Genomic DNA, 115,343 nt, shown 5'->3' with positions numbered 1-115,343 from the left:
AACTGCTTAAAAAAAACCAGGAAAATGTTACCGACATAGCGCTGAACACCGGGTTCTATTCGTCGCAGCATTTCTCTACAACCTTTAAAAAACTTACGGGGTACACCCCAAGCGAGTTCAGGAAAAATAAAACACCAGATCATCAACATACATCATGAATTGTATCATCATTATAGAAATGGGCACCGCCGCTGTACAGGTTTTCGCCTTTGATCTTTCCGGCAATTTAATCAGTTCGTCAAAGGGGCATTACCCTACCTTTCATGAGCAGCCAGACCATAGCGAGCAGGATCCGGAGCAGATGTTTATTACCATGCTCTATATTTTGAAAAACCTGCTCATTGATGAGATATATCCTAAAAAGTATATCGTGACCTGTATTTGTTTTGGCTCGTCTATGCACAGTTTGCTGGCGGTGGATAAAGATGGCATCCCATTGGGCAACGCCATAACCTGGGCAGATAACAGGGGCAAAAAAGAGGCGGCTGAACTTAAACAAAGCAGCCTGGGCGAGGAGATTTATAAAGCCACCGGAACACCTATCCACCCGATGTCGTCGTTGATAAAAATTGCCTGGATGAAAAACCACGAACCTGAGAAATTCAGACTGGCCAGGAAATTTATGCCCATAAAAACCTATATCATTCAACAGCTGACTGGTGCATGTGTGATAGATTACAGTATTGCCTCTGCAACCGGGCTAATGAATATCCATAATTTGGCCTGGGACCAGGCTGCACTGGAGTTTGCCGGGATCACACCGGAGGAGCTACCCGATCTGCATCCTGTTTTCTATTCGGGCGTAGTGCTAAAAAAAGAATATCAAAGGGTTTTAAAATTGTTACCGACGGTTAAAATCCTGATAGGATCCAGCGATGGCTGTCTGGCCACCCTGGGTGCTGGTGTATGGGAAAACGGTATGGCTACGATCACCATTGAAGATAGCGGCGCATTCCGGATAATAGGCGATAAAATAATAGAAGACCCCCAACAGCAAATTTTCAACTACCTGCTTACAGAGAAGCATATCATTACCGGCGGGCCAACAAGTAACGGCGGGGTAATATTCAATTGGTTTACCAAACAATTTGGCGATTTTCGAAAAGCTTTTGATGTTGACCAATCAATGGAAATGCTGATAGAGGAAGCTGCAAGCGTAGAAGTTGGTTCGGGGGGCTTAATTTTCCTTCCATTTTTGCATGGTGAACGGGCCCCTATTTGGAACCCAAATTCAAGGGGATGTTATTTTGGCATAAATATCAGGCACGAACGCAAACACTTTATCAGGGCCACCATAGAGGGGATTTTATACGAGATGTACAGCATTGGCCGCACACTGGAAAAGCACCGTCATATCGAAGGTCTGTCTATCAATGGTAGTTTTGCTTCTATACCATTTTGCACGCAAATCATTGCAGATATATTTAACAAGCCGGTAAGCACGCTTAGCCATGGCGACAGTATAGGCAAGGGTGCATTCCTGTTAAGCGCGACCGAGATGGGCATTTATCCTTCTTTAGAAGAAGCCTCAAAAACGGTGACCATGCACCAAACCTATTTACCCAACGCCGAAAACCACCAGGTATATGCCCAATACTTTAAAGTATTTGAAAGTTTGATAACAAAAGTGGCTGATGAATTTGATGTTATTTCTGATCTGCAACAACGGTATAGTCAATAAACATAGTGTCTCGAGATGGTAACAATAACAGGGCCAATCACGCACTACCCTTGACGGATGGCTGGAACACGACAATCTGCTTTCAAGATGTAAAACCGCACTCGTTTATGGTATAAAAATTTTTCCCTGAAGGGCACTATATTTTGAATTTTGGCCAACCAACCTTATACCGTCCGGTGCGCAGTATTAACTTCCCTCCTGCTCGTTCCATTTCTTAAGGGCTATGTCTGCACCCGCGGTCTGTTCGCCATACCGGCCGTTAATTATTGCCGGGATGTGCTTGTTTTCCCACTCCATGGCAATCGCGCTTCCGGTCATCAGTACAAGCACAACCGGGTTCCCTGATAATACTCGTAGATAGCTGCAAGAACAAAACAATGTTGAAGCATTTCCACAACATTTTAACAAGCATGTATAATAAGAACTCTTATTCCTCTTAATCAGCCACGTTTTTACCTCTGCGGCGACGGCGGTTGATCATGAATATGGTGTAAGTTGACAAATGTTGTGTTTTTATGGTAAAAAATTGGTTACCTGAATCTGCTTCAAAAGTAATTTTACGCTTGCAAAGCTGCTACAATTCTAAGTCAGGTAGCTGCTAAATTATAACCAATAAAGCCGACCGGCAAGTTCTGTCAAGATTTCGATTTAAGTTTTATTAAGGCTTGATTCGACCTGTATACTATGGTTTAGTCGTATTCAGGAAAGTACAAACCGGCCCGGCTCTACAATCGATTGCAACCCTTTTATGAAACATATTATGAAAGAATAAATCAAGAGAACTTGTTTCGCCGGTCACAGATCGTGGCCCGTAGTAAACTACATCGGTATCAATATTACGGATTCTATAACTAATAAATCCGAACCTGATACAAGCTACCGGTTAAGCAACCAATTAAGTAAACCGCTCTTTATTAAAACAAATGAAGTCTTCTTCAAACCGTATGGTTTATTATTCCAGATGAGTTAATTCATCTATCACCTAACCATTACCCAATGCAAAGACCTGTTTAATATAAGTGCTGAACCTTACCAATTTCTCAACCAATGTTTTCAATTAATAAACCACAATATGAAAAAAAAATATTTACTAAGCACTTTCATGAGAATGACGGTTATAATAGTATTTATATGCATTACTATTATAAATTCCACGTTTGCGGCTAATGACCCGGCTCATTTGCGGCATGCAGACCCTGATGTAATCAAATCAGCCATAAGCAAGGTCATAACGGGTAAAGTAACCGATGAAAACGGTTCAGCATTACCAGGTGTAACTGTTACCTTAAAAGGCACCACAACGGTGGTTGGAACCGACAACAATGGCGCGTTCCGCATTGAAGTACCTAACGACCAGGCGGTACTCGTTTTCAGTTTTGTAGGCTACGCGTCAAAAGAAGTTTCTGTTTCAGGCAAATCGGTGATTAATGTATCGTTAAGAAGTGATTCTAAATCATTAAACGAAGTAGTTGTTGTAGGTTATGGAACACAAAAGCGTGCCAACGTAACGGGCGCGGTTTCGTCCGTGAGCGGCAAAACAATATCAGCTTTACCTGTTGGCGGTGTTGATCAGGCCTTACAAGGCCGGGTGGCAGGTTTAACGGTTACCAACAATGGTTCGCCGGGTACCGCGCCAATTGTACAGATACGGGGTGTAAGTTCTGTAGGTTACGGATCTGATCCATTATATATTATTGATGGTTTTCCCGGTTCTATCGGCAGTCTTGATCCAAGAGATATACAATCAGTTGATGTACTCAAGGACGCGAGCGCCGCGGCGATTTACGGTTCACGAGCAACCAACGGCGTTATCATCATCACAACCAAGAAGGGTTCCAGTGGTAAAGTTGTGTTAAGCTTCGATTCCTATGCGGGATTTCAGGAAGTTACTAAAAAGTATGACCTTCTCAATACAAGCCAATATTTACAATATGAAAGGGCTTTGAACGGAGCCGCAGGTATTGGCATACCGCCGCGTTTAGAACAGGCAAACTTTAATCAGCCTATTTATGCGGGTTCTTCACAAACCTTCGCCCAAACCAATACAGACTGGCAGGATGCTTATTTCAAAAAAGGAGTTGTGCAGCAACATGCTGTTTCATTAAGTGGCGGGAATGAGAATTCACGCATATTTACATCTGCCAGTTACTTTGATCAGGATGGTATTACCGTTGGAACTAATTTCAGCCGTAAAAGCTTCCGAATGAATTCTGATCATAATCTGAACAAGTTTATTACAATCGGCGAAACATTCAATGCTTCGGTAACCCGCCAGCGCTTTGGGATTCCTCCAGGCAATAGAACGCCCATTACCAATGTAATAAGGATGCAGCCGTACTTACCTATTTACAATCCAAACAATGCCGGCGGTTTTTTTGGTCCTCAAAGCAGTTTTGACGGCGCCGACCCGGTAAATCCGATAGAACAGGCACTAATTAACGAAAACCGTAATTATGGTATCGGAATCCGCGGAAACGCTTATTTAACGGTAAAGTTTACCCCTTGGCTAAAATTCAATTCTACTTACGGCATTGATTACGGAACAAACAGGCAAGAGCAATATACCCCAATATATAACGATGGCGGTACATCAAGCAACCCGCTTGCGTCGATAACCGAAAATACCAGCGCGGGCACAACTACACTGTACACACAACAATTAACTTTCGATCACACCTTCGCCAGCAAACATCATGTTTCGGCTTTGGCAGTTTACGAAGTGCAAACCAACCGCAGCGACAGTCAAAACTCTTTTGGTAATCAAAATAACAACATTATACGCACACTAAACAATGCTACAAATACAACTACCAATTACACTTATGGTACAAATGTTCTGCATTCATTAGTAGGCCGGGTTGGATATGATTTTGAGGGGAAATATTTAATTTCCGGCTCAATACGCCGCGATGGATTGTCGGTTTGGGCTCCCGGTCACAAATATGAAAACTTCCCTGCAGTTTCAGTGGGCTGGAAAGTTGACCAGGAGAGTTTTATGAAAGGCGTTAAATCGGTAAGCGAATTAAAAATACGGGGCGGTTACGGCGTTACCGGGATAAACGGAACCGTATTGGGAAATTACCCTTACGTTTCCAATGTTTCTGCGGGTGGCACAACATACCCGTTTGGCAACCTGGCAACGGGTAATAACTCAGGTAACGGATCTTTTTATAGCGCCTTAAGTAACTATTTCCTTCATTGGGAAATAACAAAATCAACAAACATAGGTTTTGACCTGGGCTTATTCCAAAATGCATTTACGCTATCGGCCGAGGTTTATAAAAGAAAAACTGATGACCTGATCTTAACTGTACCGATACCACCCAGCGAAGGTGTTGGCGCCCCCTTGGCCAATGTTGGCTCCATGCAAAATACTGGTATTGAGTTGACCGCAGGTTACCATAAAACAACCGGCGATTTTAAATATGATGTATCAGCCGTGTTTGGTTTAGCCAGAAATAAAGTTACCTCATTAACAGGAGCTGCAAACGGCACAATAACTGCAGGAGGCGATGCAGATTTTGGTGGTGGCGGGCCACTTACCAACACCTCGGTTGGTCAATCTATTCAGTATTTCTACGGCTATGTGGTGGAAGGCATATTCCAAAATGCATCCGATGTAAGCGGCCATGCTACTCAAACAGGTGCAGCACCAGGCGATCTGAAATTTAAGGACGTTAATAATGATCATGTAATTGATGCTAATGACAGGGTTAACCTGGGCAGTTACCTCCCTAAATTCACCTATTCTTTAAATTATTCTGCCAGTTTCAAGAACTTCGATCTTGCTTTGTTTTTCCAGGGGGTATATGGCAATAAAATATTCAACGCCGAAAAAATCATCGCTCAAGGTATGTCGAGGTTATTTAATTCAGATGTTAAGGTGTTAAACGCCTGGACTCCCACCAATACCAATACCGATATTCCGAGGGCTATTTCAGGAGACCCGAACTCGAATGTAAGGCCATCATCCCGCTGGGTCGAAAGCGGCTCATACCTTCGTCTGAAAAACCTCCAGTTAGGTTACAATTTGCCAATGCCGTGGCTTAAAACGGCCAGTAACAATTTAGTAAGCAAAGTGAGGATCTATTTATCATCAACAAACCTGTTCACTATTACAAAGTACACCGGGCTTGATCCTGAGGTCGGCTCTAAAAACGGAACGCTTACAAACGGTATAGACTATGGTCAATATCCTTCGCCAAGGGTGTTCCAGGTAGGTTTACAGGCAACATTTTAACAATCATTAAATTGATATATTATGAAACATAAAAAAATTTATTTATTGTCAACCATTATCTTACTAACGATAACGGTGATTGTATTGTCCTGTAAAAAAACAGCGCTAAATACATCTGATCCCAACAACCTTACTACAGATAACTATTATAAAACGGCAGCGCAATTAAAGTCGGGCGTTAACGCCATCTATGCGGTTATGCATCAAAACAACCTCGTATCCCGGGAGTGGTATTACCTGCATGATACAAGGAGCGACGAGGTAGCGCCAGGCGGCGGACAATTAGAAGCTCCAAGGCTCCAACTGCTCAACAATACTGACGATCCTACAAACTCTGTGATGAATTCTGTATGGAATGGCTGGTACACGGTAATTTTTCGTGCAAATGTTGTAACAGATAATGCACCAAATGTTACAGATGACGTAGCCGATGCGAAAAAATCAGTGGGCGAGGCGAAATTTTTACGTGCCTGGGCTTATTTCGACCTGGTTAGCATGTGGGGCGGTGTGCCGCTGGTAACATCAGTTCCCAAAAGTCCTACCGACTTTAAACCACGCGCCGATGTTGCCGCCGTTTATACGCAGATAATTCAGGATCTTAAAGATGCCGCAGCAGTACTGCCCGGAAAATCAGCTACCGACAAGGGACGGGCCACGGCATCTGCCGCCAATGCAATGCTGGGCAGGGTGTTAATGCAACAAGGTAATTATGCTGATGCTAAGGCCGCGCTACTTAAGATACCTACCAGCGGAGCCGATGGCTATTCATTAACCGCCCGTTATCTTGATAATTTTGAGTTAGCCACCGAATTTAACAATGAATCAATTTTTGAAGTTGTATTTGTGGATAAAGGAACTAATGGTTACAACTGGGGAGGCGAAAGCGCAACTGAAGAGCAGTCAACAGTTAGAAATCAGGAATACTGCCCTGTTGCATGGAGAAACCTTATTCCTTCAAACAAATACCTGAATGAATTTGAAAACAAAGCTACAGGTGCGGCAAAAACAGATCCTCGTTTTTCATATAGCGTTTATCAGACCGGCGACGTATATAACAATGACCAAAGCACTTTAACTGATGCCGATCAAAACGGTAATTCTTCGGTGTTGAACGGCGTTACCAAAAAGATTAGCTGGCGTAAATTTATGATCATATACCAGGAAAGTGCAAGTACTGCAGGCTTCCACCCCGGCGGTAACAACCAACGTATTCTACGCTATTCAGAAGTTTTACTTAACCTTGCTGAGTGTGCTAATGAAACGGGCGACATAGCCGGAGCCGTAGCATACCTTAATATGGTACGTGCAAGGCCAGATGTTGCCATGCCCCCTTATCCAACAACTCAATTTCCGGTCGCTTCCAAAAGCGACGTGGTTAAGGCCATCATGCACGAAAAAATGGTGGAATTAGGCGATGAAGAAGTGCGTAACATCGACATTTTAAGGTGGCGCAAAAAAGGATATTTCGCTACAGAGCCGATTGCTTCATTCCACCCTAACAGAGACGAGTTATTACCTATACCTCAAGCCGAGTTGGATAATAACCCTCTTGTTACAGGGCACCAAAATCCCGGCTATTAATTTATTAAACCAATTCTTAAAGCAGGCGGCCCGTAAGCCGCCTGCTTTTATTAATGTTAAATTATGAAAATCCTCCTTGTCGGTTTTACTGTAGCCCTACTAATTTCTTCCTGTAAAAAACATACGCTATTTGAGCAAATACCATCTTCTGTTTCCGGCATTGTGTTTAATAACCTGATAACAGAAAACGATTCGATTAATCCTATCGATAATGCTACCGTATATAATGGCGGAGGTGTTGGCATAGGTGATTTCAATAACGATGGCTTACCGGATATTTATTTCGTGGGCAACATGGTGCCAAATAAGCTATATCTTAACAAAGGTAATTTCAGGTTTGAGGATGTTACCGCCAGGTCAGGAGTAAATGGCAAAGCACGTTGGGGTCGCGGTGCCGCTGTCATTGATATCAATAACGATGGCTTGCCCGATATATACGTATGTAATTCTTTTGCAAACGAGCCGCGAAAGAGGCAAAATTTATTGTATATAAACCAAGGGGTTAACGTAAACGGTGTACCCATATTTAACGAAGAAGCGAAGGAATACGGCCTTGATAGTCAGTTATTTTCTACGATGGCCAGCTTTTTCGATTATGATAATGACGGCGACCTTGATATGTACCTGACTGTTAATGAGCCGAACCCTGCTGAGTTCCCAAACCAGTTCAGGCCTATTAATATCAACGGCACCGGCAGAAGCATGGGACGATTATATCGGAACGATTGGGACCCGAAACTTAAACACCCGGTGTTTAAAGATGTATCATTAGCCGCAGGGATCAAAATAGAGGGATACGGACATGCGGCAACTATTGCTGATATTAACCTCGACGGCTGGAAAGACATATATGTTACAAACGATTTTCTGTCGAATAATATATTGTACATCAACAATCATGACGGCACTTTTACCGACAAGTCGAAAGCGTATTTTAAGCATACCTCTTTCAATGCTATGGGTCAGGATATTGAGGACATAAACAACGATGGATTGGCCGATATAGTTGAACTGGATATGAATCCTGCTGATAATTTCCGAAAAAAAATGATGTCGGGCCCCAGCAGCTATACAACTATTCAAAACTTTGACCATTATGGTTATCAATATCAATATGTTCGAAATACGCTTCAGCTAAATCAAGGGCCGTCTGTTGAAGAAAATAACCAATTGGGGCATCCTGCCTTTAGCGAAATTGGCTTTTTAAGTGGTGTGGCACAAACAGACTGGAGCTGGACACCGATGGTAACGGATTTTGACAATGACGGTTACCGCGATATTATAGTTACGAACGGTTATCCTCGCGACGTTACAGATCATGATTTTATCGCTTATAGGTCCAATGCATTTTTAGTTGCGCCAAAAAAAGAAGTTCTTAGCCAGATACCGTCAGTCAAAATTCATAATTATGCATTTCGCAATCATGGCGGTTTGCAGTTTAGGGATGTGAGCATGGATTGGGGTTTGGGTATTCCCTCCTTTTCAAATGGTGCCGTATATGTCGACCTAAATAATGACGGCGCAATGGATCTCGTCATTAATAATATCAATGATGAAGCGCTAATTTATAAAAACACTGCCGGGGAGGATAAAAAAAATGTGCACCATTACCTCAACATAAAGTTTGAAGGGCCCAATCAGAACCGTGAGGGAATCGGAACTTTTGTTGATGTATATTACCAGCACGGTTTACATCAGGTTTACGAAAACAACCCTTACAGGGGCTACCTTACCAGTATTCAACCTATTGCACATTTTGGGTTAGGCGAATGCAAAACCATAGACTCGGTAGTTGTTAAGTGGCCGAACGAATACAGGCAAACATTTTTAAATGTAGATGCAGATCAAACTTTGTTGGCAAACGTTAATAATGCTCATCAAACCTATACCTGGGCAAATCCTTTAAAGGCAAAAACTCCGCTATTTACAAATATCACGGGCAAAAGCGCGGTTAAATACATTCATCGCGACACGGATTATACAGATTTTAATATTCAAAAGCTTTTGCCACATAAGCTTTCAGAATACAATCCTGCGCTATCCATCGGCGATATGAACAGCGATGGCTTAGATGATATCGTTGTTGGTGGAAATTTGACCGAGCCGGCACAGATCTTTTTTCAACAAAAGAACGGCACATTCATACAACGAGGTCTTTTGGAAGGCAAGAAGTATGATCACCCATATCTTGATGGGGGAATTCTCATTTTTGATTCAAACGGCGATAAATTTCCTGATGTATTAATTACCGGCAGTGGTTATAAAACCCCGGCAAATGATCCGGCATACCAGGACCGCTTATATATTAATGATGGCAAAGGCCATTTTACGCTTGCAAAGGATGCGTTACCGGTGTGTTTTAAAAGTAAGTTATGTGTAAGGGCTTTTGATTACAACAACGACGGCAAATTAGATCTTTTTATTTCAGGGCGCGTGGAACCATGGAGATATCCTGAACCTGTAAATAGCTATATTTTAAGAAACGACACAAAAAGCGGTACGGTGAGATTCACTGATGTGACCAATGAAGTTGCTCCCGATCTGAAAAAGATAGGGTTGATATGCGATGCCATTTTTAGTGATTTCGACAACGATGGTAAAACAGATCTGATATTGGCAGGAGAATGGATGCCAATAACTTTCTTGAAAAACTTAGGCGGAAGATACGCAAACGTTACAGCAAAAACTGGCGTTGGCGACAAACCCGGATGGTGGACCTCAATAATTGCAGGTGATTTCAGGCATACAGGCAGAATGGATTACATAGTTGGCAATGTAGGCCTGAATACCCTTTATCAGGCCAGCGCTGAATTCCCGGCCTTTATTACAGCAAGTGACTTCGACAAAAGAAACCGGTTTGACGCATTTCCATCATTGTTCCTTCCAGGCAAGGATGACGTTAAACGGGAATACCCTGCAAATGTAAGGGACGATGCAGTTAAGCAAATGATAACTTTACGTGCAAAATTCACTAATTATCATTCGTATGCGGAGGCTACCATGCAGGATTTACTGAGCGCCGACCAAATGAAAAATGCCCTGCGGCTTAAGGCTACAGAGTTAAGGTCTTGCTATTTTAAAAACGATGACGAAGGTAAATTTACGATAGTTCCTCTACCTCTTGAAGCGCAGGTTTCAGCATTAAATGGGATGGTGGCCGATGATTTTGATGCGGATGGCAATCTCGATTTATTGATTAATGGAAATGATTTTGGCACTGATGTTTCAATTGGCAGATATGATGCCTTAAATGGTTTGTTGCTAAAAGGTAACGGCAAAGGTGAGTTTGCCCCTTTATCAATTGCACACAGCGGAATATATTTACCTGGTGATGGAAAGGCGCTTGTAAAATTAAGGGGTGCAAACAATAATTATCTCATGGCGGCAAGCGAGCACTTAGGGCCGCTCCGGATTTTTCAATTAAATGCTAATGTATCTATGTTAAAAATAGATGATACAGATCAAAGCGCTGTCGTCACGTATAAAAACGGCAGTCATACCAAACAAGAATTTTATTATGGCAGTTCGTTTATTTCCCAATCCTCCAGATTTATCCTCATCAATGATAAGGTAACACAGGTATCAATAAAAAATAATTCAGGAATAACCAGGCTTGTCAAATTTTAATTAAATATTGTTTTGGATAATTCTCGATTGGCTGCTTTAACAATCGGTTCTTATCAGTGCAAATCTAAATCATCGGCCATTACACCCTGCATGAGAATTTTGATTTGCACTTTTATATTCAAGCGCACAATATCATTAACTTAAACACATCTTTAGCCTTTACATATCAGCCATCTTCATCGACATCGCTGGCTCACCGGTATTAAATTTAAGTACCTTCAAGCTAAGTGGTGTTACCTTGCCATCTTCTGCTATTTCCAGGAACTGGTTAGGCGTTATTTTTTTAAGATGCTGCACAGTGCCACTGCCTGCCCACCAGATTTCGATATCGTCGATGATACTGGCCTGTCCTACGCCTATTTCCTGCCGCAGAGGAGATGAGCCAAAGCTTCCGCCGGAATTTACATCCTTAAACACATTTCTTTGTAAACCATTTTCTGTAAAAGTGACCTTGATTCTTGACCCGATAGCACACCTGTTTGACTTTTTACCAATCAGCTTCAACCCTATCCAATTATTACTATTTTGGCCGGGATTAAGGTATAATGCACTTTTGTAGGCATCACCTATATAAGCGCCGCCCATTTCGATGAAAATATCCTGCAGGCCGTTATTCCTAAAATCGACAAACGATACACCATGGCCTTTTTGCAAATTGCCGGTACGTGACGAACTGGTTACATCGGCAAACTTTTTGCCCCCTATATTCCGGAAAAGTTTATTCGGTATAAGCGATCCAAAATCCGGATTGCCAGTACCAAAATAAATATCGGGATAGCCATCATTATCAATATCACCAAAATTACCTCCCATGCTAAACACTACCTTGTTCAGCCCTACCTCACGGGTTACATTTGTAAACGTACCATCGCGGTTGTTTTTAAAAAGAAAAATATTGCCATTATCTGTTATAGGTGTGCCCAAAGCCTCCAACGCAGCATAATAACCCAGGGTTGTGGTAAAATTGTAACTGCCAACCAAAATATCAGGCCATCCATCGTTGTTGTAATCATAGAACCAGGTAGTAAATGTATTTTGTGTGATATTAATGCCCGCTTTTTTTGTAACATCTTCAAAATCTACATCTTTTCCCCCATTACATTTATTTTTCAGCAAATATTTTCTTCCACTCATTGTAGAAACAAAAATGTCAGGCCAGCCGTCGTTATTGTAATCTGCAGACGTTACACCCTTTACAAAATCGTTGATCCGGCAGTGTGCTTTTTGAGCCATTTCTTTAAAAGTACCGTCATGGTTATTTATGTAAAGTGCCGATGGATGGTTATTCTTAGGGTCGGCCCCACCATGACTTTCCATCCCGATAAAAACATCAAGCCAGCCATCGTTATTAAAATCGTTCCATACTGCAGTTTGCGTAGGATGCATAAAACTAAGCCCGGCTGCGATGGTGACGTCGGTAAACCCACCATGGCCGTTGTTTTTTAGTAACGAACTTGGCTGGTTGCCAAAACCGTCCCTAAGCCAGCCTCCCCGCATTATAAAAATATCAGGATGGCCATCGTTGTTATAATCGGTTTGTTCAATATTAAGGCCGCCTACCACGTCTTGCAAGCCACTTTGAGCGGTGCGGTCGCTAAAAGTACCGTCTCCATTGTTATGAAAATAATGCATGTGATCCTGAAGATCCATCCCTGTGGTGATAATATCTATATAACCGTCACTGTCAAAATCCTCGGCTATGGAGCCGCCTGCCCTGCTATTCAGGTTAATGCCAACATTTGCTGCTACATCTGTAAATGGCTTCACTTTGTACGGCCCGTCGTCGGCATTTAAATTAGGGATCAAATACTGGGCAGGAACTTGCGTTGGATAACGACCTAATGTCATATAAGCTATATTTAACAGCCATCGGGACTGGGCATCGTGAGCATTACTTTTCAAGATATTTTCCAGTGTTTCAATTGCTTGCTGCGATCCTGTTTGAGCTTGATGTACGCCTGCTCCCTTAATAGGAAATATGCATGATGAGCCGTTGTGACTAAGCATGCAATTGGCACGTTCACCTAAACGCATATAGGCGACAGCCTGATCAGGCATTATATTTACGGGGTTCATATAACGGGGCAGCTTTGAAATTTTTGAATATATATCAATAGCCTCTTGTTCATGACCTTCCTGTAATTCAAACAAAGCTTTTTTTGACAACAATTGAACATCATAGTTTGGCGAATCAACCTTTAACAGCGAATCGCAGGCGGCAAGCCGGGCATCGGAGCTAAAGATGTTTTGAGGATTATAATTTCGCTTTTTGAGCTGTTGCAGCAAGTCTGCCATTTTCATCGGAGAATGTGGCTTACATGAGATTATTAAACCACAAGTAGCTGCAGCGAAAAACATGGCCATTTTTGCAAATCGCGATAACATGATAATTGGTTTTAAAATTGGTAACGAATCTTTTTAACTCCTTAATATTGGATACCATAAACGCCGCGCAATAATAAATTGAAGCTGTTATAAAACACCTGAAATTTAAATCAACTTTACACACTTATAAAAATACAAACGAAGCAATAACAAATATAAAAAGGTACGGCAGTCCCAAACACAACATTTGTACATATTCATATAACATCTGAATAAACCTATCGATTAACTACCCGATAGCCAGATATGATAACCCATTGTTATTATCCCTAAACGCCTGTAATGCCTTCAAAATTTGTGCGATAAGATCAGGACTTTGTCAGTTTCATCCAATAATAACTTTATCGCTGCATAAAAAAGTCAGGTAACCGTGTTACGCCGATATATTGAACATATGATGTATATATACATACAAATGTGCGTACGTAGGATGTTCAACCGGATTATATTCGTCCCACAGCAAAAAAAATTAACTGCAGCTGATGCAGTATACGCCCCGTAAAATTGTTCTAAAATTCAGGATAAGAAACGACCCGAGAATTTTGAGGTATAATTAAAGATAAATAATTAAATAAATCGAAAATATGAAGAAGACGTTTTTAAAGATGATTATGCTGACCGCTGTATCAACCCTCCTATGCAATCCGTTAATTGCGCAGAAAAGCGCCAATAAAGTCAAATATCTTAATCCCCCACTTATTAAAAATATTTATACAGCAGACCCCTCTGCTCATGTGTTTAAAGGGGAAATTTACATCTATCCCTCTCATGACATCGATGCAGGTGTACCCGAAAACGATAACGGCAACCATTTTGCAATGCGCGATTACCATATATTTTCGCTTGACCGGATAGGCGGAAAAGTTACAGACCACGGTGTCGCCCTGGATATGAAAAACATTCCATGGGTTAGCAAACAGTTATGGGCACCCGATGCTGCCTATAAGAATGGAAAATACTATCTGTATTTTCCGGCAAAAAACAAGGATGGTGTTTTTCAAATAGGATGCGCAACATCCAATAACCCTGCAGGGCCGTTCAAGGCCAATCCACGTCCTATTACCGGAAGCTACAGTATTGATCCTGCTGTATTTGTTGATGATGACGGTAAAGCCTATATGTATTTTGGAGGTATCTGGGGTGGCCAGCTACAGCGGTGGCAAACCGGAAAATATGAACCTAACGGTTCAAAAACAGATCTTCATAATGATAAGGGACCGGCAATAAGTTGCAGGGTAGCTAAATTGGATAAAAGCATGACGGAATTTGACGGAAAAGTGCAAAATGCGCTGATTATTGATAGCGCCGGACATCAGTTATTGGGTGGTGACCACGATCGCCGCTTTTTTGAAGGCTCATGGATGCATAAATATATGGGCAAATATTATTTGACTTATTCTACCGGGGACACGCACTTTCTTGCCTATGCAATTGGCTCCAGCCCCGTTGGGCCTTTTGTATACGCCGGGCACTTTATGCAACCTGTGCAAGGATGGACAACACATCATTCCATTGTTAAATTCAATAATAAATGGTGCATATTTTATCACGACACTGAACTTTCAGGCAAAACAAACCTGAGAAATGTTAAGGTTACCGAGCTGCGCCACCTTAGTAATGGTAAGATAGAAATGATCAATACTTACTTAGTAGCCGGGGAAAAAAAATAACAACAGTAGCAGCCGCATCGATCAACTTTGCGGCTGCTATTTTACGTTATTTAAAGTTTGACCTTGCGTACCATCGCTAACCCGGATAATCTGATCAAATTCACACCTTGACCGGTTACGGTTACCTTAATTGGATTCTTTTCAAAATTACAACTGCCGCAATCTAATTTCGCCTTTTGGGCTTATTAATTCCTGATTTTCAATTGCTAATAATAACAGTTTCGCCGGGGCGTGTCGGCAAATCGTACATCCAGGATCTTGTTAGCTTAGCTATAATATTTTTATCGGCACTTTTTACAATCGGCTTTTTTAAATCCATTACCTGGTAAAAGTGATTTTTATTTATACCATTTGCTTCCGTTAGCAATTTGCCACCGATCTGTTGATTAACACGTAGCCGGCAGTTTCCACCAAGCGAGGAATGTATCACCAGTTTGACAATTTTATGGTTAGCCCATGTTATATCAATTTTAAAACCACCTCTTGCCATTAATCCTGATATACTGCCATCCTTCCACTCATCAGGCAATGCCGGCAATAGGTAAATTGCACCATCATGGCTTTGTAAAAGCATTTCAGCTATCCCGGAAGTACAGCCAAAATTACCGTCGATCTGGAAGGGCGGATGCGCATCAAATAAATTTGGATAAGTGCCGCCAGAACTTCCGTTTATGGGCTTTATTTGATCTTTAATAAGCTTGTAGGCGTGATTGCCATCCAATAAACGCGCCCAAAGATTGATCTTCCACGCCATTGACCAGCCGGTGGAGACATCGCCACGATAGTCAAGTGATTTTTTTACGGCGGCAAAAAGTTGCGGTTGTGTAAATGGGGATATCTGATTTCCCGGAAACAAGCCGTATAGATGAGAAACATGACGATGATGATCATCTGTACGGTCAAGATCCTCCAGCCACTCCTGTAACTGCCCGTACCTGCCAATTTGCATTGGGGGCAATTGGCTGCGATAGCTGGTGAGGCTATCTGCAAATACCTTGTCAATATTTAATTCGGCTGCAGCTCTTATGGCATCAGTAAATAAGCCATAAACTAACTGATTATCCATAGTAGCACCGGCAGTGACAGAAACCTGGTTCTTTCCATCGATATATTCGTGTTCGGGCGAAACTGAGGGTGACACTACCAGCCAGCCATGTTCACGCTCTTTTTGAAGGGCATCAATGTAGTACTCCGCAGCGCCTTTAATTATTGGGTAATATTGCCTTAAGAATTTCTTATCGCCTGAGTATAAATAATGTTCCCACAAATGTTGGCAAAGCCATGCATTTGACGTTGGCCACAACCCCCAGAAAGCGCCGTCTACAACACCGGTTATGCGCCAAATGTCAGTATTATGATGTAATGCCCATCCACGTGCTCCGTACATTATTTTTGCAGTTGGTGTGCCGGTAACAGACAAATCGCTGATCATATTAAAAAGCGGAGTATTTAATTCTGCTAACTGGGTTACCTCACTTGGCCAGTAATTCATTTCGGTATTTATGTTAACCGTATACTTACTATCCCACGGGCCTTTAACTTCGCCGTTCCAGATGCCCTGTAAATTGGCTGGCTGCGATCCCGGTTGAGACGAACAAATTAACAGGTAGCGACCGTATTGAAAATATAACTCGGCTAATTGTTTATCATTATTATTAGAAAAATTTTGGATACGGACGTCTGTGGGCTTTTTCGCAGCGCTATCTATACCAAGATCGAGTTTAACCCTGTCAAAATACGAACGATAATACCTGATGTTTTTGGTTAACAATTCATCGAAACTGTGCTGATAGGCTTTGTTTAAAATGTTTTCTGCCCGAAGCATGGAATTTGCTGAAACATCATGATAGTTGATAAAATTGGTGGCCATCGAAAGATAAATCACGGCTGTATCTGCATTTGCGATAGTAATGCCCGAAGTATCTGCAACGGTTGTGCCTCCAGAATTTTTGACCCTGGTGAGCACATTAAATTCTATTTGTCCTTTTTGTCCTTCGTGCTCACTGCCCTCGCCGGATAAAACCATTGTTTTTTCGTCATTTATGGCGACTGAAGATTTAAGAGGACTTTGAAGTTTTAGCCTGCAGCTAATCATACCCGGCTTATTGGCTGTAAGTCTTACCATAAACGCGTTTGCGCCGAACGACGTAAAAAACTCTCTTTTATAGTTAACTCCGTTTAAAGTATACTTTACTGTAGCTGTGGCATTCGCGATATCCAGATCGCGATAATAGTTGCCAACGGTATCTGTTTCAGGAAAGCTGAGGTATAAATTACCTGCCAGTTGGTATGGCATGCCACTATTACCCTTTGGCCCAAGTTTACTGTTAGCTAATTCCTGCGCTTCGGCATACTTTTTCTCTGCGAGTAGTTGCCTCACTTGATTAATGTATGGCCTTGCATTTGAATCGATTGTATTATTGGGACCTCCTCCCCATATGGTTGATTCATTGAGCTGAATACGTTCGTTTTTCACATCGCCAAACACCATGCCCCCGATAAAACCGTTTCCAAGAGGAAGGGCCTCATTCCAGTTTTTAGCTGGTTGATTATACCATAATTTATATCGCCCGGAGCCATTAGGTATGCTGTTTTTTTTACCCGCATAATTTTTTTGTTGAGCTTGTACTGATGAAAAGATCAATAATGCCACAGTACATAGGCACCCTATTTTATTAACTAATCCTGTCATATACTTCAGTTTGTAATACGCAATCCTCATTGTATCCAATTGTTATTAACTTTTATCAATTATCTGTTTCAGCAATACCTGCTTATTAAACCCAGGCTGCCTACCTAAAGCCTTATAGTTTTTGGCAGTAAACAATGAAATCAGGTTCACAAGTGCAGGAGGGCGCCTGATTACGTTGTTCAGTAACGCTACGACTAAAAATTCACTACAGACCAGTAGGCATTTTTGCGTTGCCGGTTTTCGTCAAACAATAAAGGATACGCTTTTTTAATCACGCGGGGCGTATTTAAGCCTGCGGCCGCTCCGCCCATTAATCCCCCACCTCTCCCGTCCAACCAGCTGTATCTGTCAGATACATTCCAGAAGGTAACACCTGTTATAAACTTTTTATATTGCCGGAAAATATCGAACGCCATTTTGTATTGCGCTATTTGTCTGGCTTCCAATTCTGGCGTATAACCCGCGTCAGTTGCTGGTGGCATTGTGGCCGCCTGGGGCGTTGTCCCGGGCGCAGGTGTTGGTTGTGGTACGCGTATAGTAATATCCAATTCGGTAAATTGTACCTTTAAACCTAACGAAGTTACTTCATCCAAAGCCTTACGCAATTCGTCGGGCGATGGGTCATTCAACTTCCAATGCGCCTGCATGCCCACCCCATCAATTGGCACGTGTTCCTCAATCAATTTTTTTAACAATTTATATATCTTTTCTCTCTTTACCGGATGTTCACTGTTATAATCATTGTAGTATAGCTTGGCCTGCGGATCGGCTTCATGCGCATATCTAAAGGCGGCAGCTATAAAGTCGGGGCCATTGCATATGTTGTACCAGTTGCTTTTACGATATATCTGCGTGGTATCATCGCTGTCATCAACAGCCTCGTTAACCACATCCCAGGCATAAATTTTCCCCCTATACCTTCCTGCTACAGCAAAAATATGATCCTTCAAACGCTGTAACAACAATTCTTTGGTAACCGCTCCCCCATTTGGCCCCTTAAACATCCACGCAGCTTCCTGATTGTGCCAGCATAAGTTGTGCCCGCGTATTTTAATATGATGGCTCACTGCAAAATCAACAATTTTGTCTGCATTTTCCCAATTATAAATATTTTCTGACGGATGTATCGGCCCCATCTTCATATCATTCTCGGGCGTTATACTGTTAAATTCTTTGACAATTAATGCAGAATCAGGGCCATGCAAGGAAGCCATACTAACCGCTACACCAATTGGGAAATAGTTTTTATAATAATCTTTTAAACCCTTATCCGGATGACCGGCTATAGTACTTGCCTTAAATGATGAAACCACCTTATGTTTTGGTGTACATTGAACAAACGATAAAATAATAAAGGCAATTGCCGGGAGCAGGATGCCCCGATCAGTTTTTTTATTGACAGTTGAAAAATTCATAGATCATTAATGTTTTTATTGAAAATGTTAACTGCGTGTACATCGCTAAGCTTGTTCATCTTTAACTGGTTAAAGTTTAATGGTTTCTTTAAGCTTGTAACCCAACAAGGAAAGCATCGTCCCGCCATATCGTTTTCCTAATAACCTGTACCCCTCGGCAGTAAAATGCAGATGATCGGAGGAGCAGGTGCAACCAGCTGAAGAAATAACGTATGAATTAGCAACTGTTTGAGGTAATGTTGCGATAATTTTGTTCATCATAGCGCAAGCACCTCCCTGGTCAGCATTTACTAACTCGCCTGCAAGTAAAGGCACTTTTTTAGGCTTCAGGTTTAAATCCCTGATCAAATTATCATAAATTCCCTTTACTTTTCTTGTCCATAGCGTATCGTTAGGATTCGATTCTCCCTGGTGTAACAAAATACCTTTAATTATACCTGAATTTTGAGCTAATCTGGCGAGTTCTATCAACCTTGCGTATGGATTCCCACCATATTCAGCAACTATACCTTTCATCCAGCCGGGGGCCGTTGCAAGATATGATTGATAACTATCCTTTTCAAAAACTTCGATTTTGGCACCGGCGACAGAGACATTTATTATACCGACCCTTATTTTTTCAGGCAGGTTAGCCACCAAAGTCCGGCCGAAATAATCTGCCGGGGTTAAGCCCGTTTTACACCTCGCCAATGGCGGTACAGACGTATACCAATTATCTTTTATCCGGCCTCTGTCTGCACAATCAACAGCCTGCAACATCCGGAACCTGCTATCAACAGCGGTAGTATCCTCGGCTTCAACTCTTGCATTACCCTCCATATTTGATTGGCCAAAGCAGATAAATATGTAAAAATTCTTGTCTTGCGAATAACTTTTCAGACTCAGCAAGGTGAGGCATGTCACTGCCATTAATCTAAGCTTCATTTTCATGTTTGAACTCAATTTTTGAATATCAGGCTTGCAAACTGGTTTAAGGAGCGTCTCCAGGATTGCCATTCGTGCGCAGTGCCCGGCGATTCGTAAAACACCTGCTTAATGCCTGCCTTTTCAAGCGCCTCATGAAATCCTTTTACGGTGGTTTGCATTCTTTCCGGTTCGGTAGTACCAACACTTAAATAAAGCACTTTAACCTTTTGGTTAAAGGCATTTGCATCGGCAAATACGCCATTGTACATTTTAGTTATATCGGTTCCAGGCTGCATGAAGCCCGCACCGCTAAAACCTCCCACATAGGCAAACTTGTCAAGGTTGGTCATGGTAGTTTGGAAGGTTTGAAATCCACCCATTGAAAGCCCTGCCATAGCACGGTGATCGCGATCAGCAAGCGTTCTGAATTTTGCATCAACCATCGGGATAATTTCCTTTACGAGCACATCCGGAAAAACATTGCCTGCCATACTCATTCCCCGGGGCGTGCTGGTTACCGGCTGTGTTGGATCTGTGGCATACCCCCTGTCCATAACAACTATCATAGGGGTGGCCTGTTTCCCGGCAATCAGGTTATCCAATATAAAATTCATTTTCCCTTGTGTAGGCCAGCCGGTTTCGTCTTCGCCCGAACCATGTTGTAAGTAAAGTACCGGATATCTCTTTTCGGTTTGTATATCATAACCGGGGGGCGTGTATACGTTTGCCCGCCTCCACGCCTTTGTTATGTTTGAGTAATAGTTTACTGAACGCACCTCGCCGTGAGGCACATCCTTAGTAGTATAAAAATCACCCTCCGGATCAGGAATATCAATACCACTTGCCATTCGCCCCATACCGTAAAAAGTTTGACTGGCAGGGTCGACAACGGATACGCCATCAATTATTAAAGAATAGTAATGGAACCCTAATACAATGGGGTCGGTAGTTACCGTCCAATACCCCCCGGTGTCTTTAGTCATCGGGTATTTTTTCAATAAGTCAATCTGAACACTCTTCGCCTCCGGTGCCTTTACACGAAAAAAAACAGTATTGTCTGGAAATATTTGCGGGAACTTTACCCCCGGAATATTAGTGGGCGCTGGTATGCCCACTTCGTTATAAGAATATTGGGGGAAAGTTGAAACATTTACTGGCTTAAAAATCAGTTGTGAAAACATATATAAGCCGTTTTTCCAAACCTTAAAGTTATGAACACCCGGTTCTATATAGTACACATGCGGCACGTTTTTTTCTGCCAGGTAATCGTGAGTACGTTTGCTGAATGCAATTAAGCCGTCGCTTGATCCGCATGATATCCAAAGTAATTTTAGTTTACTTTTTGCCGCATCGGGGTTGGGAACCAATTCTTCGGGCTTTTTAGTATTGGGTGCCGCGGAGAAACTACCAACCCATGAAAACACGTCAAGGTTTCCCAGGCCGAAATTTAATGATTGCCCACCTCCCATTGAAAGGCCGGCCACTGCCCTGTGGTCCTTATCAGTATATACGCGGTATTTACTATCAATAAATGGTATCAGATCGTTCAGCAAATCTTTTTCAAAAACAGCAAAGCCCTGCACCTTATCGGGTGCCATAATATTTCCGGTAGCGCGGTCGTCCTTTATAGCCCTGCCGTTCGGCAACACTACTATCATGGGTACAATTTTACCTTGTGCGTAAAGGTTATCCAATATAACCTGGGGGCTGCCGCCGTTATACCATTCTTTTTCGTCGCCACCAATACCATGCAAAAGATACAACACGGGATATTTTTTGCTTTTAGAATATCCTGGAGGCGTATAAATAAGCGCGCGGCGGGTATTCCCCACGGTTTTTGATTGATAAGTGATGGTATCAATTTTGCCATGCATAATATCGGCACGAAACACATCAAAACCCACTCGTGCCTGGTTAACTATATCTTGTGAATAAACCTGCAGGTTAAACAAAAGAACGGCGCATGCCGTAAAAAAAAAATGCTTAAAATATTTTAATCTGTTCATATTGTTTATAGATAAATAAATTGTCAATTGGTTTGTGGTTGTATAAGCTGGTATTTGCCGCTTAGGTGCATCAGGCTGAATAAATATAACAAGCCGTCATAATATGGATCGAAATATCCATCTGCATAAGGCTCGAGCTTAGCGTTCCAAAGAGGCCGCACAAAATCGAATTTTTTATTATCTGTAATCATGAGCGAGGCCGCCGCAGAGGTGGCCACCAATCCCAATGAATGCCTTAACTTCCTAACTCCTCCTGCGGGTAGAATAAAGGCAGGCGTGGATCCATCTGTATTAAACTGATCCTCAAAATCATTTATTCCCTTTGATCGTAAAAAATTTTGAAGACGCTTCGCATAATTTTGCTGCCACTTTTTGTCCTTGCCAAACCACACATAATCCATTGCGATATTCATTGGCACGCGCCAGGAGTCGAAACGAAAAGCCGGCGGCAACCGGCTCCCTTCGAGTGCCTTACCATTAAAATGGGTATTGTCAGGATTAAGTGCTGTAACGGGGTCACAGGCCCTGTGTAAAAACACTCTTGCGGTATCTGCACAGTCCCGGTAAAATTGTTCATGGCCGTCTTTTGCATAAAGTGCCCATACCTCGTAAAACGCAGGTAAATCATAGGATGGATCTGTCCATTCATACCCGGTGCCTTCGGGCACAAAGGAAATTTGCTTCGCCGCAATGTTTATTAAAGGATGAACATTCCCTGTACCATCTTTTTTCCACATAGCATCCAGTATTATCCTGGCCTCGTCATAATAATTAATGCCTGTATTATTTCCCCACCTGTTAGAGGCAAAAAGAAGGTCTGTGATATAGTATAATTCTCCGTCAGATGCAGAACCTTCCGAATTATGCTTCATTGTTTGAGGATTAATGCTCCAGGCAAAATATCCTTTTCTTGGCCCGTCCTGGTGTTGAAGATATTTTTTTGACCACCGCCATATCCGGTCAAAAACATCTTTTTTATTAAGCTGCACAGCGATCATCATACCATATGAAAGGCCCTCTGTCCTGGCGTCGTGGTTTTTTACATCAGACACATATGCCATTGAATCGCCCACCTCGAAGTAAACCTTGTTGGGGCCTTCAAACACATCATGGTAAGCTTTCGCGACCTTAATATTTATATCACCTTTACTATATCCCGCTTCATGAAAAAGATCAGGATAAATGCCGGAAGCGAAAGCCCCTTTAACCGGCATTTTTTTTAAAGCTTTCTGACTTTGACTATTTGCCAAAGCAGGCAGCAAAGCAACTATTACATACAATAACACTATTTTTTTCATACTCATATTGTGGTTTAATAAAGATTATGTCTTACTATTTTTCTAATGGGTTACTAACTAAAAGCCACCTTACTTACCAGGAAACCTGATGCTTTTAATAAAGATGGCTTGTGGAACGCCAGCAGGGTACCGCACAAAAACGTCATGTTGTCCGGTAACATTTTTAAGCCGCCCGCTGAATGTTTTATAATTACCGCTGCCAGTAGCGTTTAGCGGTATTGTGGCTATCAATTTACCGTTCTGAAGATCATCAAGCCAAATTTGAAGCTTGCCTTTACCTTTTGAGGAAGCAACTACCTGGACTGAAGATGGCGGCTGACTTCCGGTTTCCACACCAGATATCATAAACCATCCGCCATACAAGGATGTATTGGTTACCGTTTTATACTTTCCCTTATTTATAGTTGCTATTCCATAGTAATTACTATATCCTGCTGCAGGCAATAAGGAGGAGCCATCCTTACAAATAAAACAATCAAAGTCAGCCGGCTTGCCCTCTGCAAATAAACCAACGCTTGTCCCTACCCATGAATTAAAATTTGGTTGGGCTTCATCAAGTTTAACTGCGTTAATTGGCCTGCCTAAAGAAATCCAGGCTTTTCCGTCGCCGCTATAATATCCGGTTAGCTCATGGCCGTTTCTTTCCAGTTTCAGCCAAATGATGTTTCCGAAGATATTTGGCGCGCTCCGAGTCGTGGTATCCATTGTAAAAACAATTTTCTTCCCATTGTTGTAACCGCTGTAAAGCCTCACCACCACCGCCTGGTTTCCGTTAGTAAGATAAATACCAGCCTTAACGCTGTCATTGGTTGCACGCAGGTCAACCTTTGTCACTGCGGAATAATAGTGATCCGTTTCTTTCTGAACAAGGTGGGTCCGGGCAGAATCGGGCGTAAGCCTTATCCACCCCCTCCGGGCGGTAAGTGAATAAGAGGCTGAGGCTTTCTTGGTAAGGAAATGCCAATTCAGGCTTAATTCACTGCTGTCAAAATAATCTGTTTTCACACTTGTCCATGAAATACCCGACTGTGGCAGGTTCGGATTTCGGATAGGTGAGGCGGTTGGCGCCATGCCCCACGGCCTGTCGCCCTCCCATGTTACGGGATAAAGAGCGGTTTGGCGTCCGGCACCTGACCAATCGTCGCCATCGTACTTCTCGTAGCTCTGTCCGATAGTCCACCAGGTGCCATCGGCTAATTGAACAGGGGCCGAAATGTGGTTAGGGCGGCGGAAACCTGCCTTATCATCGGTAATCGGTTTAAAAAAATTACCCAGCCTTTCCCATTTTGTCGAATCGCCGGTCAATTCTTTTCCTCTTAAAACATATTGCCCGCCTGTAACATCACCGGCCGGCAGGTAATAATAATAGCCGTTGCGTTTACATATTACCGGGCCTTCTGCCCAGCTATATTGTAGCCTTGCGTTTACCCAGTCAAGATTAATCACATGATCTGTCAATTGCCCATCTTTACCCAAGGCTTGCAAACGATTAACTTTTTGACCGTTTTTTATTACCATGTAAGGCTTTCCGTCGTCATCCACAAAAATTGAGTTGTCATAACCAAGATTACCTGTTTCAGGATCAGCCTTTACCTGTACAGGAGCAGACCACGGCCCCTTAGGGGAACTTGCCTTACAAAACCACTGCCCTCCGGCCGAGAAATATATCCAGTAAGAACCGTAAAAATAGGTGATGGCACCCTGCCAGATACCGGTTGAAGGCCGGTCATTAACCCAGGCCGCTTTTGATGATGGGAGCACCCTGCTTATTACCTCCCAATGAACAAGATCTTTTGAGTGATAAATGGGCAGATAGGGATTAAAATGAAAGGAAGATCCGCAGTGATAAAAATCATCTCCCACTTTAAGTAAGGTGGGGTCCGGGTGGTCGCCAGGTAACACTGGGTTCACGTAGGTGTTAGCTGCCTGATAAAACAAGGAGGAATCTTGTATTTTCCCCTGGCCGCTTACAAACAATGCGGAAAGTGTGAATATGGTTATAAGACCCGTAAGCCGGCTGAATTGGTTCATGATGTTTAAATGTTAGCTTTTCAGAAATTTCACTTATTCGTTTATATTCTTTCTACATTATTTGGCCAAGCCGCCACGTGGAAGCCGACTTAGTTGTATTTTATTTGTGTCTTCCACAGCTGTATATCCCAAAAATTGTTCATTAAACTTTGACCAAAAGTATTTTGAAAATAGAACTTGACGTGCCACAAATGTTGAATAAATCAACACTTTGGTTGAAATTAGGGGCTTATGGCACAACAGATGTCTTGGTTAGGCAAACAATGTTATATATCGTAAATCAATTAATAATTTAAGCTATCCTTCTCCAATACAGCAAATAATCGTTATATCACCGGCTTATATCAATTATAATTAAGGTTGCCCTCTCCCTTTGCGATAAAATAATTGGCCCCATTATCGGGTGAACGATCACTGTCATCATCCGATATACCTAACAGCCTATAGTAAAACATTCGGTTGGTAACGTTATTATTACGCAATCGATTGTTTTTTATTAATTTATAGCTTAGATTTACGTTGTGCGATTTTACTAAATGCTTGAATTCGCACCGTTATAAACCTCATTTTTCGAAAATGTATTTATCAGTACACTCATCTGCCAATAAAGCCGGATGTCTGTACAATTTTTAAAAAGCAATGGCAACTGATATGTTAAATCTTCCATTATCACTTAAGCGAGCTACGGTTAACCGGTTATTTTTAATTATATTAACGGTATCATTCAGTATCACTATCCCATGTAGCGGGCAGGCCATCCGATTTACTGTAATGACATCTCACGACGGTTTGCTCTCAAATACGATTAATGCGATCATAAAGGACCGTTACGGATTTTTATGGTTTGCAACGGCCGATGGGCTGGACAGATTTGACGGTATGGAACATAAGCCATATCGCTTTGATCCGGCAGACAAATCAGGTTATCGCTCCAAAGAAGTGACCAGCATGTATGAGGATGAAGCAGGGCAGTTTTGGGTAGCTACAATGGGGGGCGGTTTATATTATCTCGACCGTTCTCACGACCAGTTTCGACCCTACAAGGAGAGTTCTGCAGGTGGACCCCTTACAAACAGCTATATAAAATCTATCTATGGTGATAATCACGGCCGTCTTTGGATTGGTATGATAGGAGGCCTGTGCGTACTTGACCCAAAAACAAAAAAAGAAATATTTTACAAAGCCGACGAACACAAACCCGGGCAGCTCCGTTCGGGTATCATATTATCCATCTTCAGAGATAGCAAAGGGCGAATGTGGATTGGTACGGATAAAGGCCTCTATCTTTATGATGAAGGATCAAACAGCTTCGTTGCCTTTCGGCATGAAAACAACGCCCCCTCAAGTATCCCAAATGAGGGAATAAATACCATAGCCGAATGTCAGCACAGGTTATGGATAGGAACTAATGATGGACTAAGCTGTTTGTCGGCGGATTTAAAAACTTTTAAAACTTTTAAATACAAACCCAATGATGATAGTACGATTAGTGGTAACCTTATTTATAGCATAGCCGCGAACGGTAATAAAATTTGGGTAGGCACCGAAGGCGGTTTGAATATTTTAGATCCGGTATCCGAAAAGGTAAAACGCTACAATCATGATGACAGGGATAAATTCAGCGTAAGCAGCAAATCTATCCGCTGCATTTATAATGATCCTCAGGGAATTTATTGGCTTGGCACTTACCAGGGAGGAGTTGATAAGTATGACAGAAACCTTACTTTATTTAATTCAAAGCAAAATAATGCTTATGATCCTGCCGGACTAAGCGCCCCTTTCGTTTCATCGTTTGCCGAGAACAAGGACGGGGATCTGTTTGTTGGTACGGATGGCGGAGGCTTGAATCTTTTTCATATCAGGAGCGGTTTGTTCAGCCATATTGCTATAAAATCTAAAACAAGAAGTAATTCTGCCGGGCTTCCGATATTAAGTATGATGCTTGACCGCAATCAACAACTTTGGATCGGCACTTTTCAGGATGGCCTGTTTATTTACAATACAAAAACTGGCAGGTACCAACAGTTAAATGCAGGAAAAGATGATGCGCATATAAATCACAACGAAATTTTTTGTTTGAAGGAAGACAGCAAGGGCAGGATATGGATAGGGACCAATGGCGGCGGAGTTAATGTGTATGATCCTGATAAAAAAACCTTTTTTAAATACGTATCAACTCCAGCCTCTGCCGCCGAAAGGCAGTTGCCTGTTAATGGTTATATCAGAGCTATTGAAGAGGACGATGAGGGAAATATTTGGATTGGCACCTATGGCAGTGGAATAGCTGTTTTAAATCCTACAACTCAAAAGTTCAGGGTGTATAATAATAAGAATACCGGAATGGCGATCGATCGCACATTTTCGCTGTTGCAGGACCATAATGGCAATATGTGGATTGGCACTGCCGGGGATGGGTTATATTGCTTTAATCTCCACCAAAAAAAGTTGGTTAATTATTCGGCACCAGACGAACTGCCAGACGGAGTAGTGCACAAACTGCTGGAGGACTACACCGGCAACATATGGTTAAGTACTGATAAAGGAATATGTATGCTTAATGCGGCGTCAAAAAAGTTCACGCATTATTCCGCCTACAATGGCCTGCAAAACGACGCGTTCATCGACGGATCAGGCCTCCGGTCAACTAAAGGCCTGCTTTTCTTTGGCGGGGCCAAGGGCTTTAACTATATTGACCCACAGCAGGAGGTAAAAAGTAACAACAATGCTCCTCCTGTATTTTTAACCACTCTTAAAGTAAATAATAACATTATATTGTCTGGCAGTCACTCGCCACTTAAACAAGATATTTCGGTAGCGAAGCAGATTGACCTGAATTACAAGGAAAACTTTTCAATCAGTTATTCTGCAATTAATTTTACGCTTCCCCAGCAGAACAAATTCGCCTACATTCTTAAATCGTTCAATAAAAGCTGGAATTATGTAGGTTCGGCTACGACAGCGTATTATACCAATTTAGACCCGGGAGAATACCTGTTTGTAGTGCGGGCTTGCAACAACGATGGCATATGGAACAACTTAGGTACACAAATCCGCATCGTGATTCATCCGCCAATATGGATGACCTGGTACGCCTATTTGCTATATGCCCTGATGGCTGTGGGCACACTTCTGTTCATCCGTTATCGGGGTATAAAAAAATTAAAAAGTAAACTTGCGCTTGAACAGGAAAGAAAGGAAGCCGAACGACTACATGAGCTTGATATACTTAAGATTAAATTTCTTACCAACCTGAGTCATGAGTTCCGCACACCAATCTCACTGATCATGGCACCTGCAGATAAGTTATTAGCAGAACACAAGGACGAGCAAACCACAAGCCAATTGGCAGTGATACGACGAAATGCGCGGCGGCTGTTAAATTTGGTGAACCAACTTTTAGATTTCCGCAAATTAGAAGAGCAAGAATTAAAGCTTAGCCTAACCGAAGGTGAAATATTTTCGTTCATAAGTGACGTTGTAGATTCTTTTCATGATTTGTCAGAATCGAGAAGCATCACTTTTAATTATAAGGCGCCTCAGGAAAAATTGTTCGTACGTTTTGATCACGATAAAGTGGAGCGTATTTTATTTAACCTGCTCTCCAACGCTTTCAAATTTACATTACCCGGAGGGAGTGTTTCTGTAAATATTACCAGGCATTCCACATCCAACATAGATAAAACGGTGTTGGAATTTAAAATAAGTGACACCGGTATTGGTATTGACCCGGAGAGAAAACATTTAATATTTAAACGATTTTATCAGGCAGGGGATGTTAATATAGCAAAGGTAAATCCTGGAAGCGGAATCGGTCTTTCAATTACTAAAGAGTTTGTTGAAATGCACGGTGGCAGCATTACTGTTGAAAGTGAATTAGGAAAAGGTTCAGACTTCAGCGTGTTAATTCCGCTTGAAGTTTTTGCTGATAGGTCATTGGAAATTCAGCTGCCGGTTAAAACAGATGTTAAAGAAAAAGATCTCCGTATAAAAAGAAATATTGCCCAAGCAATTACAGACATGCCGGTACTGCTTATTGTGGAAGATAACGATGAGTTTCGCTATTATATTAAAGATAGTTTAATGACCCAATATAAAATTGTTGAGGCTTCAAATGGTGTAGAGGGTTGGGATAAGGCTTTATCATGCCACCCTGATTTGATCATTAGCGATATAACTATGCCATTTATGAATGGCATTACGCTGAGTAGGAAAATAAAAGCCGATAAACGTACCAGCCACATCCCATTGATAATGCTTACCGCCTGCACACGCGAAGATGAGCAGCTGAGAGGACTCGAATCAGGGGCAAACGATTATTTGACCAAACCCTTTAATTTTGAAATTTTAAATGTCAAGATCAAAAATCTTTTACAACTCAATACCATGCTTAAAAACACCTATAAAAAGCAATTAAAAGTTATTCACGCAGACATGGAGGTGGCGTCGAGCGGAGAGAAATTTTTAAAAAAGGTGATCAATTACATAGACAACAACTTAAATAATCCAAAATTTTCTGTTGTAGATCTCAGCGAACATTTGGCAATGAGCCGGGGAGCGCTTTACACAAAAATATTTGAGCTTACCGGTCTTCCCCCCGTTGAATTTATCCGCTCATATAAACTCGACCGGGCCGCGATATTACTTCTGAAGAGTGATCTGACCGTTACACAAATAGCCTATGAGGCAGGTTTTGCAACACCTCATTACTTTTCACGGTCGTTTAGAGAGAAGTTTAATATGCTTCCATCCGATTACAGAAAGGTGGAAAATAACAGTGTGATGGCATAGAAAAGCGGCTTTTATGTCATTATAATAACGCCTCCCTATGCCAGGCAGATCTGCGGGTGCCTTTTGCATTTGAGCAACAAAGCATAGGGAAAAGCGAGGAACAGTTGTAATAATTTTTCGTGCCACTTGATTTTAGCGGCGTGTACACAGGTTATATCAACGGTTTTAGATCCGTATAGTTTTATCGGACACTTACGGTATATAAGGCTTATTCGAAACTTATCCAGTCAACTTCTACATGACCGCTGCCTTTTAATTGTACTATAAGGTTCCTGACACCGCCAGGCATCGATAAAACTGCTTTTTTAACAACACTCCAGTTATTTCCTTTTGGTATAACAAGTTTTGCTATAATTTTGCCCGGCTTATCTTCAGTACTTATAGATAAAGTTCCTCCTGTTGCTGAACAGGCGTTTATGTTAATGTGCCCTGTTGTTTTTTTGCCAAAAACCACACTATTATATTTCACCCACGAATTGGTTTTATTGAAAATAATTTTCCAACCCTTGAATTTGTTTATCGTGTCCAGAAACCCCACCTCTACTCCATCCGCGCTTTTAGCACTAAACCTGTCTATCTGTATTTTTTTTGATGAGGCGGTTACACCAACGCCACGTAATGTGGGAATAACCTTGCGAATAGTGCCATCTTCATTAAAAAACAAGCTATCGGCCCGTACCGCCCGGTTTTTATCAAAGCTTGGCGATAAGTCGTCATTATGATAAAATAAGTACCATTGATTTTTAAATTCGATTATCGATTGATGGTTTGTCCAGCAGCCAGAAGCTGATTCGTCCATGAGCACGCCGGCGTATTTAAAAGGCCCTAAAGGGCTATCTGACATGGCATATTCAAGCCGTTCTATTTTATCAGCTACATGCGGATAGGTCATATAGTAAATACCCTTTCGTTCAAATAAGTAAGGCCCTTCTTTTAAGCCCTTATCTGGAAAGCCTTCAAGTTTTACCGGCTCTGATACCAGTTCAAGCATATTTGCTTTAAGCTTAGCACCATACAGGTTTCCCTGCGCCCAATAAATATAGGCTTGTCCGTCTTTATCTATTTGCACATTCGGATCTATACCATGAATCCCGGCTATGGGCAACGGCTGCGGAACGAAGGGACCATAAGGTTCGTCGGCTATTGCAACGCCAACTGAAAACCCTTTGGAGTTACCAGACTTTGCAGTGGCAGGAAAATAAAAATAATATTTTCCTGCCCGCTCAATACAATCAGGGGCCCACATGCTATACGCTGTCGAATCGGCCCAGGGCACTTTATTTTGACTTACTATTACGCCGTGATCGGTCCAATCGGTTAGGTTGGGCGATGAAAATACATGATAATCCTGCATACAAAACCAACCGGGTTTGCCATGCCCTGGCGTGGCCGGGATATCGTGTGAGGGATAAAGATATACCTTGCCGTTAAAAACACGGGCCGAGGGATCGGCGGTGAACTGGTTTTGTATAAGTGGGTTTTGTGCCATCAAACAATTGAACCATAAGATAGATACAGTTAGCGCTGCGCATTTCCTAAAATCCTTCATCATTTACAATTTATTACTATTCATTATTTTGTTCTTAAAATTGATTTTTTTTACTGCCACAGAAAAAACAAAAAAGAGGTATTAAGCTTTTTCATGATTTTTTTATTAAAGGATACTACCATCCTGGTTATAAGCCCGTTTCAGTCTTTACGCGGTGGCTTTAAGACAATAAAAAACAACCTATCCTGATAAACAACCGGCTTAATTTGGGCTTGAATTTTTATCGCCTAACCGGAAATAATCAAAGTCGGCATATCCTCCTGTAACTTGGGTGGCGTAGTTAAAAAGGCCAAACCTGTAACCCATAAAGTGTGGAATGGTATAAGCCATTTGAAGCGTGGCGCCAATTGGTATCCAATTATTTCCGTCGGTGCTGTAATAAAAATACGCTTTGTCAGTGCGGTCTTTAAAATCACACGCTGCCTTTAAATACACCAGGTTTTGGGTTAACGGAATACTTGCCGACTCTGTTGGCGAAGCACCCTGTGCATTTACCATAACGATAAACTTATTGCCGTTTATCACCTTCACGCCCACCCATCCAAATTTTTTCTGTAACAATGCAAGGCCTGCGTGGTCGCCATCTTTAAGTCCGGATACATCAACAGCCGTTATAGCTAAGCATTCGGGCCCAAACGTGCGCTGTGTGAGTATATTTTTTGCTGCAACTAAAGTGGTATCAAGCCTCCCCGTAGTAAGCCTGAGGTATCCCTTACGCTGCCTTACAGACCATAATTGATTAACAGGGTTATGGTTCCATTGCCAAACCAGGGGCAAATCGCGTTCACCGCGCCTGCGGTTAAATTCATCCGGGGAGATTATACCTGGTATTAATGATCTATTTGCCGGTAAAGCTACAGTATCGGGGGCTTGATGATTTACACCCAATACAGGCCAACCATCCTCCCAATTTACAGGAACCATATAAGGCACCCGGCCTACTGAACCAAAATCGCGGAAAAGATATGCAAACCACTGGCCATTAGGTGTATTTACTAAACCGCCCTGAGCTACGCCTTTGTCCTGTAATGCCAGGCGACCCTCGTAGGGCCCGGTAATATGATCTGCACGGTGAATAAGAACACTTCGCATTCCACCACGTGGCCATGAAATATTGAATAGGTAATATTTTCCCTTAATTTTGAACATCTGGGAGCCCTCAGCTGGCAATCCTAAATTCGGCCCGGCAGCCAGGCTCGCATTCTCTATCAACACCTGTGGCTTTGTGTCAGGTTTTAGTCCTGAAAGGTCATCCTTTAATTGAACTAACATGATACGCCCGCTTCCATAAATCATATAAACTTTACCATCATCGTCAAAAAACAATGAATGGTCATGCAGGCTTGGTTTAAAGGATATAGCCTTCCACGGGCCTTTTTCAATATTGTGAGTGGTATAAATATAAGTTTTTCCGGTATTGCCCGCAAACGTAGAGACATAGTAAACGTCGTTATGATAACGCAGGCTGCTTGCCCACGAACCTCGTCCATAACTGCTCTGTCCATTATTTAAGTTTAGGTCATCGGTATCATCCAAAATATCATACGCATAGTTAACAAGTTTCCAATTGACTAAATCCATAGATTTCATTATCGGCACCCCAGGGCTCATATGCATAGTAGTACTGCTCATGTAATAAGCATTACCTACCCTAATTATTGAAATATCAGGCACATCTGCGTAAATAATTGGATTATGAGCCGTTTGTGCAAAAGACACGGATGTAGCCAAAAAAAATGCTAATCCCCAAAAAAGATCATTTAAAATTTTGCGCATAGGTTTGTTAGTTCATATTATTTAGGGCAGCGATTAAACTAAGCATTTGTACCAGCGGTAGTTAAACTTTGCTGATGTTATACTCATTTTACGGGTTTAACTATGTTATAAAAGCGATGCATTAATCTTTATTCCCAATTAACGCACTTAATGAATAGATCAACACAAAAAGGCCGCTCAATCCTTAAACAACAGCGGAGCAAGTTCATTCAGGCTGCGGCGCCAGGTCAGAAACTCATGGGCAGTATGCTCTGAAATAAAAGATACAGCATTATAGCCTGCATCTTTTAATGCAGCAGCAGCTTTTTTTACGCCATCAGGATTTTCTTTACTGCCGCAACTCATAAAAATAAGTTTAGCCTTCGGTTTATCTTTTAACTCAGCGGGTGTATAAGTCCCCCCGCTTAAAAGACCATAGTAGGCAAATTCATCGGGCTTGGCAAGTGTTATTAAATGTGTTTCCATGCCGCCCATTGATAACCCTGCCATCGCACGGTGTGCCCTATCTGCAACCGTACGGAAGCTGGCATCCACATAAGGCACCAACTCATCTGTTAATACGGTTTCAAAAGCATCTATCTTGAAATTCCTCAAACCGCCAGCGCCTATTTTAACATCGTTGGTCATACCATAGGTCATCACTATAATAAATGGTTTTATTTTGCCTTCAGCAATTAAATTATCCATGATCAGATTGGCATGACCCTGGTTGCTCCATGCTGTCTCGTCTTCACCCCAACCGTGTTGTAAATACAGCACCGAGTATTTCTTCGATCTTTCCTTGTCGTAACCCGGAGGTGTATAAACAAATGCCCTCCGCTGAGTGTTTGTACTTTTTGAAGGAAAAAGTATTTGCTGCACATTACCGTGTGGCACATCCTTTAAGGCATAAAAGTCCTGGTCATGAGCCGGTATTTCTATACCGCTTTCCCAACGGGTGGAACCATAATAATTCAATGTGCCCGGGTCATTAAATAAGCCTCCATCAACTATTAAATGATAATAGTGAAAACCTTCGTCCATTGGCCCTTCCGTTGTGCCTGAAAAGTACCCGTCAGTACCTTTGATAAGTTTAGTACCCCCACGTCCACCCAGGCCTAAAGTAACCCGTATACTGTCGGCATTAGGTGCTTTTATACGAAAACGCGCATAACCTTGCGAATTAACCTGGGGATATTGCTGCCCCGGCTGATTAAGGCTGGAAGCCTGGAAATCTTCTTTGATCTCTTCATGGCTCGTTTGAGCCTTGCAAAGGCTACCGGCCAAGGAGGTTGCTAACACAATAATTAAACATTTAAAATTCATATCGCCATAATTTAAGTTTCAGGATGGTTACGTTTTTCGGATTGTATTTATAGCACCAAGTTCATTTTACTTAAATAAGTTAGTGTGCCCTAAAATTCCACTTGGAATTATCACTATTCATATCAAACCTGGCGAGTGTAGGTGTGCTGTCGCCAGAAGACACTAAAGCCAGCTGCTCCTTCGAGTTCGGGACCACCTTGGGCATAATCCTATAAGTTCCATCAGTCAACTGATCAATTCGCCATAATTGTTCCGGCGCGCCGGTAAACGTTGGGACTGTTATCAGTTCAGCTTCGGCTGTTGCTGCTAATGCACGGTCTGTTCCGGCAATTACTATTTTATAATATGGTCCGCCCAAATATCCTCCTGCACCAGGAACCTGTGAAATTGTCCATTTTTGATGAGGACGAAACATATAATCACTTATCCGTACGCCAATGTTTCCGGCTGGCCAGCTTTTAATTACATCTGCTAATTCCTGTGACGGCACCGGTTTTACCGGTTCATCATTATTTCGATTAAATCGCATTCCACCCGGCATTCTTATAAAATCAACGCCCAATTGCAAGGCGTATCCCCTTCGCTCAGACTCAATCTCGTAAGTTCCATCTTTGAAGTTATCACCAGCAACAGGCCATCCATTTTTCCATAGTAACGGGCGGATGCCCAATACGCTACGACCACTTTGATCCAAATCCGCCTCGTAATGACAAGATATTTTTTCAACGCCATTGCCAACTACTATACGTCCAAAATGCCCTGGCCCAATCAACCTATCACCAGCTGCAACTACCATTTTGCCACCTCCCTTCAACATACTTCTTCCTATGTTATCAAGGTATGGACCCGTTATCTTTCTGGAGCGGCCGACAACAATATTATAGGTTGAGTTAGGACCGTCACAGCATGTGCCGTGTGTTCCAAGTAAATAATACCATCCATCCCGATATAACAGATCTGTGGCTTCACAATCGATGGCTATGTTTAATGCTTTATTACCTTCCACACGCTTACCCGTTTTGGGATCAAGTTCCACAAGGCGTATATACCCAAAATAGGTACCATAGGATAACCATAACCTGCCATCGGTTGGGTCCAGAAGAAGCCCCGGATCTATCGCATCATTATCTTCTATACCATCGGATGAGGCAACTTTGACAGCCTCTGAATATTTAAAATCCGGCGATTTTGGATCAAGCGACTTATTCCACATGGTAAGTATTGTTCCGTTATGACCGCCCGCCAGGCCACCACCAGTTGCGCCATAAACAATAAGGTAGCGGTCACCAATTTTCAATACATCAGGAGCGGCGCCGCCGCCGGGTCTTACAGCGCCCCCATTCCATGTCCAGCCATCTTCGGATATTAATCCGCCTCCACCTGTTCCAAATGTGAAATACTTTCCATCAGATTCTGTGATAGTTGACGGATCATGTATAAATGGTTTACCAACTTGTGCTATCGCATTTCCGGTTAACCACAATAAAAAAAGGGCTACAGTACTTATTACCTTTACTATTAATTTCATAATAACTTATTGCTATACAAATTCCACGTTAAATGGGATGATCAACTGATTTATTGCAGGGTGATGGTGAGACCTTTTATCGGATCTCCTTTTTCGTCAAGCAGACGAACGCAAAAATCACTAAGTCCAGGCCCGTTGATTACTGCTCCCCGTATGATATTTTTTCCTTTGTTCAGTGTCAATCGGGCTGAGACGCAATCATCCATCACCATGCGTCTATCGCCGTCAAGTATCACTGCTTCTTTTCCGTTTAGCCACCACATTGATCCTCCGTTTGACCCTACAGCCAATCTTACATTTTTCATTTCCCGCGGACTGTTGATTATGGTTACCGCCCAAAACAAAACGGCATAGGTCTGTTTCCTCAACCCGTAGGCAAAACGAAATAATTTGAGGTTGAAATCCGGACTTTCCAATGCATGCCATAACAATTCCTGCTCCCCAACTTTTACTTTTTCCCTATCCTTCGGAATAACCGTAAACTGGTTTGGAAAATAATCGGTTTCAAATTGTGTTTTCAGGTAGTTGTCTGTAAAAACAAGATTACTCCGTATTGATTTATTAATGGGCTCTAAAAGTAACCATCGCTGTATAAACCCCTCAGGATTCGGGTTTTTTTTTGATGCGGTTGCCTGGATAAAGAATGGTGCGAGGCTTCGCGTGGTATCATTTTCGGTTATAGGATCGATCCTGCCCGAAGTTGCAGACTGTCCTTGTGACCTTAATCCGGCCAAAATTAGAAGGCCCGCCGCCAGCAACGATGCACTGCGTTTAATATTCATAGTAGGTACTTTAACTTAAATCAATTTTTAAAAAATGGCTGCAAACCATTAATCCAAAACTATACCTTCAGAAAAGGACTTCATCACACTATTGAGCAATAAAAGTCAACTTTTGTCAATAATGCGGCAATAAAAGGAAGCATTCCTCAGCAAAATCAATTAAAAAATCCCCTGATGTTCTGTTTTCCGAAAATCCTTTTGTGCTTTTAAAAACCGTGGATAATCGTATTCAGGCAGGTGCCATCCATACAAACGATATTGCGATAAAAGTGCTTCCGGGACACAGGCTCCTGCGGATCCGGGTGGGAAGGTTGGAACTCAATGACCAGACCATGTTCTGTTCGAGCATGCTAAACACGCGGCTCGAAGATCCGCCATTTAAAATTGATACACCATCAAACCCGATAAAACGACAGGGTTTCGAGATGATCAATAATCGCAGGATCTCCACAAGGTGATGCAGTATGGCAAGGTGCCGGCGATCGTGGCGACCATGCCATGATCGCTCATGGTGCTTCAAGGTTCGCGTTGGCTTACGGAAACCCTGATTCTGCAAAGGTCTTATGGCCACTTATTACCTGGTGTTTGGAATATAGCCACAGGAAATTAAATGACCAGGGTGTCGTCACCTCCAATTCTGATGAACTGGAGGGGCGCTTCCCATCCGGCAAAGCCAACATACCAACAAGCAGTCTTTATTATGGTGCGTTAATATCTGCGGCTAATTTGGGTAAGCAATTGCATCAGCCAAAAGCGCAAACAGATGCGTATTTAAAACAGGCCGCAGTGCTTAAAGTAAATATCGAGAAATATTTTGGAGGTAATGTGGAGGGTTTTGAAGCGTACAAATATTACGAAACCAATAATGTGCTGCGTGCCTGGATCTGCGTACCCCTTACCATGGGTATCTTAAACAGGGCCGAGGGAACGGTCAACGCCTTGTTTTCGCCCCGGTTATGGACGACAGATGGATTAGCCACCGAGGCAGGCAAAGAAACATTTTGGGACCGCTCAACCCTATACGCGCTTCGTGGGGTATTTCAGGCCGGTAAAACAGAAAAAGCAATGGACTACTTGCGTTATTATTCGCGCAGAAGGTTGTTAGGGGAGCATGTCCCCTATCCTGTAGAAGCCTATCCCGAAGGTAATCAAAGGCATTTATCGGCCGAGGGCGGATTATATTGCCGGATATTTATCGAAGGTGTGTTTGGTATACTGCCAACCGGTTTTAACAGCTTTGATTGCACGCCACGGTTACCAAAGGGCTGGAATGAAATGGCATTAAATAATATCCATTCATTCGGGCATGTATTCGATCTTAAAATATCAAGACTGAACAAGGAAAAACTAAATATTACTATTACCCAGGGCAGCAAAACAATCAAATACAAAATAAATGATGGTGGTACGCAAGCAGTGACGCTATAGAAGAAGTGCAATCTATAGAAGAACTTATCTAACCTATTAAAAACAAGGTTAGCTTATAAAACCAGGCCCAACGCAGTGGCTGGGCTTGGTTTTATTACTTTCTGCTTCATTAGCATTTAGCCTGAAGGCTGAGACATCCGGTCGGCCAGGGTTCGTGGTTCTCTTGAATTTCACCTATTCTAAAAGCTAAACTAATATTGGTGATTCTTGCGGATTTGAGACCGCATATAATTTTCAAAAAGTTGTTCCCGCGCTCGTTTTTCATCCCGTTTTCGCAAGCGCCTGTTAAGTGTCCAAAAGAACCGGGCCCAAACCGCAAGCGTTATCAGGTATAATATCCAGCCATACGAATTTCCCAGGGCTGCCATCAAAGCCATGGTTGAAATAAAGAATGTAAAAATAAGATGGATGAATGTTTTCATAAATTAAATTTAACAATACCCTTAGCTATCCTCAAGTATTCTTCGATAATTTTATGCACAATAAAATGTTAATTAATCTCATAAACACGGTTATTTAACCTTGCTGCCTGTACTACCCACGCTTTTTTGCCATTTACGGTAATACTCATGTAAATAGGCGCTTTTCCGTCTTTTTCTAATCTTAAGTTGAAATAGAAACCAAAACTTTTAACTGTTTTGGCTTATTTTGGTGTTTCAGGGAAACCCTTAAAAGCACAAAACCCTGTAAATCAGTAGATTTACAGGGTTTTGATACTTGTTGGTATCGCTTTCGTCGGGATGGCAGGATTCGAACCTGCGGCCTCCACATCCCAAATGTGGCGCGATACCGGGCTACGCTACATCCCGTTCCCGATTGGGTTTGCAAAAGTAGGATTTAAAATCAAGTTACAAAACTTTTTTTCAAAGAAGTTTCAACTTAAACCTTAACCCATTCATTTGCACAGGTTTGAATTTTAAAAAAAAATTCAAACTCCTCATTTAAGCTTATTTTTATAGTAATTTAAAGCCAATAGTGTGTTTTAAAACTTTAAATGACATACAATGTTATTCAAGCAAATTCCCTGCAAAAGCATATGAATCTTTATGACCAACAACCGTACTGGCTCATGAAGGATGGTATTGTTGCCTCCTACCCTTCTTTGCAGCAGCACCTACAGGTAGATGTTGCTATAATGGGTGCGGGTATCAGCGCGGCTTTAACTGCCTGGCATTTGCGCAACTCGGGTTTAAAGGTAGCTGTGTTTGATAAAAAGCATGCCGGCATGGGTAGTACTGCGGCAAGTACTGCCTTTTTGCAATACGAAATTGATACCCCATTAACTGTATTAAAAAATTTGATTGGCGAACCTGATGCTGTTAGGAGTTATGAACTTTGCCGCAAAGCAATTTATGATATTGGCGATCTGTGCAAATCACTGAAGCCAGCCTTTGATTTTCACTTGCGACCAAGTTTACAATATGCAAGCTTTAAAAGTCATACAGCCAATTTGTTAAAGGAGTTTAAACTGCGTAAAAAACATGGTTTTAAAATAGAATGGCTTGAAAATACTGATGTAAAAAAAACATTTGGCTTTGACGCTCCCGGTGCAATCTTTTCGGCAGATGGCGGTGAGGTGGATGCCTATCTGCTTACACATGCTTTACTCAAGAACTTTATGGATGCAGGCCATAAAGTTTATAACAATACAGCTATAGTTCACATAGAACATACCAGGCAGCGTGTAATATTACTTACTGCGAATAATCTAACCATAAAGGCAAAAAAACTGATAATAGCCTGTGGTTACGAAAGCCTGCACTACATTCCCAAAAAAATTGCTGATATCAACTCTACCTATGCCATGGTTTCTGAGCCCATGGCCGATGAATTTTTTTGGCACAAAAACAGCCTGATATGGGAAACCGCAACGCCATATATGTACTTCAGGGCAGTAAGTGAAAACCGAATCCTGATTGGCGGTCGTGATGATCCATTTCATCACCCACATATTTCACCATCTGCAATTAACAGAAAAACAGAGATGTTGAAGAAGGCCTTTTTAAAAAAGATGCCCCACATACCATTGGTGCCTGATTTTAGCTGGGCCGGTGCCTTTGCTTCAACAAAAGATGGATTGCCTTATATTGGATCAATTGCCGAAAGGCCAAATACTTTTTTTGCTTTGGGGTTTGGAGGTAATGGAATCACTTTTAGTATTATTGCAGCCCAAATTATTCACGACCTGATACTTGGCAAAAAAAATGCAGATGCCGATATATTCCGGTTTAACAGGTAATTGAAGCTTAGTTAAGCTTACCTGATCTGTTCATCAGCGTTAGCGAAACCCCTATGCATATTAGTATCCCGATTAATAACCCGCCAAATAAACGACCAGAAAAGTCAAGGAAGTTGTTCCCCTGGTCAACATAGTTAAGGTATACAAGTCCGCCTAAACAGGCAAAAATCCCACCTATTAATAATATCCTGAAACTTTGAAACAATGCTTCAAAAAAGCTGAGACTATTATCTTTTTCATTTTCTTTATAACTTTTCACGCCTATGTAAACACCAACCAAGGGTATTAAAACAGATAAATACTCAATCGGTGCAACATGATTACCAGAATTGCTATATCCAAAATTGTGCATTACAAACAGCCAGGTTCCACTAAAAATACCAATTACAAAACCAGTTACAAATGCATTTTTCATGGCTTTAATTTACGAAAATGATTTAATGATCTGCCTATAAGAAAGTTAAAACTTAAGATAATTGTTTGCACACGTATTATATTTTATCAATATGCCCTGCTCCCGTTAATTTGCATAACAATAAGCAATGATAAACCCAGATCCACAATATCAATCTGATATATATTAATAGCTAAAAATCCCATACATCATAACCAAAAGTTATTAAACATATCATTTTGTGATAAAAATCACACCTACTAATGCTTCACTTTTGCATGTATTAAAAGAAAGATCATGCATACTCCAAATCAATTCACCAATAATTCCAGCGCGTTATTACTTCATGTAAGTTCAAACGCTCGCATAGTTATATTTGCATTATGTACAGCACTTTGCCTGACGCCATTTATAAGCCCCGCAATAGCACTGTTAATGGGCCTTGTCATTGCTCAGTTTACCGGTCATCCATATCTTCATTTAAATCATAAGGCCACTCACCTGTTGTTACAAATCTCTGTAGTGGGTTTGGGTTTTGGCATGAACGTTCACAGCGCCCTGCAAGCCGGTAAAGAAGGCATATTGTTTACCATAGCATCCATTACCGGAACACTGGTTTTTGGATACCTGATGGGTAAATGGTTCCGTATCGAAAAGAAAACTTCCTACCTCATCTCATCGGGAACAGCCATTTGCGGAGGCAGTGCTATAGCAGCAATTTCACCTGTCATCAAAGCCGAAGAAAAACAAATATCGGTTGCTTTAGGCTGCGTTTTTATCCTTAACTCCATAGCATTATTTATATTTCCGTTGATAGGACATCATTTAAACCTGTCGCAAACCCAGTTTGGTTTATGGTGCGCCATTGCTATTCATGATACAAGTTCAGTAGTTGGTGCTGCCAGTAAATATGGGCCCCGTGCCCTGGAAGTAGCCACAACGGTTAAGCTTGCAAGGGCCTTATGGATCATACCGGTAGCCTTTATATCATCATTTATTTTCAAAAACAACTCAAAAAAAATAAGTATCCCCTATTTTATCGGGTTATTTGTCCTGGCCATGGTCGCCAATACTTATATACCGGCGGTATCCAATATCAGTCACTACTTCATAAAAATTGCCAGGGCCGGTTTAACGCTTACCTTATTTCTGATAGGTGCAGGATTATCACGCGCGGTGTTGTTATCAGTAGGCTCCAGGCCCTTAATGCAGGGTGTATTACTGTGGATTATTATATCTGTTACAGCTTTATACGCGGTAATACATCTGGTATAATAACTTTCTTATAAAGCTAAATAATTTCAATAAACAAAAAAAGCGTAGTTTTACGCTTACTGATTTGCAGTTTTTTACTTATTTTGGCCCCCAGATGATACCTGTTGTTTCAAAATTACCTCAAACTGGCACCACCATATTCACCATTATGTCGGCCCTGGCCAACGAAGTTGGTGCAATAAATCTTTCGCAAGGCTTTCCAGATTATGATTGTTCGCCCGAGCTTATTGAGCTGGTCAACAAAGCCATGAAAAACGGTCATAACCAGTACGCTCCGATGGCCGGAGTAATGGGCCTGCGTGAAAAGATAGCCGAGAAAACAGAAAAATTATACGGCGCCGTTTATAACCCTGATACCGAGATCACCATAACTGCCGGCGGTACGCAGGCTATATTCACCGCCATCAGCGCGGTTATTCATCCTAACGATGAGGTGATTATATTTGAGCCTGCATTTGATTGCTACGCTCCGGCTATTAAACTGATGGGCGGCGTTGTAAAATCACTGGCCCTTGAACCACCTAACTACCGCATTGCCTGGGATATGGTAAAAAGGTTGATCAACCACAAAACAAAAATGATCATCCTTAATTCGCCGCAAAATCCAACGTCAACTATATTGCACAAAGAGGATATTGATGAGTTGAGCGCATTGGTAAAAAATCAGGACATCCTGATATTAAGTGATGAGGTATATGAACACCTGATATATGATGGCGAAACGCATCACAGCATGGCGCGCTATCCTGAATTACAGCAAAGGAGCTTTATAGTAGCATCATTTGGTAAACCTTTTCATGCCACCGGCTGGAAAGTAGGTTACTGCATGGCCCCCGAATATTTGATGCAGGAGTTCAGGAAAATACATCAGTTTTTGGTGTTTGCGGTAAATACCCCTATACAATATGCCATTGCCGAATATTTACAAAATGAAGAAACTTATTTAGGCCTGCCCGATTTTTTCCAACAGAAAAGGGATTACTTTCGTAAGGGCCTTGAACAAACCCGCTTTGAATTACTACCTTGCTACGGATCGTACTTTCAATCAGTACGTTATAGCAAAATAACCAATGATAAAGATGCCGACTTTGCTATACGGATGGCCAAAGAAAATGGCGTTGCTTCCATACCGGTTTCAGCGTTTTATACCAAGGGAATTGACCATCATGTATTAAGGTTTTGTTTTGCCAAAAGGCAAGAAACTTTAGATAAAGCCGTTGATAGGTTAATAAAAGTTTAATTGGTAGTTAATGGATCTGTAGAAATAATACCAGGAACCATTAATTATCGTCTATTTACTTTTTAATTATCTATGGACTATTGACCTTGGTCTATAGACTTAAATTATGCTTATGGATAATCTTAAAATTACTATTTTTCAAGGCTACCTTTTTTGGGAAAATACCGATAAAAACTTACAGAATATCTCCCTGAGATTATCAGGTGGTATCCGCGAAAAAACAGATCTTATCATACTACCAGAAATGTTTAGCACAGGGTTTACCATGGATGCTGAAAAACTGGCTGAACCTATGGATGGTAAAACCATGAAATGGATGCATAAAATTGCGCAACAGTATGATTGTGTTATAACCGGCAGCATTATTATAAAAGAAGCTAATAAATACTTTAACCGCTTGATATGGATGCGGCCTGATGGCAGTTATGAACATTATGACAAACGCCACTTGTTTGCCCTGGGTAAAGAACATAATACCTATACCGCAGGTACCGAGAAACTTTTTGTTGAACTTAATGGCTGGATAATTTGCCCGGTAATATGTTATGATCTGCGTTTCCCGGTGTGGTTGCGCAATGTTAATGAATATGCTTATGACCTGCTGATCGTGGTGGCCAACTGGCCCGAGCGCAGGGCCCTGCACTGGCGCACCCTGCTGCCGGCGCGTGCTGTAGAAAATCAGGCCTATGTAATTGGTGTTAATCGCGTTGGGCATGATGGCAATGAGGTTTACCATTCAGGCGATTCAACCTGTATTGATCCTAATGGTAATGTGGTGTATTACAAACGCGATGAGGATGATGTGTACACATTCACCATTATTGCCGATGAGGTAAAAAAAGCCCGGCGCGCATTACCTTTTTTAAAGGATGCGGATGAATTTGAGATAAAATAATTTTGATCATGATTTAAGTATACTTTCCGAAACTTCATTTTAACTTGTTTATTTTCATGGGGTTTAAGAGTATTTCCCTGTTTTTCAAATTAATAAATCATCGTTTTCTTGATTAAATTATTTGTCATTTTTTTAACAATTTAAACTTAAAACCCCAAACCTCACAAATTACATGTCGTCTTCATAGAAAATTCATATCTGTTATGAATTTTTGTTCCGTTGAATAAACGATGATCATGTATAAAATAAAAACCCTGCTTTTTTTATTAGTTGTACTTTTTAGTTTTAGTACCAACCGGGCCAATGCCCAAACCGACACGGTTAAGCTTACCTTTCAGGATGCAGAAAAACAATTTCTTGAAAACAATTTAAGCCTTTTAGCCCAAAAGTATAATGTAGAAGCGTCGAAAGCGCTGATACAGCAAGCCAAACTTTGGGATAATCCTGTTTTGAGCACTGATCAAAACATCCATACCAGTGGCAGCAATAAATTTTTTGATCACAGCAAAGGTAACGGACAAGTATTTGTTCAGTTAACCCAGGTATTTACCACAGCCGGTAAACGTGGCAAACAGGTACAGGTAGCTAAAGACGATGCCATGGTACAGGAAGCCGCTTTTAATGACCTGATGCGCAATCTGAAATACAACCTGCAGCTTGATTTTAGCCAGCTGGCTACCCTGAACGCGCAGGAAAAGGTTTACCAAAACGAGATCAGCTCGGCAACAAACCTGGTTCAGGCCATCCAAAAATCATATGATGCGGGCAATACTTCCATGAAGGACCTGATCAGGCTTAAAGCCCTGCTTTTTGGGTTGCAGAACGATATGGTGGAGAACAACCGCCAGATCAACGATTTGCAAACTGAGCTAAAAACCCTGCTGCAAACCAAAGAGACCGCTTTTGTTGATCCTATCATTAATGATAAACCTACCGAGACTGTAGCACTTGATATACCCGCATTAATTGAACAGGCCAAAACAAACCGTCCTGATTACCTGTCAAACCAGTACCAACTCAGTTCGGCTACACATAACCTGGCCTATCAAAGGGCCCTGGCGGTTCCCGATATAACTATTGGCGCATCGTATGATAAAAACAGTAATTACGCGCCCAACTATTACGGTTTGGAGATCGGCCTACCCCTGCCCTTTTTTAACCGTAACCAGGGCAATATTAAATCGGCCAAATACAATATTCAAAGCCAGGAAAGCACTTTAAAACAAAACGAACTGCAGCTTAAAAACGATGTAGTAGCTGCCGTAAATCAATATAAATTAAATCAGCAATTGTTCTCAACCCAGCAAATTGAGTTTAATGAACAGTATGATAAGTTATTTAATAGTATGCTCAAGAGCTTTCAGCAAAGGCAGATAAGCCTTATTGAATTTGTTGATTTTTTTGATACTTACAAAGATACCAAACTCAAAATACTGCAACAGCAATACAACCTGCAAAAGGCCATTGCCGATCTCAACTTCGCCACCGGCACAACTATAGTTAAATCCTGAAATTTTTATAAATATTAAATAATGATGAAAAGAGAAACGCTGTTATCCGGCATCTCCGCTTTACTATTGCTTGCCGCCTGCAAAGGCAAGCCACAACCCGTAGCAGAAAACAAACAGGTTTGCATAAGCGACTCCATGGCGCATATGATAACCATTGACACTGCAAAAACCACTACCATGAAAGATGAACTTACCCTTTCGGGCGAGGTATCATATGATGATAATAACGTGGTTAAAGTATTCCCTTTTGCAGGCGGGCAGGTATTGGATGTCAAAGTTTCGCTGGGCGATAAGGTTACCAAGGGCCAAACACTGGCTATTGTACGCAGCGCTGATGTTGCCGGTAATTATACCGACCTCACGGCCACCAGATCAGACCTTGCCATTGCCAAACGTCAGTTAGAGCAAGCCGAATATTTATATAAGAACGGCATATCAAGTGAGCGCGACTATACCGAGGCTAAAGAAAACTATAACAAAGCTGTTGCATCCAATACCAAAATACAGCAGCAAATAGCTATCAATGGCGGCGGTAATACCAATGCCGGCGGCACACTGGTTATCAAAGCGCCAGAAAGTGGCTATATCGTTGAAAAAAATATTACCTCAGGCAGTTTTATCCGCCCGGATAATAATAACAGCATGTTCACTATTTCAAACATGAAGGATGTGTGGATCTGGGCCAACGTATTTGAGTCAGACATTAGCAAAGTTAAAACAGGTTATGAGGCCAAAGTTACTACAGTAGCTTATCCTGATAAAGTGTTTACCGGTAAGGTAGATGCTGTTAGCTCGGTTTTAGACCCCGATAACAAGGTGATGAAGATAAAGATCGTATTGCCAAATACAAATATGATGCTGAAGCCAGAAATGTTTACCAATGTGATTATCACCAACAATGAAAGGGCACAATCAGTATCGGTACCGGCAAAGGCAGTGGTGTTTGATAACAGCAAGAATTATGTAATTGTATATAACGACAAGTGCGACTTAAAATTGAGAGAGGTTAATATCATTAAAACGGTAGCCGACACCACCTATATCTCGTCGGGCCTTAAAGCCGGCGACAGGGTGATCTCAAAGAATCAGCTGTTATTGTACGATTCTTTAACAGGAGAGTAAAAACAAGAGCCAGACAGTGGTACCGGATTACAAACCCTGGATACTAACTGCTTAATAATTAATACTATTTAATACCTGTACTTGCTACTTGATACTAAATACCTGATACTACAATGAACAAATTCATTAAAAATATAATCTATTTCTCACTCAGGCACCGCTATTTTGTGTTTTTCATGACACTGGTGCTTGTTGTGATCGGTGTGTGGAGTTACATGAACACGCCTATTGAAACATTCCCCGATGTAACCAATACCCAGATCATCATTATAGCGCAATGGCCGGGGCGTAGTGCCGAGGAGGTCGAAAAAATGATCACCATCCCTATGGAGACCGTTTTAAACTCGGTACAAAAAAAGGCTAACCTGCGTACCACCTCTGCATTTGGTTTATCATACGTGCGCATTATTTTTGATGACGATGTTGACGATGCCTTTGCGCGCCAGCAGGTACTGAGCCGCCTGGGCAATGCCGACCTGCCTGATGGTGTAAAGCCCGAAGTAGAACCTCCTTATGGCCCGACCGGCGAAATTTACAGGTACACCCTTAAAAGCCGAACCAAATCAATTCATGAGTTAACCGCCATACAGGACTGGATACTTGACCGCCAGTTTAAATCAGTTCCGGGTGTGGCCGATGTGAACAGCTTTGGTGGCGAAGAAAAAACTTATGAGGTAAGCGTAAACCCTACGCTGCTGCAAAAGTACAGCCTTACATCGCTCGATGTATACAATGCCATAAACCGAACCAATATTAATGTAGGTGGCGATGTAATAGAAAAGAATGACCAGGCTTATGTAGTTCGGGGTATAGGTGTGATCAACAACATTGAAGAGATACAGAATATCATCATCAAAAATGTAAACAACGTACCTATACTGGCTAAAGATATTGCCGAAATAAAGGAAAGCGGTTTGCCGCGTTTGGGTCAGGTAAGCCGGGACAGGCAGAAGGATGTACTGGAGGGTATCATTGTGATGCGTAAAGGCGAAAACCCGGCTGAGGTTTTAAACCGGATACGTGATAAGGTTAAAGACCTTAATGAAAATGTTTTGCCCAAGGATGTTAAGATCGATACTTTTTACGACCGTACCAACCTGATGGATTTTTGTACCGAAACCGTGATCCATAACCTTATGGAAGGTATTGTACTGGTAACGGTGATCGTGTTCCTGTTCATGGCCGACTGGCGCACTACTTTAACGGTGGTTATCATTATCCCGTTGTCGCTGTTATTTGCCTTTATATGTATGCGTATCAAGGGTATGAGCGCCAACCTGCTCTCGATGGGAGCTGTGGATTTTGGTATCATTATAGATGGCGCCGTGGTAATGGTTGAAGGTATTTTTGTGGCGCTTGATCATAAGGCCAAAGAAGTAGGTATGCAAAAGTTTAACGGACTGGCCAAACTGGGTCTGTTTAAAAACGTAGGCGCCGAAATGGGTAAAGCCATTTTCTTCTCCAAACTCATCATCATTACCTGTTTGATCCCAATTTTCGCGTTTCAAAAGGTAGAGGGTAAAATGTTTAGTCCGCTGGCTTATACGCTGGGCTTTGCTTTACTGGGCGCGTTGATATTTACTTTAACGCTGGTACCTGCGTTATCAAGTATCCTGTTGCGTAAAAATGTGAGGGAAAAACACAATCCGGTAGTTATATTTTTTGAGAACGGCATTCGCCGCATGTTTAATTATACCTACCGTAATCCTAAGCTGAGTTTAATTGTGGCAGTCTCGTTCATGGCACTTACCTTCTTTTCGGCAAAGTTCCTCGGTTCTGAGTTCCTGCCCGATCTGAATGAAGGCGCCCTTTGGGTGGAGGCCGAACTGCCCATGAGCGTTTCCTTATCCGAGGCTGAAAGCATCAATCAAAAAATGATGCAGATACTGGCTAAGTTCCCCGAGGTAAAGCAAACACTGGCACAGGTAGGCCGTACCAACGATGGTACCGACCCGAAAGGCTTTTTTGATGTACAGATCCAGGTGGATCTTAAAAATAAAAAAGAATGGCCAAGCGGTTTGTCTGAAGATGAGCTGATAGACCAGATGGATAAACAGCTAAGCAAGATTCCTGGTGCCATTTTCAACTACTCGCAACCTATACGTGACAATGTGGAGGAAGCCGTTGCAGGTGTAAACGCTGCATTAGCTGTAAAAATATTCGGGCCCGATTTTCAAACGCTTGATGCAAAAGCCGACAGCGTGATGAACATACTTAAAACCGTAAAAGGAGTTGATGACCTTGGCGTTTTACGTAACCTTGGTCAGCCCGAGTTTAGGATTGAGCTCGACCAGCGTAAGATGGGGCTTTATGGGGTATCAACTGCTGATGCTAACTCGGTAATTGAAATGGCCATTGGTGGTAAGGCAGCAACTGAGCTATATGAAGGCGAACGCAGGTTTGATATCAGGATAAGATATCAGAAACAATTCCGTGATACACAGGATAAGATCGAGAACCTAATGGTACCAACACTTAACGGATCAAAAATTGCCATAAAAGAAATTGCCACTATCAGAACCATTACTGGCCCTGCCTTTATTTACCGAGATAATAATACCCGGTACATCGCCGTAAAATTCTCGGTACGTGGCCGCGATTTGGGAAGTACCATTGCCGAGGCGCAGCAAAAAGTTAACCGACGTGTTAAGCTCGATCATGGATATTCATTTGTTTGGGCTGGTGAGTTCGAAAACCAAATAAGGGCATCAAACACCCTTGCGCACGTGGTTCCTATTTGTTTATTAGTGATATTCCTGATACTGTTTGTAACCTTTGGCAATGTAAAAGATGCTACGCTAGTAATATTAAACGTACCATTCGCATTAATTGGGGGTATCCTCGCGTTACATATCACCGGTACAAACTTCAGTATATCGGCAGGGATAGGCTTTATTGCTTTGTTCGGTGTGTGTATACAAAATGGGGTAATTCTGATCTCGGTTTTCAAAAAGAACATTGAAGAACATATGCCGCTTAACCAGGCTATATTAGATGGTGTTATTTCGAGGGTAAGACCGGTAGTGATGACCGCATTGATGGCCGCTATTGGTCTAATGCCCGCGGCGGTTTCAACCGGTATTGGCTCCGAAACCCAAAAACCCCTGGCCATTGTGGTAATAGGTGGTTTGGTTACTTCAACCATACTCACTTTATTGATATTGCCAATTATATATGCCATAGTTCACCGGTTAGTTCATCGCCGGGAAAACAGGAAACTTTTAAAAAGAATGGGGGCTGTAAGAAATGCCTAATCTAATCAGATAAAAAACGCCCCGGCAAATGCCGGGGCGTTTTTTATTGTTCCCCTCTTGAGAGGGGGAGCGTAGGGCCACGTTGTAGCAGGGGTGTGTTTCTTCGCCTATAAAGAACACACCATTCTCAAAAGTGAAATAGCACTTCCTCTTTCTCAATAACTGTTTTTAACATTATTTAGCTTAAATTGCTACTGCTTGTTGTAATATTTAAGTTTTAATTTGCGTGATATAATAAACAGCATTCATCCATATGCCAGCTATCAAATCTGTACTTCGTAATGTTTTAGCACTTACTTTATTATTAGTTATTGCATCAACTGCATCTGCCCAAAAAGTTCAAAAGAAAAAAGAGAAGGATTACGCCCAGGTGGTTGATCCTTTTATTGGCACAGGCGGGCACGGGCATACCTATCCGGGCGCTGTTGTGCCTTTTGGCATGGTACAGCTTAGTCCTGATACGCGATTAACCGGATGGGATGCCTGCTCAGGCTATCATTATACCGATACCGTGGTTTATGGTTTTTCGCACACCCATTTAAGCGGAACAGGCGATCTGGATTATTGCGATGTATTGTTTATGCCAACCACTGGCGAACCCCAGTTTAAGAATACAGATTACCGGTCGGGCTTTAAAAAGAAAAATGAGGAGGCTACTCCAGGCTATTATAAAACGCTGCTTGATAAATATAACATCAGCGTGGAGCTTACTGCCACTACGCGTGTTGGTGTACATCGCTATAATTTCCCATCTACCCCAAATGCTAACATTATTATTGACCTCCAGCACCGCGACGAGGTGCTGGATTCATGGATAGAAGTAGTGAATGATCATGAAATACAGGGTTTCCGGAAATCAGGATCATGGGCGGCAGATCAGCAGGTATACTTTTACGCCAAATTTTCAAAACCATTTAAAACTTACGGCATAGCCAGTAACGATCAACTGCAACAAGGTAAAAACAAGCTTGAAGGCAACAACATTAAAATGTACCTGCAGTTTGATAATCCCGGCGAAGTAATTGCCAAGGTGGGTATATCGGCGGTAAGCACCGAGGGTGCCTTAAAAAACCTGGATACCGAAGTACCCGATTTCGATTTTAAAAAAGTGCAGAAAGCCGCAAAAGCAACCTGGAATACCGAATTAAACAAGATCCAGGTGGAAGGCGGTGCACCTACCGTAGCGCAGGCTACCCAGGCGGCACAAACAGATCTGCGGGTAAATGCAGTCCCCAATGCTCCCAAGGGAAAAAGACCTTTCATACCTGATTACGTAAAAATCAAGCAAACTATATTTTACACGGCTTTATACCATACCATGCTGGCCCCCAACGTTTATAATGATGTTGATGGTCAGTACCGCGGTTTGGATCAAAAAATACATACCGCGCAGGGTTTCAATTATTACACCGTATTTTCTTTATGGGATACTTACAGGGCCGAACACCCCCTACTTACCCTGATAGATAAAAAACGGACTCTCGATTTCATTAAAACTTTTTTAGCCATGTACGAGCAGGGTGGTTTATTACCTATGTGGCCGTTAGCCAGTAATGAAACCTTTGCCATGATCGGCAATCATTCTATCCCTGTTATTGTGGATGCTTATGCAAAAGGGATTCGTGATTTTGATGTGGCGAAGGTTTTTACAGCCATGAAGGCGGCTGTAAACCGCAACCAGTTTGGTTTAGATAATTACCGTAACCATGGTGTAGTATTGGCCGATACGATAGACCTTTCCGTTTCAAAAACGCTGGAATATGCTTATGACGATTGGTGTATAGCCCAGATGGCCAAAATGCTTGATAAGCCACAGGATTATACCGAATACATTCAGCGTGCGCAGTACTGGAAAAACGCGTATAACAACCAGAATGGTTTTATGCAGGCTCGTGTTAATGGCGGCTGGATCTCCCCTTTTGAACCTACAGAAGTAAACCGCAACTATACCGAGGGCAATGCCTGGCAATATGCATTCTTTGTACCGCAGGATACGGAAAATTTAATGGCATGGATGGGTGGCAAACAGGCATTTGAAGCCAAACTCGATGAGTTGTTTACCACAACATCAAAACTAAGTGGCAATGCCGTACCCGATGTTACCGGACTTATTGGCCAGTATGCGCATGGTAATGAGCCAAGCCATCACATGGCTTACCTGTATAACTTTACCGATTCGCCGGATAAGACCCAGTTTTATATTGATCGCATATTACGCGAAGAGTACAGCGAAAAACCCGATGGTTTGGCCGGTAATGAAGATTGCGGACAAATGTCGGCCTGGTATGTAATGAGTTCATTGGGTATTTATAACATTGCTCCGGGCCAAAATGAATTTCAGATTGGCATCCCCCAGTTTGATAAGGCTGTTATTTACCTGGAGAATGGCAAAAAGTTCACCATCACTAACTCTGGTGCCGGTATAAGTCGTGCTAATACCTACCTGCAGGGTATGAGCCTTGCCAAAAAATCCTACAGCAAATTATACCTCAACTATACTGATATTGCCGATGGCGGTGAGTTTGAAGTGTTCACTGGTAAGCTGGCCAACAAAATGTTTACGCAGGATCTTGAAAAGCCTGTTTCTAAAATTACGGATAACCTCATCGTGGCCAATCCATATATTATAGCACCATCAAAAACTTTCAAACAACCCTTCAACATCCAAATAAAAAGCGCTGACGCTGATGCCAAAATATACTATACGCTTGATGGATCAACACCTTCGGCAAACGCAATACTTTATAGCCAGCCTGTAAATATCTCTGCCAATACAACAGTTAAGGCTATTGCCATCAGTAACGGTAAAAGCAGTTTTGTTGATGAGGCTAATTTTGTTAAGGTAAATTGATAGCATAATTAGTAAGAAATTAATAATTTGGTAATAAATTATCGTTAGCTTTATTTAATTAATACCAATTTTAAATTAACCTATCGCTATGAACGACATTCCATCAAAAGACGACGGCAAAACAGCAGGGATCGTCAGTTACTTTTTCATTCTTGGGTGGCTTATAGCCTATTTTGCTATGTATAAGGACAATAAAACTGCACTATCTACTTACCAGTTAAGGCAAACTTTGTTGTTCCACCTGGCTTCCATAGTTATTTATTATGCTGTTGGAGCTATTTTCGCAGCAACACTTTTTTCCGGCGGCTTTTCTTTGGGCTATGCGCTTTATTGGGTAGTTAAAGTGGGTTTATTAATTCTGTGGATAATAGGCTTTATCGGTGCCATCAACGGCGAACAAAAACCTATCCCACTTATTGGTGAAAAAGCACAATCAATATTTTCAGGTATTTAATTATCGATAGACTTTTGTCATTCTGAGCAAAGTGTTTTTGCACAGCAATTAACAAATATGTCATTGCGAGCGTAGCGTGGCAATCTCATTACACAAGTGGTCGACCTGCCTAATGAGATTGCTTCGTTCCTCGCAATGACATCATATTATAGGCGTCATTTTTTGCATGTCATTTCACCCCTTAGGGTTTCCCAATTTTATAACTCAGCTTGGTAAACCTATTCCCCATCCAACAACTTTTTTGATTCATCCAGTTTTGCCTTTTCTTCTTTTGATAAGGCTGGATATGTTAATTTCAGTTCCTTCAGGGTTTCGAGTATAGTGGAGGATATGGCTATTCTTGTAAACCATTTTTTGTCGGCAGGTATCACGTACCAGGGACATTTTTTTGTAGCGGTTTCCTTAATTGCCTTTTCATATGCATCCATATAATCGTCCCAGTACTTGCGTTCTTCAATATCATCTGCCGAAAACTTCCAGTTCTTTTTAGGATCGTCTATCCGTTTTAAAAAGCGTTCTTTTTGTTCCTCCTTTGATAAGTGCAGAAAAAACTTGATGATAACTGTTCCATCGCTGGTAAGATGATCTTCAAATGAACGGATACTTTCATAGCGTTTGTTCCAAAACTGATGGTCTATATGCTTAACGGCATCAATGCCTGGTAAATTCTCTTTTAGCACAAGCTCCGGGTGTACTTTGGTTATCAGCACGTTTTCATAATGCGAACGGTTGTGGATGCCAATACGACCCCGTTCAGGGAGTGACCGGTAGTGACGCCATAAAAAATCATGTTTGTACTCTTCGGCACTGGGTTGTTTAAAGCTGTATACCTGGCAACCCTGCGGGTTTAAACCCGAAAAAGTATGTGCTATAGCGCTATCTTTACCGGCAGCATCCATAGCCTGAAAAATAATAAGCAAAGCATACCTGTTAGCGGCGTAAAGCTCTGTTTGCAGGTCAAAAGTTTGTTCAATTAAACCCGTTAAAACCTTTTTAGCATCACTTTTTTTAAAGCCATCAGCATAGCCTGGATCAAAATCTTTAAGCGAGAAAGTTTTACCATCGTTTACCCTGAATTTGCTGATCATGTTACTCATATTAAAAAAATCTTGTTACACTTTGTTAACTTAAAATTTAGATGTTAAAATTGCGTTTATAATGATGCCGTTTAATTTAAAAGCCGGATATTAACACACCAATACTCATCCTGATTTGAGGATGAGTTTTTTATAAGGTAATAAAAGGTTTTAATGCCTTATGCTTCATAATTTGGTTGGTGATGAGCATATCCGTAGCTTTTATTAAACTGCTCATATTAATATTTGTTTGAGGCTATGATTTAGCGTCATAATTTTACATCTTTACCCAATGTTCAGACGTATACGAAACCGGTTTCTGAGATATTTCGCCATATTTATTTACTTCGTTATTATCTTTTTCTGTTCTATCGAACTTAACTTCCTGTGGCTTTCAGGCTACTCTCCTGACATGCAGGATATTAAAAACCCTATCATGTCGGTTGGTTCAGAGGTTTATACTGCCGATGGTAAACTGATAGGCCAATACTATAAAGAGAACCGGTCGCCGGTTGAGTTAAAAAACATATCCCCAAACCTTGTAAATGCACTTATTGCAACCGAAGATGTACGCTTTTACAAACATCACGGAGTTGATTTTTATTCCTTTTTTACCAGCATGCTCTCTACCGCCAAAGGCGAACGCCGCGGCGGAAGTACCATTACCCAACAGCTGGCAAAAAATCTGTTCGAAACGCGTAAAAGAAAGTCGCAGGGAATCATAAAGCGTGTTCCATTGATCCGTACCATAGTTTACAAGTTTAAAGAGTGGCTTACTGCCTTTAAAATTGAGCATGTCTACAGTAAACAGCAAATACTTACCCTGTACTTTAATACCGTACCGTTTGGCAATAACTCCTTTGGTATTAAAACCGCCTCGTTAAAGTATTTTAATAAAACACCCGATAAAGTGAGCCCAGCCGAAGCTGCATTGCTCATCGGGATGCTCAAGGCCACATCAAGCTATAGCCCAATTAAAAACCCTGAACGCGCGCTTGAACGTCGTAATACGGTTTTAGGACAGATGGAAAAATATAAATTCCTTACCAAAGCAGGGTATGATACCAGTGTCAGATCACCTATAAAGCTTAATCTGAGTTATGTAGAGGAAGATTCGCACGGCGACTCGTATATACGCCGGGCGGTTGAAAAATGGCTGGATAAATGGTGTAAGGAGAATGATTACAACCTGTACGAGGACGGCCTTAAAATTTATACTACCATTGATTCGCGAATGCAGCAATACGCCGAAGAGGCCGTTGCCGAAAAAATGAAGATGCTGCAAAAGCGCTTCAACAATCTTTGGGGAAATAAAAATCCCTGGCGCGATTCAAAAGGTGTGGAGATCAAAGATTTCTTATTAAAAAATGAACAAAGGCTGCCTATATATAAATTGCTCGATAAAAAATATAAAGGCGATACCACCCAGATACAGCAATACTTTAAACAGAAAAAGCGGATGACCGTTTTTACCTGGAAGGGCGAACAGGATACCACTTTTTCAACTATTGACTCTATTAAATATTATGCTCACATTTTAAACACCGGTATGATGACCCTGGAGCCGTCAACAGGTAAAATAAAGGTTTGGATTGGCGGCATTGACCATCGCTTTTTTAATTACGACCACGTAAACCAATCGCGCAGGCAAGCGGGATCTACCTTTAAACCATTTGCTTATTTAACAGCTTTGGATAATGGCTTTACACCTTGCGATAAGTTTACCGATAAGCCTGTAACTATTAAATACAAGGATAATGGCAAGGACGAAGTTTGGCAACCCAACAATGCCGATTTCCACTTTTCATACCAGGAAATGTCATTACGCTGGGCCATGGGAAAATCGGTAAACTCCATAACCGCGCAGTTAACAGAGAAGGTAGGCTGGGATAAAATTGTGGAGTATGCGCATAAATGCGGTATTGAAAGCCCTCTAAAATCGGTGCCATCCGTATCCCTGGGCTCCAATGATGTTTCGGTTTTTGAAATGGTAAGGGCCTACAGCACTTTTTTAAATAAGGGCGAAAAATTAGATCCTCTGCTGGTAACTAAAGTAGTTGATCAGGATGGTAACGTTGTAAAAGAATTTACATTAAAATCAGAACGGGTAATAAGCCCGGAAACTGCCTGGCTGATGCTTTATATGTTTCGTGGTGGTATGGAAGAACCCGGAGGCACCTCACAGGCATTATGGGAATATCCCGGCCTATGGAAAAAAGACAACCAGATTGGTGGCAAAACCGGCACCTCATCTGATTATGTGGATGGCTGGTACATGGGTATTACCAAAGACCTGGTTACGGGTATCTGGGTAGGTGCCGATGACCGCAGTGTTCACTTCACCACATCAGAAACCGGCGAGGGATCACACACGGCCCTGCCTATATTTGGCCGTTTTATGGAAAAAGTTTATGCCGATCCTAAATCAGGTTATACCTATGGTGCATTCCCAAAACCATGGGTTAAAATAACTAAACAATATAATTGCCCTTCGCCACGGATAGTTGCCGATACCACATCAACTGATAGTACAAGCAACCCTATTGATACAACCGGCGTATTACCTGTACCGGCACCAACAACACCACCAGAAAATCCTGAAAATACTCCGCCAAATCAATAAGGAGTACAGTATTAATGGTGTACACTTAATACAAACCGGTAGGCTATACAGCCTGCCGGTTTGCTTAACCAGTAATTAATAGTAATTTGTTTCAATAAGATCCTATTTCATTAAATTAGCCATATCTATTTTAGTTAAATTATGAATAAACACTACCTCTTATCAAATAAAGCTAAAAAGTTCAGTCTTATACTGATCTGCTTTATTGGCTCACTATTGATAAGTACCGGTGCCAGGGCACAGTATTTCGGTCAAAATAAGGTACGCTATAAAAATCTTAAGTTTAATGTTTATAAAACCCCTCACTTTGAAATTTACTATTATTTAAAAAATGATAGTATGGTTAAGCGCTTTGCGCAGGAGAGTGAATTGTGGTATACCCTGCATCAGCAAATATTCAGGGACACCTTTAAAACAGCCAATCCTATCATTCTATACGCTAACCACCCTGATTTTCAGCAAACCACCGCTATTGATGGCGAAATTGGTGTAGGTACAGGCGGTGTTACCGAAGGCCTGAAAAACCGGGTAGTAATGCCGGTAATGGAAACCAACCAAACCACGCGGCATGTTATTGGGCACGAGTTGGTACACGCTTTTCAATACCGTGCGCTTCAGGGTGGCGACTCTGAAAGTTTCGAGAACATCAATAACATCCCTTTATGGATGATTGAGGGTATGGCCGAGTACCTTTCATTAGGTAAAAAGGATTCGTATACGGCCATGTGGATGCGTGATGCCTATTTAAATCATGATATCCCAACGGTGCGCGACCTCACCGAAAGTAGTAAATACTTCCCTTACCGTTACGGCGAAGCTTTCTGGTCGTTCTTAGGGTCAACCTATGGCGATACGGTGATTGTCCCCTTCTTTAAAAACACTGCCCGCTATGGCCTGGAATATGGCATAAGGCGCACCTTTGGCTATGATGATAAAACACTGTCGCGCCTCTGGAAAAACTCTATAGAAAGCACCTACAAGCCCTATTTGAAAGATACAGTTCAAAAGCCTGTAGGCTTTAAACTGGTTGACAGTAAAATCGGCGGCGACCTGGTAGTTGCTCCCGCGGTAAGCCCAGATGGTAAATATGTGGCATTTTTATCAGCCAAAAGTTTGTTTTCCATTGATCTTTACCTGGCCGATGCAAAAACCGGGGTTATACTGCGAAAGCTCACGAGTAAGGTATCAAACACGCATATTGATGAGTTTAACTTCATCGAATCGGCAGGTACTTGGTCACCTGATGGAAAGCGTTTTGCTTTCAGTGTGTTTAGTAAGGGTCGCAACCGTATGATCGTAGTTGATGTGGCCAGTGGGCGTACACTGGATGATGTTTCGATGGAAAAGGCCCAGCAATTCAGTAATCTGTCATGGTCGCCAAATGGCAAGGATATTGTTTTCCAGGGATTATCTGAAGGACAGGGCGATCTGTATTCCTATAATTTCGACAGTAAAAAAATAACCCAGCTTACAAATGATAAATATTCTGATTACCAGCCAAGCTATTCAAGGGATGGTAAAAAGATCATTTTTTCGAGCGACAGAACTACATACGATCAATCCTTAGAGCAGGACATTCCCTTTAACCTGGCCGAGCTTGATATTGCAACCGGAAAAATTACCGATATAAAAATATTTAACGGAGCAAATAACTTAAACCCGCAATACTCGGCAGATGGTACGCAGGTCTACTTTTTGTCAAACCGCGATGGGTTCCGTAACCTGTACCGTTATACCCTCAGCAGCGGAAAAATTGAACAAATGACCGATCTGTTTACCGGAATATGCGGCATAACCGAGTATTCGCCTGCCTTAAGTATCTCTAATCATGACGATGTTGTTTATTCGTACTACCGCGCTCAAAAATATGCACTGTATAATGCTAAGGCATCGGAGTTTAAACCAGTAACCTTACAAGCTACCGATGTAAACTTCAGCGCCGCCATGCTGCCACCCTCGCGCGCAGTAGGTGTGGATCTGATTAACTCCAACCTGAATAATTACCTTGCTTATAAAAAAATACCCACCGATTCGGTTACCAGTATTCCATATAAATCAAAGTTTAAGCTTGATTACCTGGCAGGCAGCGGTATTGGCATAGGTGTAAGCAATTTTTACGGCACAAGCTTATCAAGCGGCGTACAAGGTGTATTTAGCGATATCCTGGGGCGCAATCAGATCTTCGCGGCCGCCTCGGTTAACGGGCAGATCTATGATTCGGGCGCTGCTATAACCTATGTAAATCAAACCGGCCGGTGGAACCTTGGGTTTGGGGTATCGCACATCCCCTACCAGTTTGGCTTGCAAACAAGAACTTTCCCAACACAAAGTGTAGGTGGTAAAAACCAAACCGTATTGTCAGACAATATTGATATCATCCGGAATTTTGAAGACGCTGCCAGGGTATTCACCTCCTATCCTATTTCAAAAACCACACGTTTTGAAGTTGGTGCAGGTGCATCCTATAACTCCTACCGGGTTGATCGCTACAGTGATTTCTACAAGCTTGATACCGTTGTGAATGCTGATAACAGTAAAAGTATCAGCACAACCTATTTATCATCAGATAGGAAAAAGATCGCAAATAATGAAGAAGGCAACCTGATCGGTACTAATTTAAGATCGTATTCCCTTTTCCAGGTTTCAACAGCGTTGATTGGTGACAACTCCTTTTTTGGGGTTACAGCTCCGCTTAATGGCTTCAGGTACAGGCTGGAAGCAGAATATAATTTTGGCACATACCGCTTTTTTGCTCCTACTATTGATCTCAGAAAATATGTGCGTGTTGAACCGGTTACCTTTGCTGCCAGGCTGTATGGTTATGGCAGGTTGGGTGGCGATGCCAGCGGGTTATATCCTTTATATGTAGGTTATCCGTTTTATATACGCGGCTATGAAGGGCAAACTTTTTACAACAATGGTAAAACATCAAGCAACGGTTTTAGTATTGACCAACTGTCGGGCAGCCGTATAGCTGTGTTTAACTTTGAGGTGCGCCTGCCATTTACCGGTCCCGAGAAGCTGGCCCAGATAAAATCAAAGTTTTTGTTTACTGATCTTAACTTGTTTTTTGACGCAGGCTTAGCCTGGAACGCGGGCGATCATATATATTTCCAAAAAAATCCACCGGTAATAGGCCAAACACCTGTACTTAATGATGATGGCACGCAGCAAATTGTTAACGGGCAACCGGTTACACAACCTTTATATGGCAGAGTTCCGGCGTTAAGCGCGGGTATATCATTAAGGATTAACGTTTTTGGTGCATTTGTATTGGAGCCTTATTTAGCTGTTCCGTTTAACCGCAGCGATGTAACTAAACCATTATTTGGTTTAGGCTTTACTCCTGGATGGTAGGTATAGCAAAAGATAAAAATAAAAAAGCGGCACATAGCCGCTTTTTTATTTAAAACCTAAATTGATAAAAACAGTTATTTACATGATCAATATAACCAACCAGGTATGAAAAAATTATTACTGCTCGGCCTTGCCTTTATTTATGGCATCACCGTGTTTGCCCAAACCAGCAATATAACTGCTAACATCGGGGCAATCGGTATACTAAAAACTACTGCTGGTGATGGTATGCTGCCTGCAAATGACATTGTTCAAAATATTGCATTATCAAAAGATCTTTCAATATTTTATAATTTCATCAAAAGCTCCAACTTAATAGAAACTTATAAAAGTAAGGGGCCTATTACCATATTTGCCCCGGCTAACCAGGCATTTGAAGCACTACCCACTGATATAGTCGATTCCCTTGCAAAGCCAAACCATGTTTGGGAACTTACCGGCATACTTACTTATCATGCCATTGCAGGCAAGCTAAAAGCAAAAGATATTGAGAAACAAATAAACGGGCATAAAGGACTGGCTACTTTTACCACACTGGGCGGTAGCAAGCTTACCGCTAAAATTGATTCCAACCGTAATATTGTACTGGAAGACGACAACGGTGGTAAAAGTATAATTAACCGGTTTGATGTGGAACAAAGTAACGGTATGCTGCACATTGTAAATAGAGTTTTGATGCCCAAGGTCAAATCCATATAATAAAATATAAATACCCTGGAATGACAATCCGTTGAAAATAATATTACGTATTTTAAGTATAATAAATTTGTAAGGGTTAGCCGTATTTTACGACTAAAGATCCGTAACCATGGTGCTGCAATGCCCCATGCAAATTTTATGATTGCTTAATTAAAATGAAAAGATCAATTTTTGCTGTAGTAATATTATGTGTTTTGACTGCCTTTGGCTGTCAGAACAGTAACGGACAGGATGCCAAAAGAAAGCTGAGTAAACCCGCGGCCGAGTGGCAAAAAATACTGACACCAAATCAGTATCACATCATGGTTGAGAGTGGGACTGAACCGCCGTATAAAAACGACTATTGGAACAACCACGAAAAGGGCGTTTATGTAAGCGCCGCCACCGGCGAAGTACTATTTAGCTCGGATGATAAGTTTGACAGCGGCACAGGTTGGCCAAGCTTTGTTAAAGCCGTTGACCCCAAAAAAGTTGCTATAGTACATGATAACAGCTACGGCATGAGCCGCGATGAAGTTATTGAAAAAAGTACCGGTTTACACCTGGGTCATGTTTTTGACGATGGCCCCGCCGACCGTGGCGGTAAAAGATACTGCATGAACTCAGGCGCGTTAAAATTCATTAAAAAGTAACCGGTCTTCTGTTAGCGTTTACAGACGGGCGCAATTGGGGCCTTACACGTAAACCGCTTTCATACTTTAAACCAATGGTCAGATCTATCCAGTCAGGATTAACAGGTCTGATCATTTTTTCTTTTTGGGGGCGTGTAAAAGTGCTCACCACTTTAAAACGATCCATAGCCTGCTCTTCGGTGTTTATCTCTTCAAAATAAACCAAACGGTTAAGCTGCTGCGCGCTATCAAAAAACAAAGTAGGCATATCGCTGTAAAATTGTAATGTTTTTACAAGATCTGAACATAAGCCAACGTGTAAGTTTTTCCTGTTTCTGTCGGTGATGATATATACAAAACGTTTCATTTTATGATAAAAAATTTGGTGAACAAATAATTATTACTAACTTTATGAGCATAAAATTACTAATAATTTTAGCAAATGCAAATTTTATGTCAATAATTTCACAAAATATTAAGTTTCTCCGCAAAAAGAAGGGTTTAACCCAGCAGCAATTTGCCGACCAATTATGTATAAAACGCTCATTAGTAGGTGCATACGAAGAGGAAAGAGCCGAACCAAAATACGAACTACTAAAAACGTTAGCAATATTTTTTGACATTACTATTGATGACTTTATAAATGAAACCATCAATGAAAAATGGGCACCTAAGCCCAAAGGCAATCCGGCTAACCTGCGCATACTGAGCATTTCTGTTGATAAAGAGGATAATGAAAATATTGAAATGGTACCGCTTAAGGCCAGCGCCGGTTATTTAAACGGCTACGCCGATCCGGAATATGTATCAAAACTGCCTAAGTTTTATTTGCCCATGTTTAAACAAGGCACCTACAGGGCGTTTGAAATAAAAGGAGATTCCATGCTGCCTATATCATCAGGCGATATCATCATAGGCGAATACCTGGAGAACTGGGGCGATATTAAAACCGGCGAAACCTACGTGGTGATATCCAAAAATGATGGCGTGGTATATAAACGTATAGGTAACAAATTTAAAGAGAGCAAAAAGTTAAAGCTGGTATCTGACAATCCGGTATATGAACCCTATGAAATAAACGGTGAGGATGTGTTAGAAATATGGAAGGCAAAAGGCTTTATATCAACACAATTACCACAACCTACACCTGAGCCAACTATGGAAAGCCTCACCAATATGATGGCACAAATGCAGCGCTCTATATCAAACTTACAGCAAAGCAACAATTAAGTTACATCAGCTTATTTAAACCTTTACGGTATATCTTTATCATAAGATTATTAAAACGTAAATTAAAAAAAGCTATGAAAAAAATTTTGTTGATGTGCTGTTTCCTGATGGGGATTGCAGCAGCGAGCCATGCCCAGGGCGGTAATAGAAGAAGCCCGGAAGAAATGGCCAAAGGATTACAGACTCAGCTTAAGCTGACTGATGATCAGACTACTAAAATTACTGCCATCTATAAAGATCAGGCTACCAAAATGGATAGCGTAAGAACAGCTGCCAATGGCGACAGGGATGCTATGAGAAGTGCAAGGATGCCTATCATGAAAGCCACTAATGATAAAGTTAAAGCCATTTTAACACCAGAACAGGCAACTGCTTATGATGCATGGATGAAGGAAAGAATGGACAGAATGAGACAGGGCGGCGGCGGGGGCGGCTCGCAAAATTAATTGATAATAAAAAGCGGCTTATGGCCGCTTTTTATATTTTTGCACAAATCATTCGCATTGACACCGTCCCAAACATATCTTAAAAACAAACTTGATGAAAGACAGTCGTCTGGTACGTACAGAACTTTAAAGCCTGAAAACGATCTTATTGATTTTTGCTCAAATGATTACCTCGGGTTTGCCAGGTCATCTGTTTTAAAGCAAAACATTGAAACTGAGGTTCAAAAATATCCTTCCGCTTCAAACGGTTCTACCGGCTCAAGACTTTTATCAGGTAATATAACTTATGCCGAAGACCTGGAAAAAGAGATAGCCGCATTTCATCAGTATGAAGCTGGCTTGCTTTTTAACTCAGGTTATGATGCCAATCTGGGTTTACTCTCCTCACTGGCCCAACGCGGCGATACCATTATACTTGACGAGCTGATACATGCCTCTGCCATTGACGGAGCGCGATTAAGTTATGCCAACCGCTATAGTTTCAGTCATAATGATCCGGATAGCCTGGAGGCTAAGTTAAAGCAGGCTAAGGGCAATTGCTATGTAGTTATTGAAAGCGTTTATTCTATGGATGGCGATACGCCCCCGCTATTGGAAATACTAAACCTTACCGAAAAGTATGGCGCGCATTTAATTGTTGATGAGGCACACGCTGTAGGGCTTTATCCATCTGGATTAGTGAATGAGTTGGGTTTACAAAACAGGGTATTTGCTTTGGTGGTAACTTTTGGCAAGGCAATGGGTAGTCATGGGGCCATTGTATTGGGCAGTAATATGTTAAGGGAATACCTTATAAATTTTGCCCGCTCCTTTGTTTATACTACCGCCTCCCCCTTTCACCAACTGGCAGCTGTAAAAATGGCTTACCAGTTATTATATAATGCCGGCCAGGAAATCACCCGTCTAAAAAACAATATTGATTTGTTTAAAAATCAGATCCAAACAAATGATGCCTTCCCGTTGCTTAACAGCAATAGCGCCATTCAATGCGTCGTACTAAAAAGTAATCATAAGGCCCGTGAAATTGCAAACATTTTGCAACATGCCGGGTTAGATGTAAGGGCTATACTTAGCCCTACTGTTGCAGCAGGAACTGAAAGGATACGGATATGCCTGCACGCATTTAATACAACCAATGATTTAACCTTACTTACTGATACTATTAACAAGTTTATAAATGCCTAAACCGCCTATTTTTATTACCGGTATTGGTACCGGGATCGGCAAAACAGTTGTTTCGGCCATTATAACAGAGAAATTAAAGGCCGATTACTGGAAACCCGTGCAGGCCGGCGATCTGGATGATAGCGATACCCTCAAAGTACAAAGCCTGGTATCAAACGATGTTTCGCGTTTTTATCCCGAAGCTTATCGCTTAACACAACCTTATTCGCCCCATAAATCGGCAGCCATTGATAAAATAGTTATCGATATTCAAAATATTATTCCTCCAAAAACCGATAACCAATTAATAATTGAAGGGGCAGGCGGTCTTATGGTACCTTTAAATGATAATTTTTTAATGATAGATGTGATCAAGCAGTTAAATGCTAAAGTGATCCTGGTATCGCAAAACTACCTGGGCAGCATCAACCATACTTTATTATCGCTTCATGCGCTTAAAAAATATAATATACCGGTAATGGGTATTGTATTTAATGGCGATAAGGATATTTATTCAAAAACCTTTATTCTTAATTACGCAAGTGTGAATGAACTGGGGCATGTACCCACTTATGAAAACCTCAACAAAAAAACAATAATTGAGGCTGGCGCTTTTATTACATTATAGTACAAAGGTATTTTTCCAAATAAATAATTTGCTCCACTTTAACTTATTGATTTTAAGCATTTACATAACCTAATCATCATGAAAAATATTACCGTAATTGGTTCTGGCACTATGGGTAACGGCATAGCTCATACCTTTGCACAACATGGCTTTGAAGTATCATTGGTTGATATTGATACCGGCGCGCTAAGTAACGCTATACAAACCATTACTAATAACCTGGACAGGCAGGTAAAAAAAGGCATTATTGATGACTATGTAAAAACCACTACCCTGGACCGCATTAAAACTTTTACCGACTTGCAACAGGGCGCAGCCGGTGCCGATCTGGTGATTGAAGCTGCTACCGAGAACCATGAGATCAAGCTTAAACTATTTAAACAGCTCAGCAATATTTGCAGCGATGATGTTATCCTGGCTTCTAATACATCGTCTATATCTATAACGCAAATTGCCGCGGTAACAAAAAACCCGGGCAATGTGATTGGTATGCACTTTATGAACCCTGTACCGGTAATGAAACTGGTAGAGGTAATAAGGGGGTATGCTACTACTAACGAAGTTACCAACGTCATTATGCAACTGGCTAAAACATTAGAAAAAGACCCTGTTGAAGTAAATGACTACCCGGGTTTTGTGGCCAACCGCATTTTAATGCCCATGATAAACGAGGCTATTTATACCTTATATGAAGGCGTTGCCGGCGTTGAGGAAATTGATACCGTGATGAAACTGGGCATGGCCCACCCGATGGGTCCGCTTCAACTTGCCGATTTTATTGGCCTTGATGTTTGCCTCGCTATTTTAAAAGTATTGCATGATGGCTTCGGCAATCAAAAATATGCCCCATGCCCTTTACTGGTAAATATGGTAACCGCCGGGCATCGTGGGGTAAAATCAGGAAGTGGTTTTTATAAGTACACTGCAGGTAGTAAGGAACATGTGGTAGCCGATAAATTTATCCGTAAATAATTAAACTTTTTAAGCTGGTTGTTGTCAAAATTTCTGTAAGTATTTAATAAAATAAACATTTTACAGATGAAAAAGATAGCGAAAATAGGATTATTACTGGCCTTAACAGGCACCTTATTCACATCATGCGCTGCTGATTATTATGTTGCCGAACGTCCTGCCGAACCTGTATACGTACGCCCGGTTGCTCCGTATTCCGGTGCCTATTGGGTACCCGGCGAATGGGCCTGGCGTGGAGATAGATATGTTTATGTAAACGGCTATTATGCCCGTCCCCGTGCCGGTCGTGTTTATGTACAAGGATACTGGCATCCGGTTCGCCGTGGCTATGCATGGTACAGAGGACATTGGAGATAGGAAGCCCCCTAACCCCCTAAAGGGGGAACTTTTGAAAATCTTATTTCAAAAACAACAAAGCCCGGTTCCAAAAAGAACTGGGCTTTGTTGTTTTAATATCTGTACATCTGAAACCCGCACATCAAAAAGTTCCCCCTTTAGGGGGTTAGGGGTCGCCTCTACATCCTTTCTGGCACATCAATACCCAGCAGGTTCATGGCTTTGCTGATCACTTTGGCTGATGATGCCGATAGTTGCAGTCTGAACTGCTTTAATATTTCATCCTCGGCCTGTAGAATTGATTTTTCGTGGTAAAATTTATTGTAAGATTTGGCCAGTTCATATACATAGTTGGCTATAACAGCCGGACTGTATTCGGCAGCTGCCGTGTTGATCACTTCAGGGAATTGAGTTAACAAAATGATCAGGTCGCGCTCAACACCGGCAAGCTCTGTTATTTCAATGTTATAGTTAGGCTCATAATCTGCCCGGCTTAATACCGATTTGATACGGGCATGGGTATATTGAATAAATGGCCCGGTGTGCCCCTGAAAATCAACCGACTCGTTAGGATCAAACAACAAGCGTTTTTTGGGGTCAACCTTTAAAAGGAAATACTTAAGGGCACCCATACCAATGGTATGATAAAGTTGTAATTTCTCCTCCGCTGTAAAAGCTTCAACCTTGCCCATAGCCTCGGTTTGCTCCTTGGCGGTAGTTTCCATTTCTTCCATCAGGTCGTCGGCATCAACTACTGTTCCCTCGCGCGATTTCATTTTACCCGATGGCAGATCGACCATACCATACGATAAATGGAATAAACCATCGGCACCGGCTTTACCCAGTTTACGTAAAATCAGGAACAGCACTTTAAAGTGATAATCCTGCTCATTACCCACCACATAAATGGATTTATCCATGTGGAAGTCGTTATATTTTAGCTGCGCCGTACCCAGATCCTGGGTTATGTAAACAGATGTACCGTCTGATCGCAGAACCAGCTTTTCGTCCAGTCCGTCAGGAGTCAGGTCTATCCAAACAGAACCATCCGGTTTTTTAAAGAAAACCTCTTTTTGCAGACCCTCATCAATAATATCCTTACCTAAAAGGTAGGTGTTCGACTCGTAGTAGTATTTATCAAAACTAACGCCCAACTGTTTATAAGTATCAGCAAAACCAGCATAAACCCAACTGTTCATGGTTTTCCACAGGTCAATCACTTCCTGATCGCCTGCCTCCCATTTTTGCAGCATTTGCTGTGCCTCTTTTATAACGGGAGCATTCTTTTTGGCTTCCTCTTCACTTTGGCCTTCGGCTTTTAACTCTTCTATCTGGGTTTTGTAGGCTTTATCAAACAACACGTAATATTTACCTACCAAATGATCACCTTTTAAGCCCGATGATTCGGGAGTTTCGCCATTCCCAAACTTTTGCCAGGCCAGCATTGATTTGCAAATATGAATACCACGGTCGTTCACCAAATTGGTTTTTACCACCTCATAACCTGCCGCACTTAAAATTTGTGCTACCGAGTATCCTAAAAGGTTATTACGGATGTGCCCCAGGTGCAATGGTTTATTGGTATTGGGCGATGAGTATTCAACCATCACCTTTTGACCGTTTGGCTTTGCCACTGCAAAATCGTCAGGCAATATCTGGTTGTATAGCTGGCTTATCCAGTATTCGTCGCTTATAGAAATATTGAGGAACCCCTTGATCACGTTAAATGCGGTCACCTCTTTTAATTCGTTTTTAAGGTATTCCCCTATCTCGTTACCGGTTTGCTCAGGCCCTTTGCGCGAAAATTTGGTAAAGGGGAAAGTTACTATGGTTATTTGTCCTTCAAATTCTTTCCGGGTTTCCTGTAAACTTATAGCTGCCGATGCAACATCAGTTTGGTACAGATGTTTAATTGCTTTTACGGCAGCATCAATAATAAAATTCATGCGGCAAAATTAATTAAATTGCTAATAACCTTGCTATAATAAAATATTGATTATTCTGAATAGATTTGCTCTTCTTATATCCTTTTATGATACTAACCAACAACGATTTTAAAATAGATGTAACATCCGAAATTGGCAGCCTGCGCACCTTACTCATCCACAGCCCGGATAGCGGATTAGGTAAAGTTGTGCCATCAAAAGCCCAGGACTGGCTGTTTGAGGATATAGTTCACCTGGATACCATGCGTAAAAACGAGTATGATCATTACGTAAAACTATTGCTCTATTTTTTGGATCCCGATAAAATAAAAGGCAAACTGCAGCAAATAGATAACGATGAAGAGCGCGCGTTTTTTAAACCCGATAATGCCGGCTTCCATGCATCAAACCAGGTAATTGAAATACAAACCCTGCTGGCAGATATTTTACAGCAGGAAGATATTCGTGAAAAACTGGTGGCTTCGGTTTGCGCTATTGAAAGCTGCAATTATCGCCTGCAAGAGCAACTGATAAATACCGACCCTGTTGAGCTGGCTAAAATATTCATATCGGGATCGCTAAATAACGAGGAAATGATATTTGCCCCAATACCTAACCTTATTTTTTCGAGGGATATTGGTATAGCGGTTAATAACCACATGCTGCTCAACAAACCGGCTAAAAAGGCCCGCTTCCGCGAAACCCTGCTGGCGCGGTATATATTTTTTAACCACCCTTTGTTTGCTGCCTATAGCAATAACATACTGGAGATACCCGAAACCGCACAGCATTTTTTACGGCCCGGCGAGGATAACCTGGAAAAAACCACTTTAGAGGGCGGCGATGTGATGATGGTGAGTCCGCAGCATTTAATTATTGGCTGTAGCGAGCGCACCTCCATAAGCGGTGCCAACGAGGCTATTAAATTATTGTTTGATAATGATGTGGTAAAAAAAGTAACCATTGTAAAAATTCCGCATAAGCGCGATTACATGCACATTGATACCGTATTTACACAAATAAAACGTGATACCTGGGTACTGCTGCGCTCGCTGGCTGTAGCCGACGCGCCGCTGGAAGAGCAGGAACCCATTTCCTGGTTTGCAGATAAAAAGCAAAAGGACAGGGCCGAAATTGTGCAGTTTGAAAAAGGTGAAAAGCCGCGACTGTTTGGATGTATTGAAGACCTACTCGCCGACATTAGCGAGAATGACCTGCAAAGCGGTACAAAAACAAATTTCATATACTCCGGCAATAACACATTTCCTTTTGATGCCCGTGAACAGTGGACCGATTCCTGTAACCTGCTGGCCATAAAAGAAGGTGTGGTTTTAGGTTACGACCGTAACGACAAAACAGTAGAGGCCTTTAAGCAAAACGGATTCGACGTGATCAGGGTGAATGATCTGCTGCAAAAATTTGAGAATGGCGAGCTTGACCCGCAAACCATGACCGATACATTAATTTTAATGCCATCGGCCGAACTTTCCAGGGCCCGTGGTGGTTTTCATTGTATGAGTATGCCACTTTTAAGGGATAAGGTGGTCTGAACCTGGATTTATACGATTAAAGGATTACCATGATTTTTGGATCAAAGGCTTTGATTTACAAATAAAAATCCCAAAAATATAAGCAATCTGTTTAATCCAAGTTCAGACAATTTAATCAAGGTTCAGACAAAATATATGCACTAAAATGAATCAATCAACCAACAACATATTAATGATAAGGCCGGTAAGTTTCGGCTTTAATGAGCAAACGGCGGGGAGCAATGCTTTCCAAAACCGCGACGCCGACCAGCAGGCCGTTCAGGATAAAGCGCTGGCCGAATTTGACGGTTTTGCAAAAACATTAAAAGAAAATGGTGTAAGTGTTACCGTAGTTGATGATACCGCGCAGCCGCATACCCCCGATTCTATTTTCCCAAACAACTGGGTATCGTTTCATGCAGACGGCACAGTGTTCCTGTACCCTATGCAGGCCGAAAACCGCCGACTGGAGCGCCGGGAAGATATCATCAGCAAATTGGAGGATAGTTTTAAAGTTGCGCATGTGATTGATCTGAGTCGTTTTGAGGCTGAAAATAAATTTTTGGAAGGCACCGGCAGTATGGTGCTCGACAGGGAGAATAAAATTGCCTATGCCTGTCTTTCGCCACGTACAGACAAAGAGGTGCTGACCCTGTTTTGCGAACAGGCTGGTTATAAAGCCATCAGCTTTGAAGCAGCTGACGCCAATGGCAAGGCCATTTACCATACCAATGTGCTGATGTGCATTGGCAGCGGATTCGCTGTGATCTGTACAGATAGCATCCCTAATCCGCATGAAAAGGTTGTGATTCTGGAATCGCTGCGGTCGGCCCATAAAGAAGTTGTGGAAATAACCTTTGACCAGATGAACCGCTTTGCAGGCAATATGCTGGAGGTAAAGAACCGGGCCGGCGAAGACCTGATCGTGATGTCGCAAAACGCTTACAACGCGCTGGATGAGGGGCAAAAAACAACGCTGAAAAAATACGGCAAGTTAGTTTATGCCGATATTAATACCATTGAAACCAATGGCGGCGGCAGCGCCAGGTGCATGATAGCCGAGGTGCATTTGCCGATGGGGAAATAGGTAAATACTATTTGGCCTGGTGTTCATATCTACACCCATGAACACCGTGAACACTAATTAACACTTGATAATCAGACACTTGCATTTTTAGCATTAATACAAAACGCTATACATGGGGCGGAAACCTATGGTGTTATCACCGAACCGCATATAGCCAATAAACATTCCATTATTTCTTAGTGCCTTACTAAGTAGTTCGGTGATAACATCGACCACGGGCTAAATTGAATTTTCTCTGATTTCCCTATTTTAAATTTTCCCATCGCTATTCATCCACTATCTATAAATAAAATAGTATTCAATTAGAATATTTACATGTGCAAGGGAAATGATATATTGCCTTATGACAAATGAGGAATTAGAAGAACTTTTAATAAATTCAATTATCCCCAATATTGCGCGTTACTTAGACAGCAATAATGTTAATCCGGTTTTAGTTCCCATTGTTTATCATCAGGTAGATGAATGGGTAATGAATGCCAAAATAGAGTGTCAATTTTATGGTCTGCATATTTCAAGGGGTACATTAATGTATCTTAACAATTTGACCGTATCACTTTTATCATCCAATTTGGTCTTTCCGGACATTGGTCATTCAGACTCAATTATTAAATTAAATTCTTTCGGATTATATGATGTTTTGGATTTAGAGGATGTCAATCCCGAATTAATATTTGACATCGAAAGACAACAACTTCAAAAGTTAGTATTCAGTGCAATGCTTAAAATACTGATTTTGCACGAATGCACACACATCATCCATGGTCACTTAAAATACTTGGTAAACAACAAATTGACTCAAAAAGATTTACCACCACTTGATAGTCAAACATTAGAGTTGGATGCTGATTGCATTGCAATAAGTGCTTTATATCATCAGCTGTTTAGTGATTTGAAAGAACATCCAACTTTATTTCCAGTCCAACTACGTAGCGAAACCGGAATGATAAAACTGTTAGGATATTCCGCAAATTTTGTTCTCCAATATTTGGTAGGAGTTGGTGAATCTAATTTAGAAAAGTTGGTAACAAATTCTCACTACACCAATGCGGTTAAGTATAATTTATTGTGTTCAACGTTAGTAACATTAATGGACGCATATAACCCCGGATTAAGTGATGATTTGAGCATTTGGGTCGACTTTAAAAAAGATGGTATCTATAATTCATCAGAAGTGATAGACCACCATTCTATCATTGATGACGTTAAATTTGCCTTCTCTTTTGAAGTGCAATGTCACATAACAGCAATTGCTAAAAATTGGGAAAATATGCGCCCTAAACTTGAACCTTATTCCCATTATAAGTTACCTGCAATTAACGATTGGTCAAATTCTAAGTTTTTTAATTAATTTCTCTTTTTAGGGCATTCTGCAAAAGTGGAAAGTATTTATAGTGAAAGACTATAAATGAGCAAACTTTCAAAAGCAGAAATAAAAGAGCACAATATTGCCGTAGAACACCGACAAAAAGACAATCTAACATTTGGAGAAAAATTATTAGGTTATGAAAAATGGAATGAATCTGCTACTTCATTAAATAGTGAAGCTGGTGCATTTTTCACCCCTGTCTGGCACAAGCATGTCGGGCAGTAAGCGGCAAAAGCTACTTGTGCCCACTCTCACTCGTCTGTGACCTGCCGTGTACCCATTCTTCAGCCCTTGATCGGTGCTATCACCGCACCCCTCCTACACATAAATTAGCATTTCACCCAACTTTTACTCATCCTCCCGAACCCCGTAACTCGCCCCACGAACCCGATATAAATACATTCAGCCTATGGTCGGTGTGCTATCACCGCACCATGTATAGCCAATAAGCATTTTTATTTAGCCTTAGGGTGGTTCGGTGACAACACCGAACACAGGCCAAAACACTTGATAATCAAGCATTTGAATTTATACCCTATATAACTGAAAAAGGTTAACCCTTTATGATTAACCTTCTCAACACATTTTACTAAATTCCTAAATAGGGATATATTAACATTCGCCCTCGCTTGTGTTATCTGCAATAAAATAACCCAAAACAGAACTTCCCAATAACGCAATTAATAAGACTATCATAAGCTTTAATTTTAGGTGAATAACTACTAATTAAGACAATGACAGTTTATAATAGTTTAGTATATTTTAATTATCACGATTTTCACAATAAAAAGGGCTAATCGTTGATGATTAGCCCTAATATTACCTTTATTATTAAATAATTAAACCCTATTATTTTCCGTTTTACCTTTATCTGAATTGAATATCGCTTAAACTTTACGTTTTCAATATTAATTGAATGAATTTCATATTCAGCCCGTGGTCGGTGTTATCACGGGATGTGTTCGGAAGAAATAAAAACGTTGTCATTTCGACGAGGAACGAGGAGAAATCCTATACGACCTGCAAATCCACTTTGTATATTATATAAGATTTCTCTTTCGCGCCACCCTCATTCCTCCCGCAGGCTCTTTCGAAATGACAATTTTTTTTTGAAAATAATTCTTCCGAACACCTGTGGTGTTATCACCCGCACCACTTATACACATAAATTAGTATTTCACTTAAGCTTTTACCCATCCTCCCGAACCCGGTAAACCACCTCACAAACCCGCTACAAATAAATTACATTCAGACCATAAATTTTATGCTGACATTTGGCCGTTAATTCCGTTTAAAAATTACATTTTTGCCAAAATTTTAATAAATGCAAAGTTACCAGGAATTTCTTGATCTAAGTGTAGGTTTTCCGCAGGATGGTTTCGAGATCATCGACGATGAACTATATTTTCAGGACCTTAATTTAATGGAGATGATTGAAACGTATGGCACTCCTCTGCGCTTCACTTATCTGCCCATGATAACTAAAAAAATACAGCAAGCCAAGCTGTTATTTCAGCAGGCTATTGTTAAAAATAACTATCGCGGCAGCTATAAATATTGTTATTGCACCAAAAGCTCGCACTTTAGGCACATAGTTGAAGAAGCGCTTAAAAACGAGATCCACCTGGAAACTTCATCAGCCTTTGATATGCCGATGATTGATGCCCTGGAGAAAAAAGGCGCTGTAAACAAGGATATCACCGTGATATGTAACGGTTTTAAAACCTTCCAGTATAAAACATATATTATTGATATGCTGCATGATGGCTTTAAAAACATCATCCCGGTATTGGATAATAAGGAAGAATTTAACCTTTACGACGATGAGATCGAGATGGAAACCCCTTGTAACCTGGGTATCCGTATAGCCGCTGAAGAGCAGCCAGATTCGCAATTCTATACCTCGCGTTTAGGTGTGCGTATGGAAGATGTAATCGACTTTTATCATAATAAAATAGAGGATAACCCTAATTTTCAGGTTAAGCTGTTACATTTCTTTATCAACTCCGGTATTTCTGATACGCCGTACTACTGGAACGAGTTGGAGAAATACGTAACGCTTTATTGCAAATTTAAAAAGGTTAACCCGGCCCTTGACACGCTTGATATTGGTGGCGGTATGCCATTTAAAGATTCACTGGTTTTTGACTTTGATTACGAATACATGATCAACGAGATCGTGAGCCGGATCAAAGAGATCTGTGCCGAGCATGACACCATTGAACCGGATATTATTACCGAGTTTGGCAAATACACTGTTGCCGAAGCATCAGGTATCTTGTATAAGGTTCTGGGCCGCAAGCAACAGAATGATCGTGAAAGATGGTTAATGCTTGACGGATCATTCATCACTAACCTACCCGATGTTTGGGCTTTGAACCAAAAATATATCCTGTTACCGGTTAACAACTGGGATTCTGAATATGAGCGCGTAAATCTGGGTGGTATTACCTGCGACGGGCAGGATTATTACAACCAGGAAGCCCACATGAACAGCGTATTTATGCCCAAAACCCGTAAGGTACAATACCTGGGCTTTTTTAATACCGGAGCCTATCAGGAAGTATTAAGCGGCTATGGCGGTATACACCATTGTCTGCTGCCATCGCCAAAGCATGTGATCATCCGCCGCAATCGCGATGAAACATTTAACTTTGAGGTGTTTGGCGAAGAACAGAACAGCAAGCAGGTGCTTAAAATACTGGGTTATACTACATAGTAAGCAGTTGCCGCCAGGCAGGCAGCATTTAAAATACTTGTATAGCGATGGGTTTAAACTCATCGCTATTTTTTTGACCGTTGATTTAGGTGATTGGTGTGATTTCGTTGATTTTGTCTGAACCATTTGTCTGAACCTGGATTTATGGGATTAAAGGATTATCAGGATTTTGACCGTTGATTGAAGTGATTGATGTGATTTCGTCTGAACCTTGATTCGCACGATTAAAGGATTACCATGATTCTTGACCGTTGATTAGGGTGATTTGTTTGATTGCTTTGATTTTTTTGACTAAATTGTTTGTCATTTTACACGCAACACGCAACACGCAACACGCAACACGCAACACGCAACACGCAACACGCAACACGCAACACGCAACACGCAACACGCAACACGCAACACGCAACTCACTTCCCCGACGCTACACCCCAATAGCAACTGTTCCTGATCTTTTTAAGGATGGCTGGTGTTACGCTCGATACTTCCTGCTGGTATTTATTTTCGTTATTGAGTAAATACATGGAGCCGTTTTCGTTGTTGTAAACATATGCGCACAACTTTTTTTCTTCACCATCCTCATTTTGCCTTACATCAACTTTTAATCCATTAGTTACTTTACTGTTGTTTGCAGGTTCGGCCGGTGCAGATGCCCTGATCCAGTTAACTGTATAAGTTATATTTTGGGGTAAGACTGATGCGGTTTTTTCTTTGTAGCTTTTACTGGTCTGTATCACCTGTAACAGGCATTTTACACAGGGATCGGCAACGGTAGCTGTACCATAGTTTTTTTGCGGGTTATTGATCACACTATCTTTTTTACCGGCTACCTGCACCGTGGTTTTTGAAATATCATTTGATACGGGCTTTGATTTGGAATTACCACAGGCACATAACGCTATGATTAAAACACAAAAGCAGGAATTTAATTTTAACACACTCATATTACACTTATACTATATTTTATTCTATATACAGTATACAGTATTTAAAGCTTTTTGTGTTATCGCACCATAAATTACATTTCATCATCCGTTATTAGCAAAATCATGGCTATCTAAATTTAAACATGGTTTTTATTGCATTTAACGGACAGGAAAAGACGGCTTTTCTCTAAAAATTCCTTAAAATTGTCTGATTTAATTTTACCCTGCAATTAAACAAGTCGGCAGGACTTAATCAGCATAACAATTTTGCAAAAATCAGGTTATACCTGGTATAATTTAATTTGAAACATACCTTTACAGGTATTATACTAAGATGACTAAAAGCGATAAAGTTTCAGGAACAACGATTGATGTAGTTTTAATAGGTGCTGGTATCATGAGCGCTACACTGGGAGTAATGCTTAAAGAGCTTCAACCCGATTTAACCATTGAAATTTTTGAACGACTTGATGTTATAGCCTCAGAAAGTTCGGCCGCCATGAACAATGCAGGTACAGGCCACTCCGCTTTTTGCGAACTAAATTATACCCCCGAACTTCCTGATGGCACTGTTGAAATAAAAAAAGCCATAAAAATTGCCGAACAGTTTGAAACCACCAAAGAGTTTTGGACTTATCTTATCGAGCAAAAATATATCCCATCACCGCAAAGCTTTATTCGCAAAGTACCGCACATGAGCTTTGTTTGGGGGCCCGAGAATGTAAATTACCTGAAAAAGCGCCAGCAGGCCCTTACCAAACATCACTTTTTTAAAGGGATGGAGTACTCAGAAGATCGTACCCAGATCCAAAAATGGATACCCCTGGTAATGGAGGGGCGCGATGAGAACGAAAAGGTATCGGCCACATTTATGGATATGGGTACCGATGTAAATTTTGGCAGTTTAACCAGCAGCCTGTTTGATCAGCTAAAACAAAAACAAGGCGTTAGCCTGCACCTTAACCACGATGTAACCAACCTAAAACGCAATCAGGATGGCAGCTGGCTGGTAACCGTAAAAGACAAAACAAGCGGGCAAAAAAGAAAACTTAACGCAAAATTTGTTTTTGTTGGCGCCGGTGGTGGCGCTTTGCCGCTGCTGCAAAAATCGGGCATTGCCGAGAGTAAAGGTTTTGGCGGTTTCCCGGTAAGCGGGCAATGGCTGGTGTGCAATAACCCCGATATAATAAAACGTCATGAAGCTAAAGTTTATGGCAAGGCTTCAGTTGGCTCGCCGCCAATGTCGGTACCGCATTTGGATACCCGCATGATCAATGGCAAAAGAGAATTGCTTTTTGGGCCTTATGCCGGCTTCTCTACCCGTTTTTTAAAGCGGGGGTCGCTGCTTGATCTGTTCTGCTCTATAAAACTGAATAACATAGGCCCGCTGCTTGCCGTAGGGCGCGATAATATGGCGCTGACCAAATACCTCATCAGCCAGGTATTGCAATCGCCCAAGGACCGTTTAAAAGCCCTGCAAGAGTATCTGCCAACAGCAAACCAAAACGACTGGACGCTTGATATAGCCGGTCAGCGCGTACAGGTTATAAAGAAAGACGCCAAACATGGTGGTGTACTGGAGTTTGGTACCGAAGTAGTAACATCTGCCGATGGCAGTATTTCGGCACTGCTTGGCGCTTCGCCTGGCGCGTCAACATCAGTGCCTATCATGGTACACCTCATAGAGCGCTGCTTTAAAAGCCATATCAAAACGAACGGTTGGCAACAAAAATTAAAGCAAATGATCCCGTCATACGGTCAGTCATTAGCTAATGATGAAGCTTTAAGCGAAGCTACCAGGGCAAGGACAAGCAAGGCGCTGGGATTAGATTAATATAAACCAGTATAAATCAGTCATCCCGAATTTATTTCGGGATCCCACATGCTAAGTAAGTAACAATAGGCATTGCATTTACTTTAATGTGAGATGCTGACATGTAAAACTTACGAAGTTTTAGAAACTTCGTAAGTTTGTTATCCTCATGATATTTCTCCTACTGAAACAAAGTAGCCGATATATTATTATTCACCGCCGTTTCTTTAACCTTAAACTCAGCAGGCTGCCCCAGTAAAGTTGTTTTGATCGAAAACGGGATTTTGATACCTCCGGTTATACCTTCGTAATTACTCCATTCAGTTACCGAACTTATAGGGCCCTCTATTACTTGTTTTACCTTTAAGCCGGTCTTTTGGTTGTAAAAGTTCTTTATTCTGGCTCCATCGGCAATGTTTACATCAATTTCATAAGCAAGATCGCCGTTCACAATTTTTAGTGCTGAATCAAGCTCTAAGGCATAACCATTTTTTTCATAATCGAGCTCAGGGAATGGTTTGCTCTTAACCTTCATTATTTTTTTACTTACATCGTCCAAAGTAATTTCCCTGTTAAGCTGCTGGGCGCTCATATTTTCGCCATTTATTAAAACATGATTCACTATAAGGTTATTATATGACGGCACAGTTGTTTGCTGAAAAAACATATCTGGAGTCCTGTAACGGGTTACCATTTGCACTTCGGACCCCTGCACTATACTGGTTGATGAAATTTGCAGATCCTTGATATTTTTTAATTTTTCGGCCCCGCCAATATCATCAATATAAGTTTTAATTATGCTGGCTGCCGTAATGCCTTTAGGTATAGGCAAACCGCTAAATGAATTATTTTCGGGATTTATATCCGGTAAAAGATGATCGGGGTCAATAGTGGCCAAAACAATTCTTGAGGTAGATTTATAGGGGAAAGTCCATACACCGCCGCGCTGCCATATTTCAACAGGCAGCTTTACTGTAGCTGTTTTACCGTTTTCTTCTTTGATCAAAATGGTTACCGGCAGCGCCATTTCTTCCTGGTTCTCCAGGGTAATGAGCGCCCCTTTTGTGGCATCACCATTAGGATAGGCAATATCCCTTATCCCCTGATCAAGCTTCCAGGTAGTAAAGAACCACTCATTCCAAAACCAGCTCAGGTCTTCGCCCGCGGCGTTATCCATAGTATGAAAAAAGTCCCATGGTGTGGGGTGTTTAAATACCCACCGTTTAATATAGGTTTTAAAGGCATAATCAAAACGTTGCTCACCAAGTATTTGCTCGCGTAAAATGGTTAGGCCCAATGCCGGTTTTTCATAAGCCGCCACGCCTAAAAATTCGGCCTGCAAAACATCGGGTATGGTCATAATGGGTTCTGCATCCTGATTAAATAGCCCGGGCGCCGCCTTTTGCTCATCGGGCTTTACATAATACTCGCCTTTATTAAACACTTTGGTATCTACATTATTTAAAAAAGTGTTAAAGCCTTCGTCCATCCAGGCATATTTGCGTTCGTTTGATCCTACGATCATCGGGAACCAGTTATGCCCAAACTCATGATTGGTAACTTCCCACAATTCTCCCGTCTTATTTTCTGAACCGCAAAAAACAATCCCCGGGTATTCCATACCGCCAACTGTACCGGCTACATTGGTAGCCACCGGGTAAGTGTACTCAAACCACTGGTTCGAATACAGTTCAATTGCACCTTTTACATATTCGGTTGATCTCCCCCAACCTGTATTCCCTTTACTCTCAACCGGATAAACTGATTGCGCGAGTGCCTTTTTACCGCTGGGTAAATTTATACGGGCCGCATCCCATATAAATGCTTTTGAAGCAGCCCAGGCCACATCGCGGGCATTTTTACAGAAAAAATGCCAGGTAAGCACCGGTTTTTTAGGGCGATCATTGCCCCGTAAAATATCGGTCGAATCTTTTATCGTGACTGTTTTATCACTTTTACGGGCCTCGGCCAAACGGCTTAAAGTTGTGGGCGAATACACCTCATTGGGATTAAGCAGCTCGCCTGAGCCAACCACAACTAAGCTCGATGGCGCGGTAATAGTATAATCAAAATTACCATACTCCAGGTAAAATTCACCTGCGCCAAGATACGGCAGGGTGTTCCATCCCGTTACATCGTCATAAACCTCCATACGCGGATACCATTGTGCCATTTCGTATATCCAGCCATTTTTAGTGAGTAAGCGTCCCATACGGTCGGTTCCATACTGTGGAATGTCAAATCCATACTCAATTTTTATCTGCAGCTTGCTGCCACCTGCTTTTAATGAATCTTTCAGTTTTATTTGCAGGCGGGTATCGGTCACTAAATAATCAGCTTTTTCGGTTTTGCCATTCTTTGTTACATAAATGGCCTTTATTTCATCGCCTTTGGTATATGATTTATTGCTAAACCGTCCGCCGGTTATGGGGCTGGTAGCATCGGCACGGGAGTCTTCCTTATAAATATTCTGCTCTACCTGTAACCATAAAAAAGGCAGCGCGTCAGGACTGTTATTGGTATAAGTGATCAAAGCTGTGCCATCAACCCGGTGCTTTGCGGTATCCAATGTAATATTCAGCTTATAATCAGCACGGTTTTGCCAGTATTTTGAACCCGGTGCACCACCGGCATTTCTAAACTCGTTGCCTTTTTCAGGATAAAAAAGCGGATTAAATACCTTATGCTGATCGTATTTTGCACCGGTTTGATCAGCACTTTGCCCATATCCTGTGCACGTATAAACGCACAACAGGATAAAAAGCGTTATTTTATAAAACTTCATGAATCTCTCCCGATTTATTATGAACGCCAATATATTAAAATTATACCTATGCAAATAGGTGATAACGATCATATAACATATTTTAACATATTATTATTGTTACAGAAAGAACAAAAGAGGAATGATAAAAAGAGAAAGGATAGAAGATAAGAGACAAAAAATAATAAGTATAGATCTGATGAATAATCCCATTTTTACATACATCCTCTTGCCTTAAAAAGCCTTTCTCTTTTATCCTACTATAATCATTACCTATTTTTTATATTTTTGCGGATGATTAAGAGCGCATAAAACCATCGCCCGGCATCACATTCCTAATAAATGGATATATCAGTAGTAGTACCGCTTTATGACGAAATAGAATCATTGCCTGAGTTAACCTCATGGATAAGCAAGGTAATGGATGAACATCGTTTTACCTACGAGATCATACTTATTGATGATGGCAGCAAGGACGGTTCATGGGAAATGATCAGGAAACTGCAGCTAAATAATCCTTTTATTAAAGGCATTAAATTCAGGCGCAATTATGGCAAATCGGCAGCGCTGAACACTGGGTTCGCGGCTGCAAACGGTAATGTTATTATCACCATGGATGCCGATCTGCAGGACAGCCCCGATGAGATCCCGGAGCTTTACCGCCGCATCACCGAAGAAAATTACGACCTCATATCGGGCTGGAAAGCTAAACGGTATGATCCGCTGAGTAAAACCATACCCACTAAATTATTTAATGCCGCTACACGCAAAATGAGTGGTATTAATAATCTGCATGATTTTAACTGCGGTTTAAAAGCTTACCGCAAAACCGTAGTAAAAAACATTGAGGTTTACGGCGAAATGCACCGTTATATACCCGTACTGGCCAAGTGGGCAGGCTTTACCAAAATTGGTGAACAGGTGGTTGAGCACCGCGCCCGTAAATACGGCAAAACCAAGTTTGGCATGAGCCGCTTTGTAAATGGTTTCTTAGACCTCCTTTCCATATTTTTTGTAGGTAAATTTGGCAAGCGCCCCATGCACTTTTTTGGCACTATGGGTACACTTAGCTTTTTTGCTGGTTTAGTAATCGCTATTTGGATCATCTGCGAAAAACTTTACCTGATAGCCCATAACGAAAAATACAGGGATATAACGGCAAACCCATTATTTTATATAGCCTTAGTAGCCATAATTTTAGGTTCGCAGTTATTTTTAACCGGTTTTGTTGCCGAACTGGTATCAAGAAACGCAAACGAACGTAATAATTATCAGGTAGAGGAGACACTCTGATGTGCAGATTTCAAATGTGCGGATGTGCAAATGAAAGAATTGTTAATGTAAAGATGAGAGAGATTATAAGGAGTTATAAATTATCAAAAAAAAATTAATATTTGCACATTTGAAATCTTCACATCCAAATTTTCATCTGCATATTTGCACATCTGAAATCTGCACATTTGCATATCTGCACATTTAACAACATGTTTTTTTCCATCATCATTCCTTTATACAACCGGCCGCAGGAAATCAAAGAACTGCTGGAAACCCTTACACTGCAAACTTATAAGCAGTTTGAGGTTTTGGTAATTGAAGATGGTTCTGTTCATGATGCCGAAACTATTGTAAACAGCTTTACAGACCGGCTTAACGTTCGTTATTTTAAAAAATCAAACGAAGGCCAGGGCTTTACCCGCAACTATGGTTTTGAGCGGGCCAAAGGCGATTATTTTATAATCTTTGATTCTGATTGCCTTATCCCCGCCAATTACCTGGAGATAGTAAATAATTCATTAGCCACCAATTATCTTGATGCCTATGGCGGCCCTGATGGTGCCCACGCGTCATTTACGCCCACACAAAAGGCTATCAGCTACTCCATGACCTCCCCTTTTACAACCGGGGGCATACGCGGCAATAAAAAAGCTATAGGGCAGTTTCATCCGCGCAGTTTTAATATGGGTGTATCAAGACAGGTATGGGAAAAAGCCGGTGGCTTTGTTATTACCCGCCTGGGCGAAGACATTGAATACAGCATCCGCATCCACTCGCTGGGTTTTAAAATAGGGTTGATACCTGATGCCATAGTTTATCATAAAAGGCGCACCAATTTTTTACAGTTTTATAAACAGCTTCATTTTTTTGGAAGGGCGCGTATTAACATTTACAAATTTTTCCCTGAACAATTAAAGCTGGTACATTTTTTTCCGGCTGCATTTACTTTGTTCATTCTGGGTACTATTGTTTTTAATTTATTAAATTGGCAAATAGCCCAATTAGGTAACTTTATATTGGCATTAATTATTTTGTTAATATTTTTTCACGCGTGGTGGAAAAACAAATCGGCAAAAATTGCATTTTTGAGCATTATTGCCGCCTTCACCCAACTTATTGCCTACGGGTTAGGATTTATGCAGGATTTTTGGAAGCGAGTAATTTTTAACAGATCATAAATAACCTATGTACCACCCCTTTTCTGTTGCGGAAACTATTAAAACTGCATGGAATATTTTTAAGAAAAATTTTGTAACCATTATTGTTTATTCGGCAATATCGTTTTTCCTGCTTAGCATATTGGCTCTTTTAATTCAATTTCTTATTCCAAGCGAAGAGTTTATTGGTGAAATGCTGGTTTCTATGTTACTGATATTTGTACAAGCCTATACAACCCTGGGGCTATATAAATTGATATTTACTGTAATTGACAGTGAATATTATGAATTTGAATATAAACAGGTATTGCCCACTTTTAAAATGGTTGTTAGTTACATAGCCGTGGTTTTTATACTTGCCTTTGTTTTAACAAACAGTCGTATCATTGTTGATAAACTTGACGCCTATCCTAATATACAATTGGCAGCAATAAGCATCGCCATTATACTTGGATTGTTTCTGTTATTAAGAATAATGTTTTTTAATACATTTATTGTCGATGACCGCTCCGGTCCACTGGAATCGCTTAAACAAAGCTTTCAGCTTACTAAAGGCTACTTTTTTAAAGTTTTGATTATATTAATTATCATATTAGTGCTAATAGCCTTACCCGCAAAACTTGCTCAAACTTATCCTGTAATATCCATTGCTATACTATTTACCTATCCGTTTGTAAATATTATATTGGCTGTTACTTACCGTAAATTAGTTTATAGCCACAAGGATGTAGATGATGATATTGCCGAAACTTATTAGCCAATGGGATTAAAATCTGCATTAAGCAAAGTGTTTGCAGCCCTGGTGAACCGGGAGCTTAACCAGGTACGGAAAAACGCGGTATCGCTGCAGCAAAAAACCTTTACTGATCTTATTCATGCCGCCAGGGATACCGACTTTGGCAAGGCACACCATTTTGCACAGATCAACAACTATGACGATTTTAAGAAAAATGTCCCCATACATGATTATGAGGACCTACGCCCCTATATTGACCGCGTTGTAAATGGCGAAGAGAATGTGCTGTGGCCCGGCAAACCGGCTTATCTGGCCAAAACATCGGGCACTACATCGGGCGTAAAATATATTCCTATATCCAAAGAGAGCATGCCCGAGCATATTAAAGCCGCGCGCAATGCCCTGCTCAGCTATATTCATGAAACAGGCAATGCCGATTTTGTGGATGGTAAAATGATATTTTTACAGGGCAGCCCTGTGCTATCCGTTAAGGCAGGTGTATCAATAGGCAGGCTATCGGGCATTGTTGCCCACCATGTGCCGGCCTATTTACAAAAAAACCGTCTGCCCAGTTACGAGGTAAATTGCATTGAAGACTGGGAGCAAAAGGTTGATGCCATTGTAGAGGAAACTTTTAACCAGGACATGCGCCTCATATCGGGCATACCGCCCTGGTGCCAGATGTATTTCGACAGACTATCGGCCAAAGCCGGGGGCAAAAAAGTTAAAGACATATTCCCAAATTTTAAATTGTTTGTGCATGGCGGTGTAAATTACGAACCCTATCGCGCCCGCATGGAAGAAAGTGTTGGTGCAAAGATCGACTCCATTGAGACCTACCCGGCATCCGAAGGTTTCATCGCCTTCCAGGATTCGCAAAAAGAAAAAGGATTATTGCTACTGGTTGATTCTGGTGTATTTTATGAGTTTATCCCATCCGAAGAATATTTTAATGAGCACCCTACCCGTATCAATATCAAAGATGTGGAACTGGATAAAAACTATGCCCTAATCATGAACACCAGCGCGGGTTTATGGGGCTATAGCCTGGGCGACACCATTAAATTTATATCCAAAAATCCGTATAAGATCGTAGTAACCGGCAGAATCAAACACTATATCTCGGCCTTTGGCGAACATGTTATTGGCGAAGAAGTAGAACAATCATTAATGAGCGTAGCAAGGGAAGAAGGTGTTGATGTAGTGGAATTCACCGTTGCCCCGCAGGTTAATCCGCCGGCCGGGCAACTACCCTACCATGAATGGTTTATTGAGTTTGGCTCGGCCCCGGCCGATCTGAAAGCTTTCGCACTTAAAGTAGATAAAGCGCTGCAAAAGAAAAATATTTACTACTTTGACCTCATTGAAGGTAACATTTTGCAACCTTTGATTATCCAAAGCCTGCAAAAAGATGCGTTTATAAATAATATGCGTTCGCAGGGTAAACTTGGGGGACAAAATAAAGTGCCAAGATTGGCCAACGACAGGAAGATTGCAGACGAATTAAAGGAATACGCTAATAATAAGTAACTTTGACATTGTTGAGATAAACAAGCCTGCAAATGCTGCGTTCATCTTAATGATTAATTGAAACAGGACCATCATTGACTAATCATACAAAAAACATTGCCATTCTTGGCTCTACAGGCAGTATAGGAACGCAAACACTTGAAGTGGTAAGGAACAACAGCAATTTGTTCAGGGCATTTTTGCTTACCGCACATTCCAATGCCGATCTGCTCATAAATCAGGCTATTGAATTTGAGCCAGAATATGCCATTATATGTGATCAAAGCAAATACCAGGAAGTTAAAGCCGCGCTGGCTCATCTGCCTGTAAAAGTACTTGCCGGGCACCAGGCCATTATTGATACTGTAACGCATCCCGATATTGCTATAGTGCTTACCGCTATGGTTGGCTTTGCCGGCCTTGAGCCTACCATTGCTGCCATTAAAGCGGGCAAAGATATCGCTTTAGCCAATAAAGAAACGCTGGTAGTGGCCGGCGAACTGATAACCGGTCTGGCCAAACAGCATGGGGTTAAAATTTTACCGGTCGACTCAGAACATTCAGCAATATTTCAATGCCTTGCCGGTGAGGAAGCCAACCCCATTGAAAAACTTATTATTACTGCCTCCGGTGGCCCCTTCCGCGGTCGTAATGTTGATTTCCTGGCTAACGTAACCCGTGAGGATGCCCTGAAACACCCCAACTGGGTAATGGGTGCCAAGATCACCATTGATTCGGCATCGCTCATGAACAAGGGTTTGGAGGTAATTGAGGCCAAATGGTTGTTTGGTGTAGAGGCCGACCAGGTTGAAGTGATCGTTCATCCTCAATCCATCGTCCATTCCCTGGTACAGTTCAGGGATGGTTCCATCAAGGCGCAAATGGGCCTGCCTGATATGAAGCTGCCTATTCAATATGCATTAACTTATCCGCATCGTATACAAACTAACTTTAAACGCTTTAACTTTACAGATTATCCTAATTTAACGTTCGAAAAACCAGATCTGGATACTTTTCGTAATCTTAGTTTAGCATTCGCGGCGTTAAAGCAAGGCGGCAATATGCCTTGTATTATAAATGCGGCTAATGAAGTAGCTGTTGCCGGTTTTTTAAACCATACTATCGGCTTTTTGGCCATGAGCAACGTTATTGAAGAATGTATGCAGCAAATAAACTACATAGCACAACCAACCTTATCCGACTATTTGAATACTGATAAAGAAACACGCATCTTTGCGCAAAATTTAATACAACAATTGCCGTTAAAGGCAATACAACTTTAAAATATACATAAACGTAGATAATGAGTATAGTGATAATGGTTGGCCAGTTGCTACTGGGCCTTTCAATTTTAATAATCCTGCACGAGTTGGGACACTTTTTGGCAGCACGTGCTTTTGGCATTAAGGTGGAGAAATTCTACCTGTTTTTTGATGCCTGGAACATAAGCCTGTTTAAGTTTACATATAAAGGTGTTGAATATGGTATTGGCTGGTTGCCTTTAGGTGGTTACGTTAAAATTGCCGGTATGATTGATGAATCAATGGATACTGATCAGCTTGCCGGTCCGCCGCAGCCCTGGGAGTTTCGTTCAAAACCAGCCTGGCAGCGTTTAATTGTAATGCTTGGTGGTGTTACGGTAAACATCATTTTAGGTATATTGATATTCTGGATACTTACCATTTGCCTTGGCGAAAGCTATATCCCTAATTCGAGCGCTAAATACGGTATTGTACCGGGCGAAGTAGGTAAAAAAATAGGTTTGGTGGCTGGCGATAAGATTGTTGCCATTAACGGTAAGCCGGTGGAACGTTTTGATGATTTGACCAGCCCAAAAGTACTGCTTGAAAACACCGTTTTCACCATACAACGTGGCGCGCAAACCGTAAGTGTTACTATTCCGCGTACTATACTGAATGATCTTTCTGATCATGGAATAGAAGAGTTTATCAGCAGGTTGCCCCGTTCAAAATTTGTGGTTGATTCGCTGGCCCCAAACAGTAACGCGCAAAAAGCGGGTTTAGCTAAAGGCGACAGTATTGTTGCCATTAACGGCAAACCCATCGCTTTTTATGATGAGTTAAAGGCCGAACTTCAAAAAGAGAAAGGTAAACTGGTAGACCTTACTATAAAACGTAATGGTAATTCCATTGCTATAAAAACACAAATAAGAGCTGATGGTACGTTAGGTTTTTTTCAGTCTAAAAACGATTTGCCGGAAATAAAGACCATTAACTACGGTTTTTTTGGTTCACTCCCAATTGGCGCATCAAGGGCCTGGGGCACCTTTACCGATAACGCCAAAGGCCTGGGTAAAATATTTAAGGGCGATGTTAAGTTTAGCAAAGCAGTAAGCGGTCCTGTTGCCATTGCCAACCTGTTTGGCAGCCATGTTGACTGGGTTCACTTTTGGAGCCTGGTAGGCTTTTTATCAATGGTACTTGCCCTCATGAACCTGTTGCCCATCCCTGCACTTGATGGCGGTCATGCTGTGTTTTTAATTATTGAAATGATAAAGGGCAAGCCGTTAAGCGATAAGTTTTTAGAGCGTGCCCAAATAGTTGGTTTTGTGATATTGGTTACCCTGATGGTATTTGTTTTTGGTAACGATATTGTAAAACAGGTAATGAAGAAGTAGTTTCTTTTTTTTAGCATAAGATATATGCAGCCCCGGGATTAGTTTCCCGGGGCTGTTTTGTTTACTTATTGAGCTACTGCCAAATCATTTCATAAACCAGCCTTTACGTAAACTTTACTTTACCAGGTTTTTTATAACCTTAAAAAGTGTACCTTTGCAAAATTATTTTCTTGAAAAAGCACATATTCATTTGCTAAACCCTTCAACGACAATAAAAAAACACAAATTAATACAATGAAAAAAATTGTCGATTACAGGAAACTTTTGGGCGTAAATGAAGCTGCCGAACTGCAGGAATTAAAAACCACTTACCGGAGTTTAATGAAAACCTGGCACCCTGATAAATTTCAGGATAGTCCTGAAAGCAAGCTGGAGGCCGAAGAAAAAAGCAAAACCATTATTGAAGCCTATCACTTTTTGGTAAGCATTGCTCCCGAAACCCGTAACCAGTCGTTTGCCGAATACACCATTACTACTACTACTTCAAGCATTGCCGATTTTGAATACAAATCGCAGGTACTGAAAATAACTTTTGCCGATGGCAATACCTACGAATATTTTGATGTACCAAAGGCGGTTTATGTAAAGCTGATTAATGCCGATTCGCCGGGAAGATTTGCCCGCAGGCATATTTATAGCGACTACGTTTACAGAAGTGTGAACAGACTGGCTGCTACCGCGTAGGTGTAACTTTAAAGTCATGCCGAACTTGTTTCGGCATCCCACATGTTGATCAACTTTTCAGGTGAGATCCTGAAACAAGTTCAGGATGACAAACATAGTTAATTGCTATTTGCGCTGTATAGCATAGAGATTGCTTCGTACCTCGCAATGACGTGGTGTGTTAAAGAAAAAAGCGGCCTTCCCAATGGAAAGGCCGCTTTTTTTATACCTGCCCTAAACAGCAGGTTCATCTGGTGCCTGATATTCCGTATCAGGTACATCCAGCGGCGAACGTTCTTTTTTAAATATAGCGGCGCCAATAAGGGCAATTATAACTCCCATAATTGCAGAACCAAAAAGAGCCACCACTGTGCCAATAACTGCGAAATATTTATGACTTATCTCCATTGCTTTATCTATCTGTTCCTGGGATAATCCCTGCTCAACCATTTTTGACTGAGAGGCTGCAAGTGTTTTATCAATCATTTCGGGACTTAATATGGCATAGTACACGTAAGTAAATATCGCCGATAATACGCCTACGAAAACGGCATATAAAAAACCCGACAGAAACCCTTCTCCAAAGGTCATGTAACCGCCAAGCAAATCCTTATATTCTTTTTGTGTTAAAAACAGGAAAGCTATAAAAGGCAGTAAATTGAGGTATTTAACAGGCGAATTGGGATCAACGTTAAGGAACTGAAAAGCGTATGTAACCACTATTGAGGTAACCAGGCCAATTAATGCCCATTTAAGTGCGGGTTGCGACGGACTTACTTTTTTTATTTCCATGATTAAGGTTGTTTATGATTTATTTAAAATTAACTAATATTTTAATACCTCGTATCAAACTTCTTATTCAATGTAAATAAATATTTATAAACCCTTAAAACAAAAGCGGCCTTTTCAATATAAAAAGGCCGCTCATGATAAAATTGGTTATCTGCTTTAAACAGCTGGATCATTAATGCCCGGATTATATACTGGCCTCTCCTTTTTAAACATTGCAGCAAAGATCACAGCAAAAACAAACATAAAAATAATGTTAAAACCTAAGCCCTGTATCTGCTTGCCTATTGACAGATCCTTTTGTGTATCAAACTCTTTTTTAATATCAGCAATTTTCTTATCAATATTTTCCTGGCTAACCTTGGTATTATGCAAATAGGTGCTTACAGAATTAACCATAGCTGTTTCTGTTTTTTGCATCATATTTGGTTCTATAACTTTGGCAAAAAGCAAATCGCGTAATAAAAATTGCACAACAAAAGCTACAATAAACATAACGAATATCCCGGTAGCTGCCTGTTTAAAACTCCAATACCCGCCTATCCTTTTCCGCAGGTTAAAACATAATAAGGCGGCCGCGGCTAAGGGTAATATGAGCGAAAAAAATACCGGAGCGCTCGTCATTAATACTACCGATGCTCCCATTGATATCATGAAGTAAAATGAACATATACTAAATATAGATAAAGCTACGCCTAATACAACTCCATTTGGAATGGCCTTTTTCCTTATCTGTTGATCCGTATTTTCAATCATGTGTACTATTAATTAGGTTAGTATATCAGCTAAGTGTTATTTAAAATTAACTAATATATCAAGCACAGCCATGTCAAATTCCTTATTCAACGCATGGGCGGCAATTTCATTTTTTGTTTCCACAGATGGGTCAATATGCTGAAAGAAGCACATCATGGGATAAAACAACTCTTTCAATTCTGAATCATCGGGCAAACTTTGAGCCACCTTGCTGATCTCGGCCAACGGGCTTTCAATTAATATCTGGTTAGCAATTACCGGTTCATAAATACGGTATTCGTCCTGAAATTCGTCTTCATCAACCAGTAAAAATTCTTTCAGATAATCCTCTAATTCAGGTTCAATCTCTTCATCCTCGCACTCATTCAGGTACAGGAGCAGGTTCAATAGTTCGGTACCACGGTCAAGGGTTTGCTCTTCAATATCTTCCCATTCCTGTGTATCCAGGTAATCCTCTTCCAGCTTTTTAACATCGGCGCTAAAAAAATTGATCATCAGCAAATCAAAAAACACCTCGCGCAGGGATTCAACCGCGGGATTATTGTCAAACACTTCGTCCAAGGCATCAACCTTGGTTAAAAAATCTTCGTCTGACGCAAAAATTTCGCCAAAATCATTGTTAAGTTTAGTAGCATCAAAGCTGTTATATTTAGAAAAAGCCTCTAAAGCGGCTTCAAAGGCGGTTTCTATTTTTGGATCGATCATGATTTTCTATTTAAAAATTTGTTGATTATTATATGTTAGTAACACTTTACCCTTTAAGTTATGCCCAATGAACGGCGAATTAACAGATTTTGAACGGTTGTTTTTGCCGGTATATTCCCATTCCGCATCTGTATCAAAAAGCACCAGATTAGCCTGTTCACCCTCGGCAATAACGGGTACAGCAACACCCAGTATCTCGCGGGGATTAATGGCCAGTTTATCAACCAGCATCTCCACCGGTAAACCCGACCTGAGGGCCAGCGCCAGGGCTGTTTGCAAACCTACTATACCATACTCGGCCACTTCAAATTCCACATCTTTAAATTCAACTTCGTGTGGTGTATGCTGGCTTACTATGGCGTCAATGGTACCATCTTTCAAGCCCTTAATTAACGCGGTAACATCATCTTTGGTGCGCAGCGGGGGTTTTACCTTATACATGCTATCAAAGCCCATCAGGGCCTCGTCTGTAAGTACCAGGTGGTGGGCCGCTACATCGCAGGTAACCTCCAGTCCTTTACGCTTGGCCTCGCGTATCAGCTCTACCGAGCGGGCAGTTGATATGGTACTAAAATGTATTTTTGAAACCGTGTATTCGGCCAGGTAAAGATCACGTGCTATCATGAGCTCTTCGGCCAGTGACGGGATGCCCTTCATGCCCAGCAAGGTGCTGATCTCGCCCTCATTTACTTTAGCCTTGCCTGCAATAGCTGTATCTTCGGGATATGAAAACACCAGCGCGTCAAAACCCTGGGCATACAGCAGGGCACGTTCCATCAGGCCGGCATCCTGTACAGGGCGGTTACCATCAGTAAACGCTTTGGCACCGCTCAGGTACATGTCATACATTTCGGCCAGGTCCTTACCCTCACGTTTGTGCGATATGGTTCCCAAAGGATATACATCAACCAGGTTATTTTTGGCCCGGTTAAGCAGGTATTCAATTTCGGCTTTGGAATGTACCGGAGGAACAGTGTTCGGCATCAGCGCTACACCGGTAAACCCACCGGCCGCGGCTGCTCTTGTTCCTGAGTACATATCTTCCTTTGTTTCCAGCCCCAGTTCGCCTATGTTGCAGTTAAGATCAAAAAAACCCGGCGATACATATTTACCCTCGGCATCTACCAGCTCGGCGTCGGCTTCAATATCTTCAGCAATGCGGGCGATAATTCCGTTTTCAATTAAAATATCAGCAACTTGTTGATGAAAAGGTGATCCGGGATCAAGGATGGTGGCAGATTTGATAAGCAAATTCATTAGCACTGCTTTAAGGATTTGTGTTGATTAAACGGGTTGCTTTATAGTTTGTTTACCGGGTTTAAAATACCTGATAAGCAAAATTTCGGCCGCAAGAAAAATCAATGCCAAAATTATACAAAGTTTCCATAATTGTGTGCCAAAATTTGTTTCGGTAACAATACCTTTTAATGAAGCATTACCACCTGTTAATAAGGTGGTTGACTTTGGCATTAATTCCTTGAGTGCAGCCTGGCTCAAATAACTCATGTCCGATTCGCTCCTGTTATCGTTAAAGGCGAGCGAAGCCAGGGTGCTATCCTGTTTTTTTAAGGAATAAATACCGGTTTCGTGCAGCTGATCTGACAGGTATAAAAGCGTACTTCCCTCTTGCTGCCTTACATCAGGGATAGTACTTTGATCTCCTTTAACCAGCTTAAGTAATTGTTTCTCGGTGATCTGAACCGGCGGGATCTCTAAAGTTTCGTCTTCGCCAAGGGTATAAAACAACGGCAGGTCATGCCCGCTTAGCAAGGCTATCCTAAACAATGTGGGAACAAAAAGGGCGTGCCGCGGCAAATTACTGTATTCCTCATTAAGCGGAACAGCGGAAACGTAAACCTTACCCCTGCCACTGGTGTAGCCCGTCCAAAAGGATTGCCCCCCGGTTAATTGCATCAGGTTATCCTGCCCGCCGCGCGATGGGATTAACTGGAAGTGTTTTTTAACCACCGGCAGATCCGGATTTTCTGGAAAACTTTCAAACACGTTTTTAAATACCGGGCTTTGCCTGTTCAGGTTAGATACTTTGGTAGCCTCGGTCATTAATTTTTCGGGCCAGGCAGCATTCATGGGTTGCAGAAACGCGCGGTAATTTGCAAGGTCAGCATCGGCTGATGGAAAAACAACCAGCGTACCGCCTTTGGCAACATAGGTTTTTAGCTGCTGAGCCAGACCGGTTGATATGGCTTTAACGTCGCTGATAACCACTATGGGTAAACTGTTGAGGCCCGCGTAATCAACATTACCATCGGGCACACGGCTGGCGGCAAAAAACGGATCAGAAGCGAAAACAGCTTTTAAATATGGATTGGGCATACCGCCATCAATCAGCAATACCGGCATTTGCTGGTTTACATTAAAGCTAAAATAAAACTTATTATCAAACGTAACCGGATTGTCCTGCAACTCAACAAGGCCCTGCTGCCAGCCGGCTGCCAGGCCCATAAACGAAAGCGTATCATTCTGCACAGAACGCGCCGGGATACTATAACTGCCCAATGCTTTTTGAGCACCGTTTATTAATACTTTAAGCGGGATCTTATCAGCCTTTTCACCGGCATAATTGTGCAGGCGTACAACCAGTTTTTCGCTTTCGCCGGGGCGGTGCACCGCGCTTAACAGCCATACCGAATCAACCGCTACGTTAGGCAGGTTACCGGCTTTAAGCTGTATTAAACTAATGGCTATACTGCTATCTGCCTTCAACGGCTTAGCGGCCATATTTTTTTGAAGATCAGAAATAATATAAACCGATTTTATAGCCCCCGGCTGTGTATTTAGCAGATTTTGCTGCCGGCTGATGATCTGCTGCAAATTGCGGCTTTGAGGACTGATCTTTACCTGGTCAACCGCGTCATTAAATTCATCGCGGCTTAGTAAACGCTGATGCTTTCCTTCAAAATCCTGCGTAAGCAGTTGAAAACGATCATTGATATTATAAGCTGATGCAATTTCCTTAGCCTTTTGCTTGGCATCATCCAATAATGAGCCTTCGCGATTAAGGGTTTGCATGGAATAAGAGTTATCAACAAAAACACTCACTGCATTTTGCCTGCCCGCATTACCCGTATCCTGACCGGATAGATATGGCCGGGCAAATGCCAATATCAGAAAAAGCAATGCCAACAATCTTGCAGCCAGGATAAGCCTTTCCTTTAAATTTCGGCGTGATGCCTGCTGTTCCTGGATCTCCTTTAAAAACTGCACATTGCTAAAATTCACTTTCTGAAACTTGCGAAAGTTGAATAAATGGATGATAACCGGGATAGCTAACGTGAGTAATGCAAATAAAAAGGCAGGATATATAAAGTGCATATTTTATTAGTGCAATGGGTAGATATACAAATGTGCGGATTTTATTTTAGATGTGCAGATTTCAAATGTGATGTTACAAATGTGCAAATGAAACGCATAATTGCAAGAAAGCCTCACCCAACCCTCTCCTTTGGAGAGAGCTTTTAGAGCACTTTTTGAAAATCTTCCCCTTTGGGGGAGATTTAGAGGGGGCTTCTTGCTTCGTACAATTACGCGCTTGGGAAAGGCATTATTAGGCTTTCTCAAACAAAAACTTCCCCTGCAACCTTTATTATCCATAAAACAATAACAAATGGATTGGCATATCGGTTGTTCGGGATTTCATTATAAGGATTGGAAAGGAAAGTTTTACCCCGAGGGTTTGCCGCAGCGCAAGTGGTTCGACTTTTATTGCAAACATTTTAAAACCCTGGAACTGAACGTTACTTTTTACCGTTTTCCGCAGCTTTCGTTTTTGCAGAACTGGTATGGTAAAAGTCCGGCAGATTTTCGTTTCGCGGTAAAGGCGCCGAGGGCAATTACCCACTATAAAAAATTTAATGACACTACCGATCTGATTACCAGTTTTTATGATACCATTAACAATGGTCTGCAGGAAAAACTGGGGCCCGTACTGTTCCAGTTGCCCCCAAGCTTTAGTTATGACGATGAAAGGTTGGAGCGCATTATCAACAGCCTCAATCCATCTTTTAAAAACGTGCTTGAACTGCGCCATGTAAGCTGGTGGAACAGTGATGTTTACCAAAAGCTGGCCAAACATAACATTACCTTTTGCGGCATGAGCCACCCCGCCCTGCCCGATGATGTGATACAGAACACACCTGTTGTTTACTACCGTTTTCATGGTGTACCAATATTATACCGGTCGCCTTATTCCAAAGATTTTCTTCAAAAAGTGATCCATGCTGTAAAGCAAAATCCCAAAACCACTGAGGGTTGGTTTTATTTTAATAATGATTATGATGCGGTTGGTGTATACAATGCAAAAGATATGATATCGTGCATCAAATAATTTTTTAATTCCAACAATTAAACACATTTTACCGCTGATTTTTAAACCACTTATTTAACTATGGAATTCAGACGATTAGGAGAAACAAAACTTACCGTTTCGGCAATAACTTTTGGGGCGTGGGCAGCGGGTGGCTGGATGTGGGGCGGCAATGACGATAAAGAAGCTATCGAAGCCATGCGGGCTTCTTATGACCTCGGTGTTACCTCTATTGATACCGCGCCAATTTACGGGCAGGGCAAAAGCGAGGAGCTGGTTGGCCAGGCTATTAAAGGCCTGCCACGCGATAAGGTGCAAATATTAACCAAGTTTGGTATGCGCTGGGACCTGGCAAAAGGCGATTTCTTTTTTAAGAGCCAGGACAACAACGGCAAAGACATTGATGTTTACAAATATGCCGGTAAGGAAAGCATCATCCTGGAATGCGAGAACAGTCTTAAACGGTTAGGTACTGATTATATTGATCTGTACCAGATTCATTGGCCCGATAACACCACACCTATTGAAGAAACTATGGAAGCCATACTGCGCCTGAAAGAACAGGGTAAAATACGCGAAGCCGGTGTAAGCAATTATGATGTAAAGCAGATGGGGCTGGCCGAGAAAACTATTAAACTGGCATCAAATCAAGTGCCTTTTAGCATGGTGAACCGCGCTATTGAAGATGAGCTGATCCCTTATTCCATCGAGAATAAAAAATCGATACTGGCTTATAGTCCGTTGGAGCGTGGCCTGCTTACCGGTAAAATAAAGCCCGGGCACCAGTTTGGCGATGGCGATCACCGTGCCGCTAATAAATATTTTAAGGACGAGAACATTAAACGTACCAATGAGTTCCTCGCTAAAATAAAACCACTGGCTGATGAAAAGAATGCTACCCTGAGCCAATTAGTGATCCGCTGGACCATTAACCACCCTGGAATTACCGTTGCACTGGTTGGTGCCCGCAATGCCGAACAAGCTAAACAAAATGCCAAGGCTATTCAGATACATGTTAACGGCGAGGAAATGGAGTTTATAAACAATCAACTGAGCGATCTGGAAATTGTTGGATAAGTTTCTGAACTATGATTAAAGGATTACCGTGATTTTTAATGCTTTATTAAATAAAATCAAATCACGGTAATCCTAAAATCCGATGAATCAAGGTTCAGACAATTAATCTCTGTTCCTTCTGCGTTTCTTCTTGCTTGATTTTGAAGAGCTGCTTTTCTTTTCTGATTTCTGAACAGTGGTTTTATTATCCTGATTTTGCTTTGCCTGAGTGTTATCCGCCACATCAGTCGAATCTTTGCTCAGTTGCTTTACGGTGAACTCGTTGCTTCTCAAGCTATATTCCAACTGGCGTTTTGCTCCTGTTGGTTTGGCATCTTTACCACTGCCGCTATAAATAGGAAACTCGCGCATAAATTTTCCATCCCTAATGTAAAAATTATCATTACCACGATATCCTTTACGCTGCGAATTATTAAGCCGGGGAAAATCAAGCTTATTGGCCTTGTTGTTATTAAACTCAAAGGCATAGATACTGGCGTAGTTGGTGGTATCTTTTGATTTGGCCTGTATCAATATTTCGGGGTTGCCATCCACATCCATATCGGCGTTAAACGCGTCAACAATAACGCCATCCAGGTCGCCTGTAGTGGTGGTATACTTTATAGCCGATGAATCAGAATGTAAGATCATAAACGACCCTGCATCAACAGCACCACGGCCCCAGCTCAATACATCATAGCTTTGTCCCGGCGAAACTTCTATCAGCTTATGAAACCTGAAAGGAGCCATAGGTTCAGGTTTTTTAGCAGTTGGTGCCGCGGCCGTTTTTGTTTCGTTACTGTTGCAACCGGCAATGGCTGCAACAGTACCTATTAATAACACTAAAAGATAAAATCTGTTAACCATTATATTTTATGTCGTATTAATTATAAAGCGTGTCGGCTGTTAGTTCGGCCTTTTGCTTGCCCGGAGCGTTTATAAATACCTTTAATGCAGCCGGACCGCCTGCATCAACATATTTTAAAGTAAACCGGTGATAGCCTTTTAGTAAAGGTACAGCGCCATCCTGTTCGGTAACGGCATGTTTGCCATCATTATCAACTACCAGTTGATCATCAATCAGTAAAACAGATCCATTACCTGACAGGGTTGAAAATCCATAATTACCATCAGCATCAATATTAATATAGCCGGTGTAAACTATACCAAATTTACCTTTACTTTTCCGATAATCAGCAGTGTTAAAAGTTTTAACTATACCACTATCAGTAGCTGCCTGGTTACTTAATTGATTTGTTGATGTGAATGTACCTGTAAATAATTGGTATTTTACCCCTGTGGCCGATCCTGTATAGTTAACGGCTGCAAAAGGCGCTTTATTATAAACTACGGTACGTGTTACTGCGCTTCTTTTACCTGATGGAGTTATCACAATTGTCTGCAGCTCGCGGTATTGATCCTGCGGAATGGTGAAGCTTAATGGTATAGTATAGGCCAGATCGGTTTCGCGGGGGGTATAGCCATCAATGGTGTAATAAATCTTGGCACCCTCAACAGATGGTTTTAAGGTAACATCTAACTGGCTACCTATCATCACCGTATCTTTAGCACCTATGGCCGTTGGTACGCGGTAATTAATATTGTTTTTATCAAGCCAGGCTAACTGACCAGGCAGGCGGGTTTCTGAAAAATCCTTAAAATTCTTATTAGCCAACGGCGACCATGCCACTTCTGACAGGGCCATCAGGCGGGGCAGCAGCATATATTCCACTTTTGCATCAGTAGGCACATACTCTGTCCACAAGTTAGCCTGTACGCCTTCTATGTATTTTTGCTGTTCAGGCGTTAAAACAGCTGGCGTTGGGTTATAGCTGTATATTTTTGACAAAGGTTCGTTTCCACCAATACTTAATGGCTCCTGGCTTGGTTTACCCTGACCATGATCAATGTACAAACCTGCACTGCCGGGCGTCATGATCACGTTATGTTTTTGCTGGGCTGCTGCAATACCACCCTCTTCACCACGCCAGCTCATTACTGTTGCATTGGGTGCAAGGCCACCTTCTAATATTTCGTCCCAGCCTATGATATTGCGCCCTTTAGAGTTTAAAAATTTCTCCATGCGCTGTATAAAGTAGCTTTGCAGCTCATGCTCATCCTTTAATTTTAATTTTTTGATAAGCTGCTGGCAAAACGCTGAATTTTTCCAAGCGTCCTTAGGTGCTTCATCGCCACCTATATGGATATATTTACTCGGAAAAAGTTCCATTACCTCAGTTAACACATCCTGTAAAAAGGCAAATGTTTTTTCGGACGGGCAGTAGATATCTTTAAAAACGCCCCATGTTTCGGCAACTTTATAAGTTTGAGATGGGTCGCAGCTTAGCTCTGGGTAAGCAGCTAAAGCAGCTTGTGAGTGGCCCGGCATTTCAATTTCGGGTATTATGTTGATGTACCTGGCAGCAGCATATTTTACCACATCACGAATCTGATCCTGTGTATAAAAACCTCCGTAAGGTGTATTATCAAATTGCTGTGGGGTACGGTCGCGGTAACCGCCAATTAAGGTTTGTGCCCGCTTGCTGCTTATCTGCGTAAGCTTAGGATATTTTTTTATTTCGATGCGCCAGCCCTGGTCTTCGGTTAAATGCCAGTGAAAGTTATTGAGTTTATAAGTCGCCAAAAGATCGATATATTTCTTAACCATCTCTACCGAAAAAAAGTGACGGCCAACGTCAAGCATTGCCCCACGATAACCAAAACGCGGATAATCCTCAACCTGTACACAAGGCAGTTTGGTTGTAGCGCTTCTTTCTGCAGGCATCAGCTGCAACAGTGTTTGTACTCCATAAAAAAGTCCTGCTCCTTTACCAGCAACCGTAATCTGTTGTGGTGTAATGGTTAGGCGGTATCCTTCGGCAGGTAAATTATCCGTACCGGCCGAGGTTAGCGTAATAACGTTTGTTGTTTTACTACTCTTTGCAACTATTGCCTTATGATAGGCTAAATTGTTTGCCAGATAATCCTTAAAAAACAATACCGCTTTGTTTGAGGGCGAATCGGCCTGGATAGTGGTTTGCTGACTTAATGCAAACTGACCAGGGGCCTTTTTTACAGATACCGGGACCGGGATGATGCCTAAGTTAGGATCGGTGTCCTGTGCTTTCACAACAGTTGCAAATACTGTAAGCAGGGCAAACAGCATTAAAGGAGCTTTTTTATACATATTTATTAATCAGGTTGGTACGAAGTTGTGAATATATAAGTTTTTAAAAAAATATAAGAAGTTTGAAGTGTAAAAAATATGTAGCACTGATTTAATCTACATAATAGTCGCCTGGCTGGAGCCTACAAGTGTTCGAAAGAATAAAAAGAAAGCTTGGGGTCAGTGCGATTCCTTCCATGGGGAAGGGGGAGGGTAGGGGTTTATTGAGCATTATAGGCTTAATCGCGCGTAGAAACCCCTCCCTGCTACTGCACAATCCACCTCACCCCTCCCAAGGGAGGGAATATATACTGCGATTACAATCTTCCGAACAACAAAAACGCCATCTATAAATAGATGGCGTTCAATAATATATTTCTCAAAGTCCTCTCCTTTGGAGAGGATTTAGGTGAGGTTAAAGCTTTACGCAGTAACTACATGCTCTTTAGCGGCCAGATAACGTTCGGCATCAATCGCTGCCATACAACCTGTACCTGCCGCAGTAACCGCCTGGCGGTAGATGTGATCCTGGGCATCGCCGCAGCAAAACACACCTTCCACATTGGTTTCTGTGGAACCGGGACGGGTGATGATATAACCGGTTTCGTCCATTTTTAACCAGCCTTTAAAAATATCGGTATTAGGATGGTGACCTATTGCCACAAAAAACCCGCTAACTTCCAGATCAGTGTCAGCACCTGTTATATTATTGGTAACCCTAACACCGGTTACGCTTTGTCCGTCGCCCAGTATTTCTTTGGTTTCGGTATTGTATAAAATTTCGATGTTCGGTGTATTCAGTACGCGGTGTACCATGGCTTTTGATGCACGGAACTCATCGCGGCGAACGATCATAGACACCTTACGGCATAATTTAGCCAGATAGGTAGCCTCTTCGGCAGCAGTATCACCCGCACCTACTATGGCAACATCCTGTCCTTTAAAAAAGAAGCCGTCGCATACGGCACAGGCCGAAACACCGAAACCGCTATACTTTTCTTCAGATTCCAGACCCAGCCATTTTGCTGATGCGCCCGTTGAAATGATTACGGTATCGGCTGTGATGGTTTTTACATCATCAACCACCACTTTATGCGGTAAGCTTGAAAAATCAACAGAACTTACATAGCCAAAACGGATATCGGTACCCAGGCGTTCGGCTTGTTTACGGAAATCTTCCATCATTTCGGGACCCATGATACCTTCAGGGTAACCCGGATAATTTTCAACTTCGGTAGTTTGAGTAAGCTGTCCGCCGGCTAATAAACCAGTGTACATAACAGGCTTTAAATCAGCCCTTGAAGCATATATTGCGGCAGTATAACCAGCCGGACCAGAGCCTATGATCAGGCATTTTACGTGTTCAGTTTCTTGAGACATTGATTATAAAAATGTATGCGAATTTAAGGTTTATTCAGAAGCGAATCAATAGTGATTGGTCAGGATATTGCCATTGTTAGTTGATTTGCATTTTTCTAAAAACGTATGTAACGAGTATGTAATGGGTAAGATATTTGTACAGGTTTCTTTTTACTGGTTATAATCTCTAAATTAATTGACACAGGAAAATTTACCAATTTTTTATTATAATATGCAGGTTCCCAGTTAGGTGCGGCCAATAATTTATCAATTATAGCTGAATCAATTTCCAAATCTACTGAAGTTGATACACTCGGCTGAACCAATTTTCCCTCCTTTGTTAACACGAAATGATATAAACCATTAAATGTGCCAATTTTACTAAATTTGGTATTAGCCAATTCTAAACTTAGATACTGAATAATGTCATATTGAGGTTTGCCATCGGTGAACTCTTCTTTTTTGTTTTTATTAAAAATCCATTTTCCGGCAACTCCGTTTTTATAATTAACCATTGATGAAGTATCTCCGTAAAATCCAAATGAATACCAAATACCATCTTTTGTACCATTAACATAATTACCTTCTTCAAAAAGTCCACCAGAAAGTGGATAATATTCCTGATATGTTCCATTTAGTTTATTATTTTGAAAATTACTAACCCGATAAAGCACACCTTTTTCTGTATACTCGAGCCATTTTCCTTCTTTACCTCCATTTAAATAATACCCCTTCGATATAACATAATTTTTAGGCACCCATTTAATAGTATCCGTTTTATGCGTTACATAATTGTACTTATACTGGACAGGATTGATAGGCTTAAGTAATTTATAATATATAAACTTACCATGCGGGATAGTAAATTGCTCATCTTTAAATGTACCTATAGTCATATAAAATGTATGAAACTGCTTTTGATGGATCGGGCGTTCTGGAGCCATCATCTGTTATATAACCTTTATGAGTTTGCGCGTTTGCGGTTAAAGTAATAACCAATAAAAATAAAAGGATAAAGCAAGGTTTAAGCATGTGATAATTTTAAGCGGATAAAGATAATCATTTACCTGTATTCGCCTTTAACACCCGCATTACATTACCACCCAATATTTTGTTAATATCCTTTTCGCTGTAGTTCAATTTCAGTAATTCTTCGGTTATTTTGGGATAATCGCTTACACTATCCATGCCTAATGGATAGGATTCGGCGCCATCAAAATCAGAGCCTATGCCAACATGATCAACGCCTATTAGTTTTGCTATATAATCAATATGCTTAATGAGCAGGCTTAAAGGTGGCCGTAACTGATCCGATTCAGTTTTATATATGGTATTCAGCCTGATATTGGCCAGGTCAACATCGTGATAAATTTCGGTTAATGAATCCAGCTCGGCTTTGTGCTGATGAAGAAACACGTTAACCTTTGAGGTATAGGCGCTATCTACAAATCCGCTATAGAAGTTCACACATACTACTCCACCGTTTTTTGCCAGGGCTTTCAGCTGATCATCTTTTAAATTTCGCCTGAATGGATCAAGGGTATAAGCACAACTATGCGATGCTATCACCGGCTTGCTGCTGGTGGCCAGCACATCATAAAAAGTACGTTCGCCTACGTGCGATACATCAACCATTACACCAAGATCATTCAGGTGATGAACTATCTGCTTGCCGAAATCAGTTAAGCCCAAATGCGGCAGACTATCTTTCTTCGTAACCTCGTCACGTGCCGATGTAGCCCATGAGGTGCTATTATTCCAGGTGAGGGTTAAATAGCACATACCCCGTTTGGCCAGGCTGTCAATGTAATCCAACCTGTCTTCTATCATGTGCCCGCCTTCAACACCTACCAGTGCTGCCAGCTTGTTTTGCTTAACCGCTTTTTTTAATTCGGCACTGTTACGCACCAAAGCAATCTTATCCGGGTTGCGGTTGATGAGGGCGTATAACGAGTCTATCTCCCGGTTAGCAAAAGCAAAGGCTGTTCCCTTACCATAACTTTCGCCACACCAGATCGAAAAGATCTGGGCATCCAAACCACCCTCTTTAGCTCGAACGATATCAAAGTTGCCCTCTGTTTGTCGTTTGGCCAGATCAAACTTAGTGATCAGTTGATTAGATAAAACATCGTTATGGGTATCAATTAAAATGGCTTTTTGATGGACCTGCTGAGCATTTTGTGCTGAAAGTTTTAGGGAGAATAGTAGTAGAGGAAGCAGCAATTTTTTCATAAGTGACCGTTGATTTATTTGATTACGCTGATATTTATCTGAACCTTGATTCTAATATATTATTATAAAGTATGTCATTGCGAGCGTAGCGTGGCAATCTCATCATGCAAAGGTTGTTGCATGATGAGATTGCTTCGTTCCTCGCAATGACATGGAGGAGAATTGTATCTTTCTTTATGTCTGTATCACCCCTACATTAAACGCCTTTTCAATAGGCGCGTGGTTAGCTGCCTCAATTCCCATGGATATCACCTTTCGGGTTTCCAGCGGATCGATGATACCATCAACCCAAAGCCTTGCGGCGGCATAGTATGGCGTTGTTTGTGCATTGTAGCGATCAGTTATTTCTTTAAGTAGTTCCTGTTCTTTTACCTCGTCTACCAGTTCGCCACGGGCTTTTAAGCCAGCAGCCTGGATCTGCAACAGGGTTTTGGCTGCTTGTCCGCCGCCCATTACGGCTATTTTTGCCGATGGCCAGGCATAGATCAGCCTCGGGTCATAAGCTTTGCCACACATGGCATAGTTGCCTGCCCCGTAAGAGTTACCTATTACAATAGTAAACTTAGGCACTACCGAGTTCGCTACGGCGTTCACCATTTTTGCCCCATCCTTAATGATGCCCCCCTGCTCAGACCGGCTGCCTACCATAAACCCGGTAACATCCTGCAAAAATACCAGCGGGATCTTTTTCTGATTGCAGTTCATGATAAAGCGGGTGGCTTTATCGGCCGAATCAGAATAGATAACACCGCCAAACTGCATTTCGCCTTTTTTTGATTTGATCACCTTGCGCTGGTTGGCTACTATGCCCACCGCCCAACCGTCAATACGGCCCAGACCGCAAATGATTGATTTGCCATAACCTTCTTTATATTCTTCAAATGCCGAATCGTCAAGCAAACGCAGAATGATCTCGTGCATATCGTAAGCTTTTTCACGGTTGTCGGGCAGTATGCCGTAAATATCTTTTTCGTTTAGTTTGGGGATGGATGGTTTAATGCGGTCGAACCCGGCCTTGTTATAATCGCCGGTCATACTCATGATATTGCGGATCGAGTCGAGACAGGCCTGATCATTAGGTTGTTTATAATCGGTAACGCCCGATATTTCGCAGTGGGTTGTTGCCCCACCTAAAGTTTCGTTATCCACATCCTCGCCAATGGCCGATTTTACAAGGTATGATCCGGCCAAAAAAACTGAACCGGTACCTTCCACGATCATTGCTTCATCGCTCATAATGGGCAGATAGGCACCACCGGCTACACATGAACCCATAATGGCCGAGATCTGGATAATACCCATACCGCTCATGATAGCATTGTTGCGGAAGATTCGCCCAAAATGCTCTTTATCCGGAAATATCTCGTCCTGCAAGGGCAGGTACACCCCTGCCGAATCAACCAGGTAAATGATAGACAGGCGGTTCTCCATGGCTATTTCCTGCGCGCGCAGGTTCTTTTTAGCCGTTATCGGGAACCAGGCACCGGCTTTTACCGTAGCATCATTGGCCACTATTACACATTGCCTGCCCGATACATAGCCAATACCGCATACCACCCCTCCTGATGGGCAACCGCCATGTTCAGCGTACATACCATCGGCAGTAAAAGCGCCTAATTCAAGCCAGGGCTTATCATCATCTATCAGATAGGCAACACGTTCACGAGCCAGCATTTTGCCCTTTTCCTTTTGTTTGGCTGCAGCCTTTTCGCCACCGCCTTCATGTATTTTTTTTAGCCTTGTGTTCAGCTCGTAAACAAGCTGTTTGTTTATATCTTCATTTATATTGAACCCGATATCCATAATTGGTTTTAATAGGAAATGTAAATTAGGAAAAATTATAGGAGGAAAAGCCAACGAATTGTTGTTTTGTTTTGCACTAATGTATATCAATACATTTCAGGGTTGCTAATCAACCAATTGTCATGTTCAAATATTAGGTGCCAACACGTATTAAATTACGTAAAAACACGCTAATAAATTCTCTATAAACAGTATACCTTTATCATATAATTAATCCATCCCTTGATATGATACAGCAAACAAAACATTACGGCTGGCTTCCTGACCTGCCCGATCAAAGAGACTATAGATACGCCACTGTACGCCGTGACGCCTTAGCTAAACCTGCTCCGCCGTTGGTTGATCTGCGTGCGCAATGCCCGTCCGTTTATGACCAGGGGTCATTAGGCTCATGTACCGCCAATGCTATAGGCGGGGCTTTTCAGTTTGAGTTAATAAAACAAAAACTGACAGTTTTTACCCCGTCAAGGCTGTTTATTTACTATAATGAGCGTGTTATGGAAGGTCATGTTAAGGAAGATAGCGGTGCGCAGATACGTGATGGCATTAAATCGGTGGCTACGCAAGGTGTTTGCGATGAAGTACTTTGGCCTTATAACATAAGCAAGTTTGCCAAAAAGCCAACAAAAAAACTATATACAAAAGCCCTTAAAAGCCAGGCTTTGCAATATACCCGTTTAAACAACACGGCCATTAACGAGCTTAAAACCTGCCTGGCAGGCGGCAATCCTTTTGTTTTTGGATTTACCGTATACCAGAGTTTTGAGGGCGATAAAATGGCTAAAAGCGGCATAATGACCATGCCATCAAAAAATGAAAGTGTTTTAGGTGGCCATGCGGTAATGGCGGTTGGTTATGATGATAAAAAGAAGGCTTTTCTTGTACGCAACAGTTGGGGCGATACCTGGGGACTTAAGGGTTATTTTTATATGCCTTATGATTACATCACCAGCACTGACCTGGCCGACGATTTTTGGACAATCAGTCAGGTAGAGGGATAGTATCGGGTTATAAGTATTGAGTTTTGAGTTACTAATAGGCTCAAAACTCATAACAACATTAATGTACAAGATTAATTAGGATGAAATCATCTGTAATAAGAGCACTTCAGCATTTAAGCGATAAACCCGGAAATTTATTTGTTAAGGTGATACAACACGGCAGTATGTCGGTTGAAATATACAGGCCTGTAAATATCGACCCGCAAACCCCGCATTTGCAGGACGAACTTTATGTGATCATCAGCGGATATGGCGATTTTTTAAACGACGGCGTACTCACCTCCTTTCAACAAGGCGACGTACTGTTTGTAAAAGCCGGCGTTGAACACCGCTTTGAAAATTTTACTGATGACTTTGCCACCTGGGTTATTTTTTACGGCCCGGAGGGTGGGGAATAAAGTCTTAAGTTCTGAGTATGGAGTCGAAAGTCCTTAGTCGAAAGTCTTAAGTCTGATTTTACTATTTCAAATCAGACTTAAGACTTAAGACTCAGAACTTAAGACTTAAATAAGATTCCTGTCTTTAAACCAAACTTCGTCGGGGGTTACATTAAAGCCATCCATCAGATTAACAAGTTCAATAGGATCGCCGGAGGTGATCACCAGGTTACGGTTAGTGGGTTTCAGGAATTTTTGCTCCACCATTACATCCAGTTGTTTCAGCAAAAAATCATAATAACCATTCACATTCAGTAAACCTATGGGGTGGTTATGCAAGCCTAACTGCAACCAGGTTAATACCTCAAAAAACTCCTCGAGTGTACCTAAACCACCGGGCAAAGTAATAATGCCATCGCTAAGATCATTCATCATTTGCTTGCGCTGGTGCATGTTTTCGACAATGTGCAGTTCGGTTAAACCGGTATGGCCAACTTCTTTATCCATCAAAAACTGAGGGATAATACCTATGGCTTTACCACCTTCTTTTAAAACGGCATCGGCCAATATACCCATTACCCCTACTTTACCACCGCCATACACCAGGGTAATATCGCGGCTCACCATTACTTCGGCCAGTTGCTCAACAGCTTGTTTTAAAACAGGGTCGCCATTAAAGTTGGCACCGCAGAATACACAGATAGATTTCATGGCAATAAATATAAAAGTTAAAAGTATTTAGTTACAAGAAAAGGGAACCAATTGATTCCCTTTCTTTATTTATCTTTTTATCACTAAAAGCTTACCTGGTATAGTTAGGCGCTTCTTTAGTGATAGTAATATCGTGTGGATGGCTCTCGCGCATACCAGCTGCAGTGATGCGTACAAATTTGGCTCTTTGCAGATCTTCAATGTTTGCAGCTCCGCAGTAGTGCATCCCCGCACGTAAACCGCCAATGTATTGGAATATCACTTCGGCCATGTTGCCTTTAAATGGTACGCGACCAACAATACCTTCGGGAACCAATTTGGTAACCACATCAGTCTCATCCTGAAAGTAGCGGTCTTTAGAGCCTTTTGCCATAGCTTCAACCGAACCCATACCGCGGTATGATTTAAATTTACGGCCTTCGTATATAATAGTTTCGCCTGGTGATTCTTCAACACCTGCAAATAAGGAACCTGCCATGATGGAGCTTGCACCGGCTGCAATAGCCTTTACAATATCACCGGTTTGTTTAATACCGCCATCGGCAATTACCGGGATACCACGGCCTTCCAATGCTTTTGCACACTCATAAACCGCATAAAGTTGCGGAACACCAACACCGGCAATAATACGTGTTGTACAGATAGAACCCGGACCAATACCTACTTTAACTGCATCGGCACCTGCATCTGCAAGAGCAATGGCAGCATCGGCAGTGGCAATATTACCGGCAATAACCTGCAGGCCTGGATATAATTTTTTAACCGCCTTAACCATCTCTATAACTCCTTTTGAATGACCATGAGCAGTATCAACCGTAACCACATCAACACCTGCATTAACAAGTGCGGTAACGCGGTCAATATTATCAGCAGCAACCCCAACCGCCGCCCCTACGCGTAAACGGCCAAATTCGTCTTTACAGGCGTTAGGGAAGTTTTTAACTTTTTGTATGTCTTTATAAGTGATTAGCCCTACCAGTATACCATCCTTATTCACAACGGGCAGTTTTTCAATTTTGTTGCCCTGTAATATAGCCGCGGCTTCGGTCAATGTAGTGCCTTCAGGAGCTACGATCAGGTTTTGTGTGGTCATTACCTGGCTAACTGGTACCGTCATATCTTTTTGGAAACGCAGATCGCGGTTAGTGATGATCCCTTTCAGTTTATGCTCTGCATCAATTACCGGGATACCGCCAATGCTAAACTCCTTCATGATCTGGAAAGCATCAGCAAGCAAGGCATCCTCCAACAGCGTTACCGGATCCTGGATCATGCCACTTTCAGAACGCTTAACCTTGCGTACTTCGTCGGCCTGGGCCTGTATGGTCATATTTTTATGAAGCATACCTATACCACCCGCCTGGGCAATGGCAATAGCCAAACCAGATTCGGTAACGGTATCCATGGCGGCGGATATGATCGGGATGTTTAAACGGATCTTTTTTGTTAAAAAAGTGCTCGTGTTAACTTCGCGCGGTAAAACTTCTGAATAAGCCGGGAGTAGTAAAACGTCGTCGTAGGTTAATCCTTCGGCAACAAACTTTGATGGGTCTAACTGCATAGCAAATAATTATTTTGGAGTTATTATTTGCCGGGCAAAGGTAATAAATATTTCGGATATCGGAATTGAGATTGAGGATTTATTTAAAAGTGAACAGAAAATTGCCTTTCTGTGATAATTGCGAATTTTAGAAATAAACGATGTCATTGCGAGCGTAGCGTGGCAATCTCATAGGACAAGTAACGAACTTGGCTTGTTCAACCTGCACAGTGAGATTGCCACGCTACGCTCGCAATGACAAGATTTTATATCCCCAAATCAATCTTAATATTTCCCTACGATCACTTTATAAAACTGATCGAAATTTAAATATTTGTTGGCCAGTTCCTTTAGCTCAACCGCCGTTACATTTTTTACTGTTGATGCATATTGATCGTAATAATCATAATCCAAACCAGCAAAATAGATGCTTTTAAACTTATCAGCATGCGAAAAAACATTCTCCAGGCTACCCAGTAAAGAGCCCAGCATAAAGTTGCGCACCAGTGACAGTTCCTCATCCGGCACCAATTGAGTTTTTAACAGATCGATCTCTTTTTCAATTTCATTTATTGCCGACCTGCAAACATCGGCACCTACCTCTGTAGCTATAAAGAATGCCCCTCCCTGTTTAAACGAACCGAGGCCCGAGCCTATGCCATAGGTATAACCCTTATCCTCGCGGATATTAGCCATCAGTCTTGAACCAAAATACCCGCCCAAAACCGTATTTAACACTTGCAGGGGCTGAAAATCGGGATGGTTACGGTTTATTACCGGCAATCCTAATCTAATGGCAGATTGCAGTGCATCTGGTTTTTCGGTAAAATAAAACAGTTCTTTGGCAGGCTGCAGTTCGGGCTGTGTAATATCAGTCGGGGTTTCGCCATTTGTCCAGCTTTTATCAAACGTGTTTTTTATCAGCGTTAAAGTATCAGGTTCAATTTTACCTGCAATTATTAACGTACAGTTTGATGGCTGGTACATTTGTTTAAAGTGCGCCAGCATATCATCGCGCTGCAGGCTTTTATAATTATCAAAAGTTGCACCCAAACCATAAATGGTATCGCCGTATATGGCTTTATTAAAATCGCGGCGGGCAACAACATCATTTTTTTGCAGGCTTACCTGTAGTTTTTGCTGTTGATTGCGCTTAAACGTTTCCAGCTCTTTTTCGGGAAAAACAGAACCCGTAAGGATATCCATAATAACCGGTAGCGTATGGTGCAAATGCTTGTTTAAGCTATACAACGTAACCTGCGAATTTTCATAAGCATAATCTACCTGCAAAAAGGCACCATAAAAGTCGATTTTATCGGCAATTTGCGCAGCTGTTAAGGTGTTGGTACCCTCAGTAAGCATGGTATTAACAGCCATATTAAGCAAGGGCTTAGCGGCATCAAAGCGCAGGTTGTTAAATACCCATTCAATACGCACCAATTCCTGGTCGCCTGAGTTAAAGCAATAAACATTGCAGCCGTTGTCCAGCTTAGTGTGTTCTGGTTTAATCAGGTTTATATTATCAATAGCCTTAAAATCCGGGGCTAATTTTCTGTCGATCATGTTGATGATTATTTAGTTTTTATTTTTGTCTGAACCGGGATTACACAGATTGAAGGATTAACCATACTTTTTTTTATGCAAATCAAATCCAAATAATCTGATGAATCTGTTTAATCCAAGTTCAGACAGCTTTTGTTCAGACAGCGCTTAATTCAGTTTTCTCGGCGAGGTAAACCAGCGTTGATGAATTATCTTTCCTGAAAATTTTATTGGCCACAGCCTTTATCTGCCTGGTGGTTACCTCCAGGTATTTTGCCGTTTCGTGATTCAGCAGATCAGCGTTACCCAATAATTCGAACGATGCCAGGTTCATGGCCTTATCCAGTAATGACATTTCAGAGAACACCATCGTCGATTCCGTTTTGTTTTGCACCTTGGTTAGCTCATCAGCCGGAATTTCCTCGTTTTTAACTTTCTCCAGTTCTTCCCACAAAGCGGCTTCGGCCTGTTCAATGCTGATATTTTCGAGCGGCTTGCCTTCCAATACAAACATCCCTTTATCTAAACTACTGGTGATGTAAGCATGTACCTCGCTAAATATTTGCTTGTCCTGTACCAAACTACGATACAAACGGGATGAGTTGCCACGCGAAAGCACATCAGACAACAGCTCAACTACATAATAATCATCATCCAGCCTCGCCCCCATCTGAAAAGCGATATACACATCGTTAAGCGGCACTTTTGCCGTAACTGTTTCGCGGCGTTCTTCATGCTGCTCAGGTTCCTGAGGCAGATTACGATTATATTTTTCGCCAGCCGGGATAGGTGCGAACCATTTTTCGGCCAGTTGTTTTACCTGCTCCAATTTCACATCACCGCCAACTACCATAATGGCGTTTTGCGGATTGTAGTGCTTTTTGAAAAATGCTTTTACATCTTCAATACGGGCATCTTCAATGTGTTTAATGGTTTTGCCAATAGTGGCCCAGCGGTATGAATGCTGCTTGTAAACCAGCGGACGCAGCTTTAACCAAACATCGCCGTAAGGCTGGTTTAGGTAGCGTTGTTTAAACTCTTCTATCACCACATTGCGCTGCACCTCCAGGCTTTTCTCGCTAAAGGCAAGATTCAGCATGCGGTCGCTTTCCAGCCAAAAAGCGGTTTCGATATTGGCTGATGGCAGGGTGATATAATAGTTAGTGATATCGTTGCTGGTGAAAGCATTGTTCTCGCCACCTACCCTTTGCAGGGGCTCATCATAGCTGGGTATATTTACCGATCCGCCAAACATCAGGTGCTCAAATAAGTGCGCAAAGCCTGTTTGCTCAGGGTCTTCATCGCGTGCGCCAACATCATATAGTATGTTAAGCACCGCCATCGGTGTAGTGTTATCTTCGTGAACAATAACCCGCAGGCCATTATCCAGCGTAAACTTATTAAACTTTACCATTTAGTAATTTTAATTTAAAAACGGATAAAGGTATAATTTTTACCTTGTGTGACTGTAATTACTGCGTATAAATTGCAAATAGTTTAAATCATATAGCTGATTGCCTGGTTAATGAGATGTGGTGTAAGGATTGTTGCCTATACCTATAACTCCATGATCCTTATCATCATAGAAGTAAAAACTTTGCCGGTTAACTTGCCCGTTATTAAACCGCAGCTCAATAGAATAACCATCTAAAACATAAGTACCGGCGCTATTTTTAGAAGAATAGGCCGAAACGCTGCCTGTGCTTCCGTTGTAACTGCCACCACCAACGCTTTCATAGGTAAATTGGCCCTGGCTATTGAAGGTGATATACTTGGATGAAACCACCATGGAACCGCCTCCCATAGCCGTATTGCCGCCACCGGATATAGAACCGTAAGTCCCATTGAGCTTTTCATTTGGTTTTGCTGGCGATGCCCAGCTCCAGCCTGTCCATCGGTTAGGTTTAGTCATTGAACCATCCTTATTGCGATGGGTAACAATGAGCGCTTTTCCATCCAACTTCCAGGTGCCCCATTTTGTAGGTTCGCTTTGTCTTGACTGCGCTTCATTAATATCAGCCGGACTTACTGCAAGGTGTTCATAAAGACTGCCATTTTTTAACAACAGGTAAGGAAAATATACAAATATCAGCATCCCTCCCACACCCAGGCGAGTTTCGCTGTGTAGCAAAACCCCTTTTATTTCGGCAGCGGTAATACCTTTTCCTGATCCATTTACCTGCGTGGGTTGTGCTGCTGTAGTTATTGGTTTTTCTTCAGTTGCTGCAACTCCGGGTGTAATTGTTTTACCTGGTGTCATCTCCTGTTTCAGGATAGCAACAAAATGATTGGCCGCCACATTGATGTAAGTACCTGTATACTCCCTAAGTCTCACGATCTTGCCATAACGCACCGCATGATCGGGCCTTACATAAGCAAAATATATTACCGCCAGCTTTTTGCCTGAACCGTCATTGGTTAAAACAGAATAAGTAAGCAGATCTGAACTGTTATTAACCGTTTTTAATACTCCCGGTAACTGGCTGGAATACCCCGCTCCCTGCAGATCCTTTGCAGCCGCGGCCTTTAGCCATTCGCCCAGGTTAATACCATTACTTTTTTCAACAGGCATAATATCATATTCGAAATTAGCAGCGCCTGGTGATGACGGAGGTATAAATCGGTAAGTATCCTTGTTTACTTCCATTTTCCAGCCAGGAATAGGTGGTATAGTAGCTTGTGCATATAACAAAGCCGGGAGCAAAAAACCGGCAAGTAATAACAGGTAAGGTTTCATTAGTAAATTATTTATGGTTGTGATGTTCATGGATTTCCACAATTTTCAGACCAACAATACGACCATTTAGTGCCTAAAAGTTTACATTTGTTAGTAAACCATGCTTACCCCTCAACAACTCATAAAGCAACTCAGTGATACCATTGGTAAACCGGGGATACTGAAGCTGAGCCGGATATTAAAGGAGCAGAGTTTTCCCCTGCGCGATATTATTGATATTACTTTTCATCCTGATAAAGCCGTTGGTTTTAGGGCGGTATGGCTGCTGGAGAATGTTTTTTTAACTGATCCGGAAGGTTATCTGGATGACCTGTTATACCTGATCTCGCGGTTTAAAGAGAACCGTAACCAAAGCTGTATACGGCATTATGCCAAAATAATAATGCATGTAACTGATGCCAAAGCTCCGGAATCGTTACAATTAAAACTTAAAGAAATTGATTTTGAACCGGTAGTTGAACAGCTTTTTGACTGGATGATAAACCCGAAGATCAAAGTCGCGGTAAAGATGTTTGCCGGGAATGCCTTATTTAATCTCAAAGATAAATTTCCATGGGTAGAAGAAGAACTTGCCAGTCAGCTTGAGTTTTTAATGCGCGATGGCGGTGCAGGGATGCGGGCTGGGGGGAAAAAGATACTGAAGGAGATAAAGAAATAATATGCAGGTGTGCAGATTGAACTCAAATCACAACCACGTCATTGCGAGGTACGAAGCAATGACGTGGTTGGATTAATGCTTTTTCATCCCTACATCTAATCAGGCGCTTGGCCTATCCTCTCCGTGCAGGTTATTACTTACCTGGTGGTGGTGCAGTTTTGCGGCAATAGCCGATGAACTATCGTCGGCGTAAGCGCCATATGCATTTACCAGCACACCCTTAAGGTTGTGCTTTGGCGATGATACTGCATAAACTATCGACGTATCATCGGGGTTACTTGCACCTTCAAAGCGGTAAAACTCATCAATTTCAAATTCATCGGCAGTCATATGTATATTTTGAGCTTTATCATCTATAGTATCGCCATCCAGACTAAGGTTGGCAGTATATCCTCTCTTTAAAAGATCATTAGTGGCATCCACTAAAGTTTCATAATTTCTCATGGTGATGTTTTGTTTAAGTAAAAGCAGTTATCGCTGTTTGTGCAGATATAACCGTTAAACAACTCATGTTGTTTGAACAGGTGAGGTTTAAAACAGAAAAACTTACGAAGTTTCTAAAACTTCGTAAGTTTTAAGAGCAAAACAAAAAGCATGTTATTTTTAAAAAACATGTTTCAAATAAGCTTATTGAGCCTTAGCCAGCCACAAGGAAGCATTAAGGTGCAATGCCGGATGCGAGGTAAAACCTGATGGCGAATCGCCCGACCAGCCATTGAAAAGGTTATCAGCAGTATCGCCGGTGCCATCATCAGCAGGTGAGCTATCACCTATCCATACCACACGACCAGTTCCGTAGGTGGCTAATAGTGCCATTGCATTACTATTGCCGCCATTGGTAGCTGAGTTACGCCAAAACAAACCCTGTACGCTTGAGTTATTTGTAGGGAGCAGGGTTGCTGTTGAGCCGTTATAAAAAGCCAGTTTTGAAGCTGTACCAGCGGCGCCGTTCAATACTTTTTGCGCATTGGCATTAGTACCGGTATATACATTGGTTGACGGGCTTTCGCTTATATCAACATAGTTAATGTTAAAACCAAAAGGGTTATTGTTGTTGATGCCGTTGTTGGTCATTAGATCATTCCAAACCCGTGGCGAATCAAAGCCATCACCATCCCTGTCTGACGGATTATAGCCATTGGCATCGGTTCCCGCTGTTGTGGCGGCAGTATGGTCGGCAATCATCATTAGTCCGCCGCCATTTGAAACAAAGTTCATCAGTGCTGTTTTTTCGGCAGCGGTGAATAAGCGGTTAGGTTCAACCACTACAAACACATCATAATTACTTAAATCCTGCGGATTTGACGCATTTCCGTAAGTAAGGCTTGTGCCAACCGGAAGCGTTTCAACCAACTCGCCAAGCTTAACCAGTGAAACCGCCCAAGATGATATACCACCTTTCCAGTAGGTTT

84 protein-coding genes and 1 tRNA gene (2 of these 85 only partly in view) are annotated in these 115,343 nt (G+C 41.7%); 46 read left to right on the top strand and 39 right to left on the bottom strand.

Features of this window, described 5'->3' with window-relative positions; all coding sequences use genetic code 11:
- Both M2273_RS19810 and M2273_RS19805 read left to right on the top strand, forming a co-directional pair.
- On the top strand, positions 1–158 hold the 3' end of the coding sequence (locus M2273_RS19810) for a helix-turn-helix domain-containing protein (protein ID WP_429399498.1). 811 nt of this gene lie to the left of the window's left edge; 158 of the gene's 969 nt are visible here — the last part of the coding sequence; the start codon falls outside the window, past its left edge; its stop codon occupies positions 156–158.
- Positions 155–1,681, top strand: coding sequence for a gluconokinase (locus tag M2273_RS19805; protein WP_429399497.1), 1,527 nt, complete (start codon positions 155–157; stop codon positions 1,679–1,681). Before M2273_RS19810 ends, M2273_RS19805 begins: the two co-directional genes overlap by 4 nt.
- A gap of 186 nt (positions 1,682–1,867) precedes the next feature.
- Here M2273_RS19805 and M2273_RS19800 read toward each other — a convergent pair whose 3' ends face one another.
- Complete coding sequence (locus tag M2273_RS19800) at positions 1,868–1,999, bottom strand: hypothetical protein (protein WP_429399496.1); 132 nt, start codon at positions 1,997–1,999, stop codon at positions 1,868–1,870.
- Between the two features lie 754 nt (positions 2,000–2,753).
- On the opposite strand from M2273_RS19800, the gene M2273_RS19795 reads away from it, so the two are divergent.
- The 3 genes from M2273_RS19795 to M2273_RS19785 all read left to right on the top strand — a co-directional run bounded on the left by M2273_RS19795 (position 2,754) and on the right by M2273_RS19785 (position 11,129).
- Positions 2,754–5,921, top strand: a complete 3,168-nt coding sequence (locus tag M2273_RS19795) for a SusC/RagA family TonB-linked outer membrane protein (RefSeq protein WP_429399495.1) — start codon at positions 2,754–2,756, stop codon at positions 5,919–5,921.
- A 21-nt stretch (positions 5,922–5,942) separates the two neighbouring features.
- Positions 5,943–7,502 carry a RagB/SusD family nutrient uptake outer membrane protein gene (locus M2273_RS19790; protein WP_429399494.1) on the top strand — a complete coding sequence of 520 codons (1,560 nt, stop codon included), beginning with the start codon at positions 5,943–5,945 and terminating at the stop codon, positions 7,500–7,502.
- A 63-nt stretch (positions 7,503–7,565) separates the two neighbouring features.
- Complete coding sequence (locus M2273_RS19785; protein ID WP_429399493.1) at positions 7,566–11,129, top strand: VCBS repeat-containing protein; 3,564 nt, start codon at positions 7,566–7,568, stop codon at positions 11,127–11,129.
- A 159-nt stretch (positions 11,130–11,288) separates the two neighbouring features.
- Here M2273_RS19785 and M2273_RS19780 read toward each other — a convergent pair whose 3' ends face one another.
- Positions 11,289–13,514: an FG-GAP-like repeat-containing protein gene (locus M2273_RS19780; protein WP_429399492.1), complete on the bottom strand. Its 2,226-nt coding sequence runs from the start codon at positions 13,512–13,514 to the stop codon at positions 11,289–11,291.
- 584 nt (positions 13,515–14,098) lie between these two features.
- On the opposite strand from M2273_RS19780, the gene M2273_RS19775 reads away from it, so the two are divergent.
- Positions 14,099–15,184: a glycoside hydrolase family 43 protein gene (locus tag M2273_RS19775; RefSeq protein WP_429399491.1), complete on the top strand. Its 1,086-nt coding sequence runs from the start codon at positions 14,099–14,101 to the stop codon at positions 15,182–15,184.
- Between the two features lie 199 nt (positions 15,185–15,383).
- Here M2273_RS19775 and M2273_RS19770 read toward each other — a convergent pair whose 3' ends face one another.
- The 6 genes from M2273_RS19770 to M2273_RS19745 all read right to left on the bottom strand — a co-directional run bounded on the left by M2273_RS19770 (position 15,384) and on the right by M2273_RS19745 (position 25,532).
- The gene (locus M2273_RS19770) at positions 15,384–17,876 is read right to left on the bottom strand and encodes a glycosyl hydrolase family 95 catalytic domain-containing protein (RefSeq protein ID WP_429399490.1); all 2,493 of its coding nucleotides are present in this window, start codon (positions 17,874–17,876) and stop codon (positions 15,384–15,386) included.
- A 194-nt stretch (positions 17,877–18,070) separates the two neighbouring features.
- On the bottom strand, positions 18,071–19,291 hold the full coding sequence (locus tag M2273_RS19765; RefSeq protein ID WP_429399489.1) for an endo-1,4-beta-xylanase: 1,221 nt from the start codon (positions 19,289–19,291) through the stop codon (positions 18,071–18,073).
- A gap of 69 nt (positions 19,292–19,360) precedes the next feature.
- Complete coding sequence (locus M2273_RS19760) at positions 19,361–20,215, bottom strand: sialate O-acetylesterase (protein ID WP_429399488.1); 855 nt, start codon at positions 20,213–20,215, stop codon at positions 19,361–19,363.
- 14 nt (positions 20,216–20,229) lie between these two features.
- Complete coding sequence (locus tag M2273_RS19755; protein ID WP_429399487.1) at positions 20,230–22,203, bottom strand: alpha/beta hydrolase-fold protein; 1,974 nt, start codon at positions 22,201–22,203, stop codon at positions 20,230–20,232.
- A gap of 23 nt (positions 22,204–22,226) precedes the next feature.
- A complete protein-coding gene (locus M2273_RS19750; protein WP_429399486.1) occupies positions 22,227–23,501 on the bottom strand; it encodes a glycosyl hydrolase family 8 in 1,275 nt (424 codons plus the stop codon).
- A gap of 69 nt (positions 23,502–23,570) precedes the next feature.
- Entirely contained in the window at positions 23,571–25,532 is a 1,962-nt protein-coding gene (locus M2273_RS19745; protein ID WP_429399485.1) for a family 43 glycosylhydrolase, read from the bottom strand.
- A gap of 639 nt (positions 25,533–26,171) precedes the next feature.
- Between M2273_RS19745 and M2273_RS19740 the strand changes: the two genes are divergently transcribed.
- Entirely contained in the window at positions 26,172–30,320 is a 4,149-nt protein-coding gene (locus M2273_RS19740; RefSeq protein ID WP_429399484.1) for a hybrid sensor histidine kinase/response regulator transcription factor, read from the top strand.
- A gap of 208 nt (positions 30,321–30,528) precedes the next feature.
- Here the strand turns inward: M2273_RS19740 and M2273_RS19735 are convergent, their stop codons facing one another.
- The 5 genes from M2273_RS19735 to M2273_RS19715 all read right to left on the bottom strand — a co-directional run bounded on the left by M2273_RS19735 (position 30,529) and on the right by M2273_RS19715 (position 37,260).
- The gene (locus tag M2273_RS19735) at positions 30,529–31,872 is read right to left on the bottom strand and encodes a family 43 glycosylhydrolase (RefSeq protein WP_429399483.1); all 1,344 of its coding nucleotides are present in this window, start codon (positions 31,870–31,872) and stop codon (positions 30,529–30,531) included.
- 198 nt (positions 31,873–32,070) lie between these two features.
- Positions 32,071–33,645 (bottom strand): glycoside hydrolase family 43 protein, encoded by a 1,575-nt coding sequence (locus M2273_RS19730; RefSeq protein WP_429399482.1) that lies wholly within the window; start codon positions 33,643–33,645, stop codon positions 32,071–32,073.
- Between the two features lie 177 nt (positions 33,646–33,822).
- Positions 33,823–34,950, bottom strand: coding sequence for an alpha/beta hydrolase-fold protein (locus M2273_RS19725; RefSeq protein ID WP_429399481.1), 1,128 nt, complete (start codon positions 34,948–34,950; stop codon positions 33,823–33,825).
- Positions 34,951–35,029: 79 nt separating this feature from the next.
- Positions 35,030–36,478: a family 43 glycosylhydrolase gene (locus M2273_RS19720; protein ID WP_429399480.1), complete on the bottom strand. Its 1,449-nt coding sequence runs from the start codon at positions 36,476–36,478 to the stop codon at positions 35,030–35,032.
- A gap of 50 nt (positions 36,479–36,528) precedes the next feature.
- Positions 36,529–37,260: a hypothetical protein gene (locus M2273_RS19715; RefSeq protein WP_429399479.1), complete on the bottom strand. Its 732-nt coding sequence runs from the start codon at positions 37,258–37,260 to the stop codon at positions 36,529–36,531.
- A gap of 215 nt (positions 37,261–37,475) precedes the next feature.
- Here M2273_RS19715 and M2273_RS19710 point away from each other — a divergent pair, with 215 nt between their 5' ends.
- Both M2273_RS19710 and M2273_RS19705 read left to right on the top strand, forming a co-directional pair.
- Positions 37,476–37,718, top strand: coding sequence for a hypothetical protein (locus M2273_RS19710; RefSeq protein ID WP_429399478.1), 243 nt, complete (start codon positions 37,476–37,478; stop codon positions 37,716–37,718).
- A 40-nt stretch (positions 37,719–37,758) separates the two neighbouring features.
- On the top strand, positions 37,759–38,688 hold the full coding sequence (locus M2273_RS19705; protein ID WP_429399477.1) for a hypothetical protein: 930 nt from the start codon (positions 37,759–37,761) through the stop codon (positions 38,686–38,688).
- Between the two features lie 191 nt (positions 38,689–38,879).
- On the opposite strand, the gene M2273_RS19700 is transcribed toward M2273_RS19705, so the two are convergent.
- Both M2273_RS19700 and M2273_RS19695 read right to left on the bottom strand, forming a co-directional pair.
- Positions 38,880–39,110: a hypothetical protein gene (locus M2273_RS19700; RefSeq protein ID WP_429399476.1), complete on the bottom strand. Its 231-nt coding sequence runs from the start codon at positions 39,108–39,110 to the stop codon at positions 38,880–38,882.
- Positions 39,111–39,423: 313 nt separating this feature from the next.
- Positions 39,424–39,497 (bottom strand) — tRNA-Pro (locus tag M2273_RS19695).
- 185 nt (positions 39,498–39,682) lie between these two features.
- Here M2273_RS19695 and M2273_RS19690 point away from each other — a divergent pair.
- Positions 39,683–40,927: an NAD(P)/FAD-dependent oxidoreductase gene (locus M2273_RS19690; protein WP_429399475.1), complete on the top strand. Its 1,245-nt coding sequence runs from the start codon at positions 39,683–39,685 to the stop codon at positions 40,925–40,927.
- Between the two features lie 7 nt (positions 40,928–40,934).
- Here the strand turns inward: M2273_RS19690 and M2273_RS19685 are convergent, their stop codons facing one another.
- Positions 40,935–41,342, bottom strand: coding sequence for a DUF4199 domain-containing protein (locus M2273_RS19685; protein ID WP_429399474.1), 408 nt, complete (start codon positions 41,340–41,342; stop codon positions 40,935–40,937).
- A gap of 276 nt (positions 41,343–41,618) precedes the next feature.
- On the opposite strand from M2273_RS19685, the gene M2273_RS19680 reads away from it, so the two are divergent.
- The 8 genes from M2273_RS19680 to M2273_RS19645 all read left to right on the top strand — a co-directional run bounded on the left by M2273_RS19680 (position 41,619) and on the right by M2273_RS19645 (position 53,923).
- Complete coding sequence (locus M2273_RS19680) at positions 41,619–42,596, top strand: YeiH family protein (protein WP_429399473.1); 978 nt, start codon at positions 41,619–41,621, stop codon at positions 42,594–42,596.
- A gap of 94 nt (positions 42,597–42,690) precedes the next feature.
- Positions 42,691–43,836 (top strand): methionine aminotransferase, encoded by a 1,146-nt coding sequence (locus M2273_RS19675; protein WP_429399472.1) that lies wholly within the window; start codon positions 42,691–42,693, stop codon positions 43,834–43,836.
- 112 nt (positions 43,837–43,948) lie between these two features.
- Complete coding sequence (locus M2273_RS19670) at positions 43,949–44,731, top strand: amidohydrolase (protein WP_429399471.1); 783 nt, start codon at positions 43,949–43,951, stop codon at positions 44,729–44,731.
- A 236-nt stretch (positions 44,732–44,967) separates the two neighbouring features.
- On the top strand, positions 44,968–46,242 hold the full coding sequence (locus tag M2273_RS19665; protein ID WP_429399470.1) for a TolC family protein: 1,275 nt from the start codon (positions 44,968–44,970) through the stop codon (positions 46,240–46,242).
- A 21-nt stretch (positions 46,243–46,263) separates the two neighbouring features.
- Positions 46,264–47,364, top strand: a complete 1,101-nt coding sequence (locus tag M2273_RS19660) for an efflux RND transporter periplasmic adaptor subunit (RefSeq protein WP_429399469.1) — start codon at positions 46,264–46,266, stop codon at positions 47,362–47,364.
- Positions 47,365–47,477: 113 nt separating this feature from the next.
- Positions 47,478–50,618, top strand: a complete 3,141-nt coding sequence (locus tag M2273_RS19655) for an efflux RND transporter permease subunit (RefSeq protein ID WP_429399468.1) — start codon at positions 47,478–47,480, stop codon at positions 50,616–50,618.
- A gap of 253 nt (positions 50,619–50,871) precedes the next feature.
- Positions 50,872–53,469, top strand: a complete 2,598-nt coding sequence (locus M2273_RS19650) for a GH92 family glycosyl hydrolase (protein WP_429399467.1) — start codon at positions 50,872–50,874, stop codon at positions 53,467–53,469.
- Between the two features lie 88 nt (positions 53,470–53,557).
- Positions 53,558–53,923 (top strand): hypothetical protein, encoded by a 366-nt coding sequence (locus M2273_RS19645; RefSeq protein ID WP_429399466.1) that lies wholly within the window; start codon positions 53,558–53,560, stop codon positions 53,921–53,923.
- A gap of 218 nt (positions 53,924–54,141) precedes the next feature.
- Here the strand turns inward: M2273_RS19645 and M2273_RS19640 are convergent, their stop codons facing one another.
- Positions 54,142–55,011 (bottom strand): polyphosphate kinase 2 family protein, encoded by an 870-nt coding sequence (locus tag M2273_RS19640; protein WP_429399465.1) that lies wholly within the window; start codon positions 55,009–55,011, stop codon positions 54,142–54,144.
- Positions 55,012–55,291: 280 nt separating this feature from the next.
- On the opposite strand from M2273_RS19640, the gene M2273_RS19635 reads away from it, so the two are divergent.
- From M2273_RS19635 to msrB, 4 genes are all read left to right on the top strand, one after another.
- The gene (locus M2273_RS19635) at positions 55,292–57,622 is read left to right on the top strand and encodes a penicillin-binding protein 1A (RefSeq protein WP_429399464.1); all 2,331 of its coding nucleotides are present in this window, start codon (positions 55,292–55,294) and stop codon (positions 57,620–57,622) included.
- A gap of 141 nt (positions 57,623–57,763) precedes the next feature.
- The gene (locus M2273_RS19630) at positions 57,764–60,979 is read left to right on the top strand and encodes a tolB protein precursor (protein ID WP_429399463.1); all 3,216 of its coding nucleotides are present in this window, start codon (positions 57,764–57,766) and stop codon (positions 60,977–60,979) included.
- Positions 60,980–61,084: 105 nt separating this feature from the next.
- Positions 61,085–61,678, top strand: a complete 594-nt coding sequence (locus tag M2273_RS19625; RefSeq protein ID WP_429399462.1) for a fasciclin domain-containing protein — start codon at positions 61,085–61,087, stop codon at positions 61,676–61,678.
- A gap of 155 nt (positions 61,679–61,833) precedes the next feature.
- Positions 61,834–62,310 (top strand): peptide-methionine (R)-S-oxide reductase MsrB, encoded by a 477-nt coding sequence (gene msrB / locus M2273_RS19620; RefSeq protein WP_429399461.1) that lies wholly within the window; start codon positions 61,834–61,836, stop codon positions 62,308–62,310.
- Here the strand turns inward: msrB and M2273_RS19615 are convergent.
- Complete coding sequence (locus M2273_RS19615) at positions 62,300–62,656, bottom strand: GIY-YIG nuclease family protein (protein WP_429399460.1); 357 nt, start codon at positions 62,654–62,656, stop codon at positions 62,300–62,302. The two genes, msrB and M2273_RS19615, sit on opposite strands and share 11 nt — an antisense overlap.
- A gap of 86 nt (positions 62,657–62,742) precedes the next feature.
- On the opposite strand from M2273_RS19615, the gene M2273_RS19610 reads away from it, so the two are divergent.
- The 6 genes from M2273_RS19610 to M2273_RS19585 all read left to right on the top strand — a co-directional run bounded on the left by M2273_RS19610 (position 62,743) and on the right by M2273_RS19585 (position 67,086).
- Positions 62,743–63,519 (top strand): XRE family transcriptional regulator, encoded by a 777-nt coding sequence (locus M2273_RS19610; protein WP_429399459.1) that lies wholly within the window; start codon positions 62,743–62,745, stop codon positions 63,517–63,519.
- A 74-nt stretch (positions 63,520–63,593) separates the two neighbouring features.
- Positions 63,594–63,965 carry a hypothetical protein gene (locus M2273_RS19605; protein ID WP_429399458.1) on the top strand — a complete coding sequence of 124 codons (372 nt, stop codon included), beginning with the start codon at positions 63,594–63,596 and terminating at the stop codon, positions 63,963–63,965.
- Positions 63,966–64,004: 39 nt separating this feature from the next.
- Positions 64,005–65,150 carry an aminotransferase class I/II-fold pyridoxal phosphate-dependent enzyme gene (locus M2273_RS19600; protein WP_429399457.1) on the top strand — a complete coding sequence of 382 codons (1,146 nt, stop codon included), beginning with the start codon at positions 64,005–64,007 and terminating at the stop codon, positions 65,148–65,150.
- Positions 65,143–65,757 carry a dethiobiotin synthase gene (gene bioD, locus M2273_RS19595; protein WP_429399456.1) on the top strand — a complete coding sequence of 205 codons (615 nt, stop codon included), beginning with the start codon at positions 65,143–65,145 and terminating at the stop codon, positions 65,755–65,757. The genes M2273_RS19600 and bioD overlap by 8 nt, the downstream gene beginning before the upstream one ends.
- A 78-nt stretch (positions 65,758–65,835) precedes the next feature.
- Entirely contained in the window at positions 65,836–66,729 is an 894-nt protein-coding gene (locus M2273_RS19590) for a 3-hydroxybutyryl-CoA dehydrogenase (RefSeq protein ID WP_429399455.1), read from the top strand.
- A gap of 66 nt (positions 66,730–66,795) precedes the next feature.
- Positions 66,796–67,086, top strand: a complete 291-nt coding sequence (locus M2273_RS19585) for a hypothetical protein (protein WP_429399454.1) — start codon at positions 66,796–66,798, stop codon at positions 67,084–67,086.
- Positions 67,087–67,244: 158 nt separating this feature from the next.
- Here M2273_RS19585 and argS read toward each other — a convergent pair whose 3' ends face one another.
- On the bottom strand, positions 67,245–69,011 hold the full coding sequence (gene argS, locus M2273_RS19580) for an arginine--tRNA ligase (RefSeq protein ID WP_429399453.1): 1,767 nt from the start codon (positions 69,009–69,011) through the stop codon (positions 67,245–67,247).
- 86 nt (positions 69,012–69,097) lie between these two features.
- On the opposite strand from argS, the gene M2273_RS19575 reads away from it, so the two are divergent.
- From M2273_RS19575 to M2273_RS19555, 5 genes are all read left to right on the top strand, one after another.
- Positions 69,098–70,540, top strand: coding sequence for an arginine deiminase family protein (locus tag M2273_RS19575; RefSeq protein ID WP_429399452.1), 1,443 nt, complete (start codon positions 69,098–69,100; stop codon positions 70,538–70,540).
- A 145-nt stretch (positions 70,541–70,685) separates the two neighbouring features.
- Entirely contained in the window at positions 70,686–71,606 is a 921-nt protein-coding gene (gene ctlX, locus M2273_RS19570; protein ID WP_429399451.1) for a citrulline utilization hydrolase CtlX, read from the top strand.
- Positions 71,607–71,949: 343 nt separating this feature from the next.
- Positions 71,950–72,957 carry a hypothetical protein gene (locus M2273_RS19565; RefSeq protein ID WP_429399450.1) on the top strand — a complete coding sequence of 336 codons (1,008 nt, stop codon included), beginning with the start codon at positions 71,950–71,952 and terminating at the stop codon, positions 72,955–72,957.
- Positions 72,958–73,014: 57 nt separating this feature from the next.
- Entirely contained in the window at positions 73,015–73,200 is a 186-nt protein-coding gene (locus tag M2273_RS19560; RefSeq protein ID WP_429399449.1) for a hypothetical protein, read from the top strand.
- Between the two features lie 1,099 nt (positions 73,201–74,299).
- On the top strand, positions 74,300–75,694 hold the full coding sequence (locus M2273_RS19555; protein WP_429399448.1) for an arginine decarboxylase: 1,395 nt from the start codon (positions 74,300–74,302) through the stop codon (positions 75,692–75,694).
- A 410-nt stretch (positions 75,695–76,104) separates the two neighbouring features.
- On the opposite strand, the gene M2273_RS19550 is transcribed toward M2273_RS19555, so the two are convergent.
- The gene (locus M2273_RS19550; RefSeq protein WP_429399447.1) at positions 76,105–76,638 is read right to left on the bottom strand and encodes a hypothetical protein; all 534 of its coding nucleotides are present in this window, start codon (positions 76,636–76,638) and stop codon (positions 76,105–76,107) included.
- A 316-nt stretch (positions 76,639–76,954) separates the two neighbouring features.
- Between M2273_RS19550 and M2273_RS19545 the strand changes: the two genes are divergently transcribed.
- Positions 76,955–78,454 carry a malate:quinone oxidoreductase gene (locus M2273_RS19545; RefSeq protein WP_429399446.1) on the top strand — a complete coding sequence of 500 codons (1,500 nt, stop codon included), beginning with the start codon at positions 76,955–76,957 and terminating at the stop codon, positions 78,452–78,454.
- A 160-nt stretch (positions 78,455–78,614) separates the two neighbouring features.
- Here the strand turns inward: M2273_RS19545 and M2273_RS19540 are convergent, their stop codons facing one another.
- Positions 78,615–81,218 (bottom strand): M1 family metallopeptidase, encoded by a 2,604-nt coding sequence (locus M2273_RS19540; protein ID WP_429399445.1) that lies wholly within the window; start codon positions 81,216–81,218, stop codon positions 78,615–78,617.
- A gap of 321 nt (positions 81,219–81,539) precedes the next feature.
- On the opposite strand from M2273_RS19540, the gene M2273_RS19535 reads away from it, so the two are divergent.
- From M2273_RS19535 to M2273_RS19505, 7 genes are all read left to right on the top strand, one after another.
- The gene (locus tag M2273_RS19535) at positions 81,540–82,490 is read left to right on the top strand and encodes a glycosyltransferase family 2 protein (protein ID WP_429399444.1); all 951 of its coding nucleotides are present in this window, start codon (positions 81,540–81,542) and stop codon (positions 82,488–82,490) included.
- Between the two features lie 191 nt (positions 82,491–82,681).
- Positions 82,682–83,650 (top strand): glycosyltransferase, encoded by a 969-nt coding sequence (locus M2273_RS19530; RefSeq protein WP_429399443.1) that lies wholly within the window; start codon positions 82,682–82,684, stop codon positions 83,648–83,650.
- Between the two features lie 7 nt (positions 83,651–83,657).
- Positions 83,658–84,386 (top strand): hypothetical protein, encoded by a 729-nt coding sequence (locus tag M2273_RS19525; RefSeq protein WP_429399442.1) that lies wholly within the window; start codon positions 83,658–83,660, stop codon positions 84,384–84,386.
- Between the two features lie 3 nt (positions 84,387–84,389).
- The gene (locus tag M2273_RS19520) at positions 84,390–85,895 is read left to right on the top strand and encodes a GH3 auxin-responsive promoter family protein (protein ID WP_429399441.1); all 1,506 of its coding nucleotides are present in this window, start codon (positions 84,390–84,392) and stop codon (positions 85,893–85,895) included.
- Positions 85,896–85,969: 74 nt separating this feature from the next.
- Positions 85,970–87,157 (top strand): 1-deoxy-D-xylulose-5-phosphate reductoisomerase, encoded by a 1,188-nt coding sequence (locus M2273_RS19515; protein WP_429399440.1) that lies wholly within the window; start codon positions 85,970–85,972, stop codon positions 87,155–87,157.
- A gap of 20 nt (positions 87,158–87,177) precedes the next feature.
- Positions 87,178–88,512, top strand: a complete 1,335-nt coding sequence (rseP, locus tag M2273_RS19510; protein ID WP_429399439.1) for an RIP metalloprotease RseP — start codon at positions 87,178–87,180, stop codon at positions 88,510–88,512.
- Positions 88,513–88,746: 234 nt separating this feature from the next.
- Positions 88,747–89,196: a KTSC domain-containing protein gene (locus M2273_RS19505; protein ID WP_429399438.1), complete on the top strand. Its 450-nt coding sequence runs from the start codon at positions 88,747–88,749 to the stop codon at positions 89,194–89,196.
- 213 nt (positions 89,197–89,409) lie between these two features.
- Here the strand turns inward: M2273_RS19505 and M2273_RS19500 are convergent, their stop codons facing one another.
- From M2273_RS19500 to M2273_RS19480, 5 genes are all read right to left on the bottom strand, one after another.
- Positions 89,410–89,967 (bottom strand): DUF4199 domain-containing protein, encoded by a 558-nt coding sequence (locus M2273_RS19500; RefSeq protein ID WP_429399437.1) that lies wholly within the window; start codon positions 89,965–89,967, stop codon positions 89,410–89,412.
- 156 nt (positions 89,968–90,123) lie between these two features.
- The gene (locus tag M2273_RS19495; protein ID WP_429399436.1) at positions 90,124–90,720 is read right to left on the bottom strand and encodes a DUF4199 domain-containing protein; all 597 of its coding nucleotides are present in this window, start codon (positions 90,718–90,720) and stop codon (positions 90,124–90,126) included.
- Positions 90,721–90,756: 36 nt separating this feature from the next.
- Complete coding sequence (locus M2273_RS19490) at positions 90,757–91,425, bottom strand: hypothetical protein (protein ID WP_429399435.1); 669 nt, start codon at positions 91,423–91,425, stop codon at positions 90,757–90,759.
- Between the two features lie 6 nt (positions 91,426–91,431).
- Positions 91,432–92,682, bottom strand: a complete 1,251-nt coding sequence (locus M2273_RS19485; RefSeq protein WP_429399434.1) for a dihydroorotase — start codon at positions 92,680–92,682, stop codon at positions 91,432–91,434.
- A gap of 27 nt (positions 92,683–92,709) precedes the next feature.
- Positions 92,710–94,758: a BatA domain-containing protein gene (locus M2273_RS19480; protein WP_429399433.1), complete on the bottom strand. Its 2,049-nt coding sequence runs from the start codon at positions 94,756–94,758 to the stop codon at positions 92,710–92,712.
- Positions 94,759–95,050: 292 nt separating this feature from the next.
- On the opposite strand from M2273_RS19480, the gene M2273_RS19475 reads away from it, so the two are divergent.
- Positions 95,051–95,770 carry a DUF72 domain-containing protein gene (locus tag M2273_RS19475; protein ID WP_429399432.1) on the top strand — a complete coding sequence of 240 codons (720 nt, stop codon included), beginning with the start codon at positions 95,051–95,053 and terminating at the stop codon, positions 95,768–95,770.
- A gap of 60 nt (positions 95,771–95,830) precedes the next feature.
- Positions 95,831–96,826: an aldo/keto reductase gene (locus M2273_RS19470; protein WP_429399431.1), complete on the top strand. Its 996-nt coding sequence runs from the start codon at positions 95,831–95,833 to the stop codon at positions 96,824–96,826.
- A 102-nt stretch (positions 96,827–96,928) separates the two neighbouring features.
- On the opposite strand, the gene M2273_RS19465 is transcribed toward M2273_RS19470, so the two are convergent.
- The 6 genes from M2273_RS19465 to M2273_RS19440 all read right to left on the bottom strand — a co-directional run bounded on the left by M2273_RS19465 (position 96,929) and on the right by M2273_RS19440 (position 105,365).
- Positions 96,929–97,672 (bottom strand): hypothetical protein, encoded by a 744-nt coding sequence (locus tag M2273_RS19465; RefSeq protein WP_429399430.1) that lies wholly within the window; start codon positions 97,670–97,672, stop codon positions 96,929–96,931.
- Positions 97,673–97,688: 16 nt separating this feature from the next.
- Positions 97,689–99,992: a family 20 glycosylhydrolase gene (locus M2273_RS19460; protein ID WP_429399429.1), complete on the bottom strand. Its 2,304-nt coding sequence runs from the start codon at positions 99,990–99,992 to the stop codon at positions 97,689–97,691.
- A 402-nt stretch (positions 99,993–100,394) separates the two neighbouring features.
- Complete coding sequence (gene trxB / locus M2273_RS19455) at positions 100,395–101,351, bottom strand: thioredoxin-disulfide reductase (RefSeq protein ID WP_429399428.1); 957 nt, start codon at positions 101,349–101,351, stop codon at positions 100,395–100,397.
- Between the two features lie 95 nt (positions 101,352–101,446).
- Positions 101,447–102,277: a toxin-antitoxin system YwqK family antitoxin gene (locus M2273_RS19450; protein WP_429399427.1), complete on the bottom strand. Its 831-nt coding sequence runs from the start codon at positions 102,275–102,277 to the stop codon at positions 101,447–101,449.
- Between the two features lie 112 nt (positions 102,278–102,389).
- A complete protein-coding gene (locus M2273_RS19445; RefSeq protein ID WP_429399426.1) occupies positions 102,390–103,562 on the bottom strand; it encodes a dipeptidase in 1,173 nt (390 codons plus the stop codon).
- Positions 103,563–103,736: 174 nt separating this feature from the next.
- Positions 103,737–105,365, bottom strand: coding sequence for an acyl-CoA carboxylase subunit beta (locus M2273_RS19440; protein ID WP_429399425.1), 1,629 nt, complete (start codon positions 105,363–105,365; stop codon positions 103,737–103,739).
- Positions 105,366–105,592: 227 nt separating this feature from the next.
- Between M2273_RS19440 and M2273_RS19435 the strand changes: the two genes are divergently transcribed.
- Together M2273_RS19435 and M2273_RS19430 are read left to right on the top strand one after the other, a co-directional pair.
- Positions 105,593–106,366, top strand: coding sequence for a C1 family peptidase (locus M2273_RS19435; protein WP_429399424.1), 774 nt, complete (start codon positions 105,593–105,595; stop codon positions 106,364–106,366).
- Between the two features lie 80 nt (positions 106,367–106,446).
- A complete protein-coding gene (locus tag M2273_RS19430) occupies positions 106,447–106,764 on the top strand; it encodes a cupin domain-containing protein (protein ID WP_429399423.1) in 318 nt (105 codons plus the stop codon).
- Positions 106,765–106,869: 105 nt separating this feature from the next.
- Here M2273_RS19430 and M2273_RS19425 read toward each other — a convergent pair whose 3' ends face one another.
- From M2273_RS19425 to M2273_RS19405, 5 genes are all read right to left on the bottom strand, one after another.
- Positions 106,870–107,454 carry a TIGR00730 family Rossman fold protein gene (locus tag M2273_RS19425; RefSeq protein WP_429399422.1) on the bottom strand — a complete coding sequence of 195 codons (585 nt, stop codon included), beginning with the start codon at positions 107,452–107,454 and terminating at the stop codon, positions 106,870–106,872.
- A gap of 91 nt (positions 107,455–107,545) precedes the next feature.
- A complete protein-coding gene (gene guaB, locus M2273_RS19420) occupies positions 107,546–109,015 on the bottom strand; it encodes an IMP dehydrogenase (RefSeq protein ID WP_429399421.1) in 1,470 nt (489 codons plus the stop codon).
- A gap of 264 nt (positions 109,016–109,279) precedes the next feature.
- Positions 109,280–110,557, bottom strand: a complete 1,278-nt coding sequence (locus M2273_RS19415; RefSeq protein WP_429399420.1) for a M16 family metallopeptidase — start codon at positions 110,555–110,557, stop codon at positions 109,280–109,282.
- 136 nt (positions 110,558–110,693) lie between these two features.
- Entirely contained in the window at positions 110,694–111,950 is a 1,257-nt protein-coding gene (locus tag M2273_RS19410) for a M16 family metallopeptidase (RefSeq protein ID WP_429399419.1), read from the bottom strand.
- Positions 111,951–112,058: 108 nt separating this feature from the next.
- Entirely contained in the window at positions 112,059–113,273 is a 1,215-nt protein-coding gene (locus M2273_RS19405; RefSeq protein ID WP_429399418.1) for a hypothetical protein, read from the bottom strand.
- A gap of 100 nt (positions 113,274–113,373) precedes the next feature.
- Here M2273_RS19405 and M2273_RS19400 point away from each other — a divergent pair, with 100 nt between their 5' ends.
- Positions 113,374–113,931: a hypothetical protein gene (locus M2273_RS19400; protein ID WP_429399417.1), complete on the top strand. Its 558-nt coding sequence runs from the start codon at positions 113,374–113,376 to the stop codon at positions 113,929–113,931.
- A gap of 99 nt (positions 113,932–114,030) precedes the next feature.
- Here the strand turns inward: M2273_RS19400 and M2273_RS19395 are convergent, their stop codons facing one another.
- Both M2273_RS19395 and M2273_RS19390 read right to left on the bottom strand, forming a co-directional pair.
- The gene (locus M2273_RS19395) at positions 114,031–114,375 is read right to left on the bottom strand and encodes a phosphoribosylpyrophosphate synthetase (RefSeq protein ID WP_429399416.1); all 345 of its coding nucleotides are present in this window, start codon (positions 114,373–114,375) and stop codon (positions 114,031–114,033) included.
- A 183-nt stretch (positions 114,376–114,558) separates the two neighbouring features.
- Positions 114,559–115,343, bottom strand: partial view of a hypothetical protein gene (locus M2273_RS19390; protein WP_429399415.1) — the 3' portion only. It continues 826 nt past the right edge of the window; 785 of the gene's 1,611 nt are visible here — the last part of the coding sequence; the start codon falls outside the window, past its right edge; its stop codon occupies positions 114,559–114,561.

Origin of the sequence: Mucilaginibacter lappiensis (assembly GCF_050433765.1) — a bacterium.
In the GTDB taxonomy this organism is placed as follows: Bacteria; Bacteroidota; Bacteroidia; order Sphingobacteriales; family Sphingobacteriaceae; genus Mucilaginibacter; species Mucilaginibacter lappiensis_A.
The sequence above is the reverse complement of the archived record's forward strand: the minus strand, read 5'-3'. Positions and strand labels throughout refer to the sequence as shown.

Excerpts from the sequence above, each read along its gene's own strand:
- M2273_RS19805 (WP_429399497.1), top strand. The coding sequence starts at position 155 with ATGAATTGTATCATCATTATAGAAATGGGCACCGCCGCTGTACAGGTT.
- M2273_RS19800 (WP_429399496.1), bottom strand. The coding sequence starts at position 1,999 with ATGACCGGAAGCGCGATTGCCATGGAGTGGGAAAACAAGCACATCCCG.
- M2273_RS19795 (WP_429399495.1), top strand. The coding sequence starts at position 2,754 with ATGAAAAAAAAATATTTACTAAGCACTTTCATGAGAATGACGGTTATA.
- M2273_RS19790 (WP_429399494.1), top strand. The coding sequence starts at position 5,943 with ATGAAACATAAAAAAATTTATTTATTGTCAACCATTATCTTACTAACG.
- M2273_RS19785 (WP_429399493.1), top strand. The coding sequence starts at position 7,566 with ATGAAAATCCTCCTTGTCGGTTTTACTGTAGCCCTACTAATTTCTTCC.
- M2273_RS19780 (WP_429399492.1), bottom strand. The coding sequence starts at position 13,514 with ATGTTATCGCGATTTGCAAAAATGGCCATGTTTTTCGCTGCAGCTACT.
- M2273_RS19775 (WP_429399491.1), top strand. The coding sequence starts at position 14,099 with ATGAAGAAGACGTTTTTAAAGATGATTATGCTGACCGCTGTATCAACC.
- M2273_RS19770 (WP_429399490.1), bottom strand. The coding sequence starts at position 17,876 with ATGACAGGATTAGTTAATAAAATAGGGTGCCTATGTACTGTGGCATTA.
- M2273_RS19765 (WP_429399489.1), bottom strand. The coding sequence starts at position 19,291 with ATGAATTTTTCAACTGTCAATAAAAAAACTGATCGGGGCATCCTGCTC.
- M2273_RS19760 (WP_429399488.1), bottom strand. The coding sequence starts at position 20,215 with ATGAAGCTTAGATTAATGGCAGTGACATGCCTCACCTTGCTGAGTCTG.
- M2273_RS19755 (WP_429399487.1), bottom strand. The coding sequence starts at position 22,203 with ATGAACAGATTAAAATATTTTAAGCATTTTTTTTTTACGGCATGCGCC.
- M2273_RS19750 (WP_429399486.1), bottom strand. The coding sequence starts at position 23,501 with ATGAAAAAAATAGTGTTATTGTATGTAATAGTTGCTTTGCTGCCTGCT.
- M2273_RS19745 (WP_429399485.1), bottom strand. The coding sequence starts at position 25,532 with ATGAACCAATTCAGCCGGCTTACGGGTCTTATAACCATATTCACACTT.
- M2273_RS19740 (WP_429399484.1), top strand. The coding sequence starts at position 26,172 with ATGGCAACTGATATGTTAAATCTTCCATTATCACTTAAGCGAGCTACG.
- M2273_RS19735 (WP_429399483.1), bottom strand. The coding sequence starts at position 31,872 with ATGATGAAGGATTTTAGGAAATGCGCAGCGCTAACTGTATCTATCTTA.
- M2273_RS19730 (WP_429399482.1), bottom strand. The coding sequence starts at position 33,645 with ATGCGCAAAATTTTAAATGATCTTTTTTGGGGATTAGCATTTTTTTTG.
- M2273_RS19725 (WP_429399481.1), bottom strand. The coding sequence starts at position 34,950 with ATGAATTTTAAATGTTTAATTATTGTGTTAGCAACCTCCTTGGCCGGT.
- M2273_RS19720 (WP_429399480.1), bottom strand. The coding sequence starts at position 36,478 with ATGAAATTAATAGTAAAGGTAATAAGTACTGTAGCCCTTTTTTTATTG.
- M2273_RS19715 (WP_429399479.1), bottom strand. The coding sequence starts at position 37,260 with ATGAATATTAAACGCAGTGCATCGTTGCTGGCGGCGGGCCTTCTAATT.
- M2273_RS19705 (WP_429399477.1), top strand. The coding sequence starts at position 37,759 with ATGATCGCTCATGGTGCTTCAAGGTTCGCGTTGGCTTACGGAAACCCT.
- M2273_RS19700 (WP_429399476.1), bottom strand. The coding sequence starts at position 39,110 with ATGAAAACATTCATCCATCTTATTTTTACATTCTTTATTTCAACCATG.
- M2273_RS19690 (WP_429399475.1), top strand. The coding sequence starts at position 39,683 with ATGACATACAATGTTATTCAAGCAAATTCCCTGCAAAAGCATATGAAT.
- M2273_RS19685 (WP_429399474.1), bottom strand. The coding sequence starts at position 41,342 with ATGAAAAATGCATTTGTAACTGGTTTTGTAATTGGTATTTTTAGTGGA.
- M2273_RS19680 (WP_429399473.1), top strand. The coding sequence starts at position 41,619 with ATGCATACTCCAAATCAATTCACCAATAATTCCAGCGCGTTATTACTT.
- M2273_RS19675 (WP_429399472.1), top strand. The coding sequence starts at position 42,691 with ATGATACCTGTTGTTTCAAAATTACCTCAAACTGGCACCACCATATTC.
- M2273_RS19670 (WP_429399471.1), top strand. The coding sequence starts at position 43,949 with ATGGATAATCTTAAAATTACTATTTTTCAAGGCTACCTTTTTTGGGAA.
- M2273_RS19665 (WP_429399470.1), top strand. The coding sequence starts at position 44,968 with ATGTATAAAATAAAAACCCTGCTTTTTTTATTAGTTGTACTTTTTAGT.
- M2273_RS19660 (WP_429399469.1), top strand. The coding sequence starts at position 46,264 with ATGATGAAAAGAGAAACGCTGTTATCCGGCATCTCCGCTTTACTATTG.
- M2273_RS19655 (WP_429399468.1), top strand. The coding sequence starts at position 47,478 with ATGAACAAATTCATTAAAAATATAATCTATTTCTCACTCAGGCACCGC.
- M2273_RS19650 (WP_429399467.1), top strand. The coding sequence starts at position 50,872 with ATGCCAGCTATCAAATCTGTACTTCGTAATGTTTTAGCACTTACTTTA.
- M2273_RS19645 (WP_429399466.1), top strand. The coding sequence starts at position 53,558 with ATGAACGACATTCCATCAAAAGACGACGGCAAAACAGCAGGGATCGTC.
- M2273_RS19640 (WP_429399465.1), bottom strand. The coding sequence starts at position 55,011 with ATGATCAGCAAATTCAGGGTAAACGATGGTAAAACTTTCTCGCTTAAA.
- M2273_RS19635 (WP_429399464.1), top strand. The coding sequence starts at position 55,292 with ATGTTCAGACGTATACGAAACCGGTTTCTGAGATATTTCGCCATATTT.
- M2273_RS19630 (WP_429399463.1), top strand. The coding sequence starts at position 57,764 with ATGAATAAACACTACCTCTTATCAAATAAAGCTAAAAAGTTCAGTCTT.
- M2273_RS19625 (WP_429399462.1), top strand. The coding sequence starts at position 61,085 with ATGAAAAAATTATTACTGCTCGGCCTTGCCTTTATTTATGGCATCACC.
- msrB (WP_429399461.1), top strand. The coding sequence starts at position 61,834 with ATGAAAAGATCAATTTTTGCTGTAGTAATATTATGTGTTTTGACTGCC.
- M2273_RS19615 (WP_429399460.1), bottom strand. The coding sequence starts at position 62,656 with ATGAAACGTTTTGTATATATCATCACCGACAGAAACAGGAAAAACTTA.
- M2273_RS19610 (WP_429399459.1), top strand. The coding sequence starts at position 62,743 with ATGTCAATAATTTCACAAAATATTAAGTTTCTCCGCAAAAAGAAGGGT.
- M2273_RS19605 (WP_429399458.1), top strand. The coding sequence starts at position 63,594 with ATGAAAAAAATTTTGTTGATGTGCTGTTTCCTGATGGGGATTGCAGCA.
- bioD (WP_429399456.1), top strand. The coding sequence starts at position 65,143 with ATGCCTAAACCGCCTATTTTTATTACCGGTATTGGTACCGGGATCGGC.
- M2273_RS19590 (WP_429399455.1), top strand. The coding sequence starts at position 65,836 with ATGAAAAATATTACCGTAATTGGTTCTGGCACTATGGGTAACGGCATA.
- M2273_RS19585 (WP_429399454.1), top strand. The coding sequence starts at position 66,796 with ATGAAAAAGATAGCGAAAATAGGATTATTACTGGCCTTAACAGGCACC.
- argS (WP_429399453.1), bottom strand. The coding sequence starts at position 69,011 with ATGAATTTTATTATTGATGCTGCCGTAAAAGCAATTAAACATCTGTAC.
- M2273_RS19575 (WP_429399452.1), top strand. The coding sequence starts at position 69,098 with ATGATACTAACCAACAACGATTTTAAAATAGATGTAACATCCGAAATT.
- ctlX (WP_429399451.1), top strand. The coding sequence starts at position 70,686 with ATGAATCAATCAACCAACAACATATTAATGATAAGGCCGGTAAGTTTC.
- M2273_RS19565 (WP_429399450.1), top strand. The coding sequence starts at position 71,950 with ATGACAAATGAGGAATTAGAAGAACTTTTAATAAATTCAATTATCCCC.
- M2273_RS19560 (WP_429399449.1), top strand. The coding sequence starts at position 73,015 with ATGAGCAAACTTTCAAAAGCAGAAATAAAAGAGCACAATATTGCCGTA.
- M2273_RS19555 (WP_429399448.1), top strand. The coding sequence starts at position 74,300 with ATGCAAAGTTACCAGGAATTTCTTGATCTAAGTGTAGGTTTTCCGCAG.
- M2273_RS19550 (WP_429399447.1), bottom strand. The coding sequence starts at position 76,638 with ATGAGTGTGTTAAAATTAAATTCCTGCTTTTGTGTTTTAATCATAGCG.
- M2273_RS19545 (WP_429399446.1), top strand. The coding sequence starts at position 76,955 with ATGACTAAAAGCGATAAAGTTTCAGGAACAACGATTGATGTAGTTTTA.
- M2273_RS19540 (WP_429399445.1), bottom strand. The coding sequence starts at position 81,218 with ATGAAGTTTTATAAAATAACGCTTTTTATCCTGTTGTGCGTTTATACG.
- M2273_RS19535 (WP_429399444.1), top strand. The coding sequence starts at position 81,540 with ATGGATATATCAGTAGTAGTACCGCTTTATGACGAAATAGAATCATTG.
- M2273_RS19530 (WP_429399443.1), top strand. The coding sequence starts at position 82,682 with ATGTTTTTTTCCATCATCATTCCTTTATACAACCGGCCGCAGGAAATC.
- M2273_RS19525 (WP_429399442.1), top strand. The coding sequence starts at position 83,658 with ATGTACCACCCCTTTTCTGTTGCGGAAACTATTAAAACTGCATGGAAT.
- M2273_RS19520 (WP_429399441.1), top strand. The coding sequence starts at position 84,390 with ATGGGATTAAAATCTGCATTAAGCAAAGTGTTTGCAGCCCTGGTGAAC.
- rseP (WP_429399439.1), top strand. The coding sequence starts at position 87,178 with ATGAGTATAGTGATAATGGTTGGCCAGTTGCTACTGGGCCTTTCAATT.
- M2273_RS19505 (WP_429399438.1), top strand. The coding sequence starts at position 88,747 with ATGAAAAAAATTGTCGATTACAGGAAACTTTTGGGCGTAAATGAAGCT.
- M2273_RS19500 (WP_429399437.1), bottom strand. The coding sequence starts at position 89,967 with ATGGAAATAAAAAAAGTAAGTCCGTCGCAACCCGCACTTAAATGGGCA.
- M2273_RS19495 (WP_429399436.1), bottom strand. The coding sequence starts at position 90,720 with ATGATTGAAAATACGGATCAACAGATAAGGAAAAAGGCCATTCCAAAT.
- M2273_RS19490 (WP_429399435.1), bottom strand. The coding sequence starts at position 91,425 with ATGATCGATCCAAAAATAGAAACCGCCTTTGAAGCCGCTTTAGAGGCT.
- M2273_RS19485 (WP_429399434.1), bottom strand. The coding sequence starts at position 92,682 with ATGAATTTGCTTATCAAATCTGCCACCATCCTTGATCCCGGATCACCT.
- M2273_RS19480 (WP_429399433.1), bottom strand. The coding sequence starts at position 94,758 with ATGCACTTTATATATCCTGCCTTTTTATTTGCATTACTCACGTTAGCT.
- M2273_RS19475 (WP_429399432.1), top strand. The coding sequence starts at position 95,051 with ATGGATTGGCATATCGGTTGTTCGGGATTTCATTATAAGGATTGGAAA.
- M2273_RS19470 (WP_429399431.1), top strand. The coding sequence starts at position 95,831 with ATGGAATTCAGACGATTAGGAGAAACAAAACTTACCGTTTCGGCAATA.
- M2273_RS19465 (WP_429399430.1), bottom strand. The coding sequence starts at position 97,672 with ATGGTTAACAGATTTTATCTTTTAGTGTTATTAATAGGTACTGTTGCA.
- M2273_RS19460 (WP_429399429.1), bottom strand. The coding sequence starts at position 99,992 with ATGTATAAAAAAGCTCCTTTAATGCTGTTTGCCCTGCTTACAGTATTT.
- trxB (WP_429399428.1), bottom strand. The coding sequence starts at position 101,351 with ATGTCTCAAGAAACTGAACACGTAAAATGCCTGATCATAGGCTCTGGT.
- M2273_RS19450 (WP_429399427.1), bottom strand. The coding sequence starts at position 102,277 with ATGATGGCTCCAGAACGCCCGATCCATCAAAAGCAGTTTCATACATTT.
- M2273_RS19445 (WP_429399426.1), bottom strand. The coding sequence starts at position 103,562 with ATGAAAAAATTGCTGCTTCCTCTACTACTATTCTCCCTAAAACTTTCA.
- M2273_RS19440 (WP_429399425.1), bottom strand. The coding sequence starts at position 105,365 with ATGGATATCGGGTTCAATATAAATGAAGATATAAACAAACAGCTTGTT.
- M2273_RS19435 (WP_429399424.1), top strand. The coding sequence starts at position 105,593 with ATGATACAGCAAACAAAACATTACGGCTGGCTTCCTGACCTGCCCGAT.
- M2273_RS19430 (WP_429399423.1), top strand. The coding sequence starts at position 106,447 with ATGAAATCATCTGTAATAAGAGCACTTCAGCATTTAAGCGATAAACCC.
- M2273_RS19425 (WP_429399422.1), bottom strand. The coding sequence starts at position 107,454 with ATGAAATCTATCTGTGTATTCTGCGGTGCCAACTTTAATGGCGACCCT.
- guaB (WP_429399421.1), bottom strand. The coding sequence starts at position 109,015 with ATGCAGTTAGACCCATCAAAGTTTGTTGCCGAAGGATTAACCTACGAC.
- M2273_RS19415 (WP_429399420.1), bottom strand. The coding sequence starts at position 110,557 with ATGATCGACAGAAAATTAGCCCCGGATTTTAAGGCTATTGATAATATA.
- M2273_RS19410 (WP_429399419.1), bottom strand. The coding sequence starts at position 111,950 with ATGGTAAAGTTTAATAAGTTTACGCTGGATAATGGCCTGCGGGTTATT.
- M2273_RS19405 (WP_429399418.1), bottom strand. The coding sequence starts at position 113,273 with ATGAAACCTTACCTGTTATTACTTGCCGGTTTTTTGCTCCCGGCTTTG.
- M2273_RS19400 (WP_429399417.1), top strand. The coding sequence starts at position 113,374 with ATGCTTACCCCTCAACAACTCATAAAGCAACTCAGTGATACCATTGGT.
- M2273_RS19395 (WP_429399416.1), bottom strand. The coding sequence starts at position 114,375 with ATGAGAAATTATGAAACTTTAGTGGATGCCACTAATGATCTTTTAAAG.